Origin of the sequence: Mesoplasma chauliocola, from assembly GCF_002290085.1 — a bacterium.
GTDB classification, from domain to species: Bacteria; Bacillota_I; Bacilli_A; order Mycoplasmatales; family Mycoplasmataceae; genus Mesoplasma; species Mesoplasma chauliocola.
The window spans coordinates 212,501-327,843 of record NZ_CP023173.1 but is presented as its reverse complement, the minus strand read 5'-3'; the positions used below and the strand labels follow the sequence as shown (position 1 = coordinate 327,843).

The window sequence follows — 115,343 nt, the reverse complement described above, 5'->3', positions numbered from 1 at the left end:
AGGTCTTCTTCCTGGACCTTTTCTTTCACCAATTAATTCATCAGCGTAACTATCTTCATCGGTTACCTCAGCATCATCAGCATCTATTTCCTCATCCAAATCAATATCCTCATCTAAATCAATATCTTCTAGATCTGTAAATTGAACACCTTTTGATTGTAGATCTTCTAATAATTTTTCATACTCGTTATCTGAAGCATTAGCAAATATTTTACTAAAATTTAATTGAACTTCTTCAGAAGTTATTTCATTATTATTTTCTTTTGTATATGCAACTGTAACTTCATAAAAGTCTTCTATTGTTTTAATTTTAGCTATTTCTTTTTTATCCATGTATTTTTTCATATTTACCCCTTTTAATTATTTTTATCGTTGAAATTATTTAATCATTCTTCTCTCTTTTTAATTCTTTCAGATAAGATGTTATTTAAATTTTCTCGATTTTCTTTTGTCATATTTTTATCTTTTAGCATTTCATTAATTTCTTTTATCTTTTTTTCATTCGAGTACATTTTAAGTTTTTCAAATGAATTTTCAACCAACTTAGTAGAATCAGAGTTATTCTTTTGATTCAAAATTATTGGATCATTCTCATATCAATGAATTTCTTCAATAATGCCTGGTTTTGATGTTTTGCTAATTATTGCTTTAATTTCACTTTCAGAATAGTTTATATTTTCATCATATGAATTTATTATTTTAATTATTAATTTTCCAAACTCTTTATGTGGGAAATTGACTTCTCTAATTTTTTCTTTGACTAACTGCAAATTCTTATTTGACTTAATTAGATCAATAAGTATAGTCTTTTCAGCGAGCTCGTATGCTTTTAAAGAAGAAAGAATATTAAAACTTTGATTATTAGTTTGTTCTACTACTTTGCTTTGATTTATTTGTTCTTTTTCAATTTCAGTTTCAGCTTGCTTTTTATCATATTGAATATTCTTATTTCTCGATATTTTTTTATAAAAATCAATTATTGATTCTTTTGATAAACCTGTTATATTTTCTAATTCTTCAATTGATGTTTCAAATAAAATTTGATTATTACATTTTAAAACAAAAGAGCACACTTCTTTCATAAACTCTTCAACTGAATTAAAATCTTTTGTATCAACTTTATTTCATTTTTTTGAAATAATATATTCCAACGGATTTAAAGCTTCAGCAATCATCTGCTCAACTTCTGATTTTCTGCCTTGTTTGATCAATTCATCAGGATCATTATTTGTTGGATTGTTAACAATTAAGACCTTCTGATTATTAGAAATTAATGTTTGTGCAGCTTCTATATTACCTTTAATACCAGGTTCATCACCATCAAGAAACATTTTTACTGTTCCTTTAATCATTTTAAATAAATTAACATGATACTGGGATAATGAGGTTCCCATTAATGCGATAGTATTAGTTATGCCATTCTTGTGAAGACTTATAACATCCATATATCCTTCAAGAATAATTATTTCTTTTTTAATTCTTGCTGATTTAATTGCTTCACTAAAGTTATATGCAATTTTTCTTTTTGAAAATATTTTAGTTTCTCTTGTATTTAAGTACTTAGGTCGGTCAGAATCAGCTTCCATGATTCGCCCACTGAAACCTATTATTTCATTATTTTCATTTTTAATTGGAAATATAATCCTATCACTAAAAATATCATAAAGCTTTTGTTTTTCTTCATTATATGTTCCCAAACCTGCATCAACAATATCTGAAATATTAAATCCCTTATTTAACAAGTGATTTACCAAACTATTGTTTTTAGGTAAATATCCTATTTCAAAAAACTGAATGTCTTCAACATTTATATCTCTTTCTTTAAGATATTTAACAGCGCTTCTTGCTTCATTAGTCCTTAAATTAAGTTTAAAGAATGCTAGTGCTTCATTGTTCAATCTAAAAATAATTGTTTCTTTTTTCTCTTGAATTGGCTGACCATTTTCAAACTTTGATAAATCATAACTTATTGAAAGAGCAAGCTTTTTAATAGCATCTTGAAAACTTATGTTATCAAAATCTTTAACAAAATCTAAAGCTGTACCTGAAACCTGACATGAAAAACATTTAAAGAATTTTTTTTCAGGAGATACAGACATTGATGCGTTTGAATCTTGATGAAATGGGCATAATCCCCAATAATTTCTTCCTTTTTTAGAAAGGCTAACTCTTTCACTAACAATTGAAACTATATCTGATTTTTGTATTATATCTTCAATAACTTCTTTTGGTATTAACATAGTATTACTTCCTTTCTAAGGATTAAAAAAATTAAAATTTAATTTTTAAGAAACTTTCAAGTTCATTTATATCAACACGAACTTGTTCCATTGAATCTCTTTCTCTAACAGTTACTGAATTTGTTTCTTCGGTATCAAAGTCAACAGTAATAACAAATGGAGTCCCAATTGCATCTTGTCTTCTATATCTTTTTCCAACATTACCTGTTTCGTCATAAGTAACATCAAAGTTTTCTAACAATTTATTATATAAGGCTTGTGCTTGTTCATTTTGCTGTTTTTGTAATGGCATTACAGCAACTTGATAAGGTACAAGTGCATAAGGCAACTTCATAACTATGCGAGAATTTCCTTCACCTAAGTCTTCTTCAGTGTAAGCTTGTCATAAAATTGCTAACATCATTCTTTCAACACCAACGCTAGGTTCAATCACATGTGGAAGAACTTTTTGATTAGTAATCGGGTCTAAATATGTTAAATCTTGCTTAGATGCTTCTTGATGAGCATTTAAATCAAAATTACCTCTATGTGCTACACCTCATAATTCACCTCAACCAAATGGAAATTTAAATTCAATATCACTTGTTGCTGTTGAGTAATGTGCTAACTCATCTTTTTCATGATTTCTAACTCTATAATTTTCTTTAGTTATATTTACTTTATTTTGTAAGAAAAATTCAACTTCATTCAATCAATATTTGAATCAATCTTTTTCATCATTTGGATTAAAGAAAAATTCTAATTCCATTTGTTCAAATTCTCGAGTTCTAAAAATAAAGTTACCAGGTGTAATTTCATTTCTAAATGATTTACCAATTTGACCAATTCCAAATGGCAATTTTTTTCTTAGCGCTCTTTGAGAATTTTTAAAATTAATAAAAATACCTTGTGCTGTTTCAGGTCTTAAATAAACTTTTGAACTTTCATCTTCTAAAACACCTTGGTTAGTTTTAAACATCAATCCAAATTTTCTAATTTGAGTAAAATTACATGCTTGACATTTTGGGCATTTAATTTCATTATTTTTAATAAATTCTTCAATTTCAATTTCTGACATAATTCCTGCGTTAATTTCAGAGTTAAATTCTTCAATTAATTTGTCAGCTCTTCATCTACTATTGCATTTCTTACAATCAATTAACGGATCGTTAAATCCGTCAATATGTCCGCTTGCTTTTCAAACACTTGAATTTAATATAATTGAACTATCTAAACCAATGTTATAAGGATTTTTCTTTACAAAATGATTTCATCAAGCTTGTTTTAATTTATTTTTAATTTCTACTCCTAAAGGACCATAATCTCATGAGTTAGCAAGTCCTCCATAAATCTCTGATCCTTGAAAGATAAAACCTTGAGATTTTAAATGAGCAATTAATTTTTCCATATTTTTTTCTCCACTAATTCCTTTGTTTTAAATAATAAAAGTCAGCATGTTGGCTGACATAAATCTTTTTAATTATAAATTATTTTAATCTCTATTACTATGTTTTGTCAACACATTATTAGTGTACTCTAAAAAGGTTGCGTCATTATAAACTTCTTTTTTCAAAATTTCTTTAATTGATACTGAAAACACTCCCAATTCTTCAATATAGTAATCTAATATTAATTTTGAAATAATTATTTCATAAGAAACGTTTATATTAAATTTTTGAATTGTAAAAAATGTATTGCTATCAATTCTTTGTAAATATTTAATAAATTCATTATCCTGCTCTTCTTCTTTTTCAGTAAAACAATTCGGACATACAAGACCATAATCATTTAAATCAAATTTTCTATAAATTTTACTTGTCTTATTACATCTATAGCAACTTTTTAATTCTCACTCTGCTCCAAAATATCTTAAGCAATAAAATAAAAATCAAACCATATTTGAAAATGGATTTCTTTCGTTATTAATATTGTCAATTGCTTCTTTAAGCATACTAAATAATTTAGAGTCTTTATTATAGAATAAATTCTCTTGTAAAATTAATGAGCTTATTATGCTAGCAAATAAATAATTATTGTAAGATTTTGCAATATTAAAATTTTGATTAATTAAAGTTCCAGTTTTCAATTTTGAAATTGCTTTACTATTTCTTGATTTAAAAATCTCAAATTCTGATTCAGAAAATAAGTTTAAAGAAAAGTTATTTTTGCTTGAAGGCTTATTAGCCCCCAACGAAATAAAACTTAGTTTTCCATATTTATCTGAATAAACTGTTAAAATTTTGTCATTTTCTTCGTAATTTAAAGAATCTAAAACAAAAGCTTTAATTTTAACTTCACTCATTAATATTTATCCTTGTCATATCCCATCTTTTTAATAAGACTTGCTGAATTTCTTCAGTTTTCTTGCACTTTAACAAATAACTCAAGATTTACATTTTTATCAAAAAGTTCTTTTATTTGTTTTTTTGATTTATATTTTATATCACTAATCTTTTTGCCTTGTTTACCAATAATAATCCCTTTTTGTGACTTTCTTTCAACAATGATTGAAGCAACAACATTAATTTCTTCATCAGTTTCTTCTAATTCGTCAATTAAAATTGCTACTGCATGCGGAACCTCTTGACCGGCTTTCAAAAGTACACTTTCTCTAATAATTTCTCTAATTGCAAAACGATTAGGTTGATCAGTAATTGATTCTTCATCATAGAAATAATGGCCTGTTTCAGGTAAAAAACCAACGATTGTTTCAATTAGCTTATCAATATTAATATTTTCTGTTGATGAAGCAATGATTATTTCATCAAATATATCTTGGTATGTGCTTCATTCATTTGCTTTTAAAAATAGTTTTTCTTTATTAACTATATCTGCTTTAGAAATAACTAAAATTTTCTTAACATCGGTTTTCTTTGAGAGTTCGTTTAAAATAAATAAATCATTTTTGCCAATTGTTTCATCAGCTGGTGCCATAAAAACAACAACGTCAACTTCTTTCATACTTCTCATAGCGCTAGAATTCATAAATCTATCAATTTGATTTTTTGAAGTATGAATACCGGGAGTGTCAACAAAAACAAGTTGATATTCAGGTTCAGTAAGAATACCTCTAATATTATTTCTTGTAGTTTGTGCTTTATTCGTTACTATTGAAATTTTATGTCCTATTATTTTATTTAGTAAAGTTGATTTACCAACGTTTGGTCTTCCAACAATTGATATAAATCCTGATTTAATTGTACTCATTATTTTCCTCTATTTCTTTATAGTCTTCTTCTGTAAATTTAATTGTGTAATTTACATTATTTAGCTTCAAAATATCATCCTGAATAGAAAACATTTCTTCTTCATCTTCTTCATTTGTTTCATGATCATAACCCAACAAGTGTAAAAGTCCATGTGTAAACAAGAAACTCATTTCTTCTTCTAGAGTATGTGAATACTTTATGCTTTTTCTTTCAGCTTCTTCAATACAAATAAATATATCACCAATTTCTTGATATCCCAAAGCCTTAATTTCTTGCTCTGACATTTCAATTGGAAATGATGTTACATCTGGAATATAAGAGTGATTTCTGTATTGTTGATTTATTTTTTGAGCTGGCTCACTTTCCAAAAAAGTAATTGATAAATTAATTTCATTTTTTAACTTTAAATATTTGAAAGCTGAATTAAAGATTTGTATTGCTAATGCCTCTCATTTATTCACATTTATTTTTGTCTCATTAATAAAATCAATTTTTACCATTCTTGCTCCCTTTAAAACTTTAATAATATAATTTTAAGATAAAATCACAAATTTATCATTATTTAATTTTGTAAACTCTTTTAAAATTGCTTTTATTTCATCAAAAGTGATAATTTCAAAATTATTTTTAACAAGAATCACTTTTTTCTCCAAGTAAAAAATACTTAAAAGTTTAATTATTTCTTTTTCAACTTGAGTGCAAGATTCAGGTTTAATTAATTTTGAAATATTTATACTATACTTTTCAATTAAATTTATCACTACATTTAATTTAAATATATTAACTTTCAAATTAGATACTAAAGCTATATTTTGATATATTGTTCCAAATTTAACTTTATAGTTTTTTAAATAATTTATATGTTCTCTAAGTGAAATATCTTCTAAGTTTTCTATATTAATATTATTAAAAAATACATCATAATCAAAATCTTTATGTGTTTTATTTAAAATACCTAATTCAAGCTTTTGCTCTAGTATGTTAATTCCTAAATTTATTTTACTTGTTTCACTTTTTGAAATTTTTTTTATTGAAATATTATTTATAGAATCTTTTAAAGGAATTAATTTACTTTTTAAATTAACTCTTTCATAATTAATAAAAGCTATTTTGTATTTTTTAAAAAGCAGCAAAGTTTGTCCAATACTATAAACATTAATACGACTAAAATTTTTTAAAAGTAATAGAATAAAGAACATTGAAAAATCTAAAGTCTTTTCTTTAATTAGGCTTCAACAAACTATATAAATTAAAATTAATGAAACCTTATCTCAAATTTCTAAAAAATTTGAATTAATTTCAAAAGATTGCTCACTAGTTATTTCTTTTTTTAAATTTAAGTATGTTACTTTTTCATTTCCCTCATTTTTAATATTTTCTAAATTATTTAGCATTATAAATCATTGTCTATCACTGTTACCATATTCATTGCTTTTAAATTTGGTAATAAAATAATTAAAAAATATGTATATTAAATCACCAATTAAAATTACAAAAAATAATTCTTTTATTGCGAAAAATATAAAAACTAAATTTAAAAGTTCTGATATTAAACTACACAGGCACAACACTAATTTATAATTCTCAAATTTTGTCACTCATTTAATATCTTGATACAAATAAAAGAGTTCTTTATTATTGGATTTTGAAACAATATCTAAAAATTCATCTAAATTTATTAAAAGTTTTTTTTCATAGTTTTTTCTTAATATATAGTTATTAACAGATTTAAAAATAATATTGATAATTAAAATAACTAATAAAAGTAAATAAAGGAATCAATCTTGTTTTTCATTCATAAGTGAATTTGCATATAATTTTAAAAACTGAGTATCTATCATAAATAAAACAGTTGTTAATAAGCTTACAAGTATATAGGATATAATTTCAAAACTAATTATTCTTTTTAAACTAGAAATCTTGAAATTAAATTCATTTTTAAACTTTATTTTATTAGCTTTAAAAATAAGAACATAACCACTAAATATTTTTAAAAATTGTTGTTTATTTAATTTAATTTTATTTGATTTACTTGGATCAAAAATAATAAAATTGTTATTTTTTAATTCACTTACAATAACAAAATGTAGCATTCCTTCTTCATTAACAACTTGAGCCAAAAATGGAGTTTTTGTAATCATTTCTTCTAAATCAAAGTCAATCTTAAAACCTTCTGCTTTTAAATAAAATAAACTTGATAAATCAATTAAGTCATAAAAACTTAATTCTTCATCTTCCATATTTAAGTGAAGTTTAATTTGATGCAAATCAATTTCGTAATTATAAAAATGATTAATTAACATTGCTAAGCAAGCAATCCCGCAATCTTGATAAGAAGTTTGTTTAATTAGTTTCAAAAAAAATCACCTCACTATATTAGTAAGGTGAAATTTTTAAATAATCACAAGTTGCTTCTCAATTATTGCTTTTTGCTCTTTTCCCTGTAAATATTCAATAATATTTAAAGCAAATGGAATAACTGTACCAATACTTGTACCAGTCACTATATTTTTATCAATTATACTAGCTTCTGATTTAATTAAAGCTTTTTTTAAAAATTGATTACTTGATGGGAACTTAACGATTTTGATTTCATCCAAAATATTAGCCTCACCTAATAATTGTGGAGCTGCACATATTGCGCTAACCATTTTACTTTCATTATTGAAATCATTAATCAATTCCATAAGTTTTTTGTTACCAAATAAATCATTGACACCAGGACCACCAGGAATAATTATTCCGTCATAATTTTGAACTTTTAAATCATTAACAAAGTATTCAGTTTTAACAATAATGTTATGTGAACCTTCTTGGTATTCTTTATTTTCTATATTATAAACATCAACAATAATTTTAGATCTTCTTAGAATATCAATTGTTACAATTGCTTCTGATTCTTCAAAGTTTTTATGTAATATAATTGCTACCTTTTTCATATTGTAAATAATTCTCCGTTTCTTTGTTTTTTTTAGAATAACTAAATAATATTTATAATTTTAGGAATTTTATACGAAATTTTCCATAATTAATAAATTAATTACTTTTATATTTAAATTATATTACTTTAAAGGTATTTTTATATTTCATTTTACTAATTATTCGTTTGTTTCATTCAGTAATTCTGATGGTTTACCTTTTCTTACTTTTTTAGTTACAATAATCAAACTTCCAAAATAAGCTAGTCCTACAATAAACGCAGAAAGAACAAATGGTCACCAAGTTAAAGCAATAGGAACAGCTAATCCAATTTCAGTTAAAATTATTGAAATAGAATAAGCTGCTATAGCACTTAAAAAAGTTGCAATAATTCAAGCTGATATTGAAGCTATAGTTACTACTCCAAAAGCGTATTTTTGAACCTTTCAATTTGAATAACCAAAAGATTTCATTAAAATCATAAATCTCTGGAATGAAGCTATGTAAATATCACCAATTAACATAATTAAGAGCGAAGTTGTTAGTATTACTATTATAATAAAGAAACTACCTATTGCAATTGCTAATTCTGTTACTTGGTTAATTAATTCTTTTTCTGTTAAAAGTAATTTAGAATTTAAAATTCCAGTTTTAACAGAACTATGTGAAATATTACCTAAAGGTGATTGCCCTAACATTAATAATCCATTATTTTCAGAAATAGTTTGTCAAATTCCTGTGGTTAAGTCAATTGCTTCTTCTACATTTGAGTATTTTGCATTACTTCACATATGTTGCGAGTAACTTATTGATTGTTCATCCTCTGAAAGCATATTTGTCCAATCCTTCAAATAAATGTCTTCATTATCATCATGTAATTCATATCGATCAAATTCTGATTTAAATTCTTTTCCATTTGCACTAATTGTTTCTCCTGCTTTTACTTTTGGATCATCTTCAAAAATATTATTTTTAACATCTTGTTTTTTTGCATTTGAAAAATTTAACATTGTATTTGCTAATTGTTGATCCATTAAAATTAAAGAACTATTATAAGAATCAAGTATTCCTACAACTTTATATTGGATTTTAATATCAGAATTTAAATATTTAACTTCACTGACTTCTTGTTTTAATAAACCAGCTCTTATTGCGTCTGCATATCAAACATAATTAGATGTTTTATCAACTATAAGTTCTAAACCAGGATTAGTTATATCTTGTTTTTTGTAACTTAAAGAATAAGGTTTAATTTTAATATACTTTGAATTGATTGCCTCTTCTGGATATAGACTTTCTCAAGCGTGTTTGACAGAACTTGGAACTTTTGAATTATCTATATTCTCTTCAAAATAACCTTTGTCAGTTTCATTAGGATTATTTTCTGAATAATTAGATCAAATGCTTTTATCTTTTTTTCTTTCATTTGATATTAGATTTTGTGGCAGATATAATTCAATGTTTTCATACTGATAATATGGTCTTACATAAGAAATACCTTGATTTTTATCATCAATAGCAAAATCATTAAATAAATAAGCCATATTATTCAAAGTATAGTTATTATCTGTTTGTTTTGAATACATATATTTATAAGTAAATTTATTATTATCTAAATCAGATGGATCTAAGTACGCAATATTATTAGTTGAACCTGTTCTATTATGACTAATATTTTTATTACTATCGATCTTACTAAAGTTATGTTTGAAATAATCTGAATTAATAAAATCTGAATCATTGTATACTCATGCTTGTCTTGGCAATTCCAAAAATTCATTATTCTCTTTACCTGCAAATTTTAATTGGGGTTGTAAGATATAATTATTATTAACTATTGAATTTAGTTTTAAATCATACTTATTTAAAGCCTGTTTATTTGGAATAATTGGAATAGATAAAGTTTTAGATTTTGCATCATAATATGTATAGCCATTTTCTATAATACTTTGATTAAGGTCCCATTCATTGTTAATTAAATCTTGAATATTATTTGCCACTACCTGACTAGTAAATATTTTTTCATTTGGTAAAGTAAAAGCTGCCTGATTAGCATTAATTCCAGTAAATTTAACATTAGAAAATTTATCAATACTTCCGTACATTTCTGTTGCTAAAGTTTCAGATTTTTTTTCCACTTTTTTAACATTATAACCAAATGCATATTGTTCTTTTCTTGAAGGGTCTTGTAAATACCCTTCAACAAACGTAGGAACATTTTTTAAAATAATATTTAAAATATCATCTTTTCAATTTCCGGTAGATTCTCCAGTTCCATTTCCCAAAATTGCAGATAAAATTAAAGGAACAGCTTCTGTTAAATTCTTAGTAATAATATTAAATTGATTGTTATTTTGATAATCATCATTCACTTTATAATAATCATTTGTTCCATATGCTGTTGCATCATAATATGAATTCATAATTGCGCTTAGCGCTTGATCAATCATCCCTACACTAAATTGAGAACCAATTCCATTTGCAAAGTTATTACCAAATTGTTCAGTAATAATTGAAAACAAACCTGTACTCCCTGTACTTGATTGATTATTAGAATCGTTGACTAATAGTTTAAAACTGTTCATAATATTTTGATTTTGATTCACACCTTTAACATACATATATTTAGAAAAAGGTGAAGCGTCAAAAGAAGAATCATAACTATAATTTGGATTCATATATGAATACATTAAAGATGTTTCAGTGTAATTAGAATCAATTAAATCTAAATCATTAGTATATGAAATTGTTGACTTAGATAATGGTGCATTTGAAACAAGATCTTCAAAAACATGATAGTTGCTATAATTCAAGCTATTATAATATCCATTTTTAGTTGTTTGAACTATTGCAGGAATTGACAAACCAAAAAATACTAAAAATGAAGAAATGAATATTGTTGTAATTGTTGTAATTGTATTTTTTAGGGCAGAGGTACTAACAATTAAACTAAATCTTAAAGTAAATTTAGAATTATTGAAAACATTGTTTATTAATTCCATTAACTTAGAAGTTATTTTAACTTTTGCCACACTATTAAACATTAAAGTAATTTCTTGTTTAGTTTCAAAATATGCAATTAAAACTGACAAAATTATGGCAAAAAATCCAAATGCAAATAAACCAACCATTAAAGCAGTTAAGGAAATTGAAACCTCTGAAAGTTGAATACTAAAATAAGGAATAAACATATTTATAAAAATAAATTGCATAAGTGTTCCTATAACTCAGGTTATTGGAATAACTAAAATTAAAATAATTAATCCTATAATCCCATATGAACACGCTATTGGGAATGATTTAAAACCTAAAGCTTTTAAAATCCCAATTTGTTTAATATTTGATCTAACCATTTTTTTTATATAAATTATAATTCCCAATATTGAAATAACACATATTATCACAGACATTAATAGCATTACTATTAGCATTCCTGAAATAATTCTTGGTTGTAAGATTCAACTATATCTATAACTTGATTCATCAAATGTTTTTATATTATTAACACTTGGATTTAAACTCTTAAATAAATTTATATTGTTTTCTTTATCTGAATCATTACTTCATAAAAAATAGTTTATTGTAGTATTAATAACTTGTTCCTTGTTTGATGAATTTGAGTTCTGAATTATTGGGAAAAAAGTCTCTTCTGATGCATAAATTATGGCTGAATTTTTGTACTGTGGTAAAGGTATATTTTCATCTACAATTGGATAATAAGAAAAAGTATCAGTTGCTATTCCCACAACTGTGAAAACTTGAGGCCCTATCTTAATTTCATCGTTGTTTTTAATTTTGTGTGCCTTTGCATATTGTGGTGAAATCAATACTTCGCCTTTATTTAAAGGCATTCTTCCACCCTTGTCTGAATTTAAAATTTTCAAATTTGTATAATTGTATTTATCAATAATTACATTTTTATAATGAATTTGATTTGCTGAATCAAAAACATTAAACTCTTTTCTAAATTCTATATTCATATTTGCATAAGCAGCTGAGGCTTTTAAAAACATTCTATAGTTAAGTGCCATGTTATTTGTTCACGCACTGTTTGTTTCATATTTTGAATAATTTGTTGAATTTCAAGTAATCCACTCTATATTTCTTTCAGCAAATAAACCACTAAAAAGTTCATCAGTAACATATGTATTGTTTAAGGCACTGAATTTATTAGATCAATCATCATATGTATCATCAGAATTTAAACTTAAAGGATTTAAATTTAATGAGTCTATATTTGCAGATAAAATTAAATCATTGTCATTCCATTGCGCTGCAATTGGTGTAGATTTTCCCTTTAGACCAGATCTTAAAATAGCTTCATAATTGTTTTCTTTTTCACTAAGGTTTCCTTCAATTTTAATATAATTTGAACTTTGATCTTTTATTTGATTTGTTTTAACAACATCACTAAGTTTGTTTTGCTCGTTAACAATTCATTGTTGATTATTTCAGTTGTTATTTTGTCATTTATTCAAATCTTGACCTGTTATGAATTGAAATATTTGCGCCCCATTTAATTTTTTATCATCAATTCTTCAATTTTCATTAATTGTATATTCTCTGATATAAGAAAATAAAGATGCAAAAGCATTAGAAGCAAAAATATAGATTTCTTTATTTTGTATATTAACAATATCATTTATTTGAACTAAGTTATTATTTAATTGATTTTCTTCTTCTAATTCTGCATCATTTAAATTAAAATTTATTTGTTCTAAATTTAGTTTAATTGTACTTAAATCATTTGAAATAAAATCTTTATTTTCAATTTGATCAATATATGGAAATATAGGTATATTTTCTAAATAATCAGCCTCTGAAGAATTATGATTGAAGTATAAATCTAAATCAGAGTAAAAACTTTCCAAAAGTAACAATCTAGTTATTCAAAAAAAAGCAATTGAATCAAAGTTTGTTTTTTCATTCACATTCGCTTTAAAAACTTTTAGCATTCGATCATCTTTTTCAAATGCTTCAGTAATATAAGTTTTTCCATAGATTGAATTAAAGTTAATATTTATAGTTTGCTTATCATCAATTGTTGTTTTAGAATTTTCAGGAATAAATAAAAGCATTAATTCTTTAGAAATTTTGTGCTGAGTCTCCCCTTTTAAAAATGACAATTGATCAGATTGTTGATAGTCAAATTTTTCAACGTTTTTGACTACTGAGTCATAAGTTGAATTAAGTCTGTCTTTAATTGTTAATGATGTTGTTAAAACTAATACTGATAAAAATGATAATAGTAAAATGGCTAAGAATTGAATCTTAAACTTAAATATTGATTTTATAGATTGCTTAAACAACAAAATAAGATTTAATATTGCCCTCATTAAATTCCTTTTCCTTTTTTGTTACGATAATCATATAATAAAATACACTTATTAAAAGAGACTACAAATTAAAAGAGACGATTTTTTTACAAAATTAAGTTATTCGTGTGTTTCCATTAATAAACTTGCAGGATCACCATTTCTTAATTTTTTAGAAATTAAGATTAAACTTCCAAAGTAAGAAAGACTTACAACTGCTAAACTTGCCACAAATGGTCATCATGAAATAATAAATGGTATTGCTAAACCAAATGCTTTTATTGCTAATAGCAACAGTGCAATTAATCCGCATGCCATTGCCATAGCCAAAATTCAAGCTATAACTGACAATATAGTAACAGTACCAAATGAGTATTTTTGGACTTTTCAATTTGAGTATCCAAATGACTTCATTAAAATCATAAATCTTTGATAATGTGTTATATAAATGTCTCCTATTAAAATAATTAATAAAGAAGAAGTTATAATAACACTAACAATTATTAACATTGCTACTGAAATTGCTAATTGCGAAATTTGAGCAATTAAATCTTTTTCAGTGCTTAAAAGTCTCTGATTAGCAACTTGCAAAATAATTGAGGATGTAGTAATATTTGAAATCGGTATTTGTGATAATAATAATATACCATTGTTCTCTTGTGTTGTTTGTAAAAAACCTGTTGTTAAATCAGTAGGTTCATTTATGTTAGAATACTTAGCGTTATTTCACATCATTTGAGTATAATTAAGTGACTCTTCACCATTATTTAACATATTAGTTCAATCATTAACATATAAATCCTTTTTCTCATCATGTAACTTATATTTATCATAATTAGAAATTATAGGTCCATTAGATGAAGGTATGTTTTCTCCAGCTTTGTATGCAATTTCTGGTTCAAAGAAATTGTAATTTACATCATACTTTCTAGCAATTGAATAATTAGCTATTAAGTTTGCAAGTCCTTGATCAATAAGAGTAATATTACCATTATATGAATCTAAAGTACCTACAGATTGTAAGTTTATTTTTAATCCATTATTCACATATTTTACTTCTGCACTGGCTTGTTTTAATAGCCCTGATCTAATTGCATGTAAGTATCAAGAAGAATCTGATTTTGTGTCAATTATATTTTCAAGACCTCTATTTTTTGAATTTTCTTCGGTTAAGCTATATTCCATTGAATAGGGCTTAATCATTATATATCCATTATCACTTGCTTTTTGTCCGTATATTGCTTCTCAAGCTTTTCTAGTAGATAAAGGGATATCTTTAACATCAACATTATTATCATAATATCCTTTTACGTCATCATTTTCACTATCAGTATTATAATTAGCTCATTTATCATAACCATTTAATTGGTCTTGGCTTAATAAAGCTTTTGGTAAGAATAATTTAATATCTGAATATTGATAATAAGGTCTTACATAAGAAACGCCCTTATTATCTTTAACAGCAAAATCATTAAATAAATATGCATTATTATCTAGAGTTGTTAAACCTTCTTTTTCTGTGTCTTGTTTTGTATATTGATACTTATAAGTGAATTTATTATTATCCATTTCATATAAATTTAAATATTGATGCTGATTAGAGTAAACTCCTGAACGATTATTTATAATTTCATTTTTTTGTTCAGGTGTTCAAGATTTGTCAAAATAATCTGAGTTAATAAAGTTTGAATCATCATAAATTCAAGCATATTTAGGTAAAACATCATATGAAACTTTACCATTTTTTAAATGTTCAAAAAGTAATTGATTTTGACTTGTATTTATATTTGAAATATTTGAATTTTTATTAATTTTATAAGCATTTTCTGCTTGCTTATTAGGCGCTATTGGTGCATAGATAGTATTTGTTTCTCTATCATAGTATTTAAAGCCATTATAAACAATATCATTTTCAATTAATTCACCATTAAAAACTTTTTCTAAGTCATTAAGTACTTTTTGATCAATAAATAAACTGTTTGAAGTCTTATCATCAATTTGAAAAGCCTTTTGGTTTGATTCTAAACCTGTTAATTTAATTGATTGGTCTTCATTTTGTACTCTTATATTAGTTGCAAATGATTCATCATCTTTAAAGATTTTTTTAACCCCATAACCAAACGAATATTGTTGAACCCTTGATGGATCTTGAATATAACTTTGTACAAATGATGGAGCAGCACCTGTAATAATTGACAATATTTGGTCTTTTCAATCATCATTTTCATTTGATGCTTGTGTTCCTAATATACTTTGTAAAATTAAAGGTATTGCTTGAGTTAAATTTTTAGTAATGATATCGTATTTTCTTTTTACCATAGCATCATTAATTGAAGTTTCTGTTGTTTGGTTAGTATCAGGATTTAAGGTCGTAACATCATATAAGGAATTAGAAATTAAACCAAAGACTTGCTCAATTGTTCCTATTGAGAATTGAGAACCAATACCATTAGCAAAGTTATTACCAAATTGTTCAGTAATTAATTGAAACAGACCTGATTCATCAGCTTTAAGAGAATTGTTTGGTTCAGAAATATTTGCCTTATCTGAAGCAATATATTTAAATGTATTAACATAAACAGGTGATTCATTATTAATACCTCTATATAAATATTTTGAAATTGGTGATGTATCATAAGTTGATTCAAAATAATTTGATGCATTAGAGTAAGTTCAAATATCACCATGTTTTGTATAATCTTTGTCTATTTCATCTGGACTTTTAGAATAACTTATTGAACCTTTTGAAAGAGGTGCATTAGAAACATTTTCAACATAATCATAACTATTCGCATATTCTATATTTTTATAATATGCTTCTTCAGCTGTTCTAACCATAGCTGGAATTGAAAAACCAATTGAAACTAAGAATGAAGTTATAAAAATTATTATTGTCATCAAATAGATATTTTTTCTATTAGTTGCAGCCAAAGTAATACTAAATTTTAAAGTAAATTTAGATTTATTAAATATTGTTAATTTCATTTTATTTAATAAGTATGAAGCTTTTTTATTTACTTCTTGAACTTTTAAAATTTCCATAACAGGTTTATTTGTTAATTTTCATGCAGTCATAAATGAAACTAAAACTGAAAGTAAACCAAAGAAAATGAACCCTAATATTAATGGTAAAAATGAAATTTGAAATTGATACAATTGAATACTAAAATACGGTATAAATAAATGAACAAACATTGATTGGAGCAATAATCCAATACCTCAACTTAAAGGAATTATAAATAATGCTATAATTACTGATTGTGCTATGTATGAAACAGCAATATTTTGAGGTTTAACCCCTAATGCTTTAAGGATACCAATTTGTTTTGCATTTGCATTAATAGATTTTTTTAATGAAATCAATAATCCTATTAGAGCAATTACACCAATTATAAGAGAAATTATAATAGTAAATAAACTATAAGCTAATATTACTTTTGGTTGCATTTCTCATGAAAATCTATATGTGGAATTATTAAATTCTATGGGTTCTTTTGAAGGAGCAAATAATCTATTGTACTCATTTATGTTTGAATTATCATCTAATCAAATAAATCTTTTAAACTGAGACTGATTAATTTTTTCCCCTTGACCTGATGTAGAATCTACTAAGATAGATCTCAAAGTTTCTGCTGATCCATATATTATTGCTGAGTTTTTTGGTTGTGGAATTGGTAATTCATCATTTACAATTGGGAAATATGAAAATGTGTCAGTTGCAAATCCACTAATAGTTAAATTTTGAATTCCTAATTTAATATCAGAAAAAAGACTAATTTTATTTGCTCTTGCAAATTGTTCTGAAATTAATATCTCACCTTTGTTTAAAGGCAACCTTCCTCCCTTATCGGGATTCAAAACTTTTAGTTTTGTGGTTTGCATATCATCAAGTACAACTAGCTTATAAGATCTCTGCGTAACATTATCATAAATAAAAAACTCTCTTCTTAATTCAGTTTTAACATTAGCATTATTGGCAGCTATTTTCAATTGTGTATTATAAGCCAATGATAATACTTGTTGAATCATATTATCTTCTTTTGTATTAATTTCACTGCTTGTAGCATTTGTATATTTTCCACCTTCAGTTATTCATCTTAAGTCAAGATTTTTATTGAAAACATAGTTAAATTGTTCTTTAGTCATATCGTCATCACCTAATACAGTCATTCTTGATGATCAATCATCACTTGATACTGATGATTCCAATTTAAAAGTGCTTTTATTTACTACTGTATTGCTTATTAAATCTGAGGTTTCAAATTTAAATATTGGAGTTGTTATACCTTTTAAACCCTCATTTATAATAGCTTCGACTATTTTAGTTTTACTTTCATTTTCTAATTGAATTATATTAGAATTTGATTCATCATGATTTAAAGAGTATTTATTTTGATCTGTTACTACTCTATTTTTGCTGTCTTCACTAGAATTATGTTTGTTTCCAGTAATAATTTCATAAAGTTCAGGAGTTGTAGTATCATAATCAGTTAATTCTAAATAATTATTTAAATCAGCTATATATGCTACAATGCTTGTAAATGCAGCATATGTATAGATAAAGAAATTTTTGTTTTGAATTTTTTCTAAATCTTCAAGCCCTTTGTTCTGTAAAAAATTATTTTGATCAAATTTTCAATTTTCTGACTCACCTAAAATGTAATCATAATCATTTTTAATTTCAGCGCTATCTAATGTTTTTGCATATTTATATATTGGCGTTTGCATTAAATTTAAAACAGATTCTGATTCTAAATCTAAGTTATTTAAAGCATTGCTTAAATCTTTATAAAAATAAAGCATCAATAAATTTCTAACATTTATTGAAAATTCTGTTGAAATTGTTTTAAGTTGATTAGATGAAAAAATACTTTTCATTTTTTCATCTTCAAAGGCTTTAGTTATAAAAGTTTCTCCACTATAAATTTTATTAAATGAAAGATTAAATTCTTTTAAATTATTTAACACTGAGTAAGAATCATTGTTTACATACATTAACATTAAGTTTTGAGAAGTTTGTGAAGCATTGATACTTCCTGATTTCCCATAAAATTCATCAATATATTCATAGTCAAATTTATCCACACTCTTAACTATTTGATTATATGTATTGTTCAGTCTATCTTTCAAAGAAATTGAAGTAGTTAAAATAAAGATAGAAAGAAAAGATAGAATTAAAATGATTACAAACTGAATTTTAAACTTAAATATACCTTTTAAACCTTGTTTAAAAAGTAATCAATTGCTATTTTTCATTACTATATTTCCCCTCTATTTTCTTATTATTTTTTCAATAGCAAAACTCTCATTACCAACTATTTGGTTATTTTTGCTTTTTTGTCTCTTTAATGTTATTTCATATGTTTGAGTTACCTTATATTTTTTATTTGAGTAAGTTAAATCGTAATTAATATATGCATCCTCATTTATTTTGTCAAAGTTTTTATAACTTACATTTTTTGTTGTTCAATTTGATTGATCAATGAAGTGCCCAAAGTTATCATTGAAATACTGCGCTTCTGAAGTTTTTGACATTCATGATATACCTTGTAATAAAACAGAAATTAATTTAATTGTATTTTCTCTTTTACTTGGATTCTCAATTTCTCCATGTCCGTATGCTAAGGCAATGGCTTCAAAAACACTTCCTTTTATAAACTTATTAGAAGATACTGGATCTAACCCTAAAATATTCACTATAGATTTTGCATCACTAACTTCTTTCCCATCAAAATTAACAGTTTGATTTCTCATTGCTGCTGAAATAACTTTTAACATTGCATATATATTATTTTTTTCTGCTATGTTAATTTGATCATCACCTATTTTTATGTTTTTATATCCTGGTTTGTTAAAAAGAGAAAGCATTATATTTCTAATTGACTCTATATCCAAGAAATAGTTTCTTGTTTCGAGATCATCTTTAAACTGGTTTGATATTGTTCCAAAAATTGAAGAAATACTTGAATCTTTTAATCCATATAAGAATTGCATATTATCATCATAATTAATTCCTAACATTTCTTTAAATATTACGTCCATTTTTGTGCTAAATATAGATCTTAAATCTTTAAAATTTTTAACAACAGATTCACTAAAAATTTCCTTGCCATTTTCTGTTTTACTTGCGAAGTAGTTAACTAATTGAAATATACTTTTTAGTAATCCACCTTCATAAAGCGCTCCAAAAACATTAGGATTTGATGCTAAAGAACTTATTTTTAAAAATCCGCTTTCATCTATAACAACTTTATTATTGTTTGAATTTATTGAAGTTGAAACATAATAAAGAATATCTCCAATTAGCAAAATTGGCTTATTTGATTCAGTTAACGGTTTAAATAATATTTCATTTAAAGCCATTTCAATAATTGAATAAGTATCTTTTTGTTCACTATTAATTATTTTCATAACTAATTCTAATACTTTCAATATTTCCTTAACTATTCCACTAGGTAACGTATTTGAATTTGACACTCATTCTGTTATTAACTTAATGATTTCTTTAATATTTAAACCAAACATTTTTGATTCAGATTTTACATTTGAATAAGTTGAAGATGATGATGAATTTCTTAAGACATTAAATAATGGTTGAAATATGATATTTGAAGTTGGATTAAACTCTTTAGTTTTTTCTGGAATTCCAAATAAAATTACAGTTAAGTTTCTAGCCTTTGAACTGTGTCTTCCAGGATTTAAAAAATCATTTAGCATTTTAAATACTTTATTCAAATTTATTTGATCGTAATTTTTAACATCTTCTTTGGTTATCTCTTTAGTTAAAACTGTTGTTAAATTCTTACTATCAATTATTTCATTTGGTAATTCAGCATAATCTTGAATATATCAAGCTATTGTCAATAAATACTGAATAATTATTACAATTTTATTTAAAGATTCAGAAACTGTTTTTGATTCATCTGTTTTATCTTTGTTTAAGATTGTTTTTCAAAATTTTTCGCCAATATCGTTTAGAGCTTCATATTTTGTTTTACCTTCATATTTAATAATTGGATTAACCAAAACTTTGCTTATATCAGTAGGTAAATTCTCAACTTTTTCAGAAATTCCATCTAAGGTATCAGCAATAGATGTTTTTGATTCAGATGGAATTTGGTTTAGTAAAGCTACAATGTTGTCATTTAAAAACCCTGCTTCAGCAACACTAAAATCACTACCAAATAAAACTCCAAGTAAAGATGCAAATAAACTGGCAGTATTTGTTATTGAGCTTGAACCAACTTTTTTACCTTTATAAGCGCTTGTGTTTATTTCAGTATTTGTTATTGTGTTATTTCAATCTTCACCATAATTTTTAATTAGGTATCTATCCATTCTGACATTATCATCATAAATTCCATTGTTATTCATTGAAGCAACTAAATCTTCTTTTGGCAAAAATTTTGATGCTCTCATACCGCTTAAATTATTGACTAAATATGAATATTCAATATTTGCATTAGATGATGAATATTCAATACCATTAACTTTTTTACTATCATTATGATAGTTCTGTACAACCAATGACTCAGGATCAGCTTTATTTGAAGAAGAAAGTATTTGTGCTTCTGCTGATAAATTAGCAATATTAATTATTTTTTGAACACTTTTTGCAAAATCATTTCTTGCTTTCATTGTAAACGTACAACCAACAGTTGCAGTCGATGAAACAAGCATACTAACAGCAGTTAAGCTTAAAAGCATTTTTTTCATATTAAAACCCTTTCCTTTAATATTTTTTTAATATAAATAAATATTTTTAAGATTATACCATTTTTGGGTTTTCAATATGAAAAAGTGACATTGCTTTTTACATTTAACAAAAAATAAGGCTTTTACACCTTAGTTTTTGTTATTTTTTAATTATTATTCCGCGATATCTTGTAGTAGAAATAATCGTTTCTTTAATACCTTGAACTCCAAAACCTGAATCCTTAACACCTAAAAATGGTAAAACATCTGGTCCTCTTTGAGTTCTTCTATTAATATTTACAGTCCCAACTTCTAATTGTTCAGCAACACTATAAGCCTTGTCAATATCTCTTGAATAAACTGTTGTTTGTAAACCAAAATTTGATTTATTAGCAACTTTTATCATTTCTTCTACTGTTTCAATCCTAATAATAGGTAGAACTGGTCCAAATGGTTCTTCTCAGGCTACATTCATATCAACTGTTACGTTGTCTAATAAAGTAGGAGTCAATAAATTTTTATCACGAGTTCCCCCATAAACCAATGTGGCACCTTTGCTTGTTGCATCATTAATTAAATCTGTAACAAAATCAGCACTCTTCATATCAATCATTGGTGTAATAATTGGATTTTCTGAAGGTAAGCCAACACTTAATTTGCTTACTTCATCTTTTAAAAAAGGAGTTAATTTATCAGCTATTGAATTTGTTGTAATAACTCTTTTAATTGCAGTACATCTTTGCCCTGAATAACTGTAAGCTCCAGCAACAATATCTTTTGCTATTGCTTCTAAATTATGATCGTCTAAAAGAATAGCTGCATCTTTTCCACCTAATTCTAAAACTAAATCTTTTGAACTAGAAATTTCCATTAATCTTCTACCAACAGGTACACTTCCAGTAAATGAAATAAAATCAATTAAAGGATTAGTAACAATAACATCACCAATATCTCTTCCGCGTCCAGTTACAACATTTAAAACTCCAGCGGGGATTCCAGCTTCAACAGCTAACTTTGTAATTTTGATACCAACTATGCTTCCTTGTGTTGCTGGTTTATATACAAATGTATTTCCTGTTAATAATCCTGGTGCTAATTTTGAAACTGTTAAGTTAACAGGATAATTAAATGGTGATATAGCAACACCAACACCTTTAGCAATTCTTTTATATTCCGCATGAATATCCTCAGTAACACCTTTTGAGTTTTTATCAAAAGTTAGTACTTCCATGTCATTATATTCAGCAATTGTTAAATCAATATATTCTGCTGTTCTACGAATCTCTGTTAAACAATCTTTGTATGCTTTTGCAATTTCATGCATCATTGTTGTTGCTAAATCTTCTTCATTTTCTAACATTAAATCTCTTCATTTAATTAATAATTCTGTTCTTTTTTCAACACCTAGTTTTTCTCAATCTTTTTGTGCAGATTTAGCTGCTTTAAAAGCTAAATCAATTTCCTCAGCGTTTAGTGCGCTAACTTGTCCATAAACTTCACCAGTTGTTGGATCCATAATATCTAAATATGAGGTTGTTTCTATTTCTTTATTGTCAATTATTGCTTTAAATTTGTCCATATAAGCTTCTCCTTTTGTTTACAATTTAATTTTAAAACATTATAGTTACTATAAGGCAAGATAAAAAATATTTATTTTATTTTTTTATGTTATACATGATAATTGATCCCGCAATTGCTGCATTTAAAGATTCAACTTCATTGCTCATTTCTATATTTATATTTATATCTATTAAACTATATAAATCATGATTAATGCCTTTTGCTTCATTTCCTATAATTAATGCATATTTTTGATTTTGATTAAATTCAGTTTTCTTAAAAGGTTTAGAATCATTATTTAAAACAGTACCTATTATTAAAAAGTTTTTTTGTTTTAAATTATTTATTGTTTTTATTAAATCATCATTAACTAAATTAACTGAAAATAAATTCCCTTGTGTTGATCTTAAAACTTTAGGGTTATAAAAACTAACAGAATTTGATGATGCTATAACTGTTTGAAAATTAAAGCAAGCTGCGCTTCTTATTAAAGTTCCCATATTACCTGGATCTTGAATTTGATCTAATAATAAAATATTTTCTGAATAATCTATCTCATTTTCAATTAATTCACAAATAGCAAAAATACCTTGATTTGTTTTTGTTGAAGAAATTTTTTCAGCAACGCTATCTGAAATTAATGTTGTTCTTATTTCATTTACATTTTCGATTCTTTCAAGCATGTTTTCTTTTGTAAAAATTTCAAAAACAATATTTCTTTTAATGGCTTCTTCTACCATATGAAGACCTTCAATGAAAAAAGCTTTTTTCTCGCTTTGGAATTTTTTGTCATCTCTTATTTTAACTATTTCTTTAATTTTATTATTTGAGGTTGATGTTATTTTTTCCATATTAGTAATTATCCACTTGTCTTTGTTGGTTTTTTTCATGCTTTGCTTTGTAAGTTTTAATTAATTCTTCTTCTGAGTATTTTTGCACTTTAGCTATTTGTAAAAAACTATTAAACATTTTTGCGAAGCTATCAGTATTTGGCTGATTTACCAAAATTGTAAAATTACTAATTAATTCAAAATAACAATCAATGTTATTTTCAAAATCTAAATCTTTAAAATTAAATTTTTCAAAATCATAGTTTATTTGATTTCCTAAACTAATAACAAAATGCAAACCATCTATGTATTCTTCTAATTGAATTTCTCTAGCTGCTGGAGCTCCTTGTTTTCAATATTTAAAACTTTTTTCTTCATTTGCATATTCACCTAATTCAACTCAAAACGCAATTATTTTTTTTCTAAATATTTCGTGATCTAAAGTTAAATTATGTTTTTCCATTATTTTATTATCTAAAAACTCTTGTTGGTGACTTAATCATTTTAGTGTTTCTTTTTTAATCATATAAACTCCTTTTTAATATTTCATATTAATGATTTTATCTTAATAATCATTTAATTTATAGAATAATACTCTTAAAATAAAAAAATCAGCAATGCTGATTTTACTATTTAACACCTGGTTTACCAAGTAATTTAAACATGTTATATTTATAAACTTCAACACCTGGTTGATCAAATGGATTAACTTCTAATAAATATCCACTCATTGCTACAGCAATTTCAAAGAAATAAACTAAATATCCAAATTGAACATCATTCATTTTTTCAAATTCTAAAACTATATTTGGCATCTTACCTGTGTTAACGTGTGCATCAATTACACCTTCAATAGCTGTTGAATTAATTTCATGGAATGTTTTACCAGCTAGGTAGTTTAAACCATCATAGTTATCAGTATCAGTTTCAACTACCATATTCATAACAGGTTCTTTTACTTTAATAACTGTTTCAAATAAAATATTTCTTTCACCTTCTTGAACTCATTGTCCTAATGAATGTAAGTCAGTTGAGAAAATCATTGAAGTTGGGTATAGACCTTTGTTTTCTTTTCCCTCAGATTCTCCAAATAACTGTTTTCATCATTCATTTGTGTATTGCATTTGTAATTCATATGATACCAAAGCTTCAGCTTTATAACCTTGTGTGTACAATGCATGACGAGCAGCTGCATATTTATATGCTTGGTTAGTTAAATCACCTTGAGTTAATTCTTCCATTGCTTTGATTGCTCCAGCAAATATATTGTCAGTATTAACTCCAGCAACTAGTAATGGGAAAATTCCTACAGGTGTTAAAACTGAAAAACGTCCACCAATATCATCTGGTATTACAAATGTTGGATATCCTTTGTTATCAGCAAGAGTTTTTAAAGCCCCTTTTGATTTGTCAGTTACAGCAACGATTAATTCTTTTGAAGCCTCAACTCCAACTTGTTCAATTAATTGTTTTTCTAATGCTCTAAATGCAATTCCTGGTTCTGTTGTAGTTCCTGATTTTGAAATTACACAAATTCCAAATTTTTTACCTTTTAAATATTGTGATAATTGAGCTACATAAGTAGAACTCATTGTGTGTCCTGCATAAATTACTTGAACTTTATCAGAGTGATTAATACCTCTAATCATTTCATCAGCAGCTCTAATACCTAAATAAGAACCACCAATTCCTACAGTAACTAAAACATCAATTTTATTTCTTAAAGAAGAAGCGACTTTTTTCATTTCTTCATATTCTTTTTTATCAAATGTTTTTGGTCATTCAATTCAACCTAAAAAATCATTACCTTTTCCAGTTTTGTTAATAATCATGTTATGAACTTCTTTAACTTTTTCCTCATTTAAGTTAGCAACGTTAAGTCCAGAATGTTGTAAATCAACTTTAATCATATGTTTTCTCCTTAAATTTTAACTTTACAAGAGTAATTATACTCTTATGAAATAAAAAAATAGCAATGCTATTCTTTAAAAATATTTTTATGATTTATCAACTGCTTTTTCAGTTTGTTCACCATATCTATGTCCTAAGATTTCAATATTGTCTAATCTTTGTTTAATTTCTGCTAGTTCTTCTTTTGTAAAAAAGACTTTTGCTCCAGACATATTTTCTTTAAGTCTTTCAAGGTTTTTTGTTCCTGGGATAGGAACTATTCAAGGTTTTTGCGCAAGTAGTCAACCAATAGCTATTGCCGCTGGAGTTGTTTGTTTTTTAGCTGCTAATGCTTCAATATATTCGACTAATTCATAATTTTTCTGAACATATTCAGGTGTGTTAAAACGTGGAATTGAATTTCTAAAGTCACCTTCAGGGAAAACATGTCCAGGTTTAATTGAACCTGTTAAAAAACCTCTTCCTAAAGGTGAAAAAGTAACAAAACCAATTCCTAGTTCTTCTAAAGTAGGAATAATTTTTTCTTCTGCTTCTCTTCAGAACATTGAGTATTCACTTTGTAATACTGTTACAGGGCAAACTGCGTGTGCTCTTCTAATAGTATTTGCAGAAGCTTCACTTAGACCTCAATATTTTATTTTTCCTTGCTCAATTAATTCTTTCATAACTTCTGCAACTTCTTCAATTGGAACATTTGGATCAACTCTGTGTTGGTAATATAAATCAATGCAATCAGTTTGTAATCTTTTTAATGATCCCTCCAATGCTTTTAAAATTGCTTCGCGACTACTATCTAATCCTATTTGACGTCTACTTTCATCAAATTTAAAACCAAACTTTGTTGCTATAATAACTTTATCTTTTACATCTTTTAAAGCTTCGCCAACAATTTCTTCATTTGTATCTGGTCCATAAATTTCAGCAGTATCAAAAAATCTAACTCCTTGATTGTAAGCTTCTTTTAAAAATTTAATTGCTTCTTCTTTTGGTGGGAAAGGTGGCTGACTAAAGCTTAGTCCCATACAGCCTAAACCAATTTCAGAAACTTCTAATGTTTTTCCTAATTTTCTTGTGTTCATAATTTCTCCTTTTTAGTACTACAATATCATTGTAAAACCTTAATGTAAGTTCAATGCAAGCAAATAAAATAAAAAAATATTATTTTGAATATAAACTTTTTTTATATTGAATATATTTAAGTTGTTCTTTCAACTCATTAATTTGTTTTTTAACTTGTCTTTCTTGTTCAAGCATCATCTCTAATCTTTGAGGATAAGTTTGCTTTCCTTGAATAGCTAAATCAATATATTCCTTGATTTGGGCTAATGGCATACCTGATTTTTTTAAACAAGAAACAATTCTTACTCATTCTATTTTTTCTCTATTTATATATCTATAGTTATTACTGTCATCTCTTTGCATGAAAGGAATCAAGCCTTTTTTATCATAAAATCTTAAAATATATTCTGGTATATCCAACTCTTTTGAAATATCTTTAATATACATTTTTTCCATAATTAACTTCCTTTGTATTTTTCTTTAATTTAATTTTAAAACCTTAATGTAGGTTCAATGCAAGCAAAATGAAAAAATAGACAAAAATTTATGGAACTAAGAAAAGAAAAAAACTAATTTGGAGCAAGCAAAAAAATTAATGGAGCAACTGTGTTTATATGAATTCATTTATATAAAGTCAGTTATCATTTGTTTTGCTCATTTTTGTTTATTAGGGCAGAAAATTTCATTATCTTATAATGTTCCAATTCAATGACAAAGATTGTATACTAAATACTTTAACTTATTTATTCGCTCTTTTATTGAAGAAAATTAATATTTTTCATAAAATGAATTGTACAAATTATCAAGATCATTTCATTTATATTCAGGAGTTGGAGTTTTAACTTCTTTTCCAGTTTTTCGTATTAATCTCAACTTAAAAGTAAAGGAATTCAAGCAATTTGATGGGTTAAATTTTCAGTTGGAGTTTTTCTAATTTATTTATTCTTGTATTTCATTTTTATTCTAAAATTGAATGAAACTCTAAATCATATTTTTCATATTTACGAATTATTTCTTAAATTAGTTCTTCCTTATTAAGATATTTTTTTCATCAGTAAACCTCTAGCGTTCTAATTGTAAAACTTCAACTTGCTTTGAATATATATTTATTACAATTATTATAATAAAAGCATCAAAATGCTTTTATTTTGTTTTAGATATAAGTTATCTTAATAACAATTTATTGGTCCTTATGTGGTACTTATGTTTTTTTGTTATAAGTTATTCACTTTAAATAAATAAAATGAATAAATAAAAAGGCAGCTTTTAAATTCTGCTTTTTTAAGTTGATTTTATTAACTTTATTGTGTTCTAAAAAAATATTTGAATATTTGCTTTTAATTGTAAAACATTATTTTTGTAGCACTATAAAAATCTATTTTCTTATCCTATAATTGTTTCATCGTTAAAAACAGAGTAAGTAACATCATAGTCAAATTCTTCTTCCTTTTCAACAAATGGAACATAAATTTCTTTTTCCGTAATAACATTATCTAAGCGTACGTCAAATTCCTCAGCTTCAATTGCTTCATTTGAAAGTTGAGAAGACGCTGATAAACCAATTTTATATCCAATATATTTATTTTCATTTATTCAACGATCATAAAAACCTTTTCCCATTCCAAGTCTATTTAAATATAAGTCAAAAGCCACTAAAGGCATAAACATTGTGTTAATGTAATTACCATTTGGTAACAATTCACAATGTGATTTTGGTTGTAATATATTAAATGTTTTGTTTAATTCCAAATCTGTTTCTAAGTTAGTTATTTTTCTAAACTCCATATTGTTTTCATTACTGATTAAAGGAACATAAACTTCAATTCCTTTTTGCAAAGATTTTTCAATAATATTTAAAGTGTTGGGCTCGTTTTCAGTAGATATATAAATAGCAATTTTAGTTAAGTTATATCTTTCAATATAATGATTAACTTTTCTTTCAATAATTTTATTTACTTCCTCTTTATAACTTTTAGACAAAAATGATCTAGTTTTTAAAAATTTATCTCTAATTTGATTTTTATTATTCATTGTTTTAAACCTTTCAATATAAACTTTTTTATTTTATAAATTAATTATACATAATCTAATTATTCTATTATTTTATTTATTGCATCAATCGCTAAATTTGCGCATAAAATGCGATTTTTTTGTTTATTAATATTTTTAAAAACTATTAATTCACCTAAAATTTCAATTTCATCAGTTACACCTGTATTTAAAAAATACTTATACTTGTTAATAATTTTACTAACTTCTTTAATTGATTTTTTTTTAATTAAATTAAAGAAAATATCTGCACTAGCTGTTGCAACAGCACAAGCTGTACCTTCAAAATTTAGTTCTTTAAATATATTATTTTCAATTTGCACTTCAATTTGCATTTCGTCTGCGCAAGTTTGTGATTTTGCGTCGATAATTTGTGAATTTTTTAAGTTTTTTAAACCCTTATTATTAGGATCTGTAAAGTGTTGCATCAAAATTTTTCTCAATAAAATATCATCATTTATATCTATCATTGTATCATTCTTTCCCTTCAACTAAAATAGTGCATCTAAGAAATTATCAACCGTTGTTAAGGCCTCAACAAATTTATCAATTTCAGCTTTATTATTATTAATTCCAAAACTTGCTCTTATTGCAATTTTTGTGTTAATTACGCCTTCAATTCTTCTAGCACAATTTGCTCCACCACGAACCATAATATTAAATTTTTCATCTAAATAATTAGTTATATCTTGTGGATTTACTCCTTTTACATTAAACAAAACTATTGGTGCATTATTATGTAAATTATAAAACTCAATTAAATGATTTAGATTCTTTTCTTGTATTTTATCAATAAAATATTTTTTTAATTCTAATTCATGTTTTTCAATAGTATCTATGCCTATTTTATTAACAAATTCAATTGCAGCTTTGTACCCAACAATACCACTAATATTTGGTGTTCCAGCTTCAAGTTTTTCAGGTAAAGAAGTCAATGTATAATCAACTAAATTTTGTTCTATTTTAAGACTCATTCCTCCACCATAAAATAAAGGTTCTAAAGAATCTAAAAGTTCATATTTTCCATATAAACATCCAACACCAAATGGACCATACATTTTGTGAGCAGATCAAGACATAAAATCTATATTTAAATCTTTTACATCAATTCTCATATGCCCTATACTTTGTGCTGCATCAACATGAACCAAAGTATTAGGATTAATTTTTTTAATTACTTTAGTAATTAGTTTAATATTATTTTTAGATCCAACAGTATTTGATACACTTGCAAAAGTCACTAGCTTTGTATTCTCATTTACAAGTTTTTTTAAACTGTCTATATCAATTGTAAAATCATCATTTAGTGTTAGTTTATGTACTTTTGCTTTGGTTTTATTTGCTATTGCAATTCATGGCAATAAATTAGCAGAATGTTCTAATTCAGTTACTAAAATTTCATCACTTTCATTAAATATTTTTTCTAATCCTTTTGCTAATAAATTAATAGAGTGTGTAGTTCCACTAGTAAATACTATTTCTTCTTTTCTAGAAGCAGATATATATTGTTTTAGCAATTCACGAGTTTCTTCGATTATTTGCAAACCTTCATACCCTTTTTTATAATCAATTGCATGTGGATTTGTACCATTTTTAATCATATAATCAAGCTCTGCACTTATTACTTGATTAACTTTTAGACTAGTTGCAGAAGTATCAAAATACACTAAATCAACTGTGTTTTCATAAAAAGGGAAGTATTTTTTAAAATCATTCATTAGTTAAAACCACTTTTCTATTTACTCTATTAATAGTATCTCATATTTAATAATAATATTTTTTTTCAAAAGCTTTTAAGTTATAATATTACTAATGCTTATATTTTATATAAAATAAAGCGTTTAAATTGTAGTTTTCACAAGGAGGAAAATAATTATGAAAAAATTATTATCATTGATCGGAGCATTAACATTAACAGCAAGTGCTAGTAGTGTTTTAATCTCTTGTTCAGATAAAGATACAGATAAGTATGGTAACACTTTTATTAATGGAGATGGTAGTTTAAAAATAACAACAGAAGATCTTTTAAATTGATACAATGAAACATACGGAAGTTTAGGAAAAAACCCACAAAAATTTTTAGCACAGTTCTATAACATTTTTGCTGTTGCAATTTATGAAGAAGCAAGTAGAGAAGAAAATAACATTTTTGAAAACTTGAAAACAACTAACTCTCAATATTTAAATCAAGACGGTAAAGAGTTTGCTGAAAGTTTAAAAAATGCATATGGAAAAGAATCAAAAGCAACTGGAACAATTTATGGTAATGCAAATAGTGCAATGGTTAACGAAAGAAAAGGGTACCTTGATGATAAAAGTAAAGGAACTAAAGCTTGAGTTAAGTATTTAAGAAATGAGTTTCCTTGAGTAGATAATGATCAAACATCATTAGAAAATGCATGAATTTCTAATTATATTTTAACAGATTCTAGTAATTCAGCATATGCAAACTTAGCAAATACACTAGGCTTTGGTGCTTCACAATCAACTTGATATCAAGGTTATTCTTCAATCATAGTTAATGACACAACTATTTCTGGTTTAATGTCTTCATTTATTAGACTTTGTGGAGATATTCAAATTAATCAAGAAACAAAAACAACAAAAATTTATCAAACTCCAGGAATTAGTGAAAATCAGGAAATTGCTATTATTAATTTAATAAATGCATTAGGTGGTAAAAACGCATTTATTACAACTACAACAGAAACATTTAAAATTGAATTTATTACTTCATTAGAAGACAATGCATTCAAAAACCTTACATGAAATGATTTTTTACAAGGAATAAGTAGTAGATATAGAAGAGATTCGAATTCTTTTACAGGAACAATTGCTTCTCTTTCATCAAGCCATTCATTGTTTGATTTAGCTGACGTTCAAGCTCTAAGATTAGATTCATATGGGACAAAGTATGAAAAATTCTGAAATCATGAAGGAAAACAAGGAACTAACCTAAATAGAACTAATATTGTTTCGGTTGCTCCAAACTTGAATTCTACAAATAGTCAAGAAAGCAAAGATATTTGAAATAAATATGGAACAAAACAAAATGTTTTATCTAATTCTCAAAGATTTTTAGTTGATAAATACTTTGAAGAAAAAGCACCTGTAGCTACTTCTCAAGTTGTTTTAAGTTTTTCTGCAATTAATGCTTCAGCAACACCTGACACATTATCAGAGATAAGTCCTGCTCAATTTGTTAACCCTGACTGAACTAGTGTTCAAACACAACAATTTTTTATTGGTTTTGACAGATATTATAATGAGTATGTTAAAAGTGGAACAAGTAGCACACAATATGATATAAAAACAAGTAATAACTCATCTGCAGCAGCTGGTTTATCTGACTTTGAAACATTTTACAGAGGTGCTAACTCAAGAAATAGCAACTTATGAAAATTGGGTGACGAACAAAGTTATATTAAACCTTATTTAACAGCTACTAAAAATGAACAACTGTTAACAAAAGATTTTGACACAACGTCAGGGACATATTCAAATTTAGCAAAATTTTCAGTTTATGATTTTTTAGCTAATGGAGGAGAAGCAAAAAATTCTTCTGTAAATAGCAAAGCAGATTCTTGAACTAATGAAAATACAAATATTAAAGATATTGCAACATTTAATGCAAAAATAGGTAATAATGATCAAGCTAAAAAAGGTGTAGATACACTTTTTGAATTAGTAAACACACTAGGTAGACATGCTAATGATACTGATTCAAATGTTAAACCTTATGAAGTTGTTAATGAAGAAGAAGGAATTATTGCTTTCATTGATACTGATGGATTACACTTTTTAAAAATTGATGGATATCAAACTCTTAAAGCATCTAGCAATCAGAAAAATTCTTATTCTACAAAAAGAAGTGAAGAAAACGATAAAAAACAGTCATTAGCTTATGACACATTAGTTAATACTAATAAAGAATTAATTCCTTACTTATTGAATCCAAAATCAATTCAAGGTTCTTATAACTTAAAAGAAGAAACTACAGTTGGAACTAATGCTGATATTGACAAAATTAATATTATAAATGGAATGGCAGATGAATTTAAAACAGAATATAGTGAAATTTTAAACTATTCTATTGAAAATGATTATGAAAGATTCTTAGTTAATAACTCTATTGCTAAAAATGCTTTAAGCTCAGAAAGCGATAGTTCAAATTTATTCTATAACTTTGATATTGTTTCAGATGCTCAAGCTTCAATAACATCAACAGAAAGTTTTGGATTATTAGGTCAATGAATATGATTATACATGGATGAAATTTTTGGAACAAATGGAAACTACTACGAACTATATAAAAAATTCTTTGAAGTTGAAGGCGAAAATATAAATGAAGACGGAATAAGAGATCTTTTAGATTACATTGAAGCAACACAAAATGCTGTTGAAAATTTAAACCAAACTTTTAAAACACAAAATTGAAATTGAATTAAATCAACAGAAGATAATTACAAAAAACAAATGGCAGCAGCATCAGTTAACAGTGTTCAACAATCATTTATTCCTAAGTATGCACTAGAAGTTAATTCAAGCATCTTTAATGAAATTACATATTGAAAAACACCATTATCAGATGAAGCAAAAACTAATTATATTTTTAAATCAGTTAAATATTTAGAAGACGCTGTTATTTATAATTTAAATATTAAGCATAAAGAAGGAGTTGAGTAATATGAGAAAATTAATAGCAATTTTAGCAGCTGTTGGTTTAACTGCTACAACATCAACTGTTGTAGTTTCATGTGCTAATTCTGTGGATAGATTTAATAAATTAAATTTTAGTGATACCAACATATATAAAACATTAATCATTAAAATGAGAGATAACGGTCTAATTAGTGTTTCTGAAGCACAAAAATTCTTATCAATAACAGATACTGAAATTATTGCAGACGTTATTAAAATCTTAGATAAGAACATAGCTGATGAAGAATTCAAAGAAACTAGCTCAAGTTTAGCATCAACACTAAAAGTTAAAAATGAGGCAGTTGATTCTCGAACAAATATCCTACTTAGAAATTTAGCAAATAATCAATTCTTTACTGAATATACTTCAGCTATTATTAAGGCTGGCAAAGCTGGTGTTAATGAATATGATTATATGGGGACTGGTTTCAATCCAAAAAGAATTTTAAAGAATGATACTTGAATTAAATATTCAATTTATTTCAAAGCAGAAAGTGAAACTACTTATAAGCGTTGGCAAACTGAAGCTGAACATGGAAAAGAGCAAACTCCAACAATTGATGAATTAAACAATGGTAAATTTTTTATAGTTGGTAATGCAAAAGACGAAACAATTAATAGTTTACCAACTACTAAAAAAGTAATAGGGCAAGACGAAGCAATTACAACTAGTGCTTTCCTAGCTGTTTCTAGTGATCAAGGAGATGGTTCTTTTAATGGAAATGATATCATGCAATACAGATTCCAAAGTTACATCAATTCAAAAATTGTTCCTGAGTTATACAGTCAATTAATAAGTTTAACTTATTTAGATAGTAATCTACTAACAACTAACTGAACTTCAACTAATTATGCTAACTCTTTTGTTAGATTGGACACAACTAATAAATTAGTAACTTCAATGCAAAATTCATTAATTTCTTCAACAAAACAGTCAAATGTAAAATTGATTTGATCTATTAAAACAGATGTTTCAGATAGTGAAGGGACACCTACTGATTTTAACAATTGAGTTCGTTCTTATAAGGAATTAATTAAAGGTTCAAGTTCTCAAGCTGGAAATATTGAATTAAATGAAGGCGAATTGCAAAAATTGTTAGATGCTTTTAAAGACCAAGCTGGTGGAGAAGAAACAACAAATGTTGTTAATACAACACAGTTAGGTGCTGATCCTTTCTTTGGTTTAAAAGGATATAATGGAATCGTTATGAACAATGATACAGGTGTTGCAGCAATTAGTGGTAACCTAGAAATTTCAACAACAGCTCAAACTGATGCAAAAGCAATTACTAGACCAACAATTTTAACTGGTAATGATGAAGGTTATGAAGTTGGAGATGCTGGAGAAAGAGAAATTGTTTTAGTTTTACCTTTATATCTAAATGATATATACGATAACTCAAGTATTTCTTTATTATCTGAGACTAATGGTGACATTAATATGTCTATTCCAGCAAATACATGAATCCCTCTTGCGGACAAATATAGTCCTGCGATTGATAATGTAAATATTGTAAGTGAAACTAAAAATATTGAAGTGATTTATGACACAAATCAAAATGCTTACATTAAATTAAACGACAAGGCAACAAGTGGCGAAATTACATTGGGTGAAACTATTAAACATAAAGTAAATATCAAAGTTGAAGACGAACCAACAACTTTAGGTGTTAACCAAGTTATTGATAAAACTAATGATTCATTTACAAGAGCCTTTAGTGTTGAAGACGCTGCAAAAGTTGGCGAAACTGACAAAATACTATATTCTATTGGTTTTGCTAGAAATCCAGACCCAAGATCAAACTATAATTTAAGCTACACATGAAACAACGATAGAAAATCAAGTAGTGATATTAAAGGATTGTCAGCTAATTCAAAACAATTATTATTATCAGAAATTGAAAACGGAATAGTTAAAAGCGATACTGATTATACTACAGAAGCAAAAACTGAATTATATACTAAATACATCATGGAAGGTGACAATGTTCTTTACCAAGGACTTTATGATGAATTGGCAAAATACATTAAAGACGAAACATCTGGTGAATCAAACTAATGAATAACGAATGTTTATTTTGTAAAATAATTAATCAAGATATTCCTTCACATAAAATTTATGAAAATGAATATGTTTATGCATTCTTAGATATTTTTCCAGTTACTGATGGTCATACATTAATAATACCTAAAGTACATGCTGAAAATTTAACTAAAACACCTGATTTATATCTTGTTGAAGTTGCTAAAGCTAAAAAAGTTGTAGCTGAATTACTTCAAGAAAAATTAGATGGTGTAAAAGGATTTAACTATGTTTCTAATCAAGAAGCTATAGCAAAACAAGTTGTATTCCATTATCATGAGCATATCTTACCTAAATTTAAAGTTGATGAAGGTTTCCTACATGATAAAAATGTAAACCTTAAATATGCTACTTTAGAAGATGTATTTAACGAAATATCAAAATAGAGATGACACTAAAGTCATCTTTTTTTATTTGTAATAAAAAAATGTAGCTCTCACTACATTACATTATTTTTTGTGTTTATAAAACATTTTTCCATCAACACTAATAATTCTAGGTGTTCATGTTTTATGTTCAACTTTATTTAACTCGTCATTTATTTTAAATACCTTTGCATCTAAATCATCAAACATTGATAACATAATAGCTTCAATAATAACTGGTTCTGTTGGTGAACCATATTCTTTTTTACCATGACTTGCAATAATCATATGTTGTAATAATGTTAAGCTTTCATTTATATTTCCATTTTCATCTTTATATAAATTTAATTCTTCTGCAATTTTATTTAATTCAGTATTACCAATACTAATGTGACCAATTACTTTGCCTTGTAAACTATAATCTGTTCCAGTTAGATCAACAATTTCAATTACTTTTCCTATATCGTGAAGAATAGCTCCACAAATTAAAAGTTCTCAATCAATTGAAGCATATGAATAACTTGGTCTTAGTGCCATTGCATTTTTCACTAGTGTAAAACTATGTCAGAATAATCCACCTTTAACATTATGATGAATAGTCATAGCTGCTGGATATGTTAAAAATTCTTGTTCATATTTCTTAATTAAACCAATTGTTAATTTGCTGTATGTCTCATTTGTTAAACCTTCTAAGATTGTCATTAATTCAGCATAGTTCTTCTCAATGTTAATTGGTGCTTCAATAAAGAAGTCACTTGATTTTAATCCATAAGAAGCTAATTCTGTTTCACTTACAATAGTATAGTCATTAACTTTAAGTTGTAATACACCCCTAAATTCATTTATAGCTGCATTCTTAAACAAAACAAAAGCGTTTGGTTGTAATAATTGTTTATCTTCTTCTGTTACTGTTCATTTTCTTGCTTCAATTCTACCAGTTTTATCTGATAAATTTAAAATCAAATAAGATGAACCATTAGTTGCTGTAGAAACAATTATTTTTTCTAACCTAACAACTAAATCAGCTGCTGGTATGGAATTATTTAATTCATTTATTTTTTTCATACGTTTCTCCCTATTTATTATTTTACCTTATTTAGACCAATCAATTGGTGCTAAATTATTATTAAGCAAAATTGTATTTATTTTTGAAAACGGCTTAGAATTTTCAAAACCCTTATAATAGCTTAATGGTGAAGGATGTGCTGATTCAATAAAATTTTTTGTTTTTAAATCTAAATTTTTATAAACCTTCTTAGCGTAGTTTCCTCATAAGCAGTAAATAATATTTGGATTAATTTCATTTAATTTATTTAATATTTCACTAACAATTTCTTGCCAGCCAAGTTTGCTATGACTACCTGGTTTATTTTCAATGACTGTTCAACATGTATTAATTAATAAAACCCCTTGTTTTACTCATCCTGTTAAATCATTATTGTCAAAATGTTTTATTTTCAAATCATTGTCCAACTCTTTAAAAATATTAATTAAGCTTTTTGGTGATTTAATTTTATTATTAGCGCTAAAAGCTATTCCATCAGCCTGCTTAGGATTATGATAAGGATCTTGACCAATAATAATAACTTTAATATCCTCAGGTTTAACTAAACTAAATAATCTTAAACAATCTTGTTTAATTGGATATATGTTTTCTTCAGTAGCATAAGCTAATTCTATTGTTCTATTAATTTTTTGATCAAGACTATTTTCAGAAAATATTTTTTCTCAGTTTTTAATCATTTGCTTCACCTATCTTTATAATTTTGCTAATTTTTTTTATAAAATTCTTCATTTCTTTTTCTGATTGTTCAAATGAATAAAACTCTGATTTTGAATTTTTATTTTTTTGATCTAAAATACCAAGATTACATTTCATTGGTTTTAGTTGTTCATGTTTAGGATTTGTAATGTAAAAATTTAAAGCACCTAACATTGTTTTTCTTGAAGGCTGTTCAATCTTTACATTATTTAAATAAGCAAGTACATTAATTGCTGCTAAGATTCCACTGCTTGCAGATTCAATATAACCTTCAACACCAGTTATTTGACCTGCAAAGAAAATATTTTTATTTCTTTTAACTTGTTGTGATCTATTTAAAAGTTTTGGTGAATTAATATAATAGTTTTTATGCATAACACCATATCTAACAATATTGCATTTTTCTAATCCAGGTAAAGTAGATAAAATTCTTTTTTGTTCTGGTCATTTAATGTTTGTTTGAAATCCTACAAAATTATATAAACTATCAATTGCGTCATCTTGTCTTAATTGCACAACAGCATAGGGAATTTCATTATTTAAATCATATAAGTTATTAGGTGATAATGGACCATTTAGTAAAACCTTTTTACTTGTTTTTGCAATTTGTTCAATAGGTTGACAACCTTTAAAATAAACTTCCTTTTCAAAACTCTTTAAAGTTATTGTTTCAGCTTTTTTTAACTCTTCAACAAATGCCTCAAATTCGTTCATATTAAGTGGAATACAGATGTATTGACCATGTTTACCATCATTATGCCTACTTGCCCAATAAACCCTATTAAAATCAATACTTTCCTTTGTTATGATTGGTGCTGAAGCATCTAAGAAGAATAATTTTTCATTTCCAGTTAAATATTCAATACTTTTGCCTAGTTTTTCAGTAGTTAATGGCCCTGAAGCAATAATTGTAACTTTTGTATAATCTATTTTTGTAACCTCTTGATTAAATAAATTAATATTTTTATGATTGTTAATTACTTGTGTTATATATTTACTAAAACCAAAGCGATCAACACTTAAAGCATCATCACCAGGTATTTGATTTTCATATGCAGCTTTAATAACTAAAGAATTCAACATTTCCATTTCATTTTTTAAAATTCCAGCAGCATTCTTTTTTGATTTACTTCTTAATGTGTTTGAGCAAACTAGTTCTGCTAAATCATTTGTTTTTTGAATCTCATTTCTAACTAATGATTTAACTTCAAATAAATTAACTTTAACTCCATTTTCTGCTAATAGATATGCGGCTTCACATCCTGCTAAACCTGCACCAATAATATTCACTTCTTTTTGCATGTTAACCTCTTACTAATATAAATTATATGTTAAAAAATAAAAAAACCATCTTTAAGATGGTTAATTATTTAATTATCAAACTTTAGTTCTTTCTTCTTTTGTTTTATACATTCCATCACCTGGTTTTGTTTTATAAACCTCATGGAACTCATCAATATTGACAAGAACTCCATTACATCTAAATTCTTCTGGTGAGTGTGGATCAACTAATAATCTTGTATTTTTTTGTTCATCTGTTGCTTTTCTTCTTCAAACTAATGCATAGTTAGTGAAGAAGTCTTTTAAGCCTTCAGGACTTTGAGTCTTGCAAATATCCAATGCAGCTGCAACTCCACTTAAATCTCCAATATTTTCTCCAAGAGTTAATTTACCATTTACATTAGAACCATTGATTTGGTATTCATTGTATTGTTCAACAACTTTTTGAGTTCTTAATTTGTATTGTTCATTATCTTGTTCAGTTCATCAATTTTCAAAGTTTCCATATTTATCAAACTTACTTCCTTCATCATCAAAACCGTGACTTACTTCATGACCAATAACTGCTCCAATACCACCAAGGTTTGCTGCATGTGATTGGTTTACATCATAAAATGGTTTTTGTAAAATTCCAGCTGGAAAGCAAATTTCGTTTGAAGTTGGATTGTAATATGCATTAACTGTTTGAGCATCCATGTATCATTTGGTTTTATCAACAGGTAAATTAATTTCTTTTATTTCTTTATTAATATAGTGTTTTGATAAACTTAGCATGTTATCAAATAAACTTCCACCTTCTTCATAACTTAAAATTTCAACATCACTTAGATCCTCTCATTTGTCTGGATATCCTATTTTAATAGTAAATGATTTAAGTTTTTCAATAGCTTTTGTTTTTGTAACTTCTGACATTCAATCAAGAGTTTTAATTCTTTTTTCATAAACATCTAATAAATCATGAACCATTTTTAAAACATCTTTTTTAGCGTCTGGTGAAAAATGACGTTTAACGTATTCTTTAGACAATAACTCTCCTAATGTTCCATCAACAAATTCAACAACGCGATCTTCAATTGGCTTCATTTTCTTAACTCCACTAAATACTGAACCATATTTAAATCCATTTTCATACAAATCAATTGATAATAGTTTTGAATAAGAACTAGTGACTTTATATAGCATTATGTCTTTTAAATCATTGATATCAATTTCATTAAGCATTTTATTTAATTCTGTAAAATATTTAGGTTCAGTTAAAATAATTTTTTTTGCCTTATCATAACCTGTTTCTTTTAAATAAATTGTTCAATTAATAATAGGACATATTTCATTTAAGTCTTTAATTGTAACAACATTATAAATATTTTCTGGCTCACGTAATTCTTCTTGTTTAAACATTGATTTTGAGATTTTATCTTCAAAATTATAAATTAAGCTAAATATATCTTTTGTTGATAATTTTAATCCTGAAATTTTAACTAAGTTATTAATGTACTCTTCGTATGCTTTTTTAATTTCATTATGTCTTGGGTGAGTTGTATCATAAAAATCTCTATCTGACATTCCTAAACCCATTGAATCAATCATTAAGGCTCTCAAATTACTATCTTTAAAGTCTGAGTCTACTCCTTTTGAATGAAAGAATGAAACTCCTCATTTTTGGTATAGCTCTACAAATAAGCTTGTTATTTGTTTTTTATCCTTTAAATTTTCAATGGTACTTAAAATAGGTTTGATAGGATCAATGCCTTGCTTATTTCTTGAATCATTATTTAAATAATTAGAACGTAAATTAACTAACATTTTGCTTTCTTTATCTAAATCAGATTTTGCTACTAAATCATTAAGAATATTTTTTATATCATCTATTGACTTTTTTTGAAGCATTTCAAAACTACCTCATGATGCATAACCATCAGGCAATTCATTATTATCTATTCACTCTTTATTAACTGAATCATAGAAATTATCTTGTGGTCTTATTTTTGTCATATAATCTCTCCTTTTATTAGATATAATTTTATAACAAAAAAACGTCAATTAAGACGTTAATTCATTTCTTTTTAAAAATTTTGAAGTTCATTCAATTAAGCTTAAAAATAACATAATCAATAAAACAACAAATATCTCGATATATCAATATTTTAAGTTCAATAAAGCTGATTGATCTTTTCAAATAATTGAAATTAAAGTTGTTCCAATAAAACTTAAAAGAACATAGAAAATTCAAATAATTAAAAATTGAAATATATTTCTTAAAAATATTTTTGATCTTGTAAAACCCAATTTTCTTAATGTTTCAGTTTCTTTTTGCAAACTTTTTAAATACATTAAAAAGCCATTTATTAAAATAATAAAGGTAAAACTAATAAATACAATGTTTAAATATGAGCCCAAAAACATTAAGCCGTTTAAATATTCAGCATTTTGATTTAATTCATAGCTTTCAATTCCCATTTTATTAATAACATTAATTGAAAAATTTAAAAAAATCATTGAATTAACAAGCATTAAAATTATTTTTGTTATTAAGTCTGCATTAAATTCCATATTTTTAATTGAGCTTGAAATTGTAAAATATTTTATAAAAAATTTAAATAATACTTTAGCAATACAAACTATAAATATTTCTAATAAAAAATATAGACCTATAATAAAAAATATTCCTCCAAATAAATATAAAACTTCTGTATTATTAAAAATAATTAATAAAAAGTATGAAGTTAAAAATAAAGATCCAATTAAGATTTTAAAAAATTGTTTTTTCTTATTTTTTTGAATTTTATAATTATTTTCAATTCGCTTATATTTTTTTGTTGACAAAAACATTATTGCTGACAAAGTAATAAAGCTCACTAAAAGTACTAAAAATATATTTATAAAAGAGTAGTTAATTGAAAAACTTGAAGCAAGTATTGATTTATTGATTAAACTTGCAATAAGTAATTTATTTAAAAATATAGATGCAAAAAATCCTAAAATGTAGCTAGGAATCATTATAATTGATTGTTCAAGCAATAAATTTTTAAAGACTTTGTGAAATGCTAATCCAATTAGCCTTCTATTTATTAAATCTTTTTCTCTCACATTAAAGTTAATACTTATAATTATAGTTATCATTGATATTGAAATAAGAAACAAAAGACCAAATAAAATTATAAAAATTAAAGTCATATTCGATTCTTTGTCAAGTTGTTTTAGTGACGATAATAATAAAAATAATGATGAATTAGTAAACAGTGATGATAAAAATAATATTATGAATATTGGCAAATTATAACTCTTATAAAAATTTAGTTGTTTAAATATTTGACTATTATGCATTTTCAAAAAGCAACTTTTTTTCTAATTCATTAATTGAAATTTCATTAGTTTTAATTTGTTCTGTTATTTTTCCATTATTCATTAATACAATTTTTTCTGTTTCAAGTCCTACCTGTGGTGAATGAGTAACTATTACTAAAGTTTTTTTCATTTTTTTACTATTAACTATTAATTCATCTAAAACTTTCTTTGTGTTAATCAAATCAAGAGCTCCTGTTGGTTCATCAGCTAATATAATCTTTGATTTTCCTAATAATGCTCTAGCAATAGCAACACGTTGTTTTTGACCACCGGATAGTTTAGCAACAATAACTTTTTCTTTTGTAACAAGTCCTAGTTCATTTAATAAACTTTTGTATTTTTGTTCGCTAATTTTATTTTTATTATTTCTTTCAATAAACTTTATATTTTGTTCAACAGTTAGATATTCAATTAATTTATAGTCTTGATAAATGTATGATATTTCGTTTGATCTAAACTTTGTAAGTTTGGGTTCTTTTAAGTCGACTATATTAGTACCATTAATTATAATACTTCCTTCAGATGGTTTTTCAATTCCAGATAAAATGTTTAAAAGAGTTGTTTTACCCACTCCACTATTACCCATAATTGAAACGCATTCATTTTCTAAAATGCTTAAATTAATTTCTTGTAAAATATTTTCTTTTTTAATTTTATTTATTTTGATTAATTCTTTCATGAAAAATCCTCCTATTTTAAATTGTTAAAAATAGGTTACTTTAAATTGAAGAAATTGAATGCCTATATCAAATTATTCTTTCAAGCATTATTAACTTTTCTCAAAAACATAAATATTTAATATATTTATTATTAGTTTTTGAAATTTCATTTATATCAAACTCTTTTTTATAATTTATAATTATTGCATTTAAAAGTGATAAAAAATTTACTGTGATAATAATCGTACAAAGTAAAGCAATTGATGCTTTAAAATTTATTAAAATCATATTATCTTTTAAAAATACAATTAGCAAAGTAATTGTAAAGACAAAAATAAATAAAGTTCAAAGAAAGAAAAAAAGAAAAAAGACTGAAATATACTTTGGCTTTACTTTATTTGTCTTAAAAATTGAAAAAATTGAAAAAAACAGTGAAAAAATTACAATTATTGGAATAAGAAATCCTAATTGTGGTAATAAAAATGAAATTAAAAAATAAAAAATTAATATTCTAAAAAAAATATTTTTAGTAAATTTTTCCATTTATTTCATTTTCCTTTTTTATTAATTATTATATGATAAAAAATCACTTTAATCAAAGTGATTTTTTTCTTTATTTTTTAATTGACGCAACTTTATCTAATTTCTCTCAAGTAAATTCATTTTTACCAAAGTGACCATAAGTCGCAGTTTTTAAGAATATTGGTTTTCTTAAATCTAAAACTTTAATTATTTCATTAACTGAAAAATTAAAGTTTTCAGTTAAAATTTTAACAATTTCTTCTTTTGTTACTTTTTCAGTACCAAATGTTTCAATAAAAATTGAGACTGGTTCTGGTTTACCAATTGCATATGAAACTTGTATTTCAACTTTATCAGCTAAACCTGCTGCAACTAAATTTTTAGCAGCGTATCTTGCCATATAGGCAGCTGATCTATCAACTTTAGTTGCATCTTTTCCTGAAAATGCTCCACCACCATGGCGTGAATAACCACCATAAGTATCAACAATTATTTTTCTTCCTGTTAAACCAGTATCTCCTTGTGGACCACCAATTACAAATCTACCTGTAGGATTAATTAAAACTTTATAGTCTGTGTTCAATCCAAACTCTTTGGCTACAATATCCATTATTTCATTTTTAATAAACGCCTTAAATTCAGCTTCAATCATTTCATCATCATGTTGAATAGACATTAAGATTGTGTCAATTTTTGGATTTGATTCATCTGTATAATCTATTGTTACTTGAGACTTCATATCTGGTCTTGCTCATTTAAATTTTCCTTCTTTTCTTAACTTAGAAGCTAAGTAAACTAATTCATGTGAAATAGTTATAGCTAATGGTAAAAAAGTTTTTGATTCATTTGTTGCATAACCAAACATAATACCTTGGTCACCAGCCCCGATTATTTCAGTATCTAATTCAATTCCTAAAGCAATATCTGCTGATTGTTGCTCAATTCTAATATCAATTTGACATGTGTCAGCATTGATACCATATGCATCGTTGTTGTATCCTATTTTTCTTAATACTTCGCGTGCAACTTTTTCATAATCAACAACAGCAGTTGTTGTTATCTGTCCACCGATTAATAAATAGTTTGTGGTAGCAAATGTTTCGCAGGCTACCTTAGCGTTTGGGTCTTGTTTCAATACTTCATCCAATATCGCATCAGATATCTGATCACATATTTTGTCTGGATGACCTTCTGAAACACTTTCGCTAGTAAATAATTTTCTCATTTTTCCTTTTTCCCTTCTGCGATATCAATATAAATTATACTAAATTCGTTTTAAAATCTGGAATAAAAAAAGCAAATAAATTGCTTTTAAATACTTATTCTTTCAATGCTAATTGCTTTGTTGGTATTTTCATTAATTTCAATAATTACACCGTTTAATTTTGCAATTCCATTTGCAGGTTGGAAACGTTTTATAAGTCCTGTTTTTTGTTTATAAATAGCATCGCTTGGTTCAATTCCAATAACTGAATCAATTACCCCACTCATTCCTAAATCAGTAATAAATGCAGTACCTTTTGGTAATATTCTTTCATCAGCTGTTTGAACGTGAGTATGTGTTCCAACAAATCCAGTTATTATTCCATCATAATTTAAAGCAAAAGCTATTTTTTCAGCAGTTGTTTCAGCATGAAAATCAACTAATAAAATATCATAATTTAGTTTAAGATTTAAAAAATCTTCCATTGATTCATAAACACTATTTGAAGGGTCCATAAAATTGTTACCCATTAAATTTAAAACACAAATTTTTTTATTATTTTTTTGAACTATTACATATCCATTGCCTGGTGTTTTATACATATTCATAGGTTTTAGTAAATCTGGAGTTTGAGATATATATTGAAGAACTTCAGGATTTTTAAATATATGATTTCCGCTTGTAATAACATCAACACTATTTTGCTTATAAAAATTATAATGTTCTTTTGATATTGATTTACCATGAGTTGTATTTTCACCATTAACAACAACAAAATCAATTTTTTTAGATTCAATTAATTTTGCAATATGTTTTTTAAATGCATCTCTACCAGGTTTAGCAAAAATGTCTCCTATCATTAAAATTCTCATTAAATAACCTCTTTCATTTCATTAACAAGCTTTATAACTTCTTTATTACTTGATTCTTTATATGAATCTAAAACTTTATTAATTACTTCTTTTTTCTTATTTAGACCCAATTTTTCTTCTAAATCATTTAATGATTTTATGATTTTATTAATTGCATCATGTGCTGCTGCTTTTGATATTTCTAATTGATCCGCTATTTCTTGAAAACTTAAATCCTCTTCAAAATATAACTCAAAATATTCAACCTGTTTTTGTGTTAACAAATTATGATAAAGATAAAACAATGAAGACAACTCCAAAGTTTTTTCTAAATTATTTTTACTCATTGTCCTCTTCCTTGTCTTCCATAAAACCAATAACTAAACTATATACATATTGATCTACATCAAATTTTTCAAGATCTTCTACTTGTTCTCCAACTCCTACAAGTTTAACAGGAATGTTTAATTGATCTTTTATTGAAAGCGCAATTCCACCCTTACTTGTTCCATCCATTTTCGTTAAAACAATTCCAGTTACATTTGCAACTTCATTAAATTCTTGTGCTTGAATAACTCCATTTTGACCAGTTGTTGCATCTATTACTAGTAATAATTCATGCGGTGCTTTTTTTTCAAATTTTTCAACAACTTGATACATTTTTTCTAATTCATTCATCAAATTAACTTTATTTTGTAAACGACCAGCAGTATCAATTAATAGTAAATCGTAATTTTCACCCTTAGCTTTTTCCAATGCATCATAAACCACACTTGCTGGATCTTGATTTTTCTTTTTACCTTTAACTAAATCAACTTTATTATCCAGTCTTTTATCAACCCATTCTTCAAGTTGCTCAATAGCTCCCGCTCTAAAAGTATCTGCTGCTGCAATTAAAACCTTTTTATTTTGTTCAGCGTAGTAGTTAGCAATTTTTGATAATGATGTTGTTTTACCAGTTCCATTAACTCCAATCACCATGAATATGTTTAATCTTCCATCTTCAAAATTTAAATTATTAACTTTTTTTGATCCATCAGTATAAATGTCATAAATTTCTTCAGCTAGGATTTCTCTAAATTCTAAGGCCTCAGTTGTATTTTTAACTTTTCTTCTAATATTATTTGATATCTTTAAAACCATTTTCATTCCCATATCAGTTTTAATTAAAACTTCTTCTAGTTCTTCAAAGAAATCGTCATCCATTTTTTTATATTTCTTTGAAAGCTTTTTAATATCTTTTGAAAAGTCTAAAGCTGATTTTGCAATTGCTTTTTCAGTCTTTTGTTTTTTAGCTTTAAGTTTTTGTTTTTTAACAATTTCTTTATCGCTTGGTGTTTTCTTCTCTTCTACTACATCTATTTTTTCAGCTTCTATCGCCTCGATATTTTCTTCAATAGTTTTTCCCTTTATTTTATCTTTTAACTTATTCCAAAACCCCATGATATACCTCTATCTACTATTTATTATTTTATCAAAATATCTTAAAATAAAAAAATCTGCATGTGCAGATTTTCGTTTATTACATCATTGTTTTTAAATTTTCATAAATTTCTGAAGTTTCTTCAAACCTTCCAGTTCTTATAAATGAAACTATTTCTTGAACTGTTAATAAGTGGTCTCCAGCTCTTTCCAAGTTTTTTGCTTGTTTCATTGCTTCAGAAATTTCAGTTACTTCTTCAGTTGTTTCAGCTTTTTTTAATGCTTTTACTAAGTAGTTATATAAATCATCAAATTCCTTATTAATTTCAGACTCTAATTCCATTACTTTAACTATTTTATTTGTATCAAAATTTATGAATAATTCTGAAAAGCTATCTAACATATCAATAACTAATTGAAATAAATTCAAGATTGAAGTTGTATACTTTTTGGTTGGTTTAAACTTAGTAAAGAAAATGCATAATTTTTTTGCATAGTCAGCAATAATTTCAATTTCTCTTGCTAGTAAGATTCCACCAACTGCTAATCTTAAGTCTTTAGCCATTAATTGTTGTTTAGCAATTTTTCATAAAGCAGTTGAAGTAAATTCATTTAATTTATCATTAATAATTTTGTCGTGTTCAACAATCATAGTTGAACCTTCAATGTCATTTTTAGTAATAACTTGAAAAGTTTCAGCGTATTGAACTTTAGTCTCTCTGATCATTTCTTCAAGCATATTAGTTAACTGTCTAATATCATTATCTAAAATTTTATTTATTGACATAATTAATCACCATACCTTCCTGAAATATAATCTTCTGTTCTTGAATCTTTTGGATTAATAAAGATTTTCTTAGTTGTATTATACTCTATTAATTCCCCTTTTAAGAAATAAGCAGTCATGTCGCTTATTCTAGTGGCTTGTTGCAATGAGTGTGTAACCATTACAATTGTATATTCTTTTTTAAGTTCAAGAACTAATTCTTCAACTTTCAATGTTGCAATTGGGTCTAAAGCCGATGTAGGTTCATCCATTAATAAAATTTTAGGGTGCATTGAAATAGCTCTAGCGATACAAAGTCTTTGCTGTTGACCACCTGAAAGCCCTAAAGCTGGTGTTTCCAATTTATCTTTGACTTCTTCTCACAGTGCAGCTTTTCTTAAAGAGTCTTCACATATTTGATCTAAAACTTTCTTGCTTTTAATACCTTGAGTTTTTGGTCCATAAACAACATTATCATATATTGATAAAGGGAATGGGTTTGCTTTTTGAAAAACCATACCAACTTCTGTTCTTAATTTAGAAACATCTGTTCCAGGTTTATAAATTTCTTCATCAAAAACCTCAATAGACCCTTCAATACTTGATCCGCTAATTAAATCATTCATTCTATTTATTGATCTTAATAGTGTTGACTTACCACATCCTGAAGGACCAATAAAAGTTGTAATAGAATTTTCTTTAATTTCCATGTTTATATCAAATAAAGCTTGTTTTTTACCTTTATAAAAGAAGTTAAAATCAGAGACTTTTATAATATCTGCTCTTTTTGAAAGAGCAGGTAGTTTAACTTGCTTTTCTTCTTTGATATTTTTATTTAAATCTAAACCTTTAATAGATTCATCTTTTTTAATAGTACTACTCATGATCTGTAACTCCTTTTTTTAATTTTCTATATTCTTTGCTACGTTTAATTCAAGCCTTGTTTTTTTCTTTTAGTTTTATAAAGTAAGTTAATTTAATTTCATTATTTCTAATTTTACTTTGTAGTTTCATTATTTTAAATTTGAAGGATGGTTTCAACTTTTTAAACCTTGCTTTATTTCTAGTTTTAAATTCTTTACGCTTGATTTTTGATTTAGCTTTTAAGTCTTTTGATTTTTGAACAAGTAATGATGATAATCTTCCTGATGTAAAGTTTAACCCAACAATAAGAATAATAGTAATTAACGCCATTAAATAAATTGTTCCTTGACCATGACCTGGAATTCCTTCTGCAACCATCATGTAAATACCAGTTGTTAAAGTTGTTCCTTGAGATAAGAATCCTTGAGTTGGCATTTGAATATCTGTTCCTAAAGTTAAATAAATAGGAGCAGATTCACCAATAATTTTAGCCATAGCTAAGATAATACCTGTAATAATACCTTCCATTGCGTTAGGCAAAATAATTTTAAATAAAGTTTGAATTTTTGTTAGACCTAAAGCTGCGCCTGCTTCACGATATTGATGTGGGACTTGTTGTAAAGCATCCTCAAAGTTAGATATTAACATTGGTAATACAACTATTGTCATTGTTAAAGCTGCTGCTAAAATACTAAAAGGCAATCCTAATAAAACAATAAATATTGATAAACCAAATATACCAAATACAATTGATGGTGTTGAAGCTAAAAGGTTAATACCAAATCTAAATGATTTAGTTAAAATTGAATTTTGTCTTGCATACTCATTTAAATAAACTGCTGCTGCTAACGCAAATGGTATTGCAAATACAAGTGTACATAAAACAAGCAGCAATGTTGTAAGTAAAGCAGCAAATATACCTCCACCAGTTCTATTTTCTGTGTCCATATGTATAAATGCAATTGGATCTGAAAGGCCTATTAATCCTCTAATTAAAACATCACCCAAAATTCAGAAAGTAAATGAAATTATTATAGCTGTTGATATTCACATAAAAAGTAGCATTGTAGCAGAATACATTTTTTTAAAGAATTTGTTTTCTGTACGATTATGTACCATCATTCCTAGCACTTTTTTATCATAAACATATTTTGGGTCTTTAGATTTTTTAATTGCGTTTTGATTTAACTTTTCTTCTCTTTTAATTCTTCTTGAATACTTCATGTTATCAACATTTGACATAAATAAAATTACAATGTTAATAATAAACACTAATAAGAATAAAATTAATCCAATTGCGTAAAGTGCTGATTCGTGGGTTGATCCACTGTTTTCAGTCATCTCTAAACCAATAGTTGCAGCAAGAGTTCTAATTGATGAAAATAAGAAACCAGCTATTCCGCTGTCAGTTATGAAACCACCAGTTGAGTTACCAGCTATCATCATAATTGCCATAGTTTCCCCTATAACTCTAGCCATACCTAAAATTATTGCAGAAATTATTTTCGCTGATGCCGACTTTCTAATAATTTTAAAAGTTGTTTGTTCTTTTGAAATCCCTAAACCTAAACTTCCAAGTCTGTAACCTTCAGGAACTGATTGAACAGCATTGTAACTTAAACTTATCATTGTTGGAGCTGCCATAAATGTCATAGTCATAGCTGCAACCATTAAATTATCATTATTTGGAGCTCCCATTAATTGAAATAGTGCACCAATTTGGTCTCTTGCAAATAAACCAAATACAACAGAGGGAACACTTGCTAAAAGTTTTATAACTGTTAAAACTTTTTTTTGCATACTTACTGAAAGATATTCAGAAATAAATAATGTTGAGAAAATTGTTAGTGGAATTGCAAACAACATTGATATTGTTAAAAGAACAAGTGTCATTAAAATAATTAAACCTATACCATATTGACCTTGTCCATTTTTGCCAGGTTTTCAACTTGTACCTGTAATAAAACTTCAAAACCCTGTTTCTTTAAAAACATTTGTTGATTTTAAAATAACAAAGATTACTAAAACTAGCAGAATTGCAATAACAGCAAAAGTTAAACTGTAAACTATAGATTTAAATAATTTAGCATTTAAATTTTGTTTTGGTTTAAACTGTTTAGCTTTAAATGAATTTTCTTCACTACTTTTTCTAAGAAACATAAATTCTCCATTCTATTTATTAATTTCTAATATCGTTTACAATCTTTTGAGATAATCCTACAGATGAATAAAAACTTTCGACTTCTTTACTTGTAGCCATTCAAAATAAGAAATCGATAATTTGTGATAAATGTTCATTATTACTATCATATTTATAAATTGCTATGAATGGTCTTGTTAGAGGATAATCCTTTAATTGCTCTGAATTATCATTTGAAGGATCTCATTCATTATTATCCTTCTTAATTTTAACTGACTTAACAGTTGATGATTCAGCTGAACCATATAACATTGAAACAAAACCTATTGAACCAGGCGATTTTTCAATTTGACTATAGATTGTACCATTTGCTCCATATTCTTTAACTGCATTTCCAGGATGCACATCTGTTAAGCTTGTAAATGATGTTCTAGTTCCAGAACCACTTGTTGAAGAATAAGGTGTTACTTTAATTTTATTTGAAACTTTTAGAGCCTCTTGTTTATTTGTTTCTTTATGAGCATCATCTGAAAACTTATCAGCTATGCTTAATGCTAATTGTTGTCAAGTTATCAATTTATTTTGTGAGTCATGCTCATAAACTTCTTTTAATAATTGTGTGCTTGTTCCATTAGGATCAAACTTTCCATTTTCAAGAACTTCAAAATGAAAATCTATTTTTGTATTTTCTAAAAATTCAGAAAAACCTGTTCCTTTGTCATTATAAACAAATACAATAGAATCTCTAGCGAATTCAATTGATCTATAAGTATCTTCAATATCTTCTTGTTCTTTTAATTTTTCAGAATATCAATTTGGATTTTTTAAATCTTCACTTGAAAGTTGTTCAAAAACTCCACCTTCTTCAACTTTGCTTTCATTAATAATCTTTTTATCTTTTCAGTCATCTGAAAGAATTTCTTTTGAAATAAATCCTATTTCATATACACCTTCTTGCACGTTTGTTACACCAGCACCAGAACCTGTTGCAGAATAAACAAACTTTTTACCATCAGCTGTTGTATATTTATCAGTAAGTTTTTTTAATAAAGGTTGAACACTGGCACTACCACCAATACTTATAGAATTGTTTGGGGCAACAAAGGTTCAAGATCATAAACCTATAATTGCTCCAACAACTATAACCATTACTAAAAAGAATTTCTTGTTCATGTGTTTCTCCTATTTAGAAATAATTAATAATATTATATCAATTTTAGTCACTTTTTTGCTTTTTAAGTTTATTTAATCGTTTTATTTAATCTAAGATTAAATACATTAAAAAAGCAAAAAATCACTAAATTTATGTGATTTTTTATTTTATTCTTTATTTTTATTAATTAGTTTTTTAATTTTATCTATATCTAAAGCTAATTGAACTATTTTTGTAATTCCCTTAGTTTCCATTGTCACACCATATAGAATATCACAGTTTTCCATTGTTCCTTCACGATGAGTAACAATAATAAATTGAGTATTTTCAACAAAATCTCTAACATAACGCGCAAATCTTGTAACGTTTGCTGGGTCTAATGGAGCTTCAGCCTCATCTAAAATAACCAATGGTAGAGGTCTTACTTTTAAGATTGAGAATAATACTGATAATGCAACCAATGATTTTTCTCCCCCACTCAATAAATTTAGGTTGGTAATTTTTTTACCAGGTGGATTAACTTCAATATCAATTCCTGTTTCTAAAATATCTTCAGGATTTGTGTAAATTAAACGAGCTGTTCCACCATTAAATAATTTTTGGAATGCTTCTGGCAATGCTGCATTAACATCATCAACAATGCGTTTAAATTGTGTTTTCATTTCAATATCGATATTTAAAATTATTTCATTTAATTTATCAGTTGATTCTTGAACTTCATTTAAGTTAAGAACATAGTAATCATATTCTTTCTTAGTTTCTTCATACTCTTGGATAGCGTCCATTGAAACTTCTCCAATTGATTTTAATTCAATTGTCAATTCTTGAATTCTTGCTCTTGTTTCTTGTGGATTTTCAATTTCATCAAATTCCATTTCACGAATTGCATCTAAAGATAAGTTATATCCTTCATTTAATCTTTTTAAAATTTGAATATTTGTTGCTTCTAAAACATTTAAATCTGATTTAACATTAGCTAATTCATCTTTTCAATTACTTAAGACTTCACGTTTTTCTTTATTTTCTTTATTTAGTTCATGTTGACGATCAGTTGTTTTAGTTTTTGATTCTGATAATCCATTTAGTTTAATAGAAATTTCATTTCTTTCAGTTTCTAGTTTAGCAATTTCTCTTGCTATTCTAATTGACTCAGATTCATCAAATGAAGAAGTTGTTTGATTATTTATTAAATCTTTACCAGTAATAATTTTGTAATTATCTGATAATTCAACTAATGATGAATTTAAAATATTAATTGAATTTTTTCCAATTCTTATATTTGAAGCTATTTGATTAATGTCATCTATTAACTTTTCTCTTACTTCTTTTAAATCATTAAAAGTTTTTTGTTTTTCAACAAATATTTTGTCTAAAGTAATAATTTTTGTTTTAATTGCTTCTGGGTCAAAAGCTTCATCAACTTTTCTAGCAGCAAATATATTTGAAGCCTTGTTCACAGAACCACCACTCATAGCTCCTCTAGGAAGAACTCTTTGTCCATCTAATGAAACAATACCATAACGGAAGTTAATACTTTTCCCTAAACGAGTAGCATCATCAAAGTTTCTCGCAACAATTGTTGTTCCATAAATGTAATCTAAAACAACTTGACAATTTTCTTGAATTTCAACTAATTCATTTGCAAAACCAACAAATCCAGGTGCTTTTTTAATTAAGTCTCTTTGAGGACCAGTAATTGATGAAGGATTTAAAGTATCAATTGGTAATGCATTAACCCTACCTAATCTTTGATTTTTTAAAAACTCAATCCCTTTTTTAGCATCTTCACTAGTTTTAAATACAACTGACTGCAAATGATTACCTGTAATTAATGAGATTGCTATTTGGTATTCTTCTTTAACATCAATTAATGAACCAACAGTTCCAACAACTCCAGATAATCTTTTTGAATTATCAATAATCGCTTTTGCACCAGACATTGGATTTAAGTTGTTTGTATTTTGTTTATGTTCAAGTTCTTCTAAACGATATTGAAGCTTATTTTTTTCTGATTCAATTTCTTGTGATTGCATATGGAAGGTTCTGAATTGATCATTAATTTCATCATATCTTCTTTTTGAATCTAACTCTTGTTTTTCAAGATTTAAAATTAAATCTTTTTCACTATTTAATGAAATTGATTTTTCATCAAATTCTTTTTTAAGTGCTCTAGCTTTAATATCATCAACATTTTGATCAACATTTTCAGAATTTTCTCTAGCTTCAACTTGTTGTTTTTGAGATTTTAAACTTGCAATTCTTTCAACAATTTTTTGAAAATTTAAATTCAGCTGATTCATTTCTTTATCAGCATCACCTGTTTTAGATAACATAACATCTAATTCATCTTGAGATAAATTAATTTCATTAGCTAATTTTTGAACTTCAATATCTAATTGGCGTCTTTTATCTCTTAGACTTGCCAATTCAGTTTCAAAAGTTAACGCATCACTTGCTAAAATTGTTAATTCAATTTTTTGTAATTCTTCAATTTTATCTTTGTATTTAGCTGCTTTTTCAGCTTTTTCTTTTTCTTTTGGTAATCTTTTTTCTAAAGTTAACTTGATATCACTAATTCTTGTTAGGTTTTCAGTAGTTTTTGCTAATTGCTTTAGAGCTTCTAATTTTCTCTTTTTATATTTAGCTAATCCTGCTGCTTCATCAAAAATTTCTCTTCTTGCATCTGGTTTAGCTTCTGCAAAAGTTGAAATAGTTCCTTGAGAAATAATTGCAATACTTGATTTTGTTAAACCTGTCTCTAAAGCAACATCCTGAATATCCCTTAATTTACATTTTTCTCCGTTAATGAAAAAATCACTATCACGAGTTTTTTTATTAAATCTTCTTGTAATTTCAACAATGTCAGTTTTAATTGTAGAAAAAATGTCTCTTTGGTTATCAAAAACTAAAGTTACTTCTGCAAAATCAGCCGCTGGTTTATCTGCACTACCTGAGAAAACAATATCATCCATGTTAGAACCACGTAATGATTTTGTTGATTGTTCTCCTAATGCTCACCTAATTGAATCAGTAATATTTGATTTCCCTGAACCATTTGGTCCAACAACACCAATCATTTCTTTTGTAAAATTTAAAGTTGTAGGTTCTGCAAATGATTTAAATCCAACTGCTCTGATTTGTCTTAAAAATAGCATAATTTAATAACTCCTTTGTAAAATATAATAACTAATAAAATTATATCAAATAATATAAAAATTTGCTTGAATTTAGTTCCATTTATACTATGTATAAAAGAGGGTAATTTCAATATAAAAAGTAAGCACAAAGACTTACTTTTCATATGAATTATTTGGTTTTTTTAACTTGTTCAAACAATCTTTTGCAGCATTCTGAGAGGCTTCTTGTTTTGAAAATCCTTTACCAATTCCATATTTTTGACCATCTAAATTTACACTAACTGTATACACTATTTTATTGTCTTTTTCAATATGAATTTGTTTCTCAACTTTGTATTCTAAATCACTTCTAATTTCTGCTTGAATTATTTCTTGTAATTCAGATTTATAGTCATGATTTAATTCTTTATAATCATTTTTTTCTAAATATTTAAATATAGTGGCTTTAATTCATTTTATTAAAATTTCTTCTGTTTGATCTAAATAAATTGCAGCTGTAACAGCTTCATAGACATCAGATAAAATAGATGGTTTTTCATAACCCTTAGACTTAATTTCACCTTGACCTAATCTTATTATTTTACCAAGATCAATCATTCTAGCAATTTCACTCAAAGTTTCTTGTCTAACAATATCAGATCTAGTTTTTGTAAGTTTACCTTCAGGAGCATTAACAAAGTTTAAATATAAAAATTTAGAAACATACATTTGTAAAACAGCATCTCCTAAAAATTCTAGTCTTTGATATGTTTCTTTAGTCTTAGTTTCATTTGCATATGAATTATGTGTTAAAGCAGTACTAAAAATTTTTGAATCATTAATTTTTATACCAAACTTTTCGAAGAATTCATGCATTGTCATCTTATTTTATTTCCTTTTTAATTTTATTTAATACATCATTTTCAATAGCTTCACATGTCATTCTTAATGTTGCTTTAAATGATTTAACATCACTTGATCCGTGTGCTTTAAATGCGATTCCATCAACTCCCAGAAGAATAGCACCAGAGTGATTTTTATAATCAAATTTTTTTGAAACATTATCAAATGATTTTTTTAAAGTTAAAGCCTTTAATTTTGTAAAAATTGTTTTATATAATTGGGCTTTAATTTCAGTCATTAAAATTTTTGAAGCACCTTCAAATGCTTTTAAACACATGTTCCCTGTATAACCATCAGTGACTATGATGTCAACTTTACCAGCTAAAATGTCTCTTGCTTCTAAATTACCATAAAAATTAATATTTTTATCAGCTTCTAACTCTTTATAAATTTCTTTTTGAAGCAATGTTCCTTTTGACTTTTCTTCTCCAATATTTAGTTGAGCAACACTTGGGTTTTCAACTTTTAAAACATTTTTTGAATATATATTCGCCATTTTTGCATAACCAATTATATCTTCTATATCAGCTTCTAAATTAGCTCCTACGTCTAATAATAAAGTTAATTTGTTATCAACTGCTGTTGGCAATGTTGGCATAAAACCTGGTCTTGTAATTCCATTTAATTCCCCTAAAATAAAATGAGAACCTGCAATAAAAGCTGCCGAATTACCACCAGTAATCATTGCGTCAACTTTTTTGTCTTTTAACATTTCTAAAGCTCTAACCATTGAAGAATCTTTTTTTCTTCTAATGTCCATAATTGACCCATTCATATCAATAAATTCAGAAGTTTCAAAAATTTCAAATCTATTTTCATCAATAGGAAATTTTCTTAATGATTCTTCAATTTCTTTTTTGTCTCCAACAAGAACTAAATATAATTCTTTTCTTGATTTTAAAAACTCACTTGCTGATTGAACAGCAACTTCACTACCATTGTCTGCTCCCATTACATCAAAAGCTATTTTATACATACTAGTACCTACCTTTTTCTTTATTTTATAAAATTAAAACACCTTAAGGGTGTTTTAATAAATTATTCGATTGCAATTATGAAGCTGTAGACTTTTTGTCCACCTTCAATAATTTCATATTCAACATCAAAGTTTTCGTCTAAGAATTTTCTTAATTGGCTAACGCTTTTAGCTGAAGCGTCTTGTCCTATGAAAATAGTTATAATTTCTGTTTTGTTTGTAATGAATCTTGCTAATTGCTTTTCAAATAAAACACCTATATCATTAGCTGTTCCAACAATTTTTCCGTCAACAATAGCCATTTGTTGATCTTTTTTGATTTTAATACCATCAACTAAAGAATCTTTAGCTGCTTGTGATACTTGGAAAGAAACAACATTTTTAATAGCTGAAGTTATAGCTTTTGTGTTTTTAACTGTTGTTGAAGAAGGATCGAATGATAATGCAGCTGTCATTCCTTGTTGAATTGTTTTTGTAGGAATAACTACAATTTTTGATTTTGTTTCTTCTTTTTCTGCTTGTTTAGCTGCTAATAATACGTTTCCATTATTTGGCATTAAATAAACTGTTTTAGCATCAACTTCTTCAATAGCTTTTAAGAAATCATTTGTAGATGGATTCATTTTTGAGCCTCCATCAATTGCAATATCAATACCAAGTTCTTTTTCAAAATATTTTTTCAATTCTGGTGATGATACAACAGCAATTGTTGCGTATTCATTGTTAAGTTTTCTTTCAAGTTTGATTGTTGTAGTTTCTTGTCAACCTGCATTTTCGCTGTTTTTAACTTGTCTATCAGCTTGTAAATTCATATTATCAACTTTAACAGTTCTAAAATCTCCATATTGTTGCAAGAACATTAAAACTTGTCCAGGACTTAAAGCATGTGTATGAACTTTTAAAATATCTTCATCAATAACAACAACAATTGATGTATTTCCATAAATTTGAAGTTGGTCTCTAATTGCACTTGTTTGCAATTTGTTAATTCATTCAGGATTTAGCATAACAATTCCTTCAGTACAATAACCAAACTCTGATTCAATTTCCATTTCGATGTTTCCACCTTCATTGATCTCAAGCTTATCTGTTTTTGCAATAATTTCATTATTTTGGATAACTGAGTTAACTCCTTCTAAGAATTTAACTAAACCATAAGCTCCTGAGTCCACAACACCCACGTCTTTTAATGCTTGCAATAAATTTGGTGTATTTTCAAGTGCTTCATTAGCAATAAAAATAACCTTTGTTCAAAATTCTTTTGAATCCATGTCATCAGGTAGAAGAGCTGTTTGTTCAGCAACTTCTCTAATAACAGTTAAAATTGTTCCTTCAACAGGTTTCATAACTGCTCTATAAGCAATAATTTTTGATTCTGAGAAACCTTTTTTTCATTCAGATGAACTTAATTCAGTAGCATCGTTCATCCCTTTTGCTAAACCTTTAATAATTTGAGAAAAAATAACACCAGAGTTACCTCTAGCTCCCATAATTAAACCTCTAGCAAAAGCATTTAGAAATTCACCTATTGTGTTATAATTTATGTCTTTAACATCGTTATATCCATTTGTAGCTGTTAAATTCATGTTAGTTCCTGTATCACCATCTGGAACAGGGAAAACGTTTAATTTATCAATATGTGGGTAGTTGTTATATAAGTTATTGACAGCACTTGTCATTGCGTCTTTAATTAAATTTAATTTTTCCATCTTTTCCTTCACCTATGCTTACTTTTAAGCTAAATCATCAACCACAACATCAACCATATATTTCATGGTAAATTTTGAGATTTTTTCTAATTCATATTTTACTCTAATTTGTATCTCTTTAATAACATCTTTAATGTTAACACCAGATAAGATTATAACATGTATTCTAAAACGAGTTATATTGTCTGTGTTTGTAAACTCAATAGCATTATTAATATCACTAGTTGCTAGTTCTTCTAAAGAATCAGCATTAAAGTTAGAAAATGAAACAACTCCTGGCACAGTTACTATTGCATCTTTAATTACTTTAATGACAGATTTATCAATTGTGTTCACAAAATCACCTTACTTTCACTTATATTATTTTAACAATATTATATAAAAGTTGTGTAAAAAAGCAAAACTTTCTTTATATATATTGCTTTACTTTGATATTTTTAGTATTATTTTTTTAGTGTTATTAATCTTAACTATAGACAGAGGTGAAATGAGATGGCAAGAAAAGATATGTTAACTGGTAAAGGTGCGTTATCTGGAAATTCAAGATCACACGCTTTAAATGCAACAAAAAGAAAATGAAATTTAAACTTACAAAAAGTTAAAGTTATGGACGAAAACGGTAATGTATTTACTATCAAAGTTTCAGCTAGAACTTTAAGAACTTTAAAAAAACAAAACGTTGTTGTAGCTTAATAAAATAAATACATGCAATCGCATGTATTTTTTTATATTAAAAATTTTTCCTATTTTCTTTAAAAGTTGTTATAACTTGATTTAGATCTGCTGAATTTATAATTTCAGCAATTTGATTCCTGTTTAAATTAAACTTTCCAAACTCATTTAATAATTTTGTTTGTTTTAAATAAGTTTGAAGGTATTCATACCTTTGAATTGCTTCACTTGTCAAAGTAATAAGTTTAAATGTATTTTTTTCTTCTTTATACTTAACAATTATTTTTTTATAAACATATTTTGAATAACTTTTGTAAACTTCTCTTTGCTTTTCTTCTTCTATCTTAACTAAATCTTTTTTAGTATGCTTTTTATTTTCAAGATTGTACTTTGAAAGTTTTTTTACTATTTTTTCTTGTTCAATTTGTTTTTCTCATTCAGGCATTAAATTTGTTTTCTCATTTTCTTCTTCATTTGTTTCAATGATATCTAATACTTCCATTTCAGAAGTTATTTTAAAGCTAAGTAATAAAGAAAAAATATTTAAAGAGCACATAAAAATTAAAAGATTTGTTATTCCTATTTTTTTCTTTTTATAAGATATCAAATAGAAAATTACGATTGATAAAAATGCTAAAACGGGCAGTGCTAATAATACTAATACAATCGATTGTTTTAAGCTTGTTGAAATAACTATTGAAGAAATTGTTATAAGTGCACTAAAAATTAAAGTTATAGTGATATTTAATATATTCAAAATTAAAATTTTATTAGTTTGTTTTTTCATAATACCTCTTCTATTACATATTTTACCAAAAAAAGTATTATAATTGTTATATGCCTCCTTGGCGGAATTGGCAGACGCATCAGACTCAAAATCTGACGAGGAAACTCGTATCGGTTCGACCCCGATAGGAGGCACCATTTAAAGTTTATTAGGACCTTTAAGGTCCTTTTATTTTTATTAATTGTTTTTAATAGTTTGTTTTAATATAATATTAAAAGTAGATAGGTGAACAATTATGCCATGAAAAATAGTTAAAACTGAAAAAGAAGTTGTTGTTACGCAAGATGAATTAGGTTCATTTAAATTAAAAGATGAAGCAATAACAGAAGCAAAAAATTTAGCTAGAGAGTTTAAATTAATTGCAAGAATATATGATTCTAAAGATAATACGCATTCTTCAGAAGAAATGACTATTGACTATACAAGCTTTTTTAATTCAAAAGAAATACATGAAAGATCTTTAAGCGAGCTTAAGCTAGCCAAAGCTGAGGTTAATGTCGCTAAGCTAGAATTAGAACAAAGAAAAAAAGAATTAAAAAGCAATAAAGTTGAATTTGAAAAACCTGCTTTTAAAATGAAAGTTAAAAATGCAAAAACAAGATTTAAGAAAGCAAAATTAAATTTGAAAGCAGCTGAAAAAAGAGTTAAATTACAAGAAAAGAAAGAAAACTAATTTTCTTTCTTTTCTTTTTATCTAGTTGCAATTAAAACTAATTGTTCTGATGTCTCTATTATTGGGTTTTTGTTTAAAACTAATGCGTTTGAAATACATGTATTTTCTAAAGGCAAAAGTTTTAAATTTTTGCATTCATATTTAAGCCCTTTTAATGATAAAGTTGCTTCTACCTTAGAAAATAAACTTATATATGTATAAACTTTAAAATCTGAAAATTCTAATTCTGTAATTCCTGAATTAATTTTAAATATGACACTTGAGTCATTAATAAATTTAAGATTTTCGTATTTAAAAATCATATTTATAATTGATAAATTCATATCATATCTTTTTGTTGCATTTGCAATAAAAATAATATTTGCTAAATCAGAGATTTTCTTTGCTTCAAGTATAGCAATTTCACCATCCAAATAATCCTTTTCTGAAGACATTTTTGAAAATTTAATTGCTTTACTTTTAATTAATTCTAATTCCTTATCTAAAACTTGATCGAAATCTGAAATTGCCAAATCTATTTTAATATTCTTTTCAATTAAATCTAAACAGCCTCTTTCAACACCAATTATGTAATTATTTTCATTATTAAAAATTGATAAGTCAATATTAGATTTTGAAGTTACTATAATTATATTTTTAAGCATTTTTAAGTGACTCTACTTTCTCTTTGAAATTATCACTTTCAAATAAATAGCTTCCTGCAACCATCATTTCGACACCAGCATCAATCGCTTGCTTACTTGTTTGGTCATTAATTCCACCATCAATTTCAATAATGTATTTAAATTTATTATCTTTTTTATTTTTTGCTAAGTATTTCACTTTTTCCAAAACCTCTGAAATAAATGTTTGTCCACCAAAACCAGGTTCCACACTCATAACTAAAACATTATCAAGTTTATCAAGTCAATTATCTAAAATTTGAATTTCGGTTTTAGGAGAAACAGCAACGCTAAACATTATATTATTTTTTATACATAGATTATAAAACTTTTGAATTTCTTCATTGCTCATTGTTTCAATATGCATTGTCATCATTTTAGGTTTGCACTTAATGTATTCCTCAAAAAAGTCTTCAAATACAGGTGTTTTAACTTTTACCATAAAGTGAATATCAATGTTGAAATTTGATGAGCTAACAATGTCTTTTAAAATCTTTGATCCAAAAGTCAAATTAGGAACAAAATCATGATCCATTACATCATAATGTATTCATTTAATATTTGACTCATTACATCGCTTTAATTCGGTCTTTAAATCAGCAAAATTAGCTGATAAAACACTTGGTGCTATAATTATGTCTTTCATTAGTATTTTTCCTTCCTGCTGCTTATTTCATCATAAACCTTTTTATAATCTTCATAGATGAAATCAGGTATTTTGTTTTGAGCAACTGCTTCTTTAATTCCACATTTACTTTCGTGAATATGATTACAATCAGCAAACTTACAGTTTTCACTAAATTTAGATAATATTGATGAACTTCTAAGTATATCTTCAATTTTTAAATGAACAAGTTCAAAACTTGAAAAACCTGGCGTATCTGCTATAAGAATATTTTTTGGTAAATTATAAATTTTCACATTAGTTGTTGTATGTTTTCCTCTATTTAGTTTCAATGATATTTCATTTGTTCTAATTTGATGATCTTTTAAATAGTTATTTAAAGTCGTTGATTTACCAGCTCCTGTTTGGCCAGTAAAATAAGAGACTTTATCTTCCAATTTATTTCTTAAGTCACTAATTTCAGTTTTATAAGTAACATTTTTAATGTTATCTAAAATAACTACATCAAACCCAAATTCTTTATAAAATGTGATCTTTTTCATTATTTCATCGTAAACTTTTGTTTTATTTAATAATTCCACTTTTGTAAATAATAAGATAGGTTTTATTTTTTTAGCTTCAATCATAAAAATGTATTTATTTAAAATGTAAGAAGCAAATAATGGTTCATATAATGAAGTTACTATTATAACCTGATCTACGTTAGAAATTTTAGGTCTGTATATTTCATTAGTTCTTTCTTCAATACTAATAATATTTCCCTTTAAATTGTCAATTAATTCAAATTCTACATTGTCACCAACTAATGGTTTCGTATCCTTTTTAATATTACCTTTGATAAAAACTTCATAAATTTGCCCTTCTTCAGTGAGAACATAACTTACATTACTATCTATTTGTACAATCTTACCTCTCATGAAACACTCCTATCATAATAAAACAAATAACAATAAAATAGCAATTACGAAAATCCCAATTATTACAGGAACAACTATTTTATTTATAAATTTCTTATTAAATTTTTCAAACTTTTTATTATCATTTTCTAATTTTTTAATGCTTTCAGTTTTATAAGGTTCATTCTTTGTTTTTTTAATGTTAACTTTTTCTCCTCGACCAACTTTTTTTAAATCTTCCGCAACTTCATTTGCAGTTCTGTATCTATTAGCTAAATTTCTTTCAAGGCACTTCATTATTATTAATTCAAGATCCTTGTTTATTGTGGGGTTTAATAACGAAGGAGCAAGAAATTCAGCGACAAGTGTTTGATCTAATAAAAAAGCTTCTCTTTTTTTTCTGTCAGCGTCTTCTGTTGGTCTAAATAACTTTGGATTATTTATTTTAATAATTTCACTACCTGTTGTTGCTTCATAAAGCATTACACCCAATGAATAAATATCAGATTGAAATGAATTTTTATCGTCACTGGCTGATCCAGATTTTATATATTCTTCCGGTGAAGCATATCTTGGTGTTCCTGGTGAAGAAGGTTTTTTTGTTTTTTGAATATTACCACCATCATAAACTAAGCCTTTAACATGTGAAATACCAAAGTCAGTTATTTTTATTTGTCTTTCCTTAGTTAGCAAAATATTTCCTGGTTTAATATCCCGATGAACCATGTTCATGTCATGAACACCTTGCAAACCATATGCAATTTCGCTGAAATAATAAATAATTTCTTCAAAAGTTAACATTCCGTCTTTTTCTCAAAGCATCTTTTGTAAAGACTGCCCATCAACATACTCCATAACAATTAATAAATAATTCTCTCACTGTAAATAATCTTGAATTTTAACAACTCTTGGGTTGAATATTTGAGTTGAGTATTTTTTAATTTCATCACGCATTTCTTGCTCACGTAATTTATCATTTTCACTTTTTACATTGGGAACAATCATCATTTTAATAGCAAAAAAATTCTCTTTTGCTGAGAGAGGGTTACTTAAATCTTTTGCTTTATAAACAAGACCAAATGTCCCTCTACCAATTTCATTAATTAATAAATAGTTATTATTAATTCTTTGATTAGCAAAAGCATCTTTCGGAACATCAGTTATTCTTGAGTATTTTTTATTGATTTCTGACATGCTTATTCCCCCATCATTTCAACAATTATCAATGATAAATTGTCTGTTGAAAAATTATTCATAGAAAATTCTATTATTTCTTTTGCTTTTGATTTTAATCTTTTTTTAGAATTCAATATTTCAGTAAATGTTTCAGAGTCTATGTAGTCATGAACACCATCAGTTGTTAAAACAAAAGTACCTTTATTGTCTTTTAAAAGATATGTATCAATTTTTGTATTTTTATTAGGTCCCAAAGCACTTGTTAAAACTTTTCAATATGTCATTTCATTAAATCTATGACCTAATATATTTTTCATTTCTTCTTTTTTACTTTCGCCATTTTCTTTGTCATTTCATAAGTTTTGATCAACAGTTATTTGACTAAGTTGTCCATTTTTCATTCTATATGTTCTTGAATCACCAACGTTTACAACAAAAGCTCTTTTTCCTATAAATAAAACGGCTGTTAAAGTTGTTCCCATATCATGTGTTTCATAAAAAACTTCAACATGGTCTTTCATTTGTTGGACTATATCCTTAATTGATTTTCTTATCCAGTTATTAATTTCATTATCTGTTTTATTTAAAAATGTTTCTCTTTCAAACATTTTAAGAAAAGCTTCAACTGCTAACTTTGAAGCTAACTCTCCATGAGCATGTCCACCCATTCCATCACAAACTATAGCAAAAAGACAACCTTCGTTGTTTTCAATATACCCTAAGTAATCTTGATTTGATTTTCTTACTCTACCTATATCAGTTAGTGACTGAATTTTATATCTCATTTCGCTCTCCTGTTTTCTTTTTATATTTTATCATTTTTTCAAAAGCACTTTTTTAGTTTTTTAAATAATTCGGGTAATAAAATTGATGAAAATAGAAGCATACTACAACAAAAAAGAATAATTGATTTTAAATATGATTTTTTTTCGCTTTTTAATTTTGTTACTTCTTCTCCTTCATCAACTTCAGGTTCAACTGGATCAGGTTTTTCCTTGTTAACCTCTTCTTTTTCTTCTTCAGTCCAATTATTTGTTGTTTTTATAATTTTGACTATTATTTCACCAAATACTTGTGAATTATAATTATTATTTACACTAATCTTTCAATATAATTCATTATCCATTTGATTCAACTTAAGAATTGAATTAAACATAAAAGAATATACCCCAAATTCATTAATTAACAATTCTTTTGATACTACTAAACTTTCATTTAAATAAATATTACTTTTTAAGCCTATGTCTTCAATATTAAAACTTTGTGTAAAACAAACATTAATATAAGGGATATATAATTTTTTCAAAAAAGTATCTTTCTCAATCACATCAGATTTAGCAAATTTAAGTTTTAAACCATAAGTGAGTTCACTATTTATTGATGAAAGATTATTAATATTTTGATTATTAATTTTTAAATCATTAAAAAAGTAGTAAAAGCTGTTTTTTGAAATATTGATGTTTTCTAATAAATTATCAACTTCCTTTTTCAATTTATTATTTAAATCTTCTACTAAAATAGTTTTATTTGTTGGATTATATTCTATATAAAGTTTTTGTCTTTCTAAAATTTCAAAATTAATTTTAGGGATTAAAGTTATTCTTAATTTCGTAAATTCAAAACTTCTAAATTTAAAATATTTTTTATCTTTTAGTTTTGTATTCTTAGATTGTGTATTTGAAATTAAAACTGCTAATTGATAATCTTGGTCCTTTTCTAGTTCTGTAGTAATTGATGTAGCAAAATTGACGGTTTCATTAGAATTAAGTTCATTAAACAAATGTTCTCTTAAAAAATCTTTTTGAGTATTTAATTCTACAAAATTGAAGCTTACATTATTTTTTTCATTTATCTTATTATTATTTTTATCAATAAAAGTTTGAGACATTTCAAAATCAAAGCAAAAGCTAAAATTATTTAATGAATATTTATTAAATAATTTTAAATTTAGTTTAAACGCATAATCAAAATTACTACTTAATAAATGGCCCTGTTTAATAACATTTTGTTCATTTTGAATTTCTAGTGCATAATCTTCAAAAGGATTCTCATAATTTGCCTTTTCATTTTGAATATCTGTTACTAAATCTTTTTTTACATTTGTTCTAATATTTAAACTAGTAAAACAACTAATAATTATAAATATTATTTTGAGCATAATATCACCTCACATAATTATTAATAAAAAAACTTGGATTTCTCCAAGTTTTTTAAAAAGTTTTTTTAATAATAAGTTTATTAATGTTTTTACCCAAGTTATGAAACTTAGTTTCATACTCTGTTGGAATATTATCTTTTAGAGCACTAGCATCTTTATACAAGTCAGTTGTTTGATAAACTATTTCTCAGTTTTCATTTTCTAGTATTTGTTCTAGTGAAAAAGCAAATAATCCATCATTATCTGTTTTGAATTCCAAAATTCCGTTTGATTTAATAATGTTTGCATAAATATCTAAAAATGATTTATGCGTCAATCTTTTTTTAACATGTCTTGCTTTTGGTCAAGGATCTGAAAAATTTAAATAAATTTTATCAATTGATTCTTTAACAAAGATATCACTTAAATCTTCAGCATAGTCATTAAAATATTTTAAATTATCATTAACTACATTTTTTTGTTGAAATTCGTTTAAGGTTTTTTTCAAAGCAACACCCACAACTGTAGTTTCTTTTTCCATTCCAATGAAATTAACATCTTTTTTTCTTAAAGCATGTTTAGTAACAAAGTTACCCTTACCACAACCAATTTCTAAATGAACGGGATTGTTTTTATTTTTAAATAGATCAGATAAGTTAAGTTTTTCTTCTTTATTTCACTCTATTAAATAAACTCTATTATTTTCTAAATATTCCTTTACTCAAGGTTTATTTCTTAATCTCATGTTTTCTCCTAAACTATAATTAATGTAAATCCTATAAATATTAATACACACATAATATCAACTAAACTAGTTATTAAAGGTGATGAAGCAATTGTAGGATCTTTTTTTATTTTTTTTAATACTAATGGCAATACCAGACCTAATAAGTTGGCAAGCATAACAACAATTAAAATGCCTATTGTTGAAAATAAAATTATCATTCATGATGTTAAACTAATTGTTCCATTATCTTTAATAGCGTAAATAATTAATAAACGAATTATATTTATGATTGCTAAAGTAATCCCTAACATTAATCCGACAACAAATTCTTTGCCAAAAATAGTCTTAATTTCTTTTTTATGAATTTGATTAAGTGCTAATGATCTAATCATCATTAATGATGATTGATTTGCAATATTTCCAGAAACACCAGCAACAACTATTAAAATAGGTATCATCATAATAACTGATTGAGCATTCCCTATTTCTTCTAATCCAGGAATTTTACTAAATAACAGCATCATTATTACATGAGTTATTATTCCTATAACTAATAAAATAGACAATCATGTAACTCTTGATTTATACATTTTAATTAAACCAGTTTCAAAGTAATCTGACTCAACATCATCAGCATCTATGCCTGCAAAGTTTTGAATATCTTCTGTTGATTCTTCAACTAATACATCAATAACGTCATCAACAGTAATTATTCCAACTAATTGTTGTGTTTTATTTACTACTGGTAAAGTATTTATATCATAACGTTTGAAATAGTTAGCAACTACTTCTTGATCCATTTCAACATTAACATTAACAATTTTAGTATTCATGATTTTTCCAAGTTCAGTTTTTGGATCATTAATTATTAATTGTTTTAACTCAATTCAACCTAATAATTTATTTTGATCATCAATAATGAATAGATCATCAATTTCATCATATTCGTCATGACGACGTTGAATTGCCTTAATAGCCATCTCAACAGTATTATCAGATTTTAATTCTGTAAAGTTAATACTCATTATTGCTCCAGCTGTATGCTCTTCATATTTAAGAATACTATTTAATTCTTTTCTAACATCTTTAGTTGTTGCTTTAAGAATTTTTTTAACAACTTCGCTTGGCATTTCATCAATTAAATCAATAATATCATCTGTATAAAGCTCATCTAAAATTTCTTTAATTTCTGTATTTGTAAATGCTTCAATAATATATTCTTGGTGTTCTGAATCTAAGTAAGTAAAAATTTCAGCTGCCTCTTCAATTTCTAGTAATCTGAATATTTTTAAAACTACTTTACTTTCAAACTGCTCCATCGCTTCTGCAAAATCAACAAATTGAGTTTCCTTAGATATACTTCTTATTTTCTTAACATCTTTTTCCTCTAATGCCGTCTCTAACATTTCCTCGATGTGCTCTAGTTTTAACATATAAATCCTCTCCTAAACTTCTTTTTTATATTGTATAATAAATTTATGGGGATGTCCTGGTTTCGACAGGATACTCTGGTCATATAATAGCAGTGGTTTGGTAAACCATAATACTTCTAGGTTTGATAAAATGCAAACAAAAACGAAGAAAACACAAACGAAGTTCCAGCATTCATGATGAACGCTGGACAAGCAAACTACGCTTTTGCGTAATTTTGCTTTAAACTATTAAGTTATAAACGTTTGACAATTTTTAGTAGTCTTGGAATCTATTAATTATTGTGTATACCTATTCCAATAGAATCTATGATCGTAATAAATAGTTTTGAAAATAAATTACGAATGTCGTGATAGTCTTTTGATAATTTTAATTATTATGGCAAATTAGAAAATTATCTAAACTGTAGAAGTTATATGATTTGGTATTTTGGACGTGGGTTCGATTCCCACCATCTCCACCATTATTAAGAAAAAAACAACCTAGTTATTTAGCAACTAGGTTTTTATTTTATTATTTTTAATCCTCTTAGGTCCTTGTAAACTGCATCAAATAGCTCAGTTTGTACGATTTTATTATTTCCTGGATAACTTGATGATAAAAATGTCATTGTTATTTTATTTTTTATATCAACTAAACCAGCACTTCCAAGAGCACCATCTCAGCCAAACTCACCAATTTCTGTTAAAGGAAATAACTCATTTTTCAATCTTACTCTAACACCATAACCATATGAATAATCTTTATTAAAACTTCATTTAAATGTTTCTTTATTGTTGATTAAGTGGTCTGTTCTCATTTGTTCTAATAAATCAAAATCTAAAAATTGAATTTCCCCAATTTTTCCATCAATTAAAAAATTTAAAAATTTTGCATAGTCATTTGCAGTTGAAAATAAACCAGATCCGCCAAGGCAAGCATTAGGTTCTTCATTAGAAAATGGCATTAGAAAATGAAAATCTTCATTTATTGCTAGTTTGTTTCCATCAATTGTTTTTGTAAATTCATAAACTGGTGTTTTTCTATTTAAATCTTTAATGTAAAAAGCAGTGTCATTCATTTCTAAAGGATCAAAAATATTTTCTTGTAAAAACTTACTAAATTTTTCATTTGTTATTTTTTCAATAACTCCGCCAAGAATATCTAATGAAACGCCATAATGTCACTCCTTGCCAGGTTCTGAAATAATTGGTGCTAAACTTATTTTTTCGCAAAATTCTTTAAGCGTTATATTTTGTTCCACGACTTCGTCAAAAGCAGCTTTAGTTTGTTTACCACTATCTGAATTATTTCAAAAATAAGTTAAGCCTGAAGTCATATTTAATAAATGTTTTATTTTTATATTTGAATTAAAATTAGGAAAATATTTATTTAAAGGATCTTCTAGCGTTAGTAAATTTCTTTGCATTAAAAGCAAACAAGCAACAACAGTTATTGGTTTTGACATTGAGTATAATGCAAAAATGTTATCTTTTTTTAAAATTTTCTTTTCTTCAATATTTGCATAACCAAAGTTATTAAAATATATTTCTTCATTATCTTTTGTTATTTTAATTATTGCTCCATTAAAAAGTCTATTATCAATAAATTCATTAATTTTTAAGTTAACATTTTTTCAACTCATTTATTCTATCCTCTACTTTTAAATATTATATTCTTAAAAAATAAAAAAAGAGACTAAGTCTCTTTTCATAAATTATTTTTTAGATTTTCTTTGTTCATCTAAGATTTTAATCATACGAGGTTTAATAGCTTCTTGTTCTCCACCATAAACAACTTGTACGTTTGTTCCTCTAACAAGAGCACCTGTTGCTCCTCCTAAAGAAATAATTCCATCTTTGTCAACTAAAGAACCGTCTTTAACTGTTAGGCGTAATCGACTAGCACATGCATCAACGTCAACAATGTTACCTTCTCCACCTAAGAATTCAATGATTTTTGTAGCTTTTTGAATTCTAGCTTCTTCAACTGCATCTTTCGCAGATACTTTTGAAGTAGAACCTTCAATTTTGCTTCCATCAACGTTTAATCCTTTTGATGCTTTATAGTCAGCTTTTGTTGCTAATTGAGCATTAGCACTTCCATCACGCCCTGGCACCATAACTTTTCCATATTTTACTGCAAAGTAGAATGAGAAGAAGTATGCTGGTGCCATAATTACGGCAACCCCTAAAATTGCAAATACTGATTTAGCTGTCATTGCTTTTGATCCAAAGAATGGAATTACTCCGAATACGATGTAATCGATAAATCCTCCAGATACAGTCATTGATACGTGAGTTTTAAATAATCCCGCAAATAAGAATGACAATGCAGCTAATGGCATATGTACACCATAGAATAATCATGGTGCTAAGAATAAGAATGTATATTCAATTGGTTCTGTAATTCCTGTTAAGAAACAAGTAAAGGCTGCTGAGAAATAAATCCCCATAACTTCTTTTCTGTTTTCTTTAGGTACATTTAATCACATAGCCAATCCAGCCATTGGTAATCCTAATAACATAAATCCAAATTTACCTGATTGGAATCTACCAATATTCAAATTTAGAGCTTCTAAATCAGTAAAGTTTAAAATATCTGTATTAGCAATAACTTTATAAGCCATTGTTTGATCACCCATTGATGTTCATAAATCAGGTCTTGATGCTATTAAGTTTCTAATATCATCAAATTTAGGCATTGCTGGCAATCCTAATGCTACTGCATCATGATTTTTCATTCAAATTTCAACAAATGCATTTTGTTGTGCTTCATTTGCTGTGTTAAAAGCTTCTGCAATTGATCCACCAGCATTTGTTCATCACAATGGTGCATAGAATACGTGGTGTAGTCCAAATGGAACTAATGAACGTTCAGCAACTTCATAGATGAATGAATCAATTCCACCAGGTAAATTACCAGATGCTTGACCAAATGCTGCTAATCCCATACCAATATATGGTCAAATAAACATAAAAATTAATGATAAAGGTATAACAGCTACGAAAGTTACAATTGGAACTAATTTTGTTCCACTAAAGAAACTAATAGCTGAAGGTAATTGAGTTTGATGAAATTTATTGTAACATTTAGCTGCAATAGCACCAACGAAAATACCTGCAAATACACCTGTGTTCAATGAATTAATACCAACATTTGAAGTGATTAATCCATTTGGAATTTTGTTAATTCATAATAATGAGTAGTAAACTAACCCTGCTCCATCAATTAATTCTCTTGAAGCATTAACAACTTGATAACTAACACCTTCTAAACTTTGTGTAGTTGATAAATCTGATGTTGTATAAACATATTGAATAACATCTCCAAATCTTGCAATTGATGCAAGTTCGTTGAAACTAACTCAAAGTGTTTGAGTTGTTCCTTCCCCTGATCCTGCAACATTAATTTGAGCTCAAACATTTGAAGCATCCATTACTTGTGTATGTAATAAAGCTGCTTGCATTCCATTCATAACTAAGAATCCTACAACAGCTGTAATTGCTGCAATTCCTGAGTCTTTAGTATACGCAAGGGCAACTGAAATACAAAATAAAATAGGTAAGTTTCCAAAACATACATCACCCATTTTATTTAGTAATGTACCAAAGAAGTAACCAAATGTTCCTGCATCAGAGTTTGAAGATATAGCTGCTCCTACCCCTAAGAAGACTCCCGCGATTGGAAGTAATGCGATAGGTAATAAGAAAGCTTTACTTAATTTTGAAAGTGTCGGCATAATATTTGAGCAACCTTTTTTAAACATTGCTCAAGAGTTTTTTGCGCCACTTTTTCATTCTATAGAAGAAAAACTTTTCATTTCTTTCCCTTTCTTAATATTAATTTTATGAGTAGTATAAATTAAAGCAACATCATTAAGCCTGAGAACGCCATTACAAAACCAAATAGTGCCATAAATATTGGGAAATTCTTTTTAGTAAATTCCCAAATTGTTTGGCTTTCTTTATTAACTCTGTAAAATTCATCGTGCATCTTTGATCTATTCTTAACCCAAAAAGCTAATACACCAAAAATCACCATAAGTATTATTCCAATTATCATTATAATCAAGCCTAATAATTTATCTGTGCTCATTTTTACACCTCTTAAATATTTTAATCTTAAATTATTAAAATAAAAGGCATTATTTGGGAAAAATCTCCAAATAAAGCCATTTTAAGTGTTAAATCCTCTACTTTTGCTATTTGTCTTTTCAATTCACTCATTAAGCTTGTCTAATGTTGCTTCTTTTTCTAAAAAAACAAAGAATAACTCATTTAGAGTTTTGCTATTTTCATTCATATACTGGTTAATAGCAGGAAAATCATTTTCTATAATCTTACTTATTAATTCTCTTGAATCTTTTTTAAAATTTTCTGTTTTAAAAATATAAATTGGCAAAAAGAAATCTTTTTTATCTACCTTTGAAAAGGTTAAAGCAAAAATACCATGATTAATTTCAAAATCATAATTAACTTTTATTGCTTTTTTATCTTTAAATAATTTATTTCAAACTATCATAGAAAAGTTTATTTCTTGTTTTCTTTTTAATTTAAAACTAGATAAAAAACCTCAGCAACCAATTATTAAAGCAATAAAAAAAACAACTATTAAAATAGCAATTCCTCAAGAAGGTAATGTATTAGTTGAATTTTCCATATTGACTCCTTTTTAATTAATTAATAAAACTATTCCTGTTAAAGATATTATAAGTCCAAAAAGAGAAATAAATAAAGGTAAATTTTGTTTTGTGAAATCTCACATTCCGATGCGTTTTTTTTCGGTATTAAAATCATCATGTTTTTTGATTGATTTTTTACTCAAAAAAGCAATAACCGCAAATATTATTGCTATTGCTAATCCAATTAGCAAAACTGTAAGTCCAATTATAATTTTTCTGTCCATATTGTTGCTCCTAGTATTTATATTTTCGCATTTCCTTCCTTTCAGTATCTCTTTGCTTTATTGTTTCTCTCTTATCATGTAATTTCTTACCGCGACCAAGTCCAATTTCAAGTTTTGCATAATTTCCTTTTAAATAAAGTTTTAAAGGTACTATTGTTAATTTTTCTAACATTACGCGTTTTAGAATTTTATTAATTTCCTTTTTATGCAATAACAGTTTTCTAGTTCTTAAAGGGTCTATTCCTTTTACAAAATTTGCATAATCATATTTTTTAATATTCGAATTAATTAAAAAAGCTTCTTGCTTTCTAATAATTATAAATGCTTCACTAATATTTGCTTCATGATTTCTAATTGATTTAATTTCAGGGCCATACAATTCGATTCCTGCTTCTCAAGTTTCAAGTATTTCATAATTAAATCTGGCTTTTTTGTTTAATGCAATAACATGTTCACCCATAACAAGAACCTCCTTACTTTTACTTAACTAAAATAAAGTCAATTTTCCTTTTTCTAATGTCAGCACTAATTACTTTTATTTTAACTTTTTGTCCCATTCGATAAAATGTATTATCATGCTTGATTAAAATTTTATTTGTTTCATCATAAACAATATTTGGCTCGAGATTTGAAATGTGAACCAACCCCTCAACCATATTATTAAGTTGAACAAAAATTCCAAACTTAAGCGCAACAGATATTGTTCCTTCATAGATGTTGCCTATTTTGTCACTCATAAATTCAACCGTACATGCTTTAACAACTTCACGCTCACAATCAACACTTGTTGTTTCTGTTTCATTAATAATAACTGACGCTTTTTTAACAAATGCTTCATTAATTTCTAAAGCTTTTTCATCGTAATTTTTATTTATTACATACTGTTTTAAAAATCTGTGAACCATTAAATCACTATATCTTCTAATTGGTGAAGTAAAATGAGTATAACAAGGACTTGATAATCCAAAGTGTCCGATATTTTCTAATTCATATTTAGCTTTTGCCATATATCTTAGTAAAGATAAATTTAATAGTTCTTCCTCAATTGGATCTTTAGTTTGCTCTGATATACGCTTCAAAGTTTTATTAATATTAAGCGGATCTAACATTTCAGCAGGAGTTAATTTTGGATCTATACCAAATGATTTAAGTGATTGATATCAAGTAATCAAATCTTCTTCGTCTGGTTTGTCATGATTTCTATAAATAAAAGGTAATTCCATTTGATTAACAATTTCAGCCACTGCTTCATTTGCACTAACCATAAATTGCTCAATCATTTTCTCTGATTCCCCAGTTTGTCTTGCCTTAATTTCAATAACATTACTATTTTCATCCATTATTACTTTTGGTTCACGAACATCAAAAGTAATTGTTCCACGTTTAATCTTAACTTGTTCAATTAATTTAAATAATTCAATAGCCTGATCAATCATTTTTCTTGATTCATCACAATGATTTCAAGTTTTATTTGCAATGTATTTGTTAACTTCATTATAGTTAAGTCTTACTTTAGAAATCATAACAGTCTCGTAAACTTTTTTACTTAGCATTCTTCCATTTTCGTCAAAATGCATTTCACAAGCTAATGCAAATTTTTTAGTATTTGGATTTAACGAACATAAATCATCACTTAAAATTTTTGGAAGCATTGGTAATACTCTGTTCGCTAAGTATGTTGAGTTTCCTCTTGTTAAAGCTTCATTATCTAAAGGTGTTTTTGGTTTAACATAATGACTAACATCAGCAATTGCGACATATAGTTTAAATTGGTTATTTTCTAATTTTTCCACACAAATTGCATCATCTAAATCTTTAGAATCTATCCCATCAATAGTTACAACCATTTTATTAAGTAAAGAATTTTTCATTCTTTTACTAATTTCATCAATTTCTTTATCAACAGGGATATTAACTTTTTCTGCTTCTTTTAAAGTTGTTTTTTCAAATTCAGTTCTAATTTCAAATTCTTCTGCAATTGATAAAATTCTGTCGCTTGCTTTTCTAGCATCTCCAATTACTTTTTTTAATCTAACAAACATTATTCTATCTTTAATTGAAATTATTTTTGCTTTAACTATTTGGTACTCTTCAATTGGAAATTCTTTTTTATTTAAAATTCTTGTTCTAAAGCCTGTAAAAGCTTGATCACTTGGAATAAAATCTAAAAACCTTCCATCATTGCTTTTGACAATTTCACCAATTAAAAATTCTTTAACTCTTAAATTTAATTCAATGATTTCTGCTTTTGTTCTTTCTTCTTCTTTAAGAACTTTAAAAATAACTTCGTCACTATCAAAGCATCCGTTTAAACTGATTGGAGGTACAAAGTATGCTTCTTCTTCAGGGTTTTGAACGTCATTAACGAATCCAAAACCTTTTGGATTCATTCTTAAACTACCTAGTTTAAAATTTTCTCCTAACAAGTAAATGTTTTTTTCAATAGTAAAAGCGATTAAATTCTCTTCAGCTATTGTTTTTAAAATATTTTCAAGTTCTTGTAAATCAAAAAATCTTAGCTTTGAAGCTAGAGTATTAATCGATAATTTATCATTATTTTCTTTAAGTATATTTAGTATTATTTCTTTATTCATATTAATAATTATAAAGTATATTATTAGATTATTTGAATTATATTAATTATTGTTTTCTATAATCTCTAAAACTCTTATTGTTTCAATGCTTAAATCAAGTCAGTAATTCATTTTAATAAAGTCACTGTTTCTAATTATTTCCATAAAATCATTAATTTCATATCACATAGAGTTAGGTTTTTCTCTTGTTATTTTTAAAGGGGCTAATCTTAAAACTGAATTATTTATTACAAATTCGTCAATTTGAGTTATCCCTTTTATTTCAATGTTTTTGTCTTCAGCGAATATTTGTGAATTGATTGATTGAAAATTATTTTTTGAACAGGTGATTGAAGTTAGTATTCCGTTTTCATGTAAAAGAATTGAGTGATTTGCTATTGCTACGCCATTTTTTAGCCTTTTATTAAAAGCTTTAATTTCCTTAACATTTCCAAATAATTTAATTGCTAATTCAACAGGATACATGTTTAAATCAAATGAAGAACCTTTTCCTAATTCAAAATCAAAAACTGATTTGTATATACCCTGTTTAACATCTTTCATTCTACTTGAATATTGATTCAAGTTAAAAACAGCTGAATTAACTTCGTTGTTTTTAATAAAATCTTCAATTATTTGCAGTTCTGAAACGTGAACGCATTTAGTTGCTTCCATTAAAATAACTTTACTTTTATTTGCTATGTCTTTTAATTCTTTAATTTCGCTTACTTTAAATGTAGCAGGTTTTTCAAGTAATATATTTTTATTATTAATAAGCAATTCTTTAGCTTGCTCGTAATGTAAACCATTTGGTGATGCAATATATATAAAATCACACTCTGAATTAATTAAGTCGTAAAAATTTGTTGTAATTATTGTTTTGTTGTAATTATTTTTATTTAAAAAATTAATTGCTGTTTCTTCTGAACGGCTATAACATAATGCATATTCTAAATCTTGAAATTGTCTTGTTGCTTCTAAAAACTCTTCTACTATTCATCCTGTCCCTATTGTTGCAAACTTCATAATATACCTCTTCTTTTAAATAATTCTAAATCTTTTCCAAAATAAAAAAAGGTTTAAAAACCTTTTTTAGTTAAATACTAATATCTCACGTTTTTCGCGAATTGCTGTGATTGTTATTTCACCTGGAATAATAACACTATTTTTTAAGTCATTTTTAAGTTTCTCTAATATTCCAACTAAATCTTTGTCATCTGTTGTAACAGGATCAACAATTACTCTGATTTGTCTACCTGCTTGAAATGCATAAGTTTTAGCAATACCTGGAATACTATTACCAATTTTTTCAATTTCTTTCATTCTAACAATAAAATCTTCAATTGAATTATTTCTTGCTCCTGGTTTTGATGCGCTTATTGTATCAGCGATTGCAACTATAATTGCAATTTCACTTTCTTTTGGCACATCCTCATGGTGTGCTTCAATTGAATTAATTATAATTTCTTCTTCTCCATATTTTCTAGCTGCTTCTACACCTAGAAATACGTGACTTCCCGTTTTTTCAAAATCAATTGCTTTACCTATATCATGTAGTAAACCTGCGCGCAGAGCTAGCTTAGAATTTAAACCAAGTTCTGCTGCAATTGCTGAAGCAATCTTTGCAACCTCAATTGAATGTAATAAAACATTTTGACCATAACTTGTTCTATACTTTAATTTACCTACTAGTCTTACTAACTCTTTATCCATGTCATGAATATTTAATTCATCCATAACTTCATATCCTGTTTCAAGAATAGTTTCGTCTATTAAAATCTGTTGATTTTTTAATTCTTTTTCAATTTTAATTGGTTGAATTCTTTTGTCAATTAATAACTTTTCTAATGTTTTAGTAGCTATTTCTCTTCTTATTGGATTAAATGAAGAAATTGTCACAACCTCAGGTGTATCATCAATGATGATTTCAACTCCTGCTAATTGTTCAAATGTTTTTAAATTTCTTCCATCTTTTCCAATAATTCAACCTTTAATTTCATCGTTTGGTAATTTAACTAAATTAGTTGTTTTTTCATTAACAATATCAGTTGTAAATCTTTCCATTGCCGACAAAATTATATTATTTGAAATTTCTTTTGATCTTGAATGAGCTAAATTTTCTGCTTGTTTAATTTGGCTTACTATTTCATATTGAATTTTTGACTCAACATTTTTCATAAGTTCTTCTTTAGCTTGAAAACTTGTCATATTACTAATGACTTCTAATCTTTCAATTAATTCTTCTCTTTTTATTGAGAAGTCATTTATTCTTTTATCTAAATCGGTATTTTTGATATCTAAAGATTCTTGTTGTTTTTGAATAATTGCTCTTTCCTTAGCTAACAATTTATTTTCATTTTCAATATTTTGTTTAGCTATTTCCAATTTATTCTTTTCAAATTTAAGATTTTCTTCAAATGACTTTTTTTGTTCATTTATTTCTCTATATGTTTCTGAGAGAATTTTTTTTCTTTCAAGTTTAGCTTCCTTGATCTTTTTAGCATTTAAGACTTTTTGAGATCTGGAAAATAATATATAAAGTAATGAAGTTAGTGCTATTATAAAGGCTACTGAAATAATTACAAGCCCTATAATAGTCCCCATATAATCTCCTTATATAAATTGTGTGCTTACAAAGCACATTTTAATTATACTTTAAACTAGTTACATAAAAAATAAAAAGAACCTGAAAAGGTTCATTTTACATTTTATTCCTATATAAAGGATCAAACTTTCAAGTAATTTATAAGTTTAATTATTAATATAAAGCAAGCATTTGATTTGATAGTTAATAAAACAATTGGCGGAAAGTTTTATTTAATGCATACTAATATGTTATTTTCTTTTATAGAAATAAAATTAGTATGTATAAACTGTTTAAATAAAAAAAGCCTAAAAAACTCATGCGAAAACCACAAGCTTTTTAAGCTTAAACTCATAGATTGGCATTGGTGCCATGTAGAGACTTCTTCCCAATATGAAGAAATATACAAGTTTTCATATTTAATTTATACAATGTAATTTTACATTAAATTTAAGAATTTTTTATAAACTCTTGAAGTTCTTTTTCTAATTCAATTGATTTATCAATATTATTTAGCATTCATTCTTTAACAGCAGATTTACCTTGCCCTATTTTTTCTTTCTTATATGAGTATCAAACTCCAGATTTTTCTAAAACATTATACAGTGTTGCTAATTCTATTATTTCAGTAATTCTCTCAATTCCTTTGTCATATGCAATAGTTATTAGAGCCTGTTTAAAAGGGGGAGCAACTTTATTTTTAACAACTTTAACTTTAACTTTATTTGCTATTGTTACGCCATTATCAATAATAGACTCGCCTTTTCTTACTTCTATTCTTATAGTTGAGAAAAACTTAAGTGCTCTTCCACCTGTTGTTGTTTCTGGATTACCAAACATAACACCTATTTTTTCTCTTAATTGATTAATAAAAATTACAGTTGTCTTTGATTTAGAAATCGCTCCATTTAATTTCCTTAAAGCTTTTGACATCATTCTAGCTTGGAGTCCAATTGATTGATCAGACATTTCACCTTCTAATTCTGTTTTAGGAACTAAGGCTGCTACTGAATCTATAACAACAATACTAATTGAATTTGATTTAACTAATGTTTCAAGTATATCTAAAGCTTCTTCTCCACATGAAGGTTGACTTACTAATAAATTATTAATATCTACGCCTAGTTTTTTAGCATAGTTTAAGTCAAGTGAGTGTTCAGCATCAATAAAAGCTGCTATTCCACTGCTTTTTTGTGCCTCTGCAATTGCATGCAAGGCAAGTGTTGTTTTACCTGATGATTCAGGGCCAAAGATTTCTATTATCCTTCCTTTTGGATAACCACCAATCCCAATAGCGTGATCAATCAGAAATGAACCTGATGAAATAACATCATGATTTAAATTTTCTTGATCATTATAAACAATTAGTGCTTCTTTACCATAGTTTTTCTCAATTGTTTTTAAGGCTTCTGCAAGAGCTTCACTTTTTCATACATCATTTTTATTATTCATATTAGCAGCAACTCCTTTCGTATTTTTTATCGGTTCCATGTATTTACTACCTCCTATGAATTATTAAGGTAATTTTAAAAATTAATTTACAAAATCAAAAAATAGATTTAAAGCCTCTTTTAAACCGTTTTTTTTAAATTCAATTCTAGTTAATTTTGTAGTATTTATTTTTACAGTTTTATATGCGTTTTTTGAACAAATACAAATATAAGCTAATCCTATTTCTTTTTCTTCTAAAGCATTCGGTCCTGCGTTACCTGTAAAACTAATTGTAAAGTCTGTTCTTGTTTGTTTTAATGTTTTTTGTGCCATTTCAATTGCACATTCTTCTGAAACTACTCCGTATTTTTTAATAATTCGTTCATCAACACCAACAATATTTTGTTTAAATGAATTTTGATAACTAATAAATGAACCAACAAAAACTTCGCTTGCTCCCGAAATATTAGTTATTTCATTTGCAAACATTCCACCTGTAAATGATTCACAAGTTGAAATAGTTTTATTATTCAGTTTTAAATAATTTATTAATTTTTGCATTGTTTCCATAATTCACCACAAACTATTAAAAAATACGAGATTTTAATTATAACCCACGTTTTGTACCTTACGGCGTCAATCATCTATCTAGGAATTAATTCCTCCCAGTTTGCATTCATTTCTGCTCGCTGAGTTCCTTTACCAAAATTTAAGTTTCTTACTTATGGGGTTTACCGCGTTCCATATCAAGGTTTCCCTATACTCGTCTCTGTGGCACTTCATAACATTACCATAGCCAAAACCTTAGGCTTGTTATGCCGTCAATACTAAAGTATTGCCTAGACTTATTTTTTCGTCTAGCATAATCACTACAATCATCTCAGATTGTGCAAGCGTGGAGTTTCCTCTACATTTTTCAATGCAGCGATTGACCTTAAAATCTCTTATATTATTTTATCTTATATTCTACTAAGTAAAAAGTATTTTATCTATTTTCTAATTTTTCGATCATTTGTCTAATTTCTTTAACTGATTTTTGAATTGCTTCAATTTGATTTGATTGCTTTACAAAAGTTGAATTTGAAAGTTGAGATTTTACTAATTGATTTATTTCATTCCCTTTATCAGCTAGTAGAGTCTCGTTATGTATATTTTTAGCTTCTAACTCTGATATTTTTATTTTCTGTTCTTCAACAGTTTTATTTAAAATTTTAACTTCATCTTCATATCATTTCATTTGTTCAATAACTTCATCTAAAAAATCATTAACACTTTCCATTTTGTATCCTTGAAATTCAGTTGGAAATTTTTGATGCAAAATTTGTTCTGCTAAAATTTTTGGTTTATTCATTATACACCTCCACATTTATTATTTATTTTATCATGTAATATAAATAATAAATCATTAATAATAATATGAGGTGATTAAATGAATCCAATAAAAAATCAAGGAATGTTTCTTGAAACTTTACTTAATATAACACATCAGAAATATTTAGATAATAACGAGTGCCTTGTTTCAAAAATTCCAACAAGCATAATTCCTATTTCTACAAAAAATAATCAAATAACAAGTGCTAAATTTTATTCAAGTATGAATTGTGATTATATTGGCGTATATAAAGGATTATATTTTGAATTTGAGGCAAAAGAAACTTATAAAGAATATTTTGATTTTCATTTAATAAGGAAAAATCAAAAAAATAAAATGAATCTGGTTATTCAAAACAAAGGAATTGCTTTTCTAATTATTTACTTTGGTAGTTATGAAGAATTTTTTTTAATTGATTATTTTACTTTATTAAATTGAACAAATAAAAACAAAAAAAGCATTCCATATGAATGATTCATAGACAATGCTTATCAATTATATTTAGATAATGAATTTAAATTAAATTATCTTCCAAAAATTAATTTTCTAATCAGTTAAACTTTAATGATTTTTCAATTTTATTTGAATATCTTCCAACTATTTTTAAAAAACTTTCATAATTTTTTATTTCATTTTTGTATAAGATATCTAAAACTTGTTGTCTTGAAATCGCATTATGTAAAAGATCTTTCACTTCTTCAATTTGAGGCAAAGTGAATTTTCATCCTAATTCTTTTTCAATTGTTTGAATGAAATAACTTTCTCCCTTTTTAACTGATTCATTTTCAATTAATAAAACTATTTTTAAAAATAATAAGCTAAAATCTATTTCCTTTGGTTTTATTTTAACAAGCCTTTTATCAACAAGATCTTGTAATTCTATTTCAATAGTGTCAATAGATATATTCATAAATTTAGATAACTTTAAAGGAGTAATCATTTTTTTGTTTTCATCACTTAATTGCATAGTTATTAAAACTAGCATTACTTGATTTTCATTCATTCCAATTTTTTTATAATTCTCTAGTAATAATTTATGTTTTGATATTAATCCTTTTGCTAATAATTCAACAAGCATACTTACACTCCCTTTTGTTTACTTTAATTATTTTAATTTAAAAATAAAAAAAAGTAAGTGTTTACTTACTTTTAGTTTAATTTTTCTTTTAATTGTTTAGCTGCTTTGAATTTTGCTGATTTTGAAGCAGCAATAGTAATTTTTTCACTTGTTGCTGGATTAATTCCTTCTCTTGCAGCTCTTTCACTAATAGTGAATTTTCCAAATCCTGCGATTGAAACTTCATTACCAGATGATAATTCTTCTGTTATTAAATCAAATAATGAATTAATTACTGATTCACATTCAACTTTTGAAACATTTTCTTTAGCAATAATTTCATTGATTAAGTCTTTTTTTGTCATATTTTCTCCTTTAATTATCTAAACTAATTTCACGTCTTTAAAGACATTGTTTAAAAGTGAAATAGGCTTAACATTATTATATAAAATATTGTATATTATTTCAAAAAAATTCATACTAATATGATATTTAAGTCCTATTTCATGTGCTATTCTAGCTGTTTCTACACCTTCAACTGTTAAATTAAATGATTCTAGAGCTTTTTTGGAATCATTTAGTTCAACAATTTTTTCTCCAAGTCTGAAATTTCTTGATTTTTTACTTGAAGCTGTAAGGATTAAATCACCTAATCCTGCAAAATTTAAGAATGTTTCTAATTTAGCACCAAATTGTTTTCCAAACTCATACATTTCGTTTAAGCCTAAAGTTAGCAATGTTGCATGAGCATTATCTCCGGCATTATATGCCTTAAGAATCCCACCCCCAATTGCTATTGAGTTTTTCAAGGCAGCTGAAATTTCACATCCTGCAATATCAGTAGTTGGATACATGTAAAAATATTCATTTGAAAATATTTCGCAAAGTTCTTTTGCTTTTTCCATTTCATCAGATGCAATCATAATTGCTGTAGGTTGACGATCTACAACCTCAACAGCAATTGATGGTCCATATAATGCTGAATAGCTTTTCATAACATTTGAATTTACAAAATATTTTTTAATTTTTTCTGAAAGCAATCCCAAGTTTTCTTCATCCAAACCTTTAGCTGTATTTATTATATCTAATGGTTTTTTTGCATATTTAATAATATCGTCAATAACAAATTTAATCGCTGCTGTAGGAACACCCAAGATTAAAATTTCTGCGCTTTCTAAAGCTGCTGACATTGACGTAGTTGCTCTTATTGATTTATTAATTTTTTTATTGTCGAAAAATACTGAATTTTGATGATAAATATTAATATCGTCAACTTGCTGTTCAACAATTCCATACATAATAACATCATGATCATTATCTGCTAAAACATTAGCTAATGCAGTTCCATAAGCTCCTGTTCCAATTATTGTTATGTTTTTTTTATTCATGATTTTTATTTCCTTTCTCTGAAAATAATTGACATTGGTACACCTTCAAAGCCAAATTGGAGTCTTATTTGATTCTCTAAAAATCTTTTATATGAAAAGTGAACATAGTCAGGATTATTAACAAATAATACAAATGTTGGTAAGTAAGCTTCAACTTGAGCACCATAATAAATTTTTAATCTACCTCCGTTAAAATTTGGAGCCGGATTTATTAATTGAGCTTTATTTAATACCTCATTAAATACTGAAGTTTTAATTTTTTTATCAAGCGCAGTTCTAATTTCTTCTACTGCTGTAAAGATTTTTGTAATCCTTGTTTTATCATGTGCTGAAACAAATAAAATTTTTGCATAAGCTAAATACTTAAAGTATGCTCTTATTTCTTCCTCTTTTTTTAGTATTTCTTTTTCTTTATTTTCAACCAAATCTCATTTATTAGCTATTATAATAATTGGTTTTTTTTCTTCAAAAGCCAAACCACCAATGTTTGTATCTAAATCAGTAATTGGTACTGAAGCATCTAACATTAAAAGAACAACATCACTTCCATTAATTGTTGATAATGATCTCAAGTAACTATATTTTTCAACATTCTGAAAAATCTTAGATTTTTTTCTTATTCCAGCTGTATCAATCAATGTATATTCAATATTGTTTACTTTTACAACAGAATCAACAGCATCCAAAGTAGTTCCTGGAATATCACTAACTATCATTCTATCTTCTCCTATTAAAGAATTAACTAATGATGATTTACCAACATTCGGTCTTCCAATAATAGAAACTCTAGTTTTGTCGTCTTTGCTTATTTCTTCATGAGAAGGCATTTGATGAATGATGCTATCAAGTAAATCACCTGTTCCTATACCATGAGTTGCACTTATCAATATTGGTTCACCAAGACCTAATGACATATATTCATATTGATCAAAGTCAGAAGTTTTTTTATCATACTTATTAACTGCCAAAATAATTGGTTTTTTTGTCTTATAAAGGATTTTTGCAACCATTTTATCCTCATCTGATAGACCCTCTTGATGATTTAAAATAAAAACAATTACATCTGCTTCTTCCATTGCTATTTCTGCTTGAACTTTAATTTCTTTTGCAAAAGGTTGGTCTTCAAGTGTAATTCCACCTGTATCAATAACTATAAATTCTCTTGTTAGTCACTCTGCTGTACCATATATTCTATCTCTAGTAACACCAGGCGTATCTTCAACAATAGATTTCTTTTCTCTTATAATTCTATTAAATAATGAAGATTTACCAACATTCGGTCTTCCTACAATTGCTACAATACCTTTTTTCATTCTATTCACCTTCCAATTCTTTTATTCTATCAACAATCATATTTACAACTTCATCAATTGGAATATTTGAATTGTCTATTAATCAAGCGTCTTCAACTTTTCTTAAACCATTTTTAAAATCTTGTTTATCTCTTTTAATTATTGAATTTTTAATGTTTTCAAAATTGTTATTGCTTATTCCATTTTTTTCATTTTGATTAAATCTTCTTTTAGTTCTTGCTTCCACACTTGAATCTAAATATATTTTTAAATCTGCATCAGGTAATACAACTGTTGTTATGTCTCTACCAATCTCTATATAGCCACCACCAGTTACCATTGCTCTTTGTGCTTCAACCATATATTTTCTTACTTCAGGAATTGGGGTTACAAAATTAATAAATTCTACAATATCATTTTCTTGAATTCGCTTTGATACTTCTATACCGTTTAAATAAGGCAAACTATCTCTAACTGAAAAATGAAAATTATCTAAATTTTTTATAATTTGCTCTTTACTTTTAAAATCAATTTTAGTTTCAATACAAAGCAATGTAAATGCTCTATACATTAAGCCTGTATCAATAAATTCATATCCTACTTTTCTAGCAACATTAGTGAACGTAACAGTTTTGCCCGATCCTGCTGTTCCATCTACTGCAACAATAATTTTCCTTTTCATTTTTACCTCCTTATTTTTAAATTAGAAAAATAACTACTAATCCTATTAAGCCAATAGCTATAAAAACTCCAAAAGCTATATAAAATAATTTAATTCTTATTTTAAATCTTTTTTTGTTTTGATCTAAATTATGCATTTTTTCTCTTTGTTTTGCTTCTATTTCTTTAGACAGTTCACCAAAAGATAATCTTTTGATTTCATTGTTTATTGCTATTTTTTCTTCTGTACTTAAAAAACTTTTAGCTAATGTTTCTCCATGCTCACCTGCATAATCAGTTTTATAAACATTACTTTCATTAATTCTTTCTAAATACATTTGATTTCTAGCAACTAAATCTTCTAACAAGTTTTCTAACTCTTTTTTATAAAACTCTTTTTCAGAAAAGATAATTTCACTATTCTTTATATCTTTATCAGTGTTTGATAATTCATAATCTTGTATTTTTTTCAGTTCTTGCAAAGACTCATTTAAAAGAGTTAAAACTTCGTAATTATGTTGTTTTAATTCAGGGTCATGTTCTAAATGAAATTTAACATTATCATATTCTTGAGTTAAAATTTTCTCAACTTTTGTAAAAAAATCATTATCAATGTTTTTTAAAGCTTCTAGTGAAGACATAACATAGGTATTTAAACTTAAATTCGCCTTTGTTTTAGCGAACTTTTTATTAACTTCTTCAACATAATCTTTATGAATTTCACTTCTTGATAATTGTTTATCCATTATTTACATTCTCCTTTTTATATATTTTATAACAAATACTTATTTTTAACCTTAACAACAAAAAATAAAAGGCATGAACCTTCTATCTTTTAATCATTTTACATATGTAAAAACCATCAGTATTCATTTCATAACCAAATAATTGTTTCTCTTCAATTATTTCAATGTCGTTATGTTTTTTAATAAAGTTTGCTATTTGAATTTGATTTTCTTCAGGATTTATTGTACATGTTGAATAAACCAAAGTACCATTCTTTGATAAGTTAAAATATGCTGTTTCTAGTAGATTCTTTTGAATTTCAACTATACTATTTACATTTTTAAAATCAATTTTATTAATTTTTATTTCAGGTTTTCTTTTAAGTACTCCAAAACCTGAGCAAGGTGCATCTAATAACACGAAATCATAATTTTCTTTTTCATTAATTTTTGTTGCATCACCACAAATTAAATTAATGTTTTTACAACCTAATCTTTGAATATTTTCATTAATAAGTTTTATTTTATTTTCACTTATTTCATATCCTGTTATAGTTCCTGTATTTTGCATTATCATGCTTAAATGAGTTAATTTTCCACCAGGAGCGCTGCACATATCTAAAACTTTAGAATTAGAAGAAGGATTTAAAGTATTAGCTACTAAAATTGAAGCTGGATCTTGTATTGTTATTTCTCCATTTTTATACGCATCACTTTTAACAATTGCTTTTTTTGAAACTAAACAATTTAACACTTCTGTTTTTTGTAAGTCAAATTCTTCTTTATATTTTTCAAAAAAATCTTCAAAAGAAATCTTAATCGTATTAACTCTAAAACTAATAACAGGTTTTTGATTAGAATCTATAGCTATTCTTTTAGCGTTTTCAAATCCATAGCCTTTTTCAATAAGGCTAAAAAGATTTATAGGAAAAGAATTTTCAATACAAATTTTTTGCAGTTTATCTAATGAAGAAAAATTAAATAATTCTTCCTCATTTTTAATTACTTTTTTTAAACATGCATTCAATAATCCGGCAAATTTATTATTTATAGATTTTGCAATCATTACAGATTCATTAACAACTGCATATTGAGGTATAGTTTTTAAAAATCTTAATTGATATATACTCATTCAAAGTAATATTTGAATATCTATATTTGTTTTTTTAGCATCCACTAACTTTTTTGTAACTTCATTTAAAAGAATTTGATTTGTTATAGTTCCATGAACTGTAGCAAAAATTAAGTTTTTAAATTTATCTGAAATAGGCATTTTTGAAACATCATTTAAAAGTATATTTGAAAACGATTTATTTTTAAAAACTTTTTTTAATATTTCAAAAGCTATTTTTCTTGAATTATTAGTCTCCACTAAAATCACTTCTTTGTTTAATACTGAAAAAATTAATTTTAAACATTAATTTTTGAATTTTAAAATCTACAAATTCTTTATTATTTATCTTTGAAAAATCTCCATGTGAAAGTATTTTTCTATAAACCTCTGATGAAAGCAATTTAATTAATTGACCTCTTGCATCAAAATTTTCTGCCTCTGATTTTGCTTCTGAATTGTGAGCCAACAATTTAACATTAGCTTCTCAATTGTTAATGAAATATGTATATTTATCATCAACAATTTCTTGTACTATTTCAGTTAAGTTTTTAAATTTTGATTCTTCAGTTGAATTAGCACATTTCTCTCTAATTAAAATATCAGTAATTTTAGCTACGGCATTTTCAACAGAATCATTTTCAACAACATAGTCGTAATTATGTTTTAATGGAATCTCTAATAATGCTTTGTCTAATCTTGCTTTGATCTTATCTTCAGATTCTGTAGCTCTTCCTTTAATTCTAGATTCTAACTCATTAAGTGTTGGTGGCATTAAGAAAATTGATAAAACATTGTCTTCACTTCTGATAACTTGAGTAGCTCCATCAACTTCAATTTCTAAAATAACATTTTTACCTTGATTTAATTTTTCTTCAACATATTTTCTTGGAGTTCCATACGAATTACCAACAAAGTTTGCATATTCAATAAGTTCATTATTAACAATTGCATTAGCAAATTCTTCTTTTGAAACAAAGAAATAGTTAACACCGTTAACTTCTCCTTCGCGTGGTGATCTAGTTGTCATAGATACAGAATATTCTAATTTTAAATCTTTATTCTGCAATAATTCCCCATTTACACTGCCTTTTCCAACCCCACTTGGCCCAGATATAATAATTAATTTTCCCTTATTATTCATTTTCATTCTCCAATCTTACAATGTATAAGTGCTTTTTGTTATAGTCTTTATATTTTAATAGTTTAAAATCTGAAATTACTTTTTGATCTAGTGGCATTTCAGATTCAATCATTATTATTGCCCAATTATTCAATAGTTTAAATTCAATTAGCCTATTGAAAACTAATTGATATGATTCAACCTTTGCAAAAGGTGGGTCCATATATATTAGATCAAATCTTGCATTTTTAAAATTTAAAAAATTTAATAATTCAATATAGTCTTTATTATAAATTTCTCAATTAGATGATTTAGTTTTTTTCAAGTTTTGATTAATAATTTTTATAGCATCTCGTGAATAATCATTTATAACCCCAAAACTAATACCTCTACTTAAGCCTTCAACAGTTAAAGCACCACTTCCACCAAAAATATCTAAACTCTTTTTGTTATCAAAAATAAAATAATTATCAATTATGTTAAAAGCGTCTTCTTTTATTCGTGTTAATGTCGGTCTAGTATTCATACCTTCAAGAGTATCCAATTTTAGACCTTTGTACTTACCTGCTATTACGTTCATATAACCCCTTTATTTAATTTAATTATTGTATAGTATTACTAATATAAAAACATTATCTTTTAGTTATAAGGTTTATTTGTTGTAAAAATACTATTTAAAATTTTAGTCTTTGTTAATTTTTCACTATTTTTTGAAATCATTTTTATATTTTTATCACTCAATTTAATTTTAATTGTTTTGTGATTTGGTACTTTACACTTTTTACTATCTACAATAATTTCAACATCATTTGCTTTTTTAATAACTACTTCAACTGTGTGTTTTCTTGAAAAAATTATTGGTGCATTCATAGTTCTAAAGTTATTATTTGAAATTGGGGCAATTTCTAGCATTTGAAATATATTGTTTTCATCGATAATAACAGCACCATTGTGTGATTTTGAGAATCCTGTGCTTCCACCTGAAGTAGAGAATACTAATCCTGTTCCTTTAAAAGTTTCTAAAAGTTCTCCATCAATCAGAACATCTGCTTCTAATGGTCTTAAACTATTAATAATTTTTATTTCATTAACTATTTTATAATCATTAGCTTCTAAAACAGAAATTTCAATTGGTTTTTGATTTTCAATATCAGATATAATTTCTTTTACATCCGATATTCTATTGTGATTTGTATAAAAACCTATTCCCCCAGATTTAATTGGAACAAATGTTACTTTATTAACAATAGTATTATATATTTCTACTGCCTTTAAAAATGTTCCATCTCCGCCTACTACAAAAATATAATCAGGCTTTTTATTATCTTCTTTTCATTTTTTTGCTTTCAAGAGTTCATTAAGCTCAACAGCTATTTTTTTTGATTCTTCATAATCATTTTTTACAATACTATACTTCATTTTGCACCTCAAGTTAATGTAAAATAATTATATCAATTATTAAGATATTTATGTTTGATATAATAGATATAGTAAAAAAGCGGAGGATTAATAAAATGGAAAAACAAAGAATGGTTACAGGTATAACTCCTAGCGGCTCAATGAGTTTAGGGAATTATTTAGGAGTTGTTAAAAATTTAGTAGAGTATCAAAATGAATATGAGCTCTTTGTATTTGTTGCAAACTTACATGCAATTACAATTCCTCAGGACTCGACTTCACTAAAAAGTAAAACTAAGGAAATGACAGCTTTATATATTGCTTGTGGATTAGATCCAGAAAAAATGACATTGTTCTTACAATCAGATGTTTTTGAACACGCCCAATTAGGATGAATTTTAACAACACAATCAACAATGGGTGAATTGTCAAGAATGACTCAATTTAAAGACAAATCATCAAAGCAAAGCGAAGGAGATAACATTTCAATTCCTACGGGGTTATTTACATATCCTTGTTTAATGGCTGCTGATATTCTTTTATATGATCCAAAATTTGTTCCAGTTGGAGTTGATCAAAAGCAACATTTAGAACTTTCAAGAGATATAGCAATTAGAATGAATAATAAATATGATGAAATGCATGTTGTGCCTGAACCAATTTTAACAAAAGGCAATATTAAAATTATGGACCTACAAGATCCAACTAAAAAAATGAGTAAATCAAGTGATAATCCTAAAGCTGTTATAAAAATGTTAGATACCCCTGCGGAAATAACAAGTAAAATTAAAGCAGCTGTAACTGATAGTGAAAACTTAATAAAATATGATCCTATAAATAAGCCTGGTGTTTCAAACTTAATGAATATCTATTCAATTATTAAAAATGTTTCAATAGATGATTGTCATAAAATGTGAGAAGGAAAAAATTATAAGGATCTAAAAGATGATGTTACGCAAGCTCTTTTAGAACTAATTATTCCTATTCAAGAAAAATATAGTGAAATAATAAAGGGTGATTACTTAAAAGAAGTTCTTGAAAAAGGGGCTTTAAAAGCAAAAAAAATTGCTCACAAAAAATTAAATAAAGTACAAAACAAATTAGGTATTAATTGATATAGAAAATAATTTAAAAAGAGATGCTCAAAACATCTCTTTTTAAATTATTAATTTGTTTGAATTATTGATTTTGCTCCATCTTTTATTTTATGTGTTGTACCTTTTGGCAACATGAAGTGAGCATTTTATGCCTTTGTTTTATTATAAAAAGTTAAAGTGCATTTATTTTATACAATAATAATATCATCTGTTAAATCTACATGTCTACTTTGAGTATTTCATTTTTTTCAATTAACTTTACCTTCTTTTGTATAAAAGACAAAAATTCTGATTATTAAAAGTTAATTTGTAATTATTTGTTAAATCTTTACCTTTTAAATAATAAACAGCTGTCCCATTATCTGAAAAGTCTCCAATTTCATCATTTGATCCAAGTTTTGGATTACTTGGATCATCAAAAGTTATTATCTATTTTTGCTAAATAACCACCAGACCAAGATCAAATATTTGTATCGTATCCTCTCAGTTAGCTGGCATTAATCGAGAAATAGCAAATTTTGCAATAGAACATTTTTTTGTAATCGGTCAACAACTCTTTGTTTATATCCCTCTGTTTCATACTCATTAATTTTTCAAGGATTAATCATATTTCTATATTCTTAATTACTACTATTTTCTCATTCAAAACATTATTATAAGGTTGTTTTTTTTAACTTCTAAAGATCCTTCATGCGTTCTAATATTTTTAATTTCTTCATACTCGCCTTTTTCGTTCTTTTGAACTAGTTTGAATCTTTTGTTAACATTATCTTATTCGCATAATCTTAATCATGAAGATTGAAATGATTCAGGAAAACAAGCATCTTGAACTTAGGCAGAAATATACCAAAGATTGTCACCAATTCTAACAATATTTGGTACTTTAACTCATATGTTAAGTACAAAAATTTCATTTATTTTTGTTGTTTTTTCCGTGTGTTTTGTGATTTGTTACCAAAATTATTTATTTGTCAAAATTCTAATCGATAACCTGCTGCAATAGCAAAATATAAATCATTTTCTATTTGAAAAATAGTTGTACCTTTTCAATCTGTTAAACGATTAGAATTTTAACTTTCATCAACTATAACTCCTGAAGTATAAATTTCTTGCCCTAAACCATGAGAAACAAAAAATCCTATTCAGCTATAACGTATCAAATTTTCATCTTTATCTACATCATTGCTATCTTGATTTAACAAAATAGCATCTCTTAGAGTTAATACAAAAACAACATCACTTTTTTCAAAAAAATTTACCATCTTTATCTATTCAAACTGAACCGCTCATGCAAAAGCAATATTTTGACCCTTAAAATCTTTAAAATGCTTATCTTTTTTAATTTTGTAATCTTTTTGAGTTCATGTATTTAAATCAGGAGAAGTCATTTCAATTCATCCTGATGGAAAATCTTTTCCATCCCTAAAAAGCATTGAAACTGTAATATAAATTATCTTTTTTATTATATAAGATAGAACAAGGGTCATTTGTGAAAGTATTTAATGAGGCATCAATTGTGTTAGTCGGTGAATATCAATTAATAGGGCGATCTTTAAACTCATCATAACTATTTTTTGACAAGAAACCACACTTAGCGGTGCAACTATTGATAGTGAAATTGTAGTTAAACCAAATAATATTTTACTGATTAATTTATTTTTGAACACAATTTCCCTTTCTTTAATTTAAAGTTTTCAATTAAAAAAAGATGCAAAGCATCTTTAAATTAATAATCTTCAGGAGCCATTCAACCAACCATTTTTATTTTTTTAATTAGTTTTGTTGAGTCCATTTTTTTTCTATTTTGCACGCAGTTAGCATGCACACCAATATAATTTTCAATCTCTAATACTGGTTTTTTTGCATTAATTAAATCAATAACTCAAGCATTTTCAATTTTACTATCTTTTTCGTTAATTTTAAATTCCATTGGAAATTTGCAAATATAACAAAGTCTAAATTCTTTTGAGTCTCTATTTTGAATAATTGGACAATTTTGTCAAGTTTCAAAATATTCTTGTTTAGTAAAAATAACTTGATTTGTTTTTTGATCTATTTTAGCCATAAATTTATTATTTTGAAGTTAATGCTTTATTTGCTGCATCAACCAATAATTTAAATTGTTCTGGGTTTGAAATAGCTAATTCTGATAACATTTTACGGTTAACATCAATGCTTGCTAATTTTAATCCATTCATAAATCTTGAGTATGATAAACCATAAGGTCTAACTGCTGCATTAATACGTACAATTCATAATTTTCTGAAATCACGTTTCTTTTGTTTACGCCCGATAAAAGCGTAAGCCATTGAACGAACTACTTGTTCATGCGCTTTTTTGTATGAAGAATGTTTAGTTCCATAGTAACCTTTTGCACGCTTAATTCAACGTTTTCTTCTTGCTCTAGTTACTTTTCCAAATTTAACTCTTGCCATAACTTATTTACCTTTTACCTTTCTTATTTTTGTAATAAACCCTTAAAACGTTTCATGTCTGTTACATGAACGATTGTTGATTTTTCTAAGTGACGTTTTTGTTTTGTAGTTTTACCTGTAGCACGGTGAGATCTGTAAGCTTTACCTCTTTTTAAAGTACCGTTTTTCTTAGCAATAACTCTTTTTGCTAATGATTTTTTTGATTTCATTTTTGGCATAATACTTAATTTCCTTTCAATACTTTTCTAATTATTTCTTTGGCACAACATACATGTCTAAGAATCTTGAAGTTAATTTAGCTTCTTTTTCAATTTTAGCTATATCCTCAATTTCTTTATAGAATTTGTCTAATGTTTCTTTTCCTAAATCCATGTATGCAATTTCTCTACCCTTAAATTTTAAAGAAATCTTAACTCTATCCCCAGCCTCTAAAAACTCTCTAGCTTTTTTGGCTTTTGTTACTAAGTCATGTTGACCAATATTAACAGTCAATCTAATTTCTTTATTTTCAACCTTAACCTGATTTTTCTTAGCTTCTTTGTTTTTCTTTTGTTGTTGATATTTGAATTTACCATAGTCTAAAATTTTACAAATTGCTAATCCATCTGGTTGTTGACCGACTTGCATCAAGTCTAGACCTTTTTCTTCAGCTAATTGAATAGCCTCATTTCTTTTTAGAGGTCCTAACTTTTCACCATTATCACCTATTATTAAAACTTCTCTGGCTCTAATAAATGTGTTAATCGGGTCTTGATTTTTTATAGGTTTTGAATTGTTTCGTCTTTGATCCATCTAATACTCCTTTGGATAAATAAAATGTGTGCCGTCAAAAAATTAGATAGCACACAGTATAATATTTTTATATTATTGTTTCAACCACTTCACTATTCGTTGGTGGTGAGCTTGTGCTTCTTTTTCTTTAACAAATAAATTATATCAAATAAACTAATAATTTGTAAATTATTTTTTATTAACCAACAGTTGCGATTAATTCACCTTTTTTAACTTTTCCCATTTTAACAATAGTTATTGTTTTTCCATTTGGGTTAGTTACAATAATTGGTGTTGTTATTGAAGGAACTTTAGGTTTAACGAATTTTAAATCCACTTTAACCATCGGATCTCCTTGTTTAACTTTATCTCCTTGTTTAACGAAAGATTCAAATCCTTCCCCTTCAAGATTAACTGTATCTAATCCAATGTGAACTAAAACTTCAACACCAGATTTTTCTCTAAATCCATAAGCATGTTTTGTTGGGAACACACTTGCTAATTCAGCTGTCATTGGTGAAACAAAATCACCATTTGCAGGAACGATAGCTAAACCGTCTCCCATCATTTTTCCGCTGAAAACTTCATCTTCAACTTTGTCTAATCCAACTACTTCTCCATCAACTGGTGCGTAGATTTCAACAGATTTGCTTTTTTTGCTAAATAATCCCATGTTTATTTCTCCTCTTTTAAAACTAATTAGGCTAATAAAATTATATCACTTTATATTGTCTATGATAAATCATCAAATATAATTTATATTAAAAAATAAAAAAAATATCAAAAATTTATTTCCTCTAATGTATTATTAAAATAGAAAATAATTTTTAAAAAAGAAAATAGAGAGAAAAAACATTTATGAAAATTACAAAAAAAGTGCTACTTAAAAAAGAGCATTTAACTGATGAAGAAAAAATTCACAAGTACAAAAATGAGATTGAAACTTTAGAACAAGTTGATTATTCTCCACTTTACAGCCAAGACGTTGCTTATCATAACTATGGATATATTCATACGTTTAGAGTTATATCTGATGGATTAAGATTAGCAAGTATGAAGCAATTTATGGCAGGAGTTTTAGCAGGTATATGAATTGGTTTAGTTTACGCAGCTGTTGCATATGCAACATTCTCAATAAATAATCAGTCTATTACTAGGTTATTAACAGGAGCTGTATTTGGTTGTGTTATCTTACTTATATCATTTTTAGGTGGTGGATTTGTTACAGCCCATATGTGATATAACAGAACAATGTTTAAAAAAGTTGAAAGATGATCCATTTTTTTAAAAGCTTGTGGTCTAGTTTATGCGGGTAACATTGTTGGAATAGGTATTTTTGCAATTATATTCCAATTATCTGGAGCATTAGAGCATACAGTTTTAAAAGATGCGAGTGGCGAAATTATTAAAACTCTTGGTGATCATATTTATAGTTCATTTGGTTCAGCTAAGTTATATGAAATCGGAACAGCAATTAATGCTGGAGAAACATTAACAGCAGGGGAAATTTTTAAAACAATAGGTTATGTATTAGCAAGTGCGGTATTATGTAACTTCCTAATTTGTTTGGCTACACAAGGTTCAAAATCTGCTAAAGGAAATACAGTTGCAGCAATGGTTATGTATTTCTTAATCTTATTTTTCTTTGCAATTGCTGGTTATCAACACTGTGTTGCAAACTGATTTGGTGCATGAATGTTAATTCTTAGAGTTATATCAGATCCAAATGCAAAAAATGCTAATATGGCTTGAGCGTTTGTAGCATTCAACATTATACCTGCGATTTTAGGTAACTTCATTGGTGCATTAATTATTGGAACTTTTATGGGGTTATTTAACAAAGAATTTGATGTATTGTTAGTTCAAGAAGCAAGAATGAAATTTTTAATTGAAGAAATTGAAAGAATTGAAAATAAAAAAATAAAAAAATAATCTCATTGAGATTATTTTTTTTGACCTCTTAAATCACCTAATACATCTTGCATGCAATCATGACAATAATATAACGTAATTCTTTTATAAACTGGTTCAGTTGTTAACCATTTATTTGTTGTTGAGTTAACATCTAAAACCTTTTCTGAAAATGAAGAACTTGCTTCATTTTTACAATTTGTACTATAACACTTCATAATCTAATCCTTTTGCCTTCTATCTTCTCTTAACCTTTTTAAAAACTCAATATCATTTGTTTCGTTAATTGTTTTGATATATTGTTTTGATTCGGTTCTTAATCTTTTAATTTTATTTCTAGATCTAAATTTGTAATTTGAATCTATTACTCTTTTTGTTACTAAAGAAATTATATACCCACTTATTGTAAAAATTGCTAAAAAGTATGGTAATCATTTTATTTCTTTAAATCCAAAATCAACATTTATATTAATAGCGTCATTTATATAATGGAAGTTTTGAGCATTGACAAAACCAGCCTGAACTATGTTTATTGAATATCTAAACGGGTGTAAATAAAGAATATAGTTTAATCATTTTTGCTCAATAATTACTTGGAATGGAAAACCTAATCCCAAAAAGTACATTGTTGAAAAATAAATTAGTAACCCTATCATAATTGCTCATTTTGAATTTGCAACAAAAGTATATAAAAACAATGCTAGTACATAGCATGTACCTCAACAAATTATTAAGCCAAATAACATCATTAAAATATTCATGTTCTTAATATATGCTATTTGAGCAGGGAATAATGCTATTGAAATAGCAAATAAAATTAAGCATATTAATAAAGTTGAAACAAAATTAAATGCTAATAAGGAAGTATGTTTTGTTTTGTTGCTAATATTACTCATATTAAGTTTATCATTAAAATTTTTGTCTCTTCAATCAATAATTGTTCTAAGGTATATATACATTGAGTTTCTTGTCATGGCAACACAAATACCAGAAACTAATAAAAATGGGTCGTTATTCTTAAAAGCTAATCAACATAGCATTGTATAAAGCGAAATAAAAACTCCTAGAAAGATATTTAAAGGATTTTTAAATCATGACTTAACTTGAATAACAAATAGCATACTAAAAACTTGATACTCTTTTTTAATTTTTTTTGTATTCATTAGTCTTTACCCCTTTTCTTATTACTATTAAGTTTTACTTTTTGGGGGCTTTTTGTTTTAACTTTTTTATATTCCAAACCTGCTATGCTAATTAATTCTTTTAATTCATCAATTGAATTTGTTTTTTTAATTAATTCAATGTTATTAATGTGTTTTTTTACACCTTTATATTTTGAATACTTTCTTGTACCAAATTGATAATTATTTTTTAATCTTAAATAAAATAAAGATATAAAAACTAGTATTCATAAAAGTGAAATTAATGCAGGAAGTCATCATCCCATTCCTCCATATCCAAATCCATGAATACCTAGTCAAGTGTTCGAATCAACACCTGGGAATGCCATATTACTTGCTGAACCTACTCATGCTGCTTGCATTAAATGAATTGTATACCTATGGGGTGCAAAATAAGTTAGTATATTAATTGACGGAATTTGGCCAACTACATTTCATGGAATTCCTAAACCCAAAAGATACATTGGTCCAAAATAAGAACATAAGGAAATAATTAAAACATATTCTTTATTTTTAAAAGTTGTTGATAAAAATAAAGCTATTACATTTGAAAGCAAAATATTTAAAATGAAACCAATAAAAAATGGGACTCATTCAACATTTGTTATAACTTGTCTTTGAGAATTAAATAACATAGCCAAAGAAATTAATAAAATTGTAACAATAATATTTACAATTCAATTGAAACATAATATAGAAGTATATAAAGTTTTTTTTGAAATTGGAGTTGTTAACAAATTTCTAACAAATCTTGTTTCCCTTCAATTAGCTAAAGTTAAATTTAAATTATATTGTGAATTTCTAATTGATGAAATACCAATAGCAGAAGCTAAAACGAAACTATCAGCTAATAATCCTGATTCAACATTGTGAGGCTTGAAAGCAACCCAGCACAACATCGTTACTGTTGTTAGAACAAAACCTAAAATTATGTTAATAGGATCAGTAATATAATTAAACGTTTGTGCCTTCAACAATCTAACAAAAATTCTAAAACTATTATTAGATTTCATTGTTTTCAACCTCTTTTTGAGATTTAGTTTCTAAACTTTTATTAATTTTATTTTGCTTTTTAAATTGTTGTTTTAATATTTTTCTTCTTATTATCTTTTGTTCTTCTCGAATATATTTTTCTTTTAGTTTTTCTAATTGTTTTTTTTCTGATTCAGACATTGTAATACTTAAAACATCTCCATTAACAATAACCTTATCATTTGCAAATGTTCTTTTTAATTCTTTATTTAAAAACTTTTCAATTGAACTTAAAGTTTTATGATACTTTTTATATTTATAATTTATTGTTAATGAATTAATTAATTTAATAGTCATTTTAATTTTTTTCGAAATAATTCTAATTGAGGTTTTATTAATATAAGAAATAGATAAATTATCTATACTTGTTTTTAGATCTAAGATAGCAAAATAAACTTCCTTTAATCTATTCAAGACTTTTTCATTGTGATTCTGTTGATTTTCCAAGTCCTCAATAATAATTTGCAATGAATTTGAGTAAGTCTCAGTTTTTGTATTCATTGTTGAAAAAAATTTACTTTTGTTTTTAAGTTTTTTTTCAGCTACAATTTCTTCTTTAAAAATTGATTTAGTATAATCCATAACAGATTTATACTCTTTTTTAACTTCCTTGATTGATAAATCTTCAAATATTTCTCCATCATTCAAGTAAATAACTCTATCTGTTAAATTTTCTAAAAAATAATAACTTGGATGATTTAAAACTAGTGTATTTCCGTCTGCTAAATATTCTTTAAAAAAATTAGTTATCTTTTCTTCATATTTAAAATCTATATCTGATGATAATTCATCTATTAGAACCAATTCAGGCTTTGAAATAAATGATAAAAATATTGCATAAACTTGCAATCTTACAATTGATAATTTTGATAAATACTTTTCTTCGATTTCATTTACTCCAAAAACATGTTTTAACTTGTTTACTCATTCTAAATCTGTCATATCATAAATTTTAATTCATAAATCATTTATATCTTTAACTTTAAAACCATTTGGTCATGCTTGTTCTCTCTTTTGCAAACCAATTGCTTTCAAAATGTTTTCCTCATCAAAATTATAGTTGATTGTACCTGTTGTGTTTTTTAAGTTATTTCCTATTATTCTCAATAGAGTTGTTTTACCACTACCATTTGATCCAAGTAAAGAAACGCATTCTCCACGATACAGTTTTAGATCAACTTTTTTTAATGCCCAAACATTTTTATTATAAATTTTTGAAACATTATTCAACTCAACTATTGGTGTTTTTTGATTCATTAATCTATTTACCTTTTTGTCCTTTCAGATTTTTTCTCTCATTTATAAAATATTTTACTCTTAAACTTAAAAATGTTAACTTTTTGGAAACAAAAAAACCCTATTTCTAAGGTTTTTTATAAATTTTAATTAACTATAACTAATTTTCCTTTTTTAATGTCATATGATTTTCAGAATCCTAATATTGTTGCCATTACAACTGTACCTACAACTATTGATAAAATGTATAATCCTACACCTAAACCAATCGCTGTACCTGATTGTAAATCAACTAATCCAGATTTTAGAAGAGGGAATACTGCTATCCCTCCATGAGGAGCACCTAAAGTTATTTTAAATGCTCCAACCATTAATCCAGTAATTGTTCCACCAGCCATCGCTGATAGCGAAATTCTTTTTGGATCAGTAACCATAAACGGAATCGCACCTTCTGAAATAAAGAATGCTCCCATTAATCAGTTAGCCTTTGCCGAATCTTTTTCTTTTTGAGTTCAAGCTTTTCTAAAAATTAATGTACATAAGGCAATACCTAATGGTGGAACCATTCCACCAGCCATAGCTGCTGCCATTGTAAGTGTGATTAGAGGGTCACTACCTAATCCACCTGAAACTGAAAGTACACCAGTTACGTATGCAATTTTGTTAATAGGTCCACCCATATCAACACACATCATAAATCCTAAAATTGCCCCTAATAAAATTAGTAAATTATGTTCAGCTAATAATTTTAAGAATTGTTGTAATCCATACATTGTATAACCTAAAGGAATATTTAACGCAAACATTGCTAAAGAAATTCCTAAAAGTGATAATAACGGGATTAAAACTATATCTCTAATACCATGAAATGATTTTTTGAATTTTTTAAATGCTACTGTTAAACCAAATACAATTAATGCAGCAACATATGCTCCAACCATACCACCAATAAATCCTGATTGCATTGGAATATCAACAGGAATTAGTCTAGTTCATAATCCTGATCAACTACCAGGTGTCCCATAAGCAACCCCCCCTAGTCCATCAGCAAATACTCCGGCTATAAACCCTGGCATTAATCCTTGAGGACCAACAATAGTATAAGAAATATAACCTGCAAGAATAGGAACCATTAACATCATTCCTGTTTTACCAATTGCTGTAAATCAACCTGCAGTTAAACTATGCGTACCAAAGTCTCCCATCCAGGCATTAACTCAATCTGTACTACCTATACTCATAATTTGTTCTGGTGTTAAGGTATTTCCGGTCTCATTTAGAACATGTGTAGGTCAAACATTTGCTAATCATCCTGTATATCATTCAGCTGGCATAACTGGTGGATTACCATTACCCATCGCAAAGTCAATCAGGAATCCTATTCCTAAGATGATTCCTCCCGCAACAACGAATGGAAGCATTCTTGAAACTCCAGCAAGTAAATTACCTTTAACTTGAGCAAATTTCTTTAGTGAAAAATCATCTCCTGCTTCATCATCTTTTGAACTAACGTTTTTAGCAGTAATAGTTTTTTCATTTTTTCCGAAGTCTTGAATTAATTCTTTTCCATTAAAAATAGCATCCTTAGTTGTTGTATCAATAATTTGTTTACCACTAAATCGTCCCATTCCTTGAATGTTTTTATCATGAGCTAAAATAATAACTTTTGCATTATCAACATCTTCTTGAGATAACTTATTTTCTGTTCCTCTACGTCCTTGAGTTTCAATTTTTACACTTAAACCTAACTCTGTAGCATATTCAATTAATTTTTCTTCTGCTAAATAAGTATGTGCTATTCCTGTTGGACATGCTGTTATACCAATAACATCATATTTACCTTCTTTAGCTTCTACTCTTTTTGCTTCACTTTTGTTATTAAAAGCAACTTGTAAAGCTTTGAAGCTTTTTGCTTTTCTTAATGCTTCTTGAAATTCAGATTTCATTAAGAATTTTGATAAATCTGCTAAAGCACCTAAGTGAGCTTCACCTTTTTCATCATTAGTTGCAATCATAAAAATTAAATCTACTGGTTTGTTATCAAAACTTTCTCAGTCAATCGGTGATTTTAAACTTACAAAAGCAATACAAGGTTCTTTAACAGTATCATTTATAGCATGAGGAATTCCAATTCCATCACCCATTCCTGTTGAAGCCTCGCTTTCTCTTTTTAAAATTGCATCTTTAAAGTCTTTTTTATTAGCTATCATTTTTTCATTTGATAGTTTTTCAACTAAGAAATTTATAACTTCTTGTTTTGATTTTAAATCTGCCTGAAAGACTGAAACTTTAGATTTAAATAAATCTTTTAATTCCATATTGTTCTCCTATTTTATTTTTATAACAGATACTTGTTCTTTAAGGTTTAAGATATCTTCTTTTAAACCTAGTCATTCTGTAAATGCTGTTGCCCCACCAGCAGCAGCCCCAAATCTTAAACATTCTTCTATGGTTAATTTTTTATAAATTCCATATGTAAAACCTGCAATCATACTATCACCAGATCCTACTGAATTTACTAATTCTCCCTTAGCAATTCCTACTTGATATATTTCGTCAGTACTTGTAAAGAAATAACTTCCTTTACTTCCTCTACTTAATAAAACATTTTGCGCACCCATTTGCTTTAGATTTTTTACCATTTCACAAATTTCATTAAATGAATATTCTTTAAACGGTAAATTTAATATTTCACAAATTTCTTCAATATTGGGTTTTATTAAATATGGTTTAGCCTTAATTCCATTTATCATACTTTTTTTAGAAGTATCCAAAATGAATAATGCATTCTTTTCATTTGCTATATTTCCGATTTCTTCATAAATATTATCTTGTAATCCGCTTGGAATACTTCCAGCTGCTACCAAAATATCTTCAGGTTTTAAATTAACTCTTAAGAAATCTTTTAATTCATTTATTATTTTTTCACTAACACTTGAGCCCAAACCATTTAATTCAGTTTCTTCTGCCTTAGCAAGATTTTTTATTTTCAAATTTGTTCTTGTCAAACCTTTATTAATAAAAAAAATGTTCTTTAGATTATTTTCTTCAAATTTTTCTAAAAAAGGTGCTTTATTATTTGAACCTAAAATACCAGTTGATAAAACTTCTGCCTTTAAATTGTTTAAAACTATTGAAACATTGATTCCTTTACCACCAATAACCATATATTCATTATTGTAGTAATTAGTTTCGCCAATTTTAAATCCATTAGTTTCAATAATATGATCAAGTGCAGGATTTAACGTTACTGTATAAATCATTTTATTTCCTCTTTTTATATTATTTTAATTAATTCTTTGTCTGCAAATTTATAGAATGATTTTCTATAAAATTTACTTGAGTCAGCTAATCCAAAGCTTTCTCTTGAATTTTTAATTACTTCTACTTTTATTTGTGCATGTTCTGGACTAGTTGTATAAATATTTCCTTCTTCATCAACTGCGTTTATACCTAAAAATGCCTTATCAAAATTGTAATTTTTTAAAGCTTCAATAGCTTCAAAGCCTAATATAGCTCCAGTTACATTTGTAAATTTACCACCTAATAAGTAAACATTTTGGTGGCCCTTTTTAATAAGCTCTAAGACATTGTAAATTGAATTTGTAACTATTTGCAAATTTAACTCAGCTTTTAAATTTTTAGCTATAAAGTAACCATTTGAACCTGAGTCAATAAAAATCGAATCATTTTTATTTATAAACTTAATTGCTTTTTTAGCGATTTCTTCTTTTTCTTTAACATTATCTTTAATTTTCTTTTCAAAAAAGTCTTCGTAGATAAATGATGGCTCTTTATATTCAACTCCTCCATGCAACTTAATAATCTTTTCTTCAGTTTCTAAATCCTGAAGATCTCTTCTTAAAGTTGTTAAAGGAATTAACAATTCATTTGAAAGGGTTTCTATTGAAACTATTTTCTTTCCTTTTAAATAATTTAAAATGTTATTTTGTCTTTGTTTCTTAATCATAAAAAACCCTTTCTAATTTCATGTTACCAAAAAAAACCAAAAAAAACCAAATAACTAAATTAGTTTTTTAAAAAGTTACTGTTTATTTTAAATTATATGGATTTTTTTCCAAAATAAAAGACCAACTAGTGGTCTTAATAAACTATTTAATGAAATTATCTAATTTTGTTGGATCCATAAATCCTACATTCTTTTTAGTTTCTTTACCTTCTTCAAATAACATTAAAGTTGGAATAGACATTACTTGGTATTCTTTAGCAACTTCAGGAACTAAATCAACATCTAAATCTACAAACTTAACTCCTTGAGTTTTTTGTGCAAGCATGTGTACTAAAGGCATTTGCATTTTACATGGTCCACATCATGTAGCATTGAAATCTACAAATGTTTTTCCTTCGCTAATAATTTTATTAAATTCTTCCTTTGTTGTTACTTTTATCATTTCTGCCATAATATTTTTTCCTTTTCTATGCATATTTAAGTTTAACTCAAACTATTTTTTATTACAAATAATATCTAGTATCATATTTTTAAATTCTTGTAATTTAATAGTTATTTGTTCTTCACTTCCATATTTACGGTATGTTACTGATTTATCTTTTCTTTCTTGATCACCAATAACTAACTGATATGGGATTTTACTTGTTTGAGCATCACGTATTTTATAACTTAATCTTTCATCTCTTAAATCAACATGTGTTCTAATAAAGTCTTTTTTAAATAGTTTTCTTATTTCATTTGCATATTCATTATTCTCTTGACTTCCAACTGGGATAATTTGAATTTGGTTTGGTGCTAATCATAAAGGTAAAACACCTTTTGTTTGCTCTAATAATGTTGCTATGAATCTTTCATAAGTTCCAATCAACCCTCTATGAATCATTATTGGGGTTTTAAATTCTTGATTTTGGTCAATGTAAGTTACATCAAATTTTTTCGGTAATAAAAAGTCTAGTTGAATTGTTGAAACAGTAATTTCATGATTTTGAGCAGTTTTAATTTGAATATCTAACTTAGGCCCATAAAATGCAGCTTCTCCAATACATTTTTTATAATCAATATTTAAATCTTGTAAAACCTTTTCAAGCGCTGCTTCAGCTTCATCTCACATTTTGTCATCTTGATAATATTTAACTTTGTCTTCAGGGTCTCTTAAACTTAAACTTAAATAATCAATTTGAATATTGAAAGTTTGAAGAACCTCATTAATCATTTTATAAATTGATTTAAATTCTTCTTCAACTTGATCTGGTCTAACAAATATATGACTATCTGTTAATTCCATTGCTCTTACACGCTCTAAACCAGTTAAACTACCACTTGATTCATATCTGTGTTGTAAAGCATGTTCAGCAATTCTTAAAGGCAAGTCTCTATAACTTCTTTGTTCTTGTTTATAAACAGCCACATGATGAGGACAATTCATAGGTCTTAAAATAAATTGCTCATCACTCCCACTACCACCATTAAAAGGTTGGAACATATCTTCACCATAGTGATCTCAGTGCCCTGATTTTTTATATAGTTCTACTGTACCAATAACTGGTGTTGTAACGTTAATAAAATCATATTCTCATTCTTTTTCTTTAAGATATTTTTTTATCTCTTCTTTAACAATTGTTCCATTTGGCATTCATAACGGTAATCCTGGTCCAACTAAATGGTCAAAGCCAAATATTTTTAATGTTTTATTAATTATTCTATGATCTCTACTTCTTCTGTCCTCTAAAATTTCTTTTTTATTGTTTAATGCATCAATACTATCAGCAGCCATTCCGTGAACTTTTTGCAACATAATATTTTCTGAATCATTTAATCAATATTCACCTGTTAATTGCTGAACTTCAATTATTTTGATTGCTTTTAAATTTAAAGCAATCGGGTGTTTTGAAACTATTGAAGTATTATTTAAAGTGTAAATAGATACACTACCATAAGTTTCAAACATTTCCTTAGCTAAATATTTTTGATATTCTGAAGTTGCAAATATTTCTTCAGCTTCTTTTAAGTCAACATTTTTTACTAAAATTGAATCATTCTTAATTATTTGATTTACTTTATTTTGAATAGCTTGTAATTCTTCTAAGCCAATTCTTGGTGAAACTTCAAAAGTGATTCCATATTCTAATTCATCTTCTTTATAAAGCACTTTTGCCAATTTAACATCTTTATACAATTCTGAAATAGCAACACCTGTAACAAAGGCAGCAGTATAATTTACAACCTTATAAAAATCATCATGTCTACTTGTTATTAGTTCTAAAGTTGAATCCTTTTCAATTACATGGTCTACAGAAACATATCTACCATTTACTTTTGCTGCAATTGTGGCTTTTTTTAAACTTATTGCTATTGCTTCTGCAATTGATTTAATATTCATTGCTTGATCAAATTCTTTAATTGACCCATCTAATAATTTTATTTTCATATTCTCCTCCTTAAAAAACAAAAACGCTCCTATAACACTTAGGAGCGTTAATTAACGCGGTACCATCCTAATTCATATTTAACATACTGCTAAATACCTCAATTTTGGTTTATCGCACCCAACGTAACATTATTTAATTGGTAGTAATAACTATTTATCTTTATTGTTTTTCAGCAACCAACAACTCTCTTTAAAAGAATCAATAGTATCGTGTCCAAAAATGTTAATTAATATTCACTTTTCAAAAATAATTATACATACTTTTAGCTATATTTAAAAGTTATACAATTAAATTACTTGAAAAAATAGAAGGAAAAATGTAAGTATGGAAAAAGAAGGGATTTTAAAGAAATTTTATGCTACATTCTCAGAAAATAATTTTGAAAAAATGAATAGTTTATATTCAAATAAAGAAATATTTAATGAAGGCATATTTAAGAATTTAAATTATAAAAAAGTAACAACAATGTTAAAATTATTGCTTTCAAATAAAAAGGAATTAAAGCTTGAAGTTAATTATAAAAATAAAAAAGGTCAAAAACAACTAGAGAAAAATAACAGCATAATTTTGCTAATTAAAAAATAAATGACAAGCGATTAATTACTTGTCATTTATTTTTTTGTTTTCACTAATTAAGCAACAGTGATTTCACGAATATCTTTGTTTCTTACAACTAAGATTTTTGATCCTTCTTTTGCTCCTCATAATTTAGCAATTTTTGAGATTTCAGTATTGTTTTCTTCTAATTCTAATAAGTTAGCTGTTTTATTCATAAAGATTGAATGTCATACACCGAATGCAGTTCATAATCTTTCTGATTCACTAACTCCTAAAATAGTTACGTTTGGTCTAAATTTTGAAATTGTTTTTAATAAAGCTCCAGTTCTTGATAAAACAACAGCAAATTCATATTGTCCATCACGAGTTCTTTCTGCTAAATCCATTGCGATATCTGCACGTGGACCACTTGTAGTTTTTTTAGCATTTTCTAATTGAGTTTGGTAGTAAGCTTTTTTGTAGAATTCAATTTCAGCGCGTTTGTTAATTGTAGCCATTGTATTAACAGTAATAAATGGGTAGTCTCCAGCAGCTGATTCTCCAGATAACATAGTTGCATCTGCTCCTAATTCAGTAGCGAAATAAACGTCAGTTACTTCTGCTCTTGTAGGCGCTGGGTTTTCTGTCATAGTTTCTAACATTTGAGTAGCAACGATAACAACTTTACCAGCTTCACGACATTTTCTAATAATAATTTTTTCTCAGTATGGTACGTCATAGTAAGGGATTTCTAACCCTAAATCTCCACGAGCAATCATAATTCCATCAGAAGCTTCAATAATTGCATCAATGTTGTCAATTCCAACTTGTGATTCAATTTTTGAAATAATTTGAATATCTGATCCATTAGCTTCTGCTAAAATATCACGGATTTCTTTTACGTTTTCTGCAGAGTTAACAAATGATGCAGCGATATAATCAACACCTTGCTCAACTCCATATTTAATATCATTAATATCTTTTTCAGCTAAGAATGGCATTGAGAAATCAACACCTGGTAAGTTTACACGTTTGTTTGTTTTAACTAAGTGGCTATTGAAAGCTATTGCTTTAACAATACCTGGTTTAACTTCTTCAACTGTCATTTCTAATTTACCATCATCAATTAAAATTGTATCTCCAATTTTTAAGTCAACTGACATGTCATAAGCAACAGTCATTTCTCCTGATAAACATTCTTTATTTTTAAATGATTCAGCATCTGTGTAAATAGTAATTGGTTGGTTAGCATTTACTTCTTGTTTTCCATCTACAAATTTACCAACACGAATTTCTGGTCCTTTTGTATCTAATAAAATAGAAACTGGTTTTCCTAATTCTTCTCTAACTTTTTTAGCTCCAGCAATTCTGTAACCTTGTTCTTCAAAATCACCATGTGAAAAGTTTAAACGAATTGTTGTCATTCCATTTTCGAATAATTCTTTTATTTGCGCTGGTTCGTTTGTTGATGGACCAGTTGTAGTAATAATTTTAGTACGTTTTACACGCGCTTGTAATTCTTTCTTGTTCATTTATTTTCTCCTATGTACTTTTTCAATATATATTTTAAATTATTTTTTCCTATTTTGATATCTTTGCGTTTAATAATCTTATTTTTTTAATAAATTCTGTTTTATCTGGTTTTGGCATATTTAATGTTGATTCAATGTCTCTAGCTACTAATTTGTTATCACTTAGCCCAATATATAGACCACCTTTACCTTCAATTAATTTTTCAACCGCATAAATTGCAGCAGTGAAAGCTAAATAGCGATCCATCCCTGAAGGATGTCCACCCCTCTGAATATGCCCTAAAACTGTAGCTCTAGTTTCATACCCACTAGCTTCTTGAACTTTTTTAGCTAAATCATGAGAATCAAATTGTTTTTCACTTACTAAAATAATTAGACTTCTTTGTTTAACATCTGCCATTTTTTTAGCTTGTTCGCAAATTTCTTCAACTGATAATTTGCTTTCACTTGGTGAAAATATTTCTGCTTGAGTTGCAATAGCTGCATAAGTTACTAAATCTCCACAGCCATTACCCATTACTTCAATAACAGCTGCACGATTGTGTGATTGCATAGTATCGCGAATTTTTTCAACTGCTTCAATAACAGTGTTCAATGCAGTATCAAATCCAATTGTATAATCACTTGAAACAATATCATTATCAATTGTTCCTGGTAAACCAATACAGTTAATTCCCATTTCAGTTAATCTTTGGGCTCCCATGTAACTTCCATCTCCACCAATAACAACAAGTGCTTCAATATTATGAGATTTTAATTGTTCAACAGCCTTTTGTCTAACCGTCTCTTCTTTAAATTCTGGTAATCTAGCCGAACCTAAAACAGTTCCACCCTTTGAAATAATTTCTAAAGCAAATTTAGAATCTAATTTTTCAAATCAACCATTAATTAAACCCTTATATCCGTCTCTTACACCATAAACTTCAATACCTTGTGCTTCAGCTGCCTTAACAACTCCAGCAATTGCATTATTCATTCCAGGTGCATCTCCTCCTGAAGTTAAAACTCCAATTCTTTTCATATTATCCCTTCTTTCATAAAATTAAGAATACTTATTAATTATACTAAAAACCTTATTTATTACTTTAACTTTATTTAATAAAAGATTAAATAAATAATAAAAAACCAACATAGTTGGTTTTAGCTTATCTAACGTGTAAATCTGTTGCTTCAGTTTTGATAGTTTCCATGTCTTCTCTAATTTGTTTTATTTTTTCTTCAGCGTATTGATATGAATCTCTACCAGTGAAAATATGAATTGGAGGAACATTTTCATTTTTAGTAATATTGATAACGAAATCACAATATCTTTCTGGATCTCCATCTTGTTGTTTGTCAAATGATGCTAAATTATTAAATCATTCATCTCTGCCCTCTTTGTAATCAGCAATTGTTTCTTCACCAGTGATTAGTGATCCAGAACTTAAAAAGTTTGTTCTAAATCCACCTGGTTTAATACATGAAACAGTGATACCAAAAGGTTTTAGTTCATGACTAATTGATTCTGTTCAACCATCAGTTGCAAATTTAACGGCTGCATAAGTACTATTATAAGGAACACCTACATATCCTCAAATTGATGAAGTTGTAAATATATGTCCATATTTTTGTTTACGCATTACTGGTAAAACTGCACGAGTAACATTAATTGTTCCAAAAAAGTTTATTTCAAAACAATCTCTAATTTGTTGATCTGTTGATTCTTCAAATGTTCATAGTTGACCATATCCAGCATTGTTTAACAAAATGTCAATTGTTCCAAACTTAGCAACAGTTTGCTCAACAGCTGTATCTATTTCCTTCTGATTTGAAAGATCTACTTTTAAAGCTAATAAGTTTTCATTTGCCCCTAATTCATCAATTAATTTTTGGGGATTTCTAGTAGTTGCAGCTACTTGATGTCCTTGCTCTAAAAGTTTTTTTGTTATCCCTAAACCAAATCCTTGACTTGCTCCGGTAATAAATCATACTTTATTTTTCATTCTTATTTATCCTTAATTAATTTTCAAAATGTAAATTAGTTGCTTGAGCTTCTAATTCATCCATATCTTTTTGAACTGCAGCAATTTTGTTTTTAGCAATTTCATAAGAATCTCTACCTGCAAAAATGTGCATTGGAGGAACTGAATCTTTTTCTGTTAATCCAATAATAAATTCTGCATATTTTTGTGGATTTCCATCTTGGTAACCATTTCATGATTTAACTGTGTTAACTCATTCATCTCTACCTGCTGCATATTCTTCAATTGTTGATTTACCAGTTTGTAATGAATCTGATGTTAAGAAGTTTGTTCTTACTCCACCAGGTTTAATACTTGAAATACTAATTCCTACAGTTTTTAATTCATGGCTAATTGATTCTGCGAATCCATCTAAACCAAATTTAACAACAGCATACACACTATTGTAAGGAACAGTACCATATCCTCAAGCTGATGAAGTAATATAAATGTGTCCATGTTTTTGTTTACGCATTACTGGTAAAACTGCATGAGTAACATTTAAAGTACCAATTAAGTTAGTTTCGATGTTTCCTTTTATGTCTTCCATATCTGTTTCTTCAAAAGTTCACATTTGTGAATAACCTGCATTGTTTAATAAAACATCGATTTCTCCAAATTTTTCAACTCCTGATTTAACTGCACTTTCGACAGCTTTTAAATCTTTAATATCTACTGATAAAGCTAATAAGTTTTCATTTGTCCCTATTGCTTCTTCTATTTTAGATTTATTACGACTTGTCGCAATAACTTTATGCCCTCTTTTTAATAATTCTTTAGTAACTACTAGTCCAATTCCTTGTCCGGCTCCTGTTACAAATCAAACTTTATTTTTCATATTTAAATCTCCTTTATTTGATTACAAAATTAATTGTAAAACATTATAGTTACTATAAGGCAAGCAAAAAATATTATTTTAGTTTTTTTTCAATTATTTCTTGAAAATTAACTGGATTCCATTCATCAAGTATATTCTCTTCAAGAATCTTTTTATAATGCTTTTCTTTGCTTGTTAGAAGCTCTAATTCAGACTGAAGTCCTTTAATTTTAAAAACTAAATCTTTCTTTTGATCTTGAATTATTTTCAATCTTTGTGGAACAGTTGAGTCACCTTCCATACAAAGATTAATATATTCTTTAATATTTTTTATTTCCATTCCAGCTGATCTTAATAAGAAAACCATTTTAAATCACTGTAAATTTTCAACAGTTACATAGCGATAGTTATTATCTTCTCTTTCAAAAAATGGAAGTAAGCCTTTAGAATCATAAAATCTAATTGTTTGTTCTGAAACATCAAAAATAGTTGCTATTTCTTTTATTCCTAGTTTTTGCTTATTTAGAGATTTGATATTATTTTTAGCAAGTTCATTGTCTTGTATTATTGTTTTATTTATATTATTCATAAGTTTAATTAAAAATTGCTTGTTTTTAAAATAACGTAATCAACATTTTTAATGGCTTTTAGTTTTTTACCACCAGCATATGAAATTGAAGATTGTAAATCCTCTTGCATTTCTCTGTATGTGTCCATTAACTTACCACGTACTTTAATAAGTTCTTTTTTCCCTTCTACATATCTTTTTTCACCTTTATTATATTCACTAGCACTACCATAGTATTCTTTATATAAAATATCATTAACAACAACATTTTTGCCAGGTGATTCTTCATGAGCAGCAAATAAGCTACCAATCATACACATTGTTGCTCCAAACCTAATTGATTTTGCTATATCTCCATTGACTCTTAATCCACCATCAGCAATTATTGGTTTTGTAGCTGCTTTACTACATCATTTTATAGCTCCAAGTTGTCAACCACCTGTTCCAAAACCTGTTTTTAGTTTTGTAATACAAACTTTACCAGGACCAACTCCAACTTTTGTTGCATCTGCTCCTCAATATTCTAAATCTCTAACAGCTTGTGGTGTTGCTACATTACCAGCAATAATAAATGTACTATCAGACATATACTTTCTTATATGTTCAATCATCTCTCTAACACTATTAGCATGCCCATGAGCTATATCAATAGTTATATACTCTGGAATTAAATCTAATTTACTTAATTCTTCAATTAATTTAAAATCTTGTTTTTTTACTCCAACACTAATTGATGAAATTAAACTTTTACTTTTCATTTTTTTAATAAATGAAATAGCATCAAAATCAAATCTATGCATAACATAAAAATAACTTTGTTCAGCAAGTTTTTCACTAATTTCTTCATTTATAACGGTTGCCATGTTCGCAGGCACAACTGGCATTTTAAAAGTAAATTTACCTAAAGTTACTGATGTATTACATTCACTTCTTGAGTTAACAATACATTTATTTGGTATTAACTGAATATCTTCATAATCAAAAGCGTACATGTTTTATTCCTCTTTTTTTCTTTTATATTGTTATTATAAAATAAAAAAATATCATTTCATAAAGAAATTAAGAATCCTTAACCATGAGTTAGTAATAGGATTCTTAATTTATTTTTTATTTATTATTTTTTCATTAATATATTTTGCTACACCATCATCATAGTTTGGGTAATCTGTTATATCATAAGCATTTTCTTTAAGTTCTTCTAAAGCATTTTGCATAGCAACACCATAATCAACTGCTGCAAGTAAAGCAAAGTCATTATAACTGTCACCAAAACCATATGTTACAAATTTGCCAGTATTATTTAAATATTTATTTATAATATCAACTGCATAACCTTTATCAATATCTTTAGGAGCTATACTTACAACTCTATTGTGATAATTATCAATTCTATATTGTTCACCATATTTATTTTTAATTTTATTAAAATGGTGTAAATATGCCTCCAAATTTGTTCCTTTTTTTGTAATTATTGAAATGCTCACAACATCTTCAATGATTTCTCTATAACTTTTAATAACTTTAAATTCTTGTTCCATTATTTCTGCTCATTTTTTTGTATTTTCTGATTCTCCAAAAGAATAAATTACATTTTCACATGAGAAATTAACTTTACATTCTTTGTCTTCATCATTTTCTGAATAATATAATTCAAAAACCTCTTTAATCATTTTTTTATCAATAATGCTATTTAAAATATATTGATTAGTTTTAAAGTCATAAATTTGAGCTCCATTATTACCTGCAATAATGCCTCCAAGTTCATCAATTTTTAGTTGTTTAGCTATGCTTTTTAAATTTTTTAATGTTCTTGCTGTAACTGGTATTAAATAATTACCATTTTCATATACATCTTTTACTGTATTAATTGTATATTCAGAAAATTTGTAATCATCAAATAATAAAGTTCCATCACAATCACTAAATGCTATGAATTTTTTCATATCTTGACCTTTCAATTTAATAATATGTTTAAGTTATTTTATCAAATATAAAATAAAAAAGAACCTTAATGGTTCTTTAATAAACTGGCAGCGTTCTATTTTCTCACAATGCAATATTTTCGACGCTATAGAGCTTAACTTCTGTGTTCGGTATGGGAACAGGTGTGACCTCTATGCTATGACCACCAGATCATTTTTATAAATTGTTCTCTGAAAACTGGATACTAGATGATTACATATTCAATTGCTTCTTTTTTCTAAAATTCTCTCGATCTATTAGTAATGGTTAGCTTAATGCCTCGCGACACTTACACATCCATCCTATCAACCTCATAGTCTATAAGGGATCTTACATTCTAAAGAAATGGGAAAATTCATCTTAAAGGAGGCTTCTCGCTTAGATGCCTTCAGCGATTATCCGTTCCACACATAGCTACCCTGCTGTGCCACTGGCGTGACAACAGGAGCACCAGAGGTGTGTCCATTCCGGTCCTCTCGTACTAGGAACAGCTCTCTTCAATTTTCCTACGCCCACAACAGATAGGGACCAAACTGTCTCACGACGTTCTGAACCCAGCTCGCGTACCGCTTTAATGGGCGAACAGCCCAACCCTTGGAACCGACTACAGCTCCAGGATGCGATGAGCCGACATCGAGGTGCCAAACCTCCCCGTCGATGTGAACTCTTGGGGGAGATCAGCCTGTTATCCCCGGGGTAACTTTTATCCGTTGAGCGACGGCCCTTCCACTCGGGACCGCCGGATCACTAAATCCTACTTTCGTACCTGTTCGACTTGTAAGTCTCACAGTCAATCACACTTATACTTTTGCGCTCTATGCATGATTTCCAACCATGCTGAGTGTAACTTTGAGCGCCTCCGTTACATTTTAGGAGGCGACCGCCCCAGTCAAACTACCCACCAGACACTGTCCTTAACCCGGATAACGGGTCGAAGTTAGAAATCCAATATAACGAGGGTGGTATTCCAAGGTTGACTCCACTGGCCCTAGCGGTCCAGCTTCAAAGTCTCCCACCTATCCTCTACACGTTATACCAAATTTCAATATCAAGTTATAGTAAAGCTCCACGGGGTCTTTCCGTCTAGTTGCGGGTAACCGGCATCTTCACCGGTACTAAAATTTCACCGAGTCTGCAGCCGAGACAGCGAAGGGATCATTACGCCTTTCGTGCGGGTCAGAACTTACCTGACAAGGAATTTCGCTACCTTAGGACCGTTATAGTTACGGCCGCCGTTCACCGGGGCTTCAATTCGAAGCTTCGCTTGCGCTGACTTCTCCTCTTAACCTTCCGGCACTGGGCAGGCGTCACCCCCTATACTTCGTCTTACGACTTAGCAGAGAGCTGTGTTTTTGCTAAACAGTTGCCCCTCCCTCTTCACTGCGGCTCAACATAGTTGAGCACTCCTTCTTCCGAAGTTACGGAGTTATTTTGCAGAGTTCCTTAGCTACAGTTATCTCGCTTACCTTAGGATTTTCTCCTTGACCACGTGTGTTCGTTATAGGTACAGGCTACTAGTTATTAAGTTAGAAGCTTTTCTTGGAAGCGTAGGGTCATGTACTTCGTTACTAGGCGAACCGTTCACTCCTCATAACACTTCAGCGTTTAATACAACACGGATTTGCCAATGTTGCCGCCTTTGTGCTTAACCCAGGACATCCATCACCTGGGATACACTACCTTTCTCCGTCACTCCATCACTAACTAGCAGGTACAGGAATATCAACCTGTTGTCCATCGACTACGCCTTTCGGCCTCGCCTTAGGTCCTGACTAACCCTGGGTGGACGAACCTTGCCCAGGAAACCTTGGTCAAACGGTATGAATGATTCTCACATTCAAACGTTACTCATGCCGGCATAATCACTTCTAATCGTTCCACCAGTCCTCA

At 26.8% G+C, this 115,343-nt stretch carries 104 protein-coding genes, 1 tRNA gene, 2 rRNA genes, 2 other RNA genes and 1 riboswitch (2 of these 110 running past the window's edge); of the genes, 12 read left to right on the top strand and 97 right to left on the bottom strand.

What is annotated here, in order from left to right; all coding sequences use genetic code 4:
* From CK556_RS01475 to CK556_RS01380, 21 genes are all read right to left on the bottom strand, one after another.
* Positions 1-345, bottom strand: partial view of a sigma-70 family RNA polymerase sigma factor gene (locus CK556_RS01475; RefSeq protein ID WP_027875310.1) — the beginning only. Its footprint begins 1,074 nt before the window's first position; the window shows 345 of its 1,419 coding nt (coding positions 1-345); the start codon lies at positions 343-345; the stop codon falls past the left edge of the window.
* A gap of 11 nt (positions 346-356) precedes the next feature.
* A complete protein-coding gene (gene dnaG / locus CK556_RS01470; protein ID WP_027875309.1) occupies positions 357-2,240 on the bottom strand; it encodes a DNA primase in 1,884 nt (627 codons plus the stop codon).
* Between the two features lie 31 nt (positions 2,241-2,271).
* Complete coding sequence (locus CK556_RS01465; protein WP_027875308.1) at positions 2,272-3,627, bottom strand: glycine--tRNA ligase; 1,356 nt, start codon at positions 3,625-3,627, stop codon at positions 2,272-2,274.
* An 84-nt stretch (positions 3,628-3,711) separates the two neighbouring features.
* On the bottom strand, positions 3,712-4,521 hold the full coding sequence (recO, locus tag CK556_RS01460) for a DNA repair protein RecO (RefSeq protein WP_027875307.1): 810 nt from the start codon (positions 4,519-4,521) through the stop codon (positions 3,712-3,714).
* Positions 4,521-5,426, bottom strand: a complete 906-nt coding sequence (gene era / locus CK556_RS01455) for a GTPase Era (protein ID WP_027875306.1) — start codon at positions 5,424-5,426, stop codon at positions 4,521-4,523. Before era ends, recO begins: the two co-directional genes overlap by 1 nt.
* Positions 5,413-5,928 (bottom strand): rRNA maturation RNase YbeY, encoded by a 516-nt coding sequence (gene ybeY, locus CK556_RS01450; RefSeq protein WP_027875305.1) that lies wholly within the window; start codon positions 5,926-5,928, stop codon positions 5,413-5,415. Before ybeY ends, era begins: the two co-directional genes overlap by 14 nt.
* Before the next feature lie 33 nt (positions 5,929-5,961).
* Positions 5,962-7,785 carry a cysteine peptidase family C39 domain-containing protein gene (locus CK556_RS01445; protein WP_027875304.1) on the bottom strand — a complete coding sequence of 608 codons (1,824 nt, stop codon included), beginning with the start codon at positions 7,783-7,785 and terminating at the stop codon, positions 5,962-5,964.
* 36 nt (positions 7,786-7,821) lie between these two features.
* Positions 7,822-8,367, bottom strand: coding sequence for a DJ-1 family glyoxalase III (locus tag CK556_RS01440; RefSeq protein WP_027875303.1), 546 nt, complete (start codon positions 8,365-8,367; stop codon positions 7,822-7,824).
* A gap of 159 nt (positions 8,368-8,526) precedes the next feature.
* Positions 8,527-13,683, bottom strand: coding sequence for an ABC transporter permease (locus CK556_RS01435; protein WP_027875302.1), 5,157 nt, complete (start codon positions 13,681-13,683; stop codon positions 8,527-8,529).
* Positions 13,684-13,782: 99 nt separating this feature from the next.
* Positions 13,783-18,918, bottom strand: coding sequence for an ABC transporter permease (locus tag CK556_RS01430; protein ID WP_027875301.1), 5,136 nt, complete (start codon positions 18,916-18,918; stop codon positions 13,783-13,785).
* Between the two features lie 15 nt (positions 18,919-18,933).
* Positions 18,934-21,378, bottom strand: coding sequence for an MOLPALP family lipoprotein (locus CK556_RS01425; RefSeq protein ID WP_027875300.1), 2,445 nt, complete (start codon positions 21,376-21,378; stop codon positions 18,934-18,936).
* 139 nt (positions 21,379-21,517) lie between these two features.
* Entirely contained in the window at positions 21,518-22,936 is a 1,419-nt protein-coding gene (locus tag CK556_RS01420; RefSeq protein ID WP_027875299.1) for an NADP-dependent glyceraldehyde-3-phosphate dehydrogenase, read from the bottom strand.
* Positions 22,937-23,012: 76 nt separating this feature from the next.
* On the bottom strand, positions 23,013-23,768 hold the full coding sequence (locus tag CK556_RS01415) for a TrmH family RNA methyltransferase (RefSeq protein ID WP_027875298.1): 756 nt from the start codon (positions 23,766-23,768) through the stop codon (positions 23,013-23,015).
* A gap of 1 nt (position 23,769) precedes the next feature.
* On the bottom strand, positions 23,770-24,273 hold the full coding sequence (locus tag CK556_RS01410; RefSeq protein ID WP_027875297.1) for a dUTP diphosphatase: 504 nt from the start codon (positions 24,271-24,273) through the stop codon (positions 23,770-23,772).
* Between the two features lie 103 nt (positions 24,274-24,376).
* Positions 24,377-25,657 carry a glucose-6-phosphate isomerase gene (locus CK556_RS01405; RefSeq protein ID WP_027875296.1) on the bottom strand — a complete coding sequence of 427 codons (1,281 nt, stop codon included), beginning with the start codon at positions 25,655-25,657 and terminating at the stop codon, positions 24,377-24,379.
* Between the two features lie 87 nt (positions 25,658-25,744).
* Complete coding sequence (locus CK556_RS01400) at positions 25,745-26,737, bottom strand: aldo/keto reductase (RefSeq protein WP_027875295.1); 993 nt, start codon at positions 26,735-26,737, stop codon at positions 25,745-25,747.
* Positions 26,738-26,816: 79 nt separating this feature from the next.
* Complete coding sequence (locus CK556_RS01395; protein ID WP_051412732.1) at positions 26,817-27,173, bottom strand: MerR family transcriptional regulator; 357 nt, start codon at positions 27,171-27,173, stop codon at positions 26,817-26,819.
* A gap of 312 nt (positions 27,174-27,485) precedes the next feature.
* Complete coding sequence (locus tag CK556_RS03865; protein ID WP_156923123.1) at positions 27,486-27,590, bottom strand: ClbS/DfsB family four-helix bundle protein; 105 nt, start codon at positions 27,588-27,590, stop codon at positions 27,486-27,488.
* Positions 27,591-28,100: 510 nt separating this feature from the next.
* Positions 28,101-28,748, bottom strand: coding sequence for a 5-formyltetrahydrofolate cyclo-ligase (locus CK556_RS01390; protein WP_051412731.1), 648 nt, complete (start codon positions 28,746-28,748; stop codon positions 28,101-28,103).
* Positions 28,749-28,807: 59 nt separating this feature from the next.
* Positions 28,808-29,236: an iron-sulfur cluster assembly scaffold protein gene (locus tag CK556_RS01385; protein WP_027875294.1), complete on the bottom strand. Its 429-nt coding sequence runs from the start codon at positions 29,234-29,236 to the stop codon at positions 28,808-28,810.
* Positions 29,237-29,257: 21 nt separating this feature from the next.
* Positions 29,258-30,484, bottom strand: a complete 1,227-nt coding sequence (locus tag CK556_RS01380) for an aminotransferase class V-fold PLP-dependent enzyme (RefSeq protein ID WP_027875293.1) — start codon at positions 30,482-30,484, stop codon at positions 29,258-29,260.
* A gap of 157 nt (positions 30,485-30,641) precedes the next feature.
* Here CK556_RS01380 and CK556_RS01375 point away from each other — a divergent pair, with 157 nt between their 5' ends.
* The 3 genes from CK556_RS01375 to CK556_RS01365 are packed head-to-tail and all read left to right on the top strand — an operon-like array spanning position 30,642 to position 35,936.
* Positions 30,642-33,452: a lipoprotein gene (locus CK556_RS01375; protein ID WP_027875292.1), complete on the top strand. Its 2,811-nt coding sequence runs from the start codon at positions 30,642-30,644 to the stop codon at positions 33,450-33,452.
* Position 33,453: 1 nt separating this feature from the next.
* Entirely contained in the window at positions 33,454-35,526 is a 2,073-nt protein-coding gene (locus CK556_RS01370) for a lipoprotein (RefSeq protein WP_027875291.1), read from the top strand.
* Positions 35,526-35,936, top strand: coding sequence for an HIT family protein (locus tag CK556_RS01365; RefSeq protein ID WP_027875290.1), 411 nt, complete (start codon positions 35,526-35,528; stop codon positions 35,934-35,936). The genes CK556_RS01370 and CK556_RS01365 overlap by 1 nt, the downstream gene beginning before the upstream one ends.
* A 63-nt stretch (positions 35,937-35,999) precedes the next feature.
* Here the strand turns inward: CK556_RS01365 and CK556_RS01360 are convergent, their stop codons facing one another.
* From CK556_RS01360 to CK556_RS01335, 6 genes are all read right to left on the bottom strand, one after another.
* The gene (locus CK556_RS01360; protein ID WP_027875289.1) at positions 36,000-36,980 is read right to left on the bottom strand and encodes a 3'-5' exoribonuclease YhaM family protein; all 981 of its coding nucleotides are present in this window, start codon (positions 36,978-36,980) and stop codon (positions 36,000-36,002) included.
* A 27-nt stretch (positions 36,981-37,007) separates the two neighbouring features.
* Positions 37,008-37,667: a uracil-DNA glycosylase gene (locus CK556_RS01355; RefSeq protein WP_420845525.1), complete on the bottom strand. Its 660-nt coding sequence runs from the start codon at positions 37,665-37,667 to the stop codon at positions 37,008-37,010.
* Entirely contained in the window at positions 37,651-38,979 is a 1,329-nt protein-coding gene (gene trmFO, locus CK556_RS01350; RefSeq protein WP_027875287.1) for a methylenetetrahydrofolate--tRNA-(uracil(54)-C(5))-methyltransferase (FADH(2)-oxidizing) TrmFO, read from the bottom strand. The genes CK556_RS01355 and trmFO overlap by 17 nt, the downstream gene beginning before the upstream one ends.
* A 72-nt stretch (positions 38,980-39,051) precedes the next feature.
* Positions 39,052-40,950, bottom strand: a complete 1,899-nt coding sequence (locus tag CK556_RS01345; protein ID WP_027875286.1) for a M13 family metallopeptidase — start codon at positions 40,948-40,950, stop codon at positions 39,052-39,054.
* A gap of 48 nt (positions 40,951-40,998) precedes the next feature.
* Complete coding sequence (locus CK556_RS01340; RefSeq protein ID WP_156923122.1) at positions 40,999-42,282, bottom strand: FtsX-like permease family protein; 1,284 nt, start codon at positions 42,280-42,282, stop codon at positions 40,999-41,001.
* Entirely contained in the window at positions 42,275-42,982 is a 708-nt protein-coding gene (locus CK556_RS01335) for an ABC transporter ATP-binding protein (protein WP_036246497.1), read from the bottom strand. Before CK556_RS01335 ends, CK556_RS01340 begins: the two co-directional genes overlap by 8 nt.
* A 212-nt stretch (positions 42,983-43,194) precedes the next feature.
* On the opposite strand from CK556_RS01335, the gene CK556_RS03860 reads away from it, so the two are divergent.
* Positions 43,195-43,461 (top strand): hypothetical protein, encoded by a 267-nt coding sequence (locus CK556_RS03860; RefSeq protein ID WP_156923121.1) that lies wholly within the window; start codon positions 43,195-43,197, stop codon positions 43,459-43,461.
* Between the two features lie 114 nt (positions 43,462-43,575).
* Here CK556_RS03860 and metK read toward each other — a convergent pair whose 3' ends face one another.
* The 13 genes from metK to CK556_RS01265 all read right to left on the bottom strand — a co-directional run bounded on the left by metK (position 43,576) and on the right by CK556_RS01265 (position 58,924).
* On the bottom strand, positions 43,576-44,709 hold the full coding sequence (gene metK, locus CK556_RS01325) for a methionine adenosyltransferase (protein ID WP_027875283.1): 1,134 nt from the start codon (positions 44,707-44,709) through the stop codon (positions 43,576-43,578).
* Positions 44,710-44,795: 86 nt separating this feature from the next.
* Positions 44,796-45,560 (bottom strand): TIGR00282 family metallophosphoesterase, encoded by a 765-nt coding sequence (locus tag CK556_RS01320; RefSeq protein WP_027875282.1) that lies wholly within the window; start codon positions 45,558-45,560, stop codon positions 44,796-44,798.
* Positions 45,560-45,886 carry a YlxM family DNA-binding protein gene (gene ylxM, locus CK556_RS01315; protein ID WP_027875281.1) on the bottom strand — a complete coding sequence of 109 codons (327 nt, stop codon included), beginning with the start codon at positions 45,884-45,886 and terminating at the stop codon, positions 45,560-45,562. Before ylxM ends, CK556_RS01320 begins: the two co-directional genes overlap by 1 nt.
* Positions 45,879-46,982 (bottom strand): signal recognition particle-docking protein FtsY, encoded by a 1,104-nt coding sequence (gene ftsY, locus CK556_RS01310; RefSeq protein ID WP_027875280.1) that lies wholly within the window; start codon positions 46,980-46,982, stop codon positions 45,879-45,881. The genes ylxM and ftsY overlap by 8 nt, the downstream gene beginning before the upstream one ends.
* 79 nt (positions 46,983-47,061) lie before the next feature.
* On the bottom strand, positions 47,062-47,748 hold the full coding sequence (gene phoU, locus CK556_RS01305) for a phosphate signaling complex protein PhoU (protein ID WP_027875279.1): 687 nt from the start codon (positions 47,746-47,748) through the stop codon (positions 47,062-47,064).
* A gap of 2 nt (positions 47,749-47,750) precedes the next feature.
* Positions 47,751-48,611 carry a phosphate ABC transporter ATP-binding protein PstB gene (gene pstB / locus CK556_RS01300; protein ID WP_027875278.1) on the bottom strand — a complete coding sequence of 287 codons (861 nt, stop codon included), beginning with the start codon at positions 48,609-48,611 and terminating at the stop codon, positions 47,751-47,753.
* Entirely contained in the window at positions 48,604-50,751 is a 2,148-nt protein-coding gene (gene pstA, locus CK556_RS01295) for a phosphate ABC transporter permease PstA (protein WP_027875277.1), read from the bottom strand. Before pstA ends, pstB begins: the two co-directional genes overlap by 8 nt.
* Before the next feature lie 19 nt (positions 50,752-50,770).
* Positions 50,771-51,904: a phosphate ABC transporter substrate-binding protein gene (gene ptsS, locus CK556_RS01290; RefSeq protein WP_027875276.1), complete on the bottom strand. Its 1,134-nt coding sequence runs from the start codon at positions 51,902-51,904 to the stop codon at positions 50,771-50,773.
* Between the two features lie 147 nt (positions 51,905-52,051).
* On the bottom strand, positions 52,052-55,039 hold the full coding sequence (locus CK556_RS01285) for an AAA family ATPase (protein WP_027875275.1): 2,988 nt from the start codon (positions 55,037-55,039) through the stop codon (positions 52,052-52,054).
* 135 nt (positions 55,040-55,174) lie between these two features.
* The gene (gene rnc, locus CK556_RS01280) at positions 55,175-55,882 is read right to left on the bottom strand and encodes a ribonuclease III (RefSeq protein ID WP_027875274.1); all 708 of its coding nucleotides are present in this window, start codon (positions 55,880-55,882) and stop codon (positions 55,175-55,177) included.
* 1 nt (position 55,883) lies between these two features.
* Positions 55,884-56,879 carry a phosphate acyltransferase PlsX gene (gene plsX, locus CK556_RS01275; protein ID WP_027875273.1) on the bottom strand — a complete coding sequence of 332 codons (996 nt, stop codon included), beginning with the start codon at positions 56,877-56,879 and terminating at the stop codon, positions 55,884-55,886.
* Positions 56,880-56,941: 62 nt separating this feature from the next.
* A complete protein-coding gene (locus tag CK556_RS01270; RefSeq protein WP_027875272.1) occupies positions 56,942-58,588 on the bottom strand; it encodes a DAK2 domain-containing protein in 1,647 nt (548 codons plus the stop codon).
* A 24-nt stretch (positions 58,589-58,612) separates the two neighbouring features.
* Positions 58,613-58,924 (bottom strand): Asp23/Gls24 family envelope stress response protein, encoded by a 312-nt coding sequence (locus CK556_RS01265; RefSeq protein WP_027875271.1) that lies wholly within the window; start codon positions 58,922-58,924, stop codon positions 58,613-58,615.
* 156 nt (positions 58,925-59,080) lie between these two features.
* On the opposite strand from CK556_RS01265, the gene rpmB reads away from it, so the two are divergent.
* Positions 59,081-59,281, top strand: coding sequence for a 50S ribosomal protein L28 (gene rpmB, locus CK556_RS01260; RefSeq protein WP_027875270.1), 201 nt, complete (start codon positions 59,081-59,083; stop codon positions 59,279-59,281).
* Between the two features lie 37 nt (positions 59,282-59,318).
* On the opposite strand, the gene CK556_RS01255 is transcribed toward rpmB, so the two are convergent.
* Positions 59,319-60,047, bottom strand: a complete 729-nt coding sequence (locus tag CK556_RS01255) for a hypothetical protein (protein ID WP_027875269.1) — start codon at positions 60,045-60,047, stop codon at positions 59,319-59,321.
* Positions 60,048-60,099: 52 nt separating this feature from the next.
* Between CK556_RS01255 and CK556_RS01250 the strand changes: the two genes are divergently transcribed.
* Together CK556_RS01250 and CK556_RS01245 are read left to right on the top strand one after the other, a co-directional pair.
* Positions 60,100-60,184: transfer RNA gene (locus CK556_RS01250), tRNA-Leu, on the top strand.
* A 98-nt stretch (positions 60,185-60,282) separates the two neighbouring features.
* Positions 60,283-60,720: a hypothetical protein gene (locus CK556_RS01245; RefSeq protein ID WP_027875268.1), complete on the top strand. Its 438-nt coding sequence runs from the start codon at positions 60,283-60,285 to the stop codon at positions 60,718-60,720.
* Between the two features lie 17 nt (positions 60,721-60,737).
* Here CK556_RS01245 and CK556_RS01240 read toward each other — a convergent pair whose 3' ends face one another.
* Genes CK556_RS01240 through mgtE form a run of 8 tightly spaced genes read right to left on the bottom strand, consistent with a single transcriptional unit; the run spans position 60,738 to position 68,376 of the window.
* The gene (locus tag CK556_RS01240; RefSeq protein ID WP_027875267.1) at positions 60,738-61,364 is read right to left on the bottom strand and encodes a thiamine diphosphokinase; all 627 of its coding nucleotides are present in this window, start codon (positions 61,362-61,364) and stop codon (positions 60,738-60,740) included.
* Positions 61,357-62,028 carry a ribulose-phosphate 3-epimerase gene (gene rpe / locus CK556_RS01235; protein WP_027875266.1) on the bottom strand — a complete coding sequence of 224 codons (672 nt, stop codon included), beginning with the start codon at positions 62,026-62,028 and terminating at the stop codon, positions 61,357-61,359. The genes CK556_RS01240 and rpe overlap by 8 nt, the downstream gene beginning before the upstream one ends.
* Entirely contained in the window at positions 62,028-62,924 is an 897-nt protein-coding gene (gene rsgA, locus CK556_RS01230; protein WP_027875265.1) for a ribosome small subunit-dependent GTPase A, read from the bottom strand. Before rsgA ends, rpe begins: the two co-directional genes overlap by 1 nt.
* Before the next feature lie 9 nt (positions 62,925-62,933).
* Positions 62,934-64,097, bottom strand: coding sequence for a serine/threonine-protein kinase (locus CK556_RS01225; protein ID WP_036246493.1), 1,164 nt, complete (start codon positions 64,095-64,097; stop codon positions 62,934-62,936).
* Positions 64,098-64,099: 2 nt separating this feature from the next.
* On the bottom strand, positions 64,100-64,864 hold the full coding sequence (locus CK556_RS01220) for a PP2C family protein-serine/threonine phosphatase (protein WP_027875264.1): 765 nt from the start codon (positions 64,862-64,864) through the stop codon (positions 64,100-64,102).
* Positions 64,865-64,884: 20 nt separating this feature from the next.
* A complete protein-coding gene (locus CK556_RS01215) occupies positions 64,885-66,237 on the bottom strand; it encodes a hypothetical protein (RefSeq protein ID WP_156923120.1) in 1,353 nt (450 codons plus the stop codon).
* Positions 66,238-66,289: 52 nt separating this feature from the next.
* Positions 66,290-66,961 carry a tRNA (guanosine(46)-N7)-methyltransferase TrmB gene (gene trmB, locus CK556_RS01210; RefSeq protein WP_027875262.1) on the bottom strand — a complete coding sequence of 224 codons (672 nt, stop codon included), beginning with the start codon at positions 66,959-66,961 and terminating at the stop codon, positions 66,290-66,292.
* Positions 66,962-66,969: 8 nt separating this feature from the next.
* Positions 66,970-68,376, bottom strand: coding sequence for a magnesium transporter (gene mgtE, locus CK556_RS01205; protein WP_027875261.1), 1,407 nt, complete (start codon positions 68,374-68,376; stop codon positions 66,970-66,972).
* 47 nt (positions 68,377-68,423) lie between these two features.
* Here mgtE and ssrA point away from each other — a divergent pair.
* Positions 68,424-68,837, top strand: a transfer-messenger RNA (tmRNA) gene (ssrA, locus tag CK556_RS01200).
* Between the two features lie 42 nt (positions 68,838-68,879).
* Here the strand turns inward: ssrA and CK556_RS01195 are convergent.
* The 13 genes from CK556_RS01195 to CK556_RS01135 form a co-directional block, all read right to left on the bottom strand.
* Positions 68,880-69,998 carry a serine hydrolase domain-containing protein gene (locus CK556_RS01195; RefSeq protein WP_027875260.1) on the bottom strand — a complete coding sequence of 373 codons (1,119 nt, stop codon included), beginning with the start codon at positions 69,996-69,998 and terminating at the stop codon, positions 68,880-68,882.
* Between the two features lie 72 nt (positions 69,999-70,070).
* The gene (locus CK556_RS01190) at positions 70,071-72,176 is read right to left on the bottom strand and encodes a PTS transporter subunit EIIC (protein WP_027875259.1); all 2,106 of its coding nucleotides are present in this window, start codon (positions 72,174-72,176) and stop codon (positions 70,071-70,073) included.
* A 41-nt stretch (positions 72,177-72,217) separates the two neighbouring features.
* Positions 72,218-72,451 (bottom strand): hypothetical protein, encoded by a 234-nt coding sequence (locus tag CK556_RS01185; protein ID WP_027875258.1) that lies wholly within the window; start codon positions 72,449-72,451, stop codon positions 72,218-72,220.
* A gap of 81 nt (positions 72,452-72,532) precedes the next feature.
* Positions 72,533-73,015, bottom strand: a complete 483-nt coding sequence (locus CK556_RS01180) for a hypothetical protein (protein WP_027875257.1) — start codon at positions 73,013-73,015, stop codon at positions 72,533-72,535.
* Between the two features lie 12 nt (positions 73,016-73,027).
* Positions 73,028-73,261 (bottom strand): hypothetical protein, encoded by a 234-nt coding sequence (locus tag CK556_RS01175; RefSeq protein WP_027875256.1) that lies wholly within the window; start codon positions 73,259-73,261, stop codon positions 73,028-73,030.
* A gap of 10 nt (positions 73,262-73,271) precedes the next feature.
* Positions 73,272-73,721 (bottom strand): SsrA-binding protein SmpB, encoded by a 450-nt coding sequence (gene smpB, locus CK556_RS01170; RefSeq protein ID WP_027875255.1) that lies wholly within the window; start codon positions 73,719-73,721, stop codon positions 73,272-73,274.
* Positions 73,722-73,740: 19 nt separating this feature from the next.
* Complete coding sequence (gene rnr / locus CK556_RS01165; protein ID WP_027875254.1) at positions 73,741-75,855, bottom strand: ribonuclease R; 2,115 nt, start codon at positions 75,853-75,855, stop codon at positions 73,741-73,743.
* A gap of 42 nt (positions 75,856-75,897) precedes the next feature.
* Positions 75,898-76,860 (bottom strand): Gfo/Idh/MocA family protein, encoded by a 963-nt coding sequence (locus tag CK556_RS01160; protein WP_051412730.1) that lies wholly within the window; start codon positions 76,858-76,860, stop codon positions 75,898-75,900.
* A gap of 66 nt (positions 76,861-76,926) precedes the next feature.
* Positions 76,927-78,438, bottom strand: a complete 1,512-nt coding sequence (gene rny / locus CK556_RS01155; protein ID WP_027875252.1) for a ribonuclease Y — start codon at positions 78,436-78,438, stop codon at positions 76,927-76,929.
* 314 nt (positions 78,439-78,752) lie between these two features.
* Positions 78,753-78,847: riboswitch (purine riboswitch) on the bottom strand.
* A 21-nt stretch (positions 78,848-78,868) separates the two neighbouring features.
* A complete protein-coding gene (recA, locus tag CK556_RS01150) occupies positions 78,869-79,909 on the bottom strand; it encodes a recombinase RecA (protein WP_051412729.1) in 1,041 nt (346 codons plus the stop codon).
* 42 nt (positions 79,910-79,951) lie between these two features.
* On the bottom strand, positions 79,952-80,419 hold the full coding sequence (locus CK556_RS01145) for a CinA family protein (protein WP_027875250.1): 468 nt from the start codon (positions 80,417-80,419) through the stop codon (positions 79,952-79,954).
* A 35-nt stretch (positions 80,420-80,454) separates the two neighbouring features.
* Positions 80,455-80,789, bottom strand: an RNA gene (gene rnpB, locus CK556_RS01140) — RNase P RNA component class B.
* Between the two features lie 45 nt (positions 80,790-80,834).
* The gene (locus CK556_RS01135) at positions 80,835-81,200 is read right to left on the bottom strand and encodes a DivIVA domain-containing protein (RefSeq protein WP_027875249.1); all 366 of its coding nucleotides are present in this window, start codon (positions 81,198-81,200) and stop codon (positions 80,835-80,837) included.
* 78 nt (positions 81,201-81,278) lie between these two features.
* Between CK556_RS01135 and CK556_RS01130 the strand changes: the two genes are divergently transcribed.
* Positions 81,279-81,779 carry a Holliday junction resolvase RecU gene (locus CK556_RS01130; protein WP_027875248.1) on the top strand — a complete coding sequence of 167 codons (501 nt, stop codon included), beginning with the start codon at positions 81,279-81,281 and terminating at the stop codon, positions 81,777-81,779.
* Here the strand turns inward: CK556_RS01130 and CK556_RS01125 are convergent.
* From CK556_RS01125 to CK556_RS01080, 10 genes are all read right to left on the bottom strand, one after another.
* Complete coding sequence (locus tag CK556_RS01125; RefSeq protein ID WP_027875247.1) at positions 81,760-82,299, bottom strand: DnaD family protein; 540 nt, start codon at positions 82,297-82,299, stop codon at positions 81,760-81,762. The genes CK556_RS01130 and CK556_RS01125 overlap by 20 nt on opposite strands.
* A 71-nt stretch (positions 82,300-82,370) precedes the next feature.
* Positions 82,371-82,643, bottom strand: a complete 273-nt coding sequence (locus tag CK556_RS01120; RefSeq protein ID WP_027875246.1) for an HU family DNA-binding protein — start codon at positions 82,641-82,643, stop codon at positions 82,371-82,373.
* A gap of 18 nt (positions 82,644-82,661) precedes the next feature.
* Positions 82,662-83,666 carry an NAD(P)H-dependent glycerol-3-phosphate dehydrogenase gene (locus CK556_RS01115; protein WP_027875245.1) on the bottom strand — a complete coding sequence of 335 codons (1,005 nt, stop codon included), beginning with the start codon at positions 83,664-83,666 and terminating at the stop codon, positions 82,662-82,664.
* Between the two features lie 5 nt (positions 83,667-83,671).
* On the bottom strand, positions 83,672-84,979 hold the full coding sequence (der, locus tag CK556_RS01110; RefSeq protein WP_027875244.1) for a ribosome biogenesis GTPase Der: 1,308 nt from the start codon (positions 84,977-84,979) through the stop codon (positions 83,672-83,674).
* Between the two features lies 1 nt (position 84,980).
* Complete coding sequence (gene cmk / locus CK556_RS01105; RefSeq protein WP_027875243.1) at positions 84,981-85,640, bottom strand: (d)CMP kinase; 660 nt, start codon at positions 85,638-85,640, stop codon at positions 84,981-84,983.
* 16 nt (positions 85,641-85,656) lie between these two features.
* Positions 85,657-86,364: a hypothetical protein gene (locus CK556_RS01100; RefSeq protein ID WP_027875242.1), complete on the bottom strand. Its 708-nt coding sequence runs from the start codon at positions 86,362-86,364 to the stop codon at positions 85,657-85,659.
* An 82-nt stretch (positions 86,365-86,446) separates the two neighbouring features.
* Positions 86,447-87,724: a 16S rRNA (cytosine(967)-C(5))-methyltransferase RsmB gene (rsmB, locus tag CK556_RS01095; RefSeq protein WP_027875241.1), complete on the bottom strand. Its 1,278-nt coding sequence runs from the start codon at positions 87,722-87,724 to the stop codon at positions 86,447-86,449.
* A complete protein-coding gene (gene gmk, locus CK556_RS01090; RefSeq protein ID WP_027875240.1) occupies positions 87,705-88,598 on the bottom strand; it encodes a guanylate kinase in 894 nt (297 codons plus the stop codon). Before gmk ends, rsmB begins: the two co-directional genes overlap by 20 nt.
* Positions 88,591-89,157 (bottom strand): RsmD family RNA methyltransferase, encoded by a 567-nt coding sequence (locus tag CK556_RS01085; protein WP_027875239.1) that lies wholly within the window; start codon positions 89,155-89,157, stop codon positions 88,591-88,593. Before CK556_RS01085 ends, gmk begins: the two co-directional genes overlap by 8 nt.
* 59 nt (positions 89,158-89,216) lie before the next feature.
* Positions 89,217-89,996 (bottom strand): NAD(+)/NADH kinase, encoded by a 780-nt coding sequence (locus CK556_RS01080; RefSeq protein ID WP_027875238.1) that lies wholly within the window; start codon positions 89,994-89,996, stop codon positions 89,217-89,219.
* Between the two features lie 95 nt (positions 89,997-90,091).
* On the opposite strand from CK556_RS01080, the gene trpS reads away from it, so the two are divergent.
* Positions 90,092-91,102 carry a tryptophan--tRNA ligase gene (gene trpS / locus CK556_RS01075; protein WP_027875237.1) on the top strand — a complete coding sequence of 337 codons (1,011 nt, stop codon included), beginning with the start codon at positions 90,092-90,094 and terminating at the stop codon, positions 91,100-91,102.
* 1,040 nt (positions 91,103-92,142) lie between these two features.
* On the opposite strand, the gene CK556_RS01070 is transcribed toward trpS, so the two are convergent.
* The 7 genes from CK556_RS01070 to CK556_RS01045 all read right to left on the bottom strand — a co-directional run bounded on the left by CK556_RS01070 (position 92,143) and on the right by CK556_RS01045 (position 94,951).
* On the bottom strand, positions 92,143-92,334 hold the full coding sequence (locus CK556_RS01070) for a hypothetical protein (protein ID WP_027875236.1): 192 nt from the start codon (positions 92,332-92,334) through the stop codon (positions 92,143-92,145).
* A 6-nt stretch (positions 92,335-92,340) separates the two neighbouring features.
* On the bottom strand, positions 92,341-92,505 hold the full coding sequence (locus CK556_RS03855) for a hypothetical protein (RefSeq protein ID WP_156923119.1): 165 nt from the start codon (positions 92,503-92,505) through the stop codon (positions 92,341-92,343).
* 293 nt (positions 92,506-92,798) lie between these two features.
* Positions 92,799-93,137, bottom strand: a complete 339-nt coding sequence (locus tag CK556_RS01065) for a hypothetical protein (RefSeq protein WP_027875235.1) — start codon at positions 93,135-93,137, stop codon at positions 92,799-92,801.
* A 7-nt stretch (positions 93,138-93,144) separates the two neighbouring features.
* Positions 93,145-93,507: a 50S ribosomal protein L20 gene (rplT, locus tag CK556_RS01060; RefSeq protein ID WP_027875234.1), complete on the bottom strand. Its 363-nt coding sequence runs from the start codon at positions 93,505-93,507 to the stop codon at positions 93,145-93,147.
* A 23-nt stretch (positions 93,508-93,530) separates the two neighbouring features.
* Complete coding sequence (gene rpmI, locus CK556_RS01055) at positions 93,531-93,725, bottom strand: 50S ribosomal protein L35 (protein WP_027875233.1); 195 nt, start codon at positions 93,723-93,725, stop codon at positions 93,531-93,533.
* 31 nt (positions 93,726-93,756) lie between these two features.
* On the bottom strand, positions 93,757-94,299 hold the full coding sequence (infC, locus tag CK556_RS01050; RefSeq protein WP_027875232.1) for a translation initiation factor IF-3: 543 nt from the start codon (positions 94,297-94,299) through the stop codon (positions 93,757-93,759).
* Positions 94,300-94,477: 178 nt separating this feature from the next.
* Positions 94,478-94,951 carry a PTS sugar transporter subunit IIA gene (locus tag CK556_RS01045; RefSeq protein WP_027875231.1) on the bottom strand — a complete coding sequence of 158 codons (474 nt, stop codon included), beginning with the start codon at positions 94,949-94,951 and terminating at the stop codon, positions 94,478-94,480.
* A 185-nt stretch (positions 94,952-95,136) separates the two neighbouring features.
* Here CK556_RS01045 and CK556_RS01040 point away from each other — a divergent pair, with 185 nt between their 5' ends.
* Positions 95,137-96,210 (top strand): formate/nitrite transporter family protein, encoded by a 1,074-nt coding sequence (locus CK556_RS01040; protein WP_027875230.1) that lies wholly within the window; start codon positions 95,137-95,139, stop codon positions 96,208-96,210.
* Positions 96,211-96,221: 11 nt separating this feature from the next.
* On the opposite strand, the gene CK556_RS01035 is transcribed toward CK556_RS01040, so the two are convergent.
* From CK556_RS01035 to thrS, 9 genes are all read right to left on the bottom strand, one after another.
* A complete protein-coding gene (locus CK556_RS01035; protein ID WP_027875229.1) occupies positions 96,222-96,407 on the bottom strand; it encodes a hypothetical protein in 186 nt (61 codons plus the stop codon).
* Positions 96,408-96,410: 3 nt separating this feature from the next.
* Entirely contained in the window at positions 96,411-97,352 is a 942-nt protein-coding gene (locus CK556_RS01030; RefSeq protein WP_027875228.1) for an ABC transporter permease, read from the bottom strand.
* Positions 97,352-98,383 (bottom strand): ABC transporter permease, encoded by a 1,032-nt coding sequence (locus CK556_RS01025; RefSeq protein WP_027875227.1) that lies wholly within the window; start codon positions 98,381-98,383, stop codon positions 97,352-97,354. Before CK556_RS01025 ends, CK556_RS01030 begins: the two co-directional genes overlap by 1 nt.
* The gene (locus CK556_RS01020) at positions 98,373-99,659 is read right to left on the bottom strand and encodes an ATP-binding cassette domain-containing protein (protein WP_027875226.1); all 1,287 of its coding nucleotides are present in this window, start codon (positions 99,657-99,659) and stop codon (positions 98,373-98,375) included. Before CK556_RS01020 ends, CK556_RS01025 begins: the two co-directional genes overlap by 11 nt.
* Before the next feature lie 125 nt (positions 99,660-99,784).
* On the bottom strand, positions 99,785-101,956 hold the full coding sequence (locus CK556_RS01015; RefSeq protein WP_027875225.1) for a PTS fructose transporter subunit IIABC: 2,172 nt from the start codon (positions 101,954-101,956) through the stop codon (positions 99,785-99,787).
* A 9-nt stretch (positions 101,957-101,965) separates the two neighbouring features.
* Positions 101,966-102,901, bottom strand: coding sequence for a 1-phosphofructokinase (gene pfkB, locus CK556_RS01010; protein ID WP_027875224.1), 936 nt, complete (start codon positions 102,899-102,901; stop codon positions 101,966-101,968).
* Between the two features lie 14 nt (positions 102,902-102,915).
* Positions 102,916-103,608 (bottom strand): DeoR/GlpR family DNA-binding transcription regulator, encoded by a 693-nt coding sequence (locus CK556_RS01005; RefSeq protein WP_027875223.1) that lies wholly within the window; start codon positions 103,606-103,608, stop codon positions 102,916-102,918.
* Between the two features lie 142 nt (positions 103,609-103,750).
* A complete protein-coding gene (gene trxA / locus CK556_RS01000) occupies positions 103,751-104,059 on the bottom strand; it encodes a thioredoxin (protein ID WP_027875222.1) in 309 nt (102 codons plus the stop codon).
* Between the two features lie 42 nt (positions 104,060-104,101).
* Positions 104,102-106,036, bottom strand: coding sequence for a threonine--tRNA ligase (thrS, locus tag CK556_RS00995; protein WP_027875221.1), 1,935 nt, complete (start codon positions 106,034-106,036; stop codon positions 104,102-104,104).
* Positions 106,037-106,361: 325 nt separating this feature from the next.
* On the opposite strand from thrS, the gene CK556_RS00990 reads away from it, so the two are divergent.
* A complete protein-coding gene (locus CK556_RS00990) occupies positions 106,362-106,622 on the top strand; it encodes a hypothetical protein (protein ID WP_027875220.1) in 261 nt (86 codons plus the stop codon).
* Positions 106,623-106,669: 47 nt separating this feature from the next.
* Here CK556_RS00990 and pyk read toward each other — a convergent pair whose 3' ends face one another.
* The 9 genes from pyk to CK556_RS00945 all read right to left on the bottom strand — a co-directional run.
* Positions 106,670-108,106, bottom strand: coding sequence for a pyruvate kinase (gene pyk, locus CK556_RS00985; RefSeq protein WP_027875219.1), 1,437 nt, complete (start codon positions 108,104-108,106; stop codon positions 106,670-106,672).
* A 49-nt stretch (positions 108,107-108,155) separates the two neighbouring features.
* Positions 108,156-109,127, bottom strand: coding sequence for a 6-phosphofructokinase (gene pfkA, locus CK556_RS00980; protein WP_027875218.1), 972 nt, complete (start codon positions 109,125-109,127; stop codon positions 108,156-108,158).
* Positions 109,128-109,251: 124 nt separating this feature from the next.
* Positions 109,252-110,088 (bottom strand): SDR family oxidoreductase, encoded by an 837-nt coding sequence (locus CK556_RS00975; RefSeq protein ID WP_027875217.1) that lies wholly within the window; start codon positions 110,086-110,088, stop codon positions 109,252-109,254.
* 16 nt (positions 110,089-110,104) lie between these two features.
* Positions 110,105-110,944 carry an SDR family oxidoreductase gene (locus tag CK556_RS00970; protein ID WP_036246480.1) on the bottom strand — a complete coding sequence of 280 codons (840 nt, stop codon included), beginning with the start codon at positions 110,942-110,944 and terminating at the stop codon, positions 110,105-110,107.
* A 73-nt stretch (positions 110,945-111,017) separates the two neighbouring features.
* Positions 111,018-111,512: a MerR family transcriptional regulator gene (locus tag CK556_RS00965; protein WP_027875215.1), complete on the bottom strand. Its 495-nt coding sequence runs from the start codon at positions 111,510-111,512 to the stop codon at positions 111,018-111,020.
* Between the two features lie 8 nt (positions 111,513-111,520).
* A complete protein-coding gene (locus CK556_RS00960; RefSeq protein ID WP_027875214.1) occupies positions 111,521-112,483 on the bottom strand; it encodes a GMP reductase in 963 nt (320 codons plus the stop codon).
* Between the two features lie 108 nt (positions 112,484-112,591).
* Positions 112,592-113,434, bottom strand: coding sequence for an HAD family hydrolase (locus CK556_RS00955; RefSeq protein ID WP_036246477.1), 843 nt, complete (start codon positions 113,432-113,434; stop codon positions 112,592-112,594).
* 82 nt (positions 113,435-113,516) lie between these two features.
* A 5S ribosomal RNA gene (gene rrf / locus CK556_RS00950) occupies positions 113,517-113,624 on the bottom strand.
* Between the two features lie 65 nt (positions 113,625-113,689).
* A 23S ribosomal RNA gene (locus tag CK556_RS00945) occupies positions 113,690-115,343 on the bottom strand (it continues 1,256 nt past the right edge of the window).